Genomic DNA, 96,561 nt, shown 5'->3' with positions numbered 1-96,561 from the left:
TCATGGTATTGCCGCCCAGACCGAAGCAGCCTTGCGAACCGCCGCCGCCCGAGGTATTGCTGCCGGCGCCGGCGCGCAGGTAGCCATGGAAGCCTTCGGAATCGGATGGGTACATAGGGTCGGCGGCAGCGGAACCGCTGGCGATGGCCAAAACGATGGCAGCTGGCAGTGTCTTCAACACGGCCTTCAACATGTTGCGATGCAGCATGGTAAGTCTCCTCAGTAGTTATTTTTTATCTAGTCATTCGTGGCCGAATGTACTGGCCAGAATTCTTTCCAGCAGGGACATAGTAACTATACTACGAACAAATATCAACATATTATGTTGTAATCCTACGACTACTCTGCGACACTTTATTTGCGTACCGACAGGCGAGTTGACTGCCCTGTTTTTTCCGCTGGCGCCACCGCATCTGGCACGCTGGACAGGCATTTGCGCAGGCATCCCGCATTTTTCGGCACGCGGCACGTATACGAATTAAAATCCTTGGTTTTTGCCCATAACGACAGTGCGCGGCCACGACCACGCACGCAGACGAGACAAAGCACCGCCATGAAAATTGATGAAAAAATGGAAGTAGCAGGCAGCGATCCAGCGGAGCGTTTCAGTGAAGGGCCACGCCTGCTGGCAGACATCGGCGGCACCAATGCCCGCTTCGTGCTGGAAACGCGCCAGGGCCACCTGGAAGCGGTCGCCGTGCTGCCCTGCGACGACTACGCGTCGCTGCTCGACGCCATCACCGCATATATGGATAGCAGCGAGGCGCGCGCCGCCGGTTCGGCGCGCGTGCGCCATGCGGCCATCGCCATCGCCAATCCCATCGACGATGACAATATCCGCATGATGAACCATCACTGGTTCTTCTCGATCGAGGCGATGCGTGCCGCGCTGGGCCTCGACACCTTGCTGGTGGTGAACGACTTCACGGCGCTGGCCATGGCCCTGCCCTACCTGCGGCCCGACCAGCGCCAGCAGATCGGCGGCGGCATGGCGCGCGCCGACAGCGTCATCGGCTTGCTTGGTTCGGGCACGGGCCTGGGCGTGTCGGGCATGATCCCCGCCGAAGACCGCTGGATCGCGCTGGGCAGCGAAGGGGGCCACGTCAGCTTCGCCCCCTGCGACCAGCGCGAGATGGACGTGCTGTCCTTCGCCTGGCGCGAACTGTCGCACGTCTCGGCCGAGCGCCTCGCCTCCGGACGGGGGCTGGAACTGATCTACCGCGCCCTGTCCGACCGGGCTGGCCGGCATGACGTGCCGCCGCTGCTGGCGGCCGACATCACCAGCCGCGCCCTCAACAATGAATGCGACGTGTGCCTGGAAGCGGTCGACTGCTTCTGCGCCATCCTCGGCTCCATCGCCGGCAACGTGGCCATGACCCTGGGCGCGCTGGGCGGCATCTATATAGGCGGCGGCATCGTGCCGCGCCTGGGCCCCCTGTTCGAACGGTCGCAGTTCCGCGCCCGCTTCGAGCAAAAGGGCCGCCTGAACGAATACCTGGCGCAGATCCCCACGTTTCTGATCACGGCCGAACTGCCGACTTTTCTCGGCATCGCCGCCATCCTCGCGCAAAAGCTCAAGCGCGCCCATACCGGCGCGCCCGTGCTCGAATCCGTGCGCCAGGCGCGCGGCCGCATGAGCCCATCGGAATGCAAAGTGGCCGACTGGGTATTGAAAGAGCCGAACGCCATGCTGACCCTGCCGATCGCCGAAATCGCCCAGAGGGTCGGCGTGAGCCAGCCAACCGTGATGCGCTTTTGCCGCTCGATCGGCGTGCAGGGCCTGGCCGACTTCAAATTGAAGCTGGCGTCCGGCCTGACGGGGGGCGCCATCACGGTGGCCCACTGCCACGTGGAGATTTCGGACTCCGACGCGGAACTGGCGCGCAAGGTGCTGGGCAATAACGCCTCGGCCGCGCTGGCCCTGCGCGACATGCTCGACGTGAAGGCGCTGACAGCGGCCATCGAGCTGCTGCGCGGCGCGCAGCGCGTGGAATTGCTGGCCGTGGGCAGCGCCCGCGTGGTGGCCGACGACATGCAGCACAAGCTGCTCAACCTGGGCATCGTCAGCAGCTTCTTTGCCGATCCGCAGGCGCAGGAAATGAGCGCCGCCATGCTCAAGCCGGGCGACGTGGCGCTGGTCATTTCCCGCTCGGGCGCCCTGCCCGACCTGTTGCGTACCGTCAAGGTGGCGCAGGGCTGCGGCGCGCGCGTGCTGGCGATCACGGCCAGCGGTTCGCCGCTGGCCAAGCTGGCCGACGTGCTGCTGACCCTGAACCACCCGGAAGGCAATCTCAATTTCGTGCCCATGATCGTACGCCTGCTGCAGCTGATGATGCTCGATATCCTGTCGGTGGGACTGGCGCGGCGCGACACGGCGCAGCGCACCAGCGCCGCCCAGCTGGAAGAAGGTCAATTGCACGGCATGCGCATCAGCGGCAAGCTGAAATTCGGTGGCCACCTCGAATAAGGCGGCGCACGCCGCCCACACCGCCGCCGACACGGCCAGCGGCGCCACCGTGCACGATGTGGCGCGCCTGGCCGGCGTATCGGCCATGACGGTATCGCGCGTCATCAACGGGCGCGCCAGCGTCAGCGCGGCCACGCGCGACAAGGTCGAGGCGGCCATCGCCAGCCTGCGCTACCAGCCCAACCTGGCGGCCCGTGCCGCCCGCACGGGCACCTTGCGCATCGGCTTGCTGTACAGCAACCCCAGCGCGGCCTTCCTCAGCGAATTTCTCGTCGGCGCCATGGACCAGTGCCGCCAGGGCGGCGGCCAGTTGCTGCTCGAACGCTGCGAAGACCTGGACAGCCAGCGCGCCGGCATCGATTGCCTGGTGGCGGCCGGCGTGGACGGCATCCTCGTGCCGCCACCCCTGTGCGATTCACCGGAAGTGCTGGCGCAGCTCAATACCATGGGCATTCCCGCCATCGCCGTGGCCACGGCACGCCCCTCGCCCGGAGTCTCGGCCGTGCGCATCGACGACTACGAAGGCGCGCTGGCCATGACGCGCCATCTGCTCGCGCTGGGCCACCGCGACATCGGCTTCATCGAAGGCGATCCGGCGCACACGCCCGCCCTGCTGCGCCGCCAGGCCTTCGAGGACGCCATGCGGGAAGCGGGTTTGCAGGTGCCGCCGCACAGGGTGGCGCAAGGCTATTTTACCTACCGTTCGGGGCTGGACGCGGCGCGCCGGCTGCTGGCGCACGAACCGCACCCCAGCGCCATCTTCGCCAGCAATGACGACATGGCCGCCGCCACCCTGGCCGTGGCGCACGGCATGGGCTTGCAGGTGCCGGCGCAATTGAGCGTGTGCGGCTTCGACGACACGCCCGTCGCCAGCACCGTCTGGCCCGAGCTGACCACCATCCACCAGCCCATCGCCGACATGGCGCGCGCCGCCGTCAAGCTCGTCATCGACGAGATACGCCAGCGCCGCGCCGGGGAGACGGCGCCCGCCACGCATCACTTGATGGAATTTACCCTGGTAGAGCGCGCATCGTCGGGCAGCTATGCGCCGCTGACGGCACAGGGCCAGCGCAGGCCTTGACGCTGCCGGAACAGGCGATGCCACCACCCGCCATTCCGGCGCACCCGGCCCTACAACGCCTCGGTCAAGGCGGGGCTGTCGATGGAAGTGACGGCATAACCGTTGCGGCCAGCGCTTTTTGCCTTGTAGAGCGCCGTATCGGCCGCCGTCAAGAATGCCCCCGCCGTCGTATCGCCGCGGGTGCAGAACGCCAAGCCGACACTGGTGGTGACATGCAGACCGATACCGCCGCAATCAAAGTGCACGGCCATCCCTTGCACGATTTTCTTGCCCAGTACCGCAAGCTCGGACTGCTCCGTCAGTTGTTCAAAAATAATGACAAACTCGTCGCCGGCAAGGCGGGCCACCGTGTCGGAGGCCCGGACGCAAGCTTTGAGCCGTTTGGCAAATTCAATCAATACCAGATCGCCGATACCATGCCCATATGTGTCATTTATTTTTTTGAAATAGTCGATATCCAGATACGCCAGCGCCAGGCCCGTGCCAGCGCGCCGCGCACGCGTCAATGCCGCGGCCAGCGCCTCGTCAAACATGCGCCTGTTGTGCAGGCCCGTCAGCATGTCAGTACGCGCCAGAGCGGCGAGGTTGTTTTCCGCCGCTTCCCTCTGCAGCGACAGCGCATAGAATGCACGGCTCAGCTTTCCAAACTCGTCTTTACGGGCGATATCAAACACCGCAATATCGGCATTGCCTGAGCGTATGCTCGCCACATGCCGGCCCAGATCGCCCAAGGGACGCAAGAGCAGCATCACCGCGATCCAGCCGGCACAACTGGCCAGGAAGGCCACGCCTGACGAAGCAATGATGACTTTGGCATACATATCGGTGACCGGCGTGAATGCCTCGCTTTCAGGATAGACGGCGCCGATGATCCAATCTGCCGCGCGCAAATGCTTGTACGTCATAATTGCCTGCACGCCCAGCTTGGTTTTACCTTGCGTCCAACCGTCGAATCCCCGCAATGCGGCCAAGGTGGAAGGGGTTGCGCCGCCCGTTTCATCATGCACCCGCTTCAGGACGCGCGCCGGGTCCGGATGGTGGAGTATCGTGCCGTCGTCGGTCAACATGAACAGATAACCGCTCTTGCCCGGCTTGAGCTGCTCCCACTGGCCAAAAAATGTCGGGCTTTGCAAATTCAGACCGCCAGCGATTACATACAGCAATTTTCCTGCTTTGTCATAGATCGGTTCGGTTACCAGCACAACGGGCTTGCCCGACAGCTGGCTCTTGAATGGACGCGATATCACGCCTTCCCTGAGCTTCACGGTATCGATAAAATATTCGCGCGCAGCGAAATTGAGCTTGCCAGCCACGCGCCGGTCATTCATGCTGGCAATCAGTTTCCCGGTAGCATCAAAGGCGACGAGATTAAAAAATTCCTCGCGCAGGGTTGGATGATTTTCTATAAATGCCTGCATCCGCTGCGGATGTTCATACACATCCGCAGGCAGCCCTTCCGCCAGCACCTTGAGCAGCGCTTTCTTGGCATTCAAGTCTTCGTCGATATATGCCGCGGCACTGGTCAGCAAGGCATATTGCTGATTGCCGATGACGGATACCATCTGCCCTTGCGCGACAGACAGCGATGTGAGCGCAACAGAACCCGTTGCGCACAGCACCAGTACGCCCACGAGCACAGTCATCTTGAATTTGAAGCTCCGGGGATTGAAAAACTTCCAGATCTTATGCATGCGGACTTCCTTCTCAGCGCCCGTGCTCTGTAAAGCGCAAGGACCCGGCCAAGTGGCGCCATGCATGGCAATGGGAAGCACGGCATATCGGTCAGCGCATGACTTCGAACCTATCTCCGGATGAATACACTCCCAGAACAGGCTCTTGACATGGCAAGAGAGCAAATCTTACGCCTATTCTCGCAAAAAGGGCGCCCTGGCGCCGCTGAATAAACACGCCATCCCCACATCATCGCCATATCGTACGCTCCAGCAACGATTCCACCACTTGCACCGCTGGCGGCGAACCGCCTGCCGCCAGCAGGCGCCCGCCACGCATCCTCTGATGGCGCTTACCTTGATGTAACGGGCGTCGACAGGGCCAGCGCGCTAGTCACACGCGGCCAGGCAGGCTCAGGGCTGCATCCCGGGCACTTGCATTTCCGCCTTGCGCGCCGCGATCTGGCCGCCCATGGCCAGCAGATCGAGTTGCGCCTCGCGCGCGCGCGGAAAAATCTCGCCCTCCTCTTCCTGTACGTGCTGCTCGATCTGCCTGGACAAGACCTTGACCTTGGCGTCGTACAAGTCTTCGCCGGGCGCCATGGCGACGATTTGCGCGATCAATTCCTTGGCCGAGGCATGTTCGACGATGGCTTCGTCGATCAGGTCCTCATTCAGGCGGCTGGCCTCGCGCACGGCCGGATAAAAGATTTCCTCTTCCGCCATCGCATGCTTGCTCAATTCCTCGCAGATTTTCAGCGCCAGCTTGCGTTTGCTGGCGAGCGACCTGTCGCTGAGCCCCTCGTACTGTTCGAACAAGTCCTTCACCGTCTGATGATCTTGCATCAGCAGTTCGATCGCATCCATGTCTTGCATACCGGCATTTTGCTGGGAAACGGACGCTGCCTGATGGGATTGGGTGGCCATGATGTGTTCTCCAGGTGTGCAATGAAGTCCCCATTCTAGACAGGGCCATGCGGCGTGCATGTAGGAGGATTGCCAACGTCAAGGTAGGCCTGGCGGGAAGGTCAACGCGTTTCGATGCAGATCAAGCTGACCATGATAAATTTTTGCATTGCGTAAAAAATATGCGTGGTGCGCCTGCCTGCCGGCGCACCGCGCCATGCGACTTAACGCAGCTGCGTGCGCTGCGCCAGCGATTCCACCAGGTCCACCGAAGGCGGCGAGCCGCCGGCCGCCAGGCAGGCGCCTGCTCCGGCCGCGACGGCAAAGCGCAAGTGCTGGCCGCCGTCCGCATCGGGCCGGTACATCAGGCTGTACAGCAAGCCGCCGATGCTGGCGTCGCCCGCGCCCACCGAGTCGACCACCTCGATGGCGGGCGGGGCCGCCTGCCATGTCTGTTCGCCCCGGTACAGCGCCGCACCTTGCGCGCCACGCGTATACAAATACGTGGCCTGCGGATTCCAGCCGCGCAGCACGGCAAACGCGCCATCGATGTCGTCGTGGCGGAACAGGCCCGCCAGATCTTCATCGGACACCTTGATCACGTCGGCCAGCTCCGTCATGCGGCGCAGGGTGGCGTCGTAGCGCGCATCCATCATGATGCGGAAGTTCGGGTCATAGCTGATTTTCACGCCGGCCGCCTTGAGCTCCTGCGCCAGCGCCACCAGCTTGCCCGCCAGCGGTTCGCGCGCCAGGCTGATGCCGCCGAAATGCACCCATTGCGCGCCCTGCATCCAGCCGGCCGGCAGCTGCGGCGCGTCGAAATGCAGGTCGGCGCTGTCGTCGCCGATGAAGTAATACGTGGGAGGATGCAGTTCATGCACGATGGCCAGCAGCGGCGACTTCGCGCGGCGCTGCAAGAAGCGCATGTCCAGGCCCGCCGCGTCGGTCGCTTGCGCCAGCGCATCGCCGAAGACGTCGAGGCTGACGGCGCCCGCAAAGGCGCTGGGCACGCCCAGGCGCGCCATCACGCGCGCCACGTTCCAGGTCGAGCCGCCCACCTGGCTGCTCCAGGCGTCCGGGCCCGTGCGCAGCATGTCCGTCAGCGCTTCGCCGGCCGACACGAATTGTGGAAATTCAAGCGGGAAGGCGGCGCTCATGCGGCACCTTTGAGCACGTTCAGCACTTCATAGCAGGCGCCCATGGTGTGGTAATCGGTCTTGCCGGCCGGGCTTTTCTCGTTGCTGATTTTCTGGTTTTCGGGCGTCAGGATGCGGTACCAGGCGCCGTGTTCGTGGTCGACGAAATGCTTCCAGCTGTAGTCCCATATCTTGTCGTAGCTTTGCCAGTAGGCGTCGTCGCCCGTGCGCGCGGCCAGCACGGCGGCGGCGGCGAAGCTTTCCGCCTGCACCCAGAAGTACTTGTCGCCGTCGCAGATTTCATCGTGCGGGCCAAAACCGTAGTGGATGCCGCCATGCGCGCCATCCCAGGCCTTGGCCAGCGCCGTGTCGTACAGTTCGCGCGCGCGCGGCAGCAGCCACTCCGATGGTCCGGCCATGAACCTGGCGTGGCGCTCCATGATCAACAGCAGCTTGGCCCATTCCGTGAAGTGGCCGGGCTGGTAGCCCCAGGGACGGAAGATATTGCTCTTGTCGTGCAGGTTGTAATCCCAGTCGATAGCCCAGTCGCTCTTGTAGTGTTCCCAGATCATGCCGTTGGCCAGGCCCGCCTGGCGCACCGTGATGTTGTGCGCCAGCGTCTCGGCGCGGTGCAGATATCTCGCTTCGCCCGTCGCCTCGAACGCGGCCAGCATGGCTTCGCACGCATGCATGTTCGCGTTCTGGCCACGGTAGCCATCGAGCGTGACCCAGTCGGCGCTGGCCACGTCCGCATACAGGCCGTGCTCGGGCAGCCAGAAGCGCTGCTCCATCAGTTCGAAGGTGTCGTCCAGGTAGGCGCGCGCTTCCGTCACGCCGGCCTGCAAGGCATGCGCATAGGCGAGCAGCACGAAGGCCAGGCCATAGCAGTGGTTGGCGCCGTCTTCGACCGTCTTGACGCCGTCTTTCCACGACAGTTGCCAGGCGTAGCCGCCCGTGTCCGGATCGCGGTGCACGTCGCGCAAGAAGGCCACGCCATGGCGCAGCGCTGCCTGGTAATCGTCGCCGCCGAAATGGAGGTAAGCCATGGCGTAATTGAAGATGAAGCGCGTGCTGCTGACCAGGTGACGCGTGGCAGCGTCGTACACGGTGCCGTCGTCGAGGAAGAAGTGATAAAAGCCGCCGCTCGGGTCAAACGCGCGCGGGTGGTAGAAATGCATCGTGTGCTGGATGTGCTTTTCAAGCATGGCCCTGGAGCGAAAATCGGGATTCATGGGTCTCTCATGATATTGTTATCGATAACAATGATGATAGCATGCCGTTTCCGCCCCGTCTCGTCCACTTAAGGGGGCGTGGCTGACTTGCGCTTTTCACGCCACAGCGCCGCCTTGGCCGGGTCGGCCGCCTGTCCCAGCTCGCCCTTATCGTACACCTTGACCAGCCGTTCGATGGCTTCCGCGTCGCCCTGCTTCGCCGCCAGCAGGTACAACTCGAAGGGCTGGGGCGCCGGCCCTTGCCGGGTAGGGCCGCCGCGGCCCTGCTCCAGCAGCCGCGCGAAGCCCGTCTGGCCCGGGGGACTCTTGGCGATGGCCGCCATTTCATACCAGCCCAGCGCCGCCTCGTCACTCTGCGGCACGCCCTGCCCCACTTCATACGAATAGGCCACATTGTTCAAGCCCGGCGGATCGAGCGCCTTGGCCGCCTGCATGTACCAGCCGAACGCTTCCTTGCGCTGCGTCTCGTCCTTGGCCGTCATCATCAGCCGGTAGCCGATTTCATTGTAGGCGGGAATGAAACCGTTTTCGGCATAGAACTTCAGCCAGTGCAGCGCGTGCGCCTGTTCTGCCACGCTGCTGTGGATGTTTTCAAAGTGCTGGGCCACCATGAAGTTGGCCAGTTCCACGCCTTGCGCGGCGCCCTTGCGCGACCAGTATTCGCCCAGCTTGCGGTCGATGGGTATGCCCTGCCCCAGCGTATAGGCGACGCCCAGGAATGCCTGCGCCGGGCCATAGCCGCCTTCGGCCGATTTCCGCATCCACGCCAGGCCGGCGTCAACGTCACGCGGCGTGCCCTCGCCCTCGTGCAGCATCTGCGCCAGCTCCAGCTGGGCGGCCGCATCGCCCCCTTCGGCGGCGCGGCGCGTCTTTTCGTAGGCGGTGATTTTTTCCGGCGACAGGTCGGCCGGGCGGTTGACCACGGCCTGCACCTTCGCGCGCATGTCGTCGAGGCCGGACATATCGAATTCGGCCAGAGCCGGATGCTGGCGCGGTTCTTTGGAGGGCGCAGGCTGCGCCAGCACGGGCTGCGCCAGCGCCAGGGTCAATAACAATACGATGGTCTTCATTTCTTCTCGCTTTCCGCCAGCCTGGCGCGCCATTCGGCGGCGTCTTCGGCATTCGCCTGTTGTCCCAGTTCACCCTTCACGTACACGTCGAGCATGCGCCGCATGGCGGGCAAGTCGCCGCTCCATCCCGCCCGCTCGTACCAGACCAGGGCCAGCTTGTCCGACTGCGCCACGCCCAGACCCAGCTCGTGCGCGCGGGCCAGGTTGCGCATGCCGGCCGGTTCCTTTTCACGCGCCGATCTGTCATACCAGCGGAAGGCCTCGCCGCGCTCCTGCTCATCGGCGGCTGCGCGCATCAGGTGCTCGCCCAGCGCATTATAGGCAGGAATAAAGTGTTCTTCGAGCGCGGCCTTCTTCAGCCAGATGATGGCCAGCGCCTGTTCTTCGGCAGGGCTGCTGCCATCGATGAATTCCAGCGCCAGCATGGTTTGCGCCAGCGCGTCGCCCTGCGCCACGCCCTTGCGCAGCCAGTACTCTCCCTGCACGCGGTCGATGGGCACCTTGCCGCCCACCGTGTAGGCCAGCCCCAAAGCTGCCTGCGCCGGCGCATAGCCGCCTTCGGCCGACTTGCGTATCCAGGCCATCGAGTGCGCCGTGTCTTGCGGCGCGCCGACGCCCAGCTGCAGCATGCGCGCCAGCTCCAGCTGCGCCTCCACGTCGCCCGTTTCGGCCACGCGCCGGGTTTCGGCAAATTCGGCGATGCTTTCCGGACTATGGCTGGCCGCATCGGCCCGCGCCTTGATGGCGATCAGCTGCAGATCGAGCAAGGTAGGCGAGGTTTGCGCCAGTACAGGCAGCGGCAATAGCAAAGGGAGCAGCAATAGTAATTTCCTGGTCATGCGGCGGTGTCGACAAGAAGAAAACACGCATGGTAGCCGATGCCATGCGGGACAGGTGCGCACGGTAGGCGAAGTTTGACAGGGGGCGTTGGCAGGCTTACATTGCACGGGCCCACCACTGACACAGGAATGCCATGAACCTTCTATCGAAAACCGCCTTGACCCTGCTGCTCGCCGCCGCCTGCGTGGGTGCCAGCGCCGCAGACACCCAGCTGGCCGGCTGCGCCGCCAAGCGCGAAAGCATCCGCAGCGAATTGCAGCAGGCGCAGGAACAGGGCCTGTCCGACAAGGTCGCGGGCCTGACGCGCGCGCTCGACGAAGTCAACGCCCACTGCCGCGACAACGCGCTGGTCGAACGCCACAACAAGAAGGTGCTGAAGGCGCAAGCGAAAGTGAACCAGACGGAGCGTTCGCTGCGCCTGGCCCAGGAAGCCAATAAACAGCCAAAGAAAATCGCCAAGCTGGAAGGCAAGCTGGAAAAAGCCAGGGCCGAATTGGCGGCCCTGCAGGCGCAGCAGCCTTAAGCTTTCTCGCCCAGCAGCTGATAAATGCTGGAGAAATCCAGCGCGCCCGCCCCCGCCTTGCTGTGCAAGCTATATAGATTGCGCGACAAGGCGCCCAGCGGCACGCTCGCCCCGCTGGCCAAGGCGCTTTCCACGGCCAGGCCCAGGTCTTTCAGCATCAGGTCGACGCCGAAGCCGCCTGTGTAGCCGCGCGACGCGGGCACGTTCTCGGCCACGCCGGGACACGGGTTGTACACCTCCAGGGTCCAGTTGCGGCCCGAGCTTTTCGCCATCACGTCCGACACCACTTTCGGATCGAGGCCATTGGCCACGCCCAGGCGTATCGCCTCGCTGGTGCCGATCATCAAAATCCCCAGCAGCATGTTGTTGCATATCTTGACCGTCTGGCCGCAGCCGGAGCCGCCCGCGTGGAAGATCGCCTTGCCCATGACGTCCAGGTAGGGGCGCGCCGCCGCCAGCGCGGATTCTTCGCCGCCCACCATGAACGTCAAGGTGCCGTTGGTGGCGCCCGCCGTGCCGCCCGACACGGGCGCGTCCAGCATGGGCATGCCCTTTTCCTCGGCCGCGCGCCCCACCTGGCGCGCCGCCTCGGTGGAAATCGTCGAACAGTCGATCAGCAGGGTGCCGGGCCGCGCCTGCGCCAGGATGCCCGCGTCGCCCAAAGGGTTACCCAAATAAGCGCCCAGCACGTGGCGGCTGGCCGGCAGCATGGTGATGACGATGTCGGCCTGGCCTATCGCCGCCGCCCGGTCATCGGACACCAGGCCGCCGCCGTCGGCAAACTGCTGCACGCTGGCCGGCAGCAAGTCGAAACCCGTCACCGCATGGCCGGCCCGCACGAGGTTTTGCGCCATGGGTAAGCCCATGTTGCCCAGGCCGATGAAAACGATATTGGTGCTCATCGCCGCCTCCTTATTTCATCGCAATGGTGGTATTGACGCCGCTGCCGCCATCGTCCGGGGCGAACCAGCGCGCCGTGACGGTCTTGGTCTGCGTCCAGAAATACAGCGCCTGCTTGCCGTTCGGGCCCAGGTCGCCCAGTTTCGACGCGCGCGAGCCCGTGAAGCTGAAATAGGCCACGGGCACGGGGATGGCCACGTTGATGCCCACCTGCCCCACGTCGATCTCGTTCTGGAACTTGCGCCCCGCCCAGCCGGACGAGGTGAAGATCGAGGTGCCGTTGCCGTTCGGGTTGGCGTTGATGAAGGCGATCGCTTCGTCGAGCGTCTCCGTCTCGACCACGCACATGGCGGGGCCGAAGATTTCCTGCGTGTAGACGGCGTTCGACGCCGCCACCTTCGAGAAAATCGTCGGGCCCATGAAGTTGCCGCCCTCGTAGCCGGCCACCTTGTGGCCGCGGCCGTCGAGCAGCAGCTGCGCGCCTTCATCCACGCCCGCCTGGATCAGTTTTTCCGCCCGCTGCATGGCCGCCTTGGACACCATCGGACCCAGGTCGGCCGTGCGGTCGCTGCCAGGTCCCACTTTCAGCGCTTGCGAGCGGGCAACGATTTCCGGCAGCCAGGAGCGGGCCTCGCCCACCAGCACGACGACGGAATTGGCCATGCAGCGCTGGCCGGCCGCGCCGAACGCGGCGCCGATCAGGTTATTGATCGCCTGCTCCTTGTTGGCGTCGGCCAGCACCACGCAATGGTTTTTCGCGCCCATCATCGATTGCGCGCGCTTGCCCGATTCGCTGGCGCGGCGGTAGACATGTGTGCCCACGTGGGTGGAGCCGATGAAGGACACGGCCTTGATGTCGGGATGGTCGCACAGCATGTTGACGACGTCGGCGCCGCCATGCACGACGTTCAGCACACCGGCCGGCAAGCCCGCCTGGTACATCAGCTCGACCAGGTACATGGTCGATGACGGGTCCTGTTCCGACGGTTTCAGCACAAAGGTATTGCCGCAGGCGATGGCAATCGGGAACATGAAGCACGGCAGCATGACGGGAAAATTGAAGGCCGTGATGCCGGCGCCTACGCCCAGCGGCTGGTAGATATTGTAGACATCGACGCCGGTGGCCGCGTTTTCCGCGATCTCGCCCAGCTGCAGGGTGGCGATCGAGCACGCATGCTCCACCACTTCCAGGCCCCGCATCACTTCCCCTTCCGCATCGGGCAGGGTCTTGCCATGTTCGCGCGTGATCAGTTCGGCCAGCGCGCCGATATTGTCGCGGATCAGCTGCTGGTACTTGAGCATGATGCGCATGCGCGCCGCCAGCGGGGTATTCCTCCAGGTTTTAAAGGCTTCCTTGGCCGTGGCGACGGCCAGGTTGACTTCGTCGGGCGTGGAAAACGGCACCCTGGCGACGATTTCCTGCGTGGCCGGGTTGACGACGTCGCGCCATTCCGTACTGGTCGAGGCGTGATGCTTGCCGGCGATGTGCAGGGGGATGGAGGGGACTGAGGTGAGGGCTTGGTTCATGATTGAGGCTCCGGGTGTGCGATGTTTGTTCAGCTAAACCCAACGGTGTAAAGCTGGGGTCAGACCCGACGGGTCTGACCCCGGAATTATTTTTTAACGAGATTGCACGCCGCCCCATCCATCGGCTTGAACGCCTGGTCGGCGGGGATGGTGGACAGCACTTTCAGGTAATCCCACGCGCCTTTCGATTCGGCCGGGGTTTTGACCTGCACCAGGTACATGTCGTGGATGACGCGGCCGTCGGGGCGGATCGAGGCGTTGTTCATGACGGCGTCCTTGATCGGCAGCTCGCGCATTTTCTGGGCGACGACCTTCGAGTCGTCGCTTTTCGCGGCCGCCACCGATTTCAGGTAGTGGTAGACGCTCGAATACACGCCCGCCTGCACCATGGTCGGCTTGGCGCCCTTGTTGAGCGCCTCGAAACGCTTGGCAAACGCGCGGCTGCGGTCATCGAAATCCCAGTAAAAGCCGTCCGCGTAGACGAGGCCCTGGGCCGTTTCCAGCCCCAGCGCGTGCACGTCGGAGAGGAATACCAGCAAGGCGGCCAGGCGCTGGTCCTTGCCGCTGCCGATGCGGAATTCGCGCGCCTGCTTGATGGCGGAGACGGTGTCCGCGCCGCCGTTGGCCAGGCCGATCACCTGCGCCTTCGAGCCTTGCGCCTGCACCAGGAAGGACGAGAAATCGGACGCGTTCAGCGGATGGCGCACGGCGCCCAGCACCGTGCCGCCATTGCGCTTGACGACTTCGCTGGCATCCTTTTCCAGCGAGTGGCCGAAGGCGTAATCGACGGTGACGAAATACCAGGATTTTTGTCCCAGCTTGGTCAGCGCCGCCGCCGTGCCGGCCGCCTGCGAATACGTGTCGAACATCCAGTGGAAGCCGTTCGGCGAGCAATCCTCGTTCGTCAGGCGTCCCGTGGCCGGGCCGCTGAACATGGCGATGCCGCCCTTCTCCTTCATCAGTTTTTGCACGGACAGGGCCACCGAGGAATTGGTCAGATCGGCGATGGCGTCGACCTTGTCGCGGTCGATCCATTCGCGCGCCTTGGAGGCGGCGATGTCGGCCTTGTTCAGGTGATCGGCCGAGAGGATCTCGATCTTCATGCCCTTGCATTCAGCCTTCAGACAATCCTCGACGGCCATCTGGCTGGCGACGACGGAGCCGCGCCCGCCCATGGCCGAATACGGGCCGGACATGTCGGTCAGGATGCCGACCTTGACGACGCCATCGGAAATCTGCGCGTGCGCGCCGGTGAAAGACAGGGAAAGCGCCAGCGCGCCCATGGCCAGAACGGTTTTTTTCATGCGTGTCTCCAGGTGAACGGGTTTTCTTATATGTTTAGATGCATTCTGCATGTGTAAAAATATGCGTTCAAGTGGAATTAATGCATAATTCCTTTGCAAAAATGCACAAGGAGAACAAAGTGCTCGATTGGGACAATGTACGGGTCTTCCTGGAACTGACGCGCAGCGCGGGACTCGTCGACGCGGCGAAAAAGCTGGGCATCGACCATTCCACCGTGTCGCGGCGCATGCGCAAGTTCGAGGAGCAGGTGGGCACGCAATTGTTCGACCGCAATTACGTGGGCTACCAGCTGACGCCCGAGGGCCACCGCCTGATGGAATACGCGGAAACCATGGAAAGCACGGTGTTTGCCGCCACCGAGGAATTGGGCGAACACAACCGATTGCTGTCGGGCCAGGTGCGCCTGGGCGCTACCGAGGGCTTCGGCGCCATCGTGCTGGCGCCCCACCTGGCGCAGTTTTGCGGACGATACCCGCACATCAGCGTGGACCTGATCGCCGTGCCCCGTTTCGTCAGCCTGTCCAAGCGCGAGGCGGACGTGGCCATTTCCATCGAACGGCCCCTGTCCGGCCCGTATGTCGTGACGAAGTTGTCCGATTACCGGCTGAAACTGTACGCCACGCCAGGCTACCTGGCGCGCCACGCAGCGATCACCAGCGTGGCGCAGCTGGCGCAGCACCCGATCATCGGCTATGTGGACGACCTGGTCTTCAGTTCGGAGCTGCGCTACATGGACAACGTGGCACCCGATTCCCTGCGCGCGTTTCGCAGCACCAGCGTCATCGCCCAGTACCACGCGGCGCGCGCGGGCCAGGCACTGGCGATCCTGCCCTGCTTCGTGGCGCAGCAGTCGAACGAACTGGTGCCCGTGCTCGACGGCGAGATCGACCTGCTGCGCGCCTTCTGGATGATTTCGCCCAGCGAGCGGCGCAACATCGCCCGGGTCAGCGCCCTGTGGAACTACCTGCGCAGCGCCATCGATTTGAATCACGCCTATCTGATGGGCGAGACGGCCACGCCCAGCTGGCCAAGCTGACTGCGCGCTACACTATCCTGTCGCCACATACTAATTAGGATAATGCCATGCTGATGGATGCAAACCAGGCCGTTTTGGTCATTGTCGACCTGCAAGGCCGTTTGATGCCGGCCATCCACGACGCCGGCCTGGTGCTGGCGCAAAACCTGCGCCTGGCCAGAATCGCCCACCTGCTCGACGTGCCCGTGCTGGGCACGGAACAGAACCGCCAGGGACTGGGACCGAACGTGGAAGAGGTCGCCGCCCTGTGCGAACGGACCTTGCACAAGACGCATTTCGGCGCCTGTGCCGACGGCTTGCAGGCGATCTTGCCGCCCGGACGCAAACAGATCGTCGTCACCGGTTGCGAAGCCCATGTGTGCATGCTGCAGACGGCCATCGGCCTGCTCGAGCTCGGGTATGACGTCATCATCGCCATCGACGCCGTCGGTTCGCGCCAGGCCGCCAGCCGCGACGCGGCGCTGGCGCGCCTGGGCAAGCTGGGCGCGCAGCTGGTGACGGTGGAAATGCTGGCCTTTGAATGGCTACGCGACTGCAAGCACCCGCGTTTCCGCGAGGTATTGGCACTGATCAAATAAGCACTCCTTTACGCAGGATCAAGCCCATCGGCTGCCCATTTGCTAGCTTGGTAACAGCGCCGCCACTGCGAGCGGCGCAGTTGTCCAACCGAGCTGGAGAACCATCATGGCCTATATCCTGCGGGGCAAGCTGTGCGGCTTGATCTGTGCCGAGTGTCCTGAACCGTTGTCGCACGTCATCGTGCGCCTGTACCGGCCGCGCGAATCGCAAAATGTCACGGCCCTGGCCGTGGCCAGCGCCAAGGAAACCTTCGCCATCCTCACCGACGAGGAAGTGCAGGCGAAAGCACCGTTTTTGCTGGCCGAAGCGCGCACGGATGACGACGGCAACTACAGTTTCACCCTGGAAGGCGATTACCAGGGCGAGGCCGTCGAAGTCGATATCCTGTGCCCTACCGTGCCGCATTTGAAACCGGGGCCGAAAGACCCCGTGCCGCTGCAGTTTTCCATCACCACCATCCAGCCCCGCTGGCGCCAGGTCGACAACGATTTCGTCGCCATCTGGGATTACTGCCTGCCGCAGCGCTTCTGGTGCCTGGTGCGCGCCCGTTTCGGCGCCTGGACCATCTGCGGCCGGCTGCGCACCTGCGATGCGCCGCACACGCCGATCGCGGGTGCCACCGTGCGGGCGTTCGACGCGGACTGGCTGCAGGACGATGCGCTGGGCATTGCGGTGACGGACACCAGCGGGCGCTTCCGCATCGATTACCTGACGTCGGACTTCACGCTCACGCCGTTCTCGCCGTTCATCAACGTGGAATTTACCAGCGGCCCCGACGTGTATTTCACGGCGCAGCTGGGCAGCGTCACCATCCTGTCGGAAACGCAGGCCAACGGCCGCCAGCCGGGACGCGAGAACGTGGGCCACTGTTTCTGCGTGGAATTATGCTCGAAAGACGTCTTGCCGCCCGACGTGGAAGGCGTGCCCCACTGGCAGCAGGTGGAAGTGTTCGACATCCACCCCTTCCCCTCGCTGGCGGGCTTTTCCGCGCAAGGCTATGCGGGCGGCGCCGGCGCCTCGTACGTGTTCGCCGGCGGCGTCACATTGAAAGGCAATTGCCCGCTGCGCAATAGCGCCATCCCCGCCAATCCGCTCGAATACCGCTTCCTGATCGGCGAATGGACGTGGCCGGGCGGCAGCGACGACCCGACGGCCTTGCCGACGGTGCCGCCCGCCAGCCTGGCGCCGCTCACGCAAATCCTCGGCACGCTCGTCGGCTATGTGTTTTATACGAACGGACTGGGCCTGGCCGACTCGGCGCAGGTCATCATCGATGCGGGCGACTTGAAACCGGGCGGCTGGATACGGGTCGACGGCAAGCAAGTCACCGTGGACATGCGCAATGGCACGACGGCCATCGTCATCGTGCAGCAGAATATCTTCCTGCGCACCTTCGACCTGCTGACCGTGAATACGCCCGCCATCACGAGCCTGCATCCGGCCAAGCTGCCGGGCGGCTTGCCCATCCTCGACGCGGGCCGCAGCCTGACGGCGGCCGAAAGCGAACCGATACGCCGCTACCGCATGGGCTTCGAGGTGCGCGATGGAAATACCCTGGCACTGGTGGCCACGGATGGGCTCGACTCCATCGTCTTCGACAACTCGCCCGTCATCGTGGCGCTGGACCTGGAAGAGTTGCGCAGCAATGCCTGCAACCCCATCGCGGGCGGCCTCGTGCATATCCTGTACACGATCGACCATCCGCATTTGCGCTTTTTCAATATCACGATTTCCAACAACAACGGCATCCAGCATCCGCCGCCACCGCTGCCGGCCGCCAGTTTTACGCCACCGCCGCCGCCCAGCAATTATCTGTTCCGCGGCGGCGCGGGCGGCCCTCACCTGTCGGGCAACAACGGCGGCTTCCCCGTCAACGTGGCGCTCGATCCGCCTTGCGCCTACCGCGTGGCCATCGCGTGGCAGACGCGGCATTACCTGGCGTCCAGCCACAGCATTGACAGGCTGTACTGCAAATAGAACAGGCTTGACTCAGAAATAACGTACCCAAGCCTGTGTTGAGGTGCGCTTGTAATTGGCAAACGCGCGGCAGGGAAAGTACAGCACGGGCATCAGCAGCAAGGCCAGCAGCCACACTTGCCAGATGTGCCCGACGCCATAACGGCTACCGTGATTGGCGCCCAGCAAGGCCGTCAAGGTCAGGCCGATGGCCAGCAGCAGATACAGGTGCAGCAAGTAATAGAACATGGGCGCGCCGCCAAAGGTGGCGCAAGCCCGCGTGAACCCGTTATCGACGCTTTCCAGCCAGGCCAGGCCCAGCAGGCCCAGGCCCAGGGTGAACAGCAAAAAGTCCAGCGACGGCGGATATTTCGTGAAGTTCAGCACGCTCATGGCCGTGCGCAAGGCCGTGTCGCCCGCCACCCACGGCAGGGTTTCGCCATACAGATTGAAGCCGCGCAGCAGGCCCAGCAGAAGCAAGCTGCCCGCGCCCAGCGCCAGCAGCCAGCGCCGCCGTGCCTTGGCAGAAAATGCACGCGCATACAGGGGACCGGCCGCATAGCCGAGCACGATCACGCCTATCCACGGCAGCAGCGGATAGCTGACCTTGATCTGCATGGCGCCGTCCGCCACCAGATAGCCGCGTTGCAGCAGCACCGTCAGAATGTAATAGCCAAGGCTGCCCTGTTCCGCGCGCAAACCGGTCATCAAATGCTGACCGGCGATAATCGCCACGCCCAGCACGAGCAGCACTTTCAAGGGCAGCTTGTGCAGCACGGCCAGCGCCATCATGGCCAGGCCGATGACCCAGATCACCTGCAGGTACAGCACGGCGGGCGGAAACGCCCCGCTCCACGCGAAATTGACGAACACCAGTTCCAGCACGACCAGCAGCAAGCCCCGCTTGAACAGGAAACCGCTAGCACTGCGAGGACCGGCGGCCGGATGCGCGTACAACCAGGCGGACAGTCCCGTCAGGAAAACGAACATGGGCGCGCACACGTGGGCCGCCAGGCGCGTGAAGAACAGGGCCGGATCGACGTGGGCCGCATCCATGGGGTCGCTGACCTGGTGATGTAAAAAGACGGTCTCGCGCACATGGTCGAACAGCATGATCAGCATGACGAGGCCGCGCAGCACGTCGATGACGGCGATGCGGGTGCGCAGGGTGGCGGAGGAAGTCAGTGGAACAGTCATTGGTTGATTTATAAAAACTTTAGTGAGTCGGCAGTGTTATTTCACCCCACCAGCAAAATCTGGGGTCAGACCCGCCGGGTCTGACCCCGGCTCTATGCTGCTGGGTTCGAACAATGATGTGGCATGTACAGAGCCCCACAGTTAAAACCGGTAATGGGCATTCAAGTTCACCATGCGCTCCGCCCCCGGCGCCACCCACAGCTGGCTGTAGGAACTCGCATAGTAGCTGCGGTTGAACAGGTTTTCCACGCTCAAAGCCAATCGCAGTCTGGCGTTGGGCGCATACGACGCCAGCAATCTGGCCGTCGTATAGGCCGGCAGGGTAAATTGGCTGCTGACGGCCACGTCGCCCAGCCGCTCGCCCACGTATTGCACACCGCCGCCCATGCTGGCCGTGCCCGTGGCCAGCGCGAACTGCTGCGTGGCCAGCAGGTTGGCGCTGTGGCGCGGCACGTTGGCGAAGCGGCTGCCCGTCACGATCGTATTGTCGCCGCACGTGACGGTGGCGTTGGTGTAGGCATAGGCGCCCGAGACGCGCAAGCCGCGCGCCAGTTCGCCCGACACGTCCAGTTCCAGGCCCCGGCTGCCCACCTCGCCCGCCGCGATGGCGAAATCCGTGTTGGCGGGATTGGTCGTGAGCACATTGCTCTTGCGGATGTCGTACACGGCCACGGTGCCCGTCAGCCTGCCCGTTTCCAGCTTCGCGCCCAGTTCATACGAACGGCTGCGCTCGGCCGGAAAAGCCTGGTTATCGATGCTGATGCCGCTGTTGGGCCGGAAACCCTTCGCCGCGCTCGCATACAGCGACCACATTGTCGACGGCTGGTACACGAGGCCCGCGCGGGGGCTGGTGGCCGACAGCGACTGGCGATTGCGCGTGTTCAGGCGATGGTTCGCCACGTCCTGCGTGTAACTGTCGCGGCGCATGCCGAGCAGCGCCTTCCATCGGGCGCCCAGGTCGATCTGGTCCTGCGCGTACAAGCCGCGCGCCTGCTGTCCTTCCTGCGTGTCGATGGAAAGGGCCAGCGGATCGGCCCTGCCGCCATACACAGGATTGAAAATGTCGATGGCATAGGCGTTGGCGGCCGATGGATTACGCCGCAGCTGCACCCGGTGGTCGTCGAAATGGTAGGCGTCCACGCCGGCCAGCACCTCGTGCGCCAACGCGCCCGTTTTGAACTTGCCCAGCAACTCGACGCGGGCGGAGACGTCGGTGGCCGAGAAATCGCGGTGGCGGCGCTGCCGGTTCAGGGTACGGCCATCGGCCAGCAGCTTGTTCGCCTCGGTCGAATAACCGCGCAATTCGCTGTCGCGGTAGGAAGCACCCGCCTGCACAGTCCAGTCGTCGGACAGCGCATGGTGGATAAACAGCTGCTGGCCCAGCGACTTGACCGTCATGGGGCCGTCGCCCGGTTCGCCCAGGAAACGCGACACGGGCACGGCCCCCAGCTTGCCGTTCACGGCCACCACGCCCCGGTCGAACGGCGCGCGCTGGCGCACCGCTTCGATTTCATACGAGACGGTCGTGTGCTCGCCCGCCAGCCAGATAAACGAGGGAGAAAACAGGCTGCGCTCGACTTTCACCGTATCGCGGAAGCTGTGCCCCTCCTCATGCGCGGCGTTCAAGCGGTAGGCGACGGTGTCGCTCAACGGTCCCGTCAAGTCCAGCGCGGCGCGGCGCGTCTGGAAGCTGCCCAGCGCAACATCGGCGCTGTATTCCGGTGCGAACTTCGGCTTTTTCGTCGCGATGTTCACCGTGCCGCCCGGCTCGCCCCGGCCGTACAGGGCCGACGCGGGGCCTTTGAGCACTTCCACATTCTGCGTATTGCCGCCGTCGCGCATGCCGTTGTAGCCGCGGCTGGAACTGAAGCCGTTGACCATGTAGTCGGAACCGAAATTCGGGTCGCCCGTGAAACCGCGCATGGCATAGCTGTCCCACAGGCCGCCCAGCGGACTTTGTTTTGAAATACCGCTGGCCAGGTCCAGCGCACCGGCCAAGGTCGTCACGCCGGCGTCGCGCAGCAGGTCGCTGGTCAGCACGCGCACGCTTTGCGGCAAGTCCATCAATAAAGCGTCCGTCTTGGTGGCGCCCGTGGCGGACAGGCTGCGGTAGTGCTGGCGCTCGGCCTTGACGGTAACGACATCGCCGGCCTGCACATTATCGATTGCCAGTGACCAGGGGCTGGCGGCGGCAAGTAACAGCGCCACGGGGCGGCGTAAAAACACGGGCATGGAATTCCTGACGAAGGCGCAAATCAATGCAATAGGCTTGCATTATAATTGATAATCAATTCTCATTAAAGCCTTCATGAATAATCTGCGCCAAAAACTCCACGAACACCTGCACCTTGGCGGCGCGCAGCTGACGCGGGTGGAACAGCGCCCACAAATCCGGTCCCCGCGTGCGGAACGGCTGCAGCACGGGCACCAGGGTCCCCTCGCGCAAAGGCTGCAGCACGGAAACGGATAGCGCCTGGACGATGCCGCAACCGGCCTGGGCAGCGGCGATCATCGATTCGATATGGTCGAAAGACAAGGCCGCGGCCGGCGTGTGGGCGTACGGCTCGCCTGCTTCCCCATCCTGAAACAGCCAGGGCCGCACCTGGCGCGCTTTCGGATACAGGAAATGCAGGCAGGCAAACTGATCCAGTTCCTGCGGCGTGCGCGGCACGCCATGCCGGGCGATGAAGGCGGGGGAAGCGCAGCACAGATAATCCATGGTCAGCAAGCTGCGCGCCACCAGCGACGAATCCTGCGGTTCGCCGATGCGCAGCATCACGTCGATGCCCTCTTCCACCATGTCGACCAGGCGGTCGCTGACCGTCAGGCGCAGGGAAATGTCGGGATAGGCGGCGGTAAAGCGGGGCAAGGCGGGCGCCATCAGATTGCGGCTCATGCTGCTGGGCATATCCACGCGCAGGCTGCCCGAGGGTTTCCCGGCCGCCTGTTCCAGACTGGATTCCAGCGCCGCCATGCCGGCCAGCACCTGGCGCGCCTGCGCGTGGCACTGCTGGCCTTCGGCCGTGAGCGACATGCTGCGCGTCGTGCGCTGCAAGAGGCGCACGCCGAAATGCTTTTCCAGCGCCGCCACCTGGTTCGTCACGGACGAGGTGGAAATGCCCAGGCGCTGCGCCGCCTTGCTGAAGCCGCCCGCCTCGACCACGGCGCAAAACACCTTCATCGCTTCCAGCCTGTCCATGTATTTCCCTCCTTTTTGCCTATGATTATCCACGATACTGAAATAGTGCATCGGGCCGCGCCCCGTTTTTCTTTATTCCCTTCCCGCCTAGACTGGGGGCATCAACCACAGGAGAACCCCATGCAAGCCCTCGTCCTCACCAGCTTCGCCACCCGCATGACCATCGAGCAGCTGCCCGTGCCGCAGCCCGGCCCCGGGCAAGTCCTCGTGCGCATCGCCGCCAGCGGCGTCAATCCGCTCGACACGAAAATCGCTGCCGGCGCCGCACCGCACGCCCGGCCCAGCCTGCCCGCCATCCTCGGCATCGACGTGGCCGGCACGGTGGAAGCCGTCGGCGATGGCGTGACGACTTTTCACGTTGGCGCAACAGTGTATGGCATGGCGGGCGGCATCGGCGGCATCCAGGGTTCGCTGGCCGAGTACGGCGTCTTCGATTCCGCCCTGCTGGCGCCTGTGCCGCAAGGACTGAGCCTGCGCGAGGCGGCCGCCCTGCCCCTCGTCTTCATCACGGCCTGGGAAGGGCTGGTGGACCGCGCCCACGTGCAGGCGGGCGACAGCGTACTCGTGCATGGAGGCGCGGGCGGCGTGGGCCACATGGCCGTGCAGCTCGCCGTCGCCCTGGGCGCGAAGGTCTCTGCCACGGGCAGCGCCGCCAGCCGCGCCGCCATCGAAGCGCTGGGCGCGCGCTTCATCGATTACCACACCAGCACGGTCGATGACTACGTGGCCGAGCATACCGGCGGCGCCGGCTTCGACATCGTCTACGACACGGTGGGCGGCGCCACCCTGGATGCCAGTTTCAAGGCGGCACGCATGTATGGCGGCCACGTCGTCAGCTGCCTCGGCTGGGGCACGTTCGCCCTGAGCCCGCTGACGGCGCGCGCGGCGACTTACTCGGGCGTATTCACCCTGCTGCCCCTGTTGAGCGGCGAGCATCACGCGCGCCATGGTGCTATTCTGCGCGCAGCCAACAAGTTAATAGAGACGGGCAAGCTGCAGGTGCGGCTCGATCCACGCCGCTTTAGCTTGCGCACGGCACACGAGGCGCATATGGCACAGATGGACGGCAGCGCGCGCGGCAAGCTGGTGGTGGATGTGGCGGATTGACTGCCGGCTTGTTTCTCAAGCGCGCAAGCGCTAATATACAAGCATTAACTTGCATATTTTAGTGAGGCGAAAATGCTGCGTGAACAACTGGAAAAACTGCTGGCGCAGGGCCGCGACAGCGCCCTGCTGCGCTTTGGCCTGGGCGACGCCTGCCTGAAAGACAATGACGCCGAGCAAGCCGTCATCCACCTGGCGCAGGCGACGCAACAGCAAACAAGCTATTCCGCCGCCTGGAAACTGCTGGGCAAGGCCCTGCTCCAGCTGGACAGGCTGGATGAAGCGCAGGCTGCCTGGACCACGGGCGTCACAGTCGCCCAGCAGCAAGGCGACCTGCAAGCCGTCAAGGAAATGACGGTGTTGCTGAAACGCCTGCAAAAACAGCGGCAGGCGGCACAGTAAAAACGGCTTAGTGCGCGTGCGCCGCGCCCTTCGCGTCAAGAGGCAAGGCGACGTCCCGTTCCTTCGCCAGGCGCTTGGCCAGCAAGCCGCCCGCTTCGGCCGCATAGGCGCGGCAGGCGTTGGCGTCGATCAGGGGATTGTCCGTGCCGCTGCGCCTGGCCGCCTTGCCCAGCACGTCCGTCGTGCCCGGATGCACGGGGATGATGATGTCGCATGGCAAGGCCGCCACCTTGGCGATGCTCGCTTCGAACGAGGCCGAAATGTCGGGCGTGCCGCCTTTGCCCGCGCCCTTGCCCGTATAGCGGAAATCGCCGCTCGCATACGGGTTCAGGCTGTCCGCGTACACCACGTTCAGGCAGCGCGCATCTTCGCATGAGGTCCAGGTCCACGTCGTGCCGCCAGGCGTGTGGCCCGGCGTCATGTGGGCCGTCAAGCTCAACGGTCCAACCTTGACGGTATCGCCCTCGCCCACGAGGCTGACCTTGCTTACCTTGGCCACATGCACGACGGGATTGGCCTGGTATTGCGGGTCATCCTTGCCATTCGTGCCGCTTTGCAGGCCCAGGGCGCCCGAGGCGCTGGCCATCACGGTGGCACCGCTCGCCCGTTGCAGCGCGGCAATACCGCCCGCATGGTCCCAATGGGCGTGCGAATTGAGGATATATTTCACATCCTCGATGCGAAAGCCCAGCGCCTTGATGTTCGCGATGATCAGGGGCGCCGATTGCGGCAGCGCGCCGTCGAGCAGGATATGGCCCTGCGGGCTCGTCACCAGCACGGCGGACAGGCCGGCCGTGCCCACATACCAGCTATTACCATAGATATTGAACGGCTTGACGGGCGCATTCCATTCCTTGCAATTGTCACAATTAACAGGTTTATCCTGCACCGGGGCCGGCGTTTTTGCCTGCACCGTGCCTGCCGCCATGGTCGCAACCGTAGCCAGCATCAACTTCGCCAATAGTGTCATTGTCATCTCCAGAGTGTAAAAAGAAGGGCGCCCGCACTGGCGCGCCCGGGGGGGGGTATCAATGCATGGGGCCTGGGCTCCCGGCCAGGGTGTCGCGGATGTGGCCCGCGTCGAGCGAGCGCCGCTGCGCGCCGTCGGCATCAAGCAGCACCACGGTGACGTGCTTGCCGCCGCTGCGCATGCGCATGGTCAGGCAGCTGCCCGCCTCGTGGCTGCTGCCCGTCTTGGACAATAAAATATCCCAGCCCTTGCCGCCTACCAGCGGATTCGTGTTGCGCAGGGTGCGGACCTTGCCATTGACGGCCACGCTGGCTTGCGGATGGCTGGTGATGCGCGCGATGTCCGGATAGCGCGCGGCCGCCGCGACGATCCTGGCCACCTCGCTGGCTGTGGACGTGTTCGCCGGCGAACTGCCGACGGGGTCCGTCAGGGTGGTGCGGCGCAAGCCCAGGCTGCGGATCTTCGCTTGCAGGGCCTGCTGAAAAGCCGCACTGCCGCCGGGATAGGTGCGCGCCAGCGCGGCGGCGGCGCGGTTTTCGGACGGCAGCAGCGCCAGTTGCAACAGCGCGCCGCGCGACACGGTCACGCCATCGGCCAGCAGGCTGCGGCGCTGCAAGGATGCATCGCCATCGGCGCGCACGATGCGCAGCTGTTCGTCGGGGTCGAGGGCCGCGTCGAGCACCACCATGGCCGTCATCAGCTTGGTGATCGAGGCGATGGGCACGACGGCGTCCGCATCTTTCGCCATCAGCACCTGACCCGTGCTGTCGTCAAATACCAGCATGTGTTTCGCGCTGACGGGCAAGTCCAGCATCGCGACGGCGGCATCGGCCAGCATCGTCCCGTTGACGGCAGGCTTGCCCTGCACCTGCAGCAGCAAGGTGGCGCAGGCCAGCAGCAAGGCGGGCACGGCCAGTTTCCAGCCGGCTGTGTCGGCGCCGGGCGCCATCAGCCGTTCGATACGCGTGAGCAACGCCCCGCCCCGGGCCGACATCAGCAAACCGGGCTGGCCCGGCGCGGCAGCGTGCAGGGACAAGGCATGCAGCGCCGTGGCCAGCTGCTGCGGGTCCTGCAGCGCCTGCGCGGCCAGGGCGTCGGCCACCTGTTCCCGCTCGGTCCGCATGCGCGCTGACAGCCACCAGACGACGGGGTGAAAAAACAGCAGCGCCTCGGCCACGCTTTGCAAGAGGTTGACCAGGTAATCCCAGCGCCGCACGTGCGCCAGTTCATGCGCCAGCAGCGCTTCGAGCAAGGCGACGGGCATGCCGCTCAGTAAGGCGGCCGGCAGCAGGATGACGGGGCGCCAGAAACCCACCGTGACGGGGCTGGCCAGTCCTCCATGCAGCTTCAGCGGCACTTTCCGACTGCCGTGCAAGCCCATGCGCAAGGCCAGCGCATCGAGGCGCGCCTGCCAGATGACCGGGGCAGCGACGGCCTGGCGGCGCAGCTTGCCGACCCAGGCCAGGCCCAGGCACAGGCGCAAGCTCATCAGGGCGACACCAGCGCTCCAGGCCAGCACCAGGGCCGGCATCCACGCTTGCAGCGCGCCGCGCCAGGCGGGCGGCGCGGCCACCGGCAGTTGGGCAGGAGATATGCCGGAAAGCAGAGAAAGCAGATGGACGGCGGGAATACACAGGCACAGCAGCAGCGCCAGCGCGCAGACGGCATAGCGCCAGCGCGCGCTGGCATGGCGCAGCAGCCAGAGCAGGACGGCGGACACGGCACCGACGATCAAGCCCTGCCAGACAAAATACAGCAAGACCCAGCCCAGCGCAGGGACCAGATTGCCCACATCGATGCCGAGGCGCATGTCCAGGTTCATGGCTGTTTGCCATCCTTGCTTCGCAGGATTTTTTCAATTTCCAGGCGTTCCGCGTCGCTCACGTGCTCGCGCAGCGCCGTCAGCACGAGCGCCTTGCCGGAACCGGAAAACACCTTGCCGATCAAGTCCTTGAGCAGACTCGTTTGCAGCTTTTCCTGCGCCTCGACGGCCGCATACAGCTGCGGCCGCTGGCTTTCGTCGCGGCTCAGCAAGCCCTTGCCATGCATCAGCTGCAACTGGCGCAGCACGGTGGCGTAACTGGCGTCGGCACGCTCTTCGGCCAGGGCGTCGTACACGGCGCGGGCGTCGGACGGACCGCGCCGCCACAGGATGCGCAGCAGATCCAGTTCGGCGGCCGTGGGATGGGGAGTGGAGGTATTTTTTAACATGACGCTAGAATACCTATTCTAGAACTCGATGTCTAGAACTTTTTTTCTAGCGCATGTCTGACTAAAAATCGCGCAAGCGGTCAAACAAGGCATACAGCGCCGCCACATCCGGCAGCGGCACTTGCGCCAGCACCTGCTCCAGCGCCACATAGATTTCATCGCGCTCCACCGTTTCGATGACGCTGGAACGCCGCTCGATCTGGTTGAACACGCCGACATAGGCGGTGACCATCTCCTGCGCCATGGCTTGCGCCGTCCCGGCATCGTTCGCGCCGTCGAGCGTGCGCGCCGTGGTCAGCAGCTTTTTATACGCCTGCGCGGCTTTTTTGGCATACGCCGCCGCAATGTGCGCGCGGCCATCCCAGTCGCGGAACGGATTGTCCAGGTTTTCCGCCAGCCATTCCGGCTTGCGCGGCCGCGTCACCGACAAGTCCAGGCCCAGCACCGCCGCCTTTTTGTACTTGGCCTTGATGGTCTTGGCGGCGTCGACCGGCAGGCTGGTCAGGCACAGGCTGGACAAGGCCGGCAACTGCGCCGGCGCGGGGAAGTCGTCGGCACCGTAGCCGAACAGTTCATACGCGGTGAAGGAGCGCAAACGGTCCAGTCTGGCGATGCTGGCCAGGTTTGACGCCAGCCCCGGCTTGCCCCACACGGTCAGGTCCGTCAGCAAGGGGAAACGCTGCGCCACCATGTCGAAATCCACGGCCGGCATGGCGCTCAGCGACAGGCGCGCCAGCTGGTCGAGGCCGTGGAATGGCGCCAGGGCGCCGGAACACTGCAGGCGCAGGAGGCGCCCCGCATGCGGGTCGTCGATGCGCAGCGCGGGCGACGGCGCGCCATTCAGTATCAGGGTGCTCAAACCCTCGTTCAGGCGCAGCGAGCGCAAGCCTGCGGCATGCACGACGAGGCGGCTGACATTGCTGTTGCGCAAGTCGAGTTCGCCCTCCGTCGAGGATTGCCAGTGCACTTCGTTGATGATGGGGTTGCCGTTGATGTAGGCGGCCAGCGCCGCGCTGCCGTGGCGCGTCTCGATGGTCGTCAGGCAAGGCAGCTGGTCCAGTTCGGACAGGTCGCCGATCGCCTGCAGGATATCGTCGCCGATGCGGCTCGTCTTCTGGCGCACGGCCTGGCCGCCGACCATCACTTCCTCGCTCGATGCCGCCTTGAAGCGCTGGCGCCGGGCAGGGTCGACCTGCTCCCAGCGGTGCTGGCGCCAGACGCTGTCGCCCACGTGCCAGCCGCCGCTGTAGCTTTTCACTACCGTCTCGACCAGCGGCGCCACATTGGCCACCAGGGTGTAATGGCGCGGCACCGTCGCGCTGGCAAAGCTGTGGTCGTGGCGCTTGTTCCAGAAATAGTAATCGCACACCAGGGGACGCATCGCCTGCACGGCGTGCGCATCGGGCAAGGTGTCGCCCGTCCAGTCCAGCTGCAAAATGGCGGCCAGCGGGGCGCTGCCGGACGCGGCATCGTCGATGGCCGTGACCTGGCAAGCCACATACTGCTGCAGCCTGTGCGAAAACACACTGTAGATATCTCCAACCTTGGCAAGCACGCTGATTTCCTTGTAGCAAACAATGAGGCCAGCACGATAGCAAAGATTGGCGGCGCGCGGCGTACGCACCGCCTGAGTGCCTGCCCTGGTCAGTCCGCGTGCAGCTTGTGATGCATGCGGCGCAAGCCCAGCCAGACGGCGGCCGCCACGAACGGCACCAGGGCGCCGACGAGGATTTCCGGATTCACGGGCAGCCCCAGCACCTTGGCCGCCTTGCCCGTGTAGCTGAACAGGCCGATCACGTAGTAGGAAATGGCCGCCACGGACAAGCCTTCCACCGCCTGCTGCAAGCGCAGCTGCTGGGCCGCGCGGGCGTTCATCGATTGCAGGATTTGCCGGTTCTGCAATTCCTGCACGATGCCCACGCGCGTGCGCAGCAAGTCGTTGGTGTTGGCAATGCGCTGCGCCATCGCTTCCTGGCGGCTGGACATCGCTTCGCACGTATTCATGGCGGGCGTCAAACGGCGGTCCATGAATTCCTCGACCGTGGGGATGCCCTCGATGCGTACTTCGCGCAGCTCGTCGATGCGCGCCTTGACGAGCCCCATATAGGCTTTCGAGGCGGAAAAACGGTAGCTATTGTCGAGCGACAGCTTTTCTATGCGGGCCGCCAGGCGCGTGATGCGGTCGAGCAAGGCTTGCTCGGAGACGCCCTCATCGCCGGCTCCTGGGGCGTCGTCCGTATCGACCATGGCGGCGGCCAGGGTCGCCAGTTCGTTCTCGATGGCATTCAACGATGGCGCCGCCTGCATGGCGTAGGGCAAGCCCAACAAGGCCATCATGCGGTAGGTTTCGATTTCCAGCACGCGCTGCACCAATCGGCCCGCCTGCTGCGAGCGCATGCCCGCGTCGCGGATGACGAAACGGCTGAAGCCGTCGGACTGGATGGTGAAATCCGTCCATAATTCGCCGCCCTGCAGCACCTTGCTGCCGGCCAGGGTATTGCCCTCGAAGACGCGCGACAAGCCTTGCATGAAGATCTCGGCCGGCTCCGTCGCCTGCTCGAGCACCACGTGGGCCGCCACCATCAGCTTGCCCTTCAAGCCCACCAGCCATTGTTGCGGCAACTGTTCCAGGGGCATGCGCTCGAACGCCTGCTCCAGTGGCAAGGCGGCGCCCGGATGTTCGGCGAAGGTAAACGTGGCAAATTCCGTATGGCATTCCCATTTCAGGCGGAAGCGGCCAAAGTCGTAATAAAAATACTTCGCTTCAGCAGCGGGCGGCGTGACGCCGAAATGCGTGCACAGGGCCGCCAGGGTGGCGTGCTGGGCCGCCATATTCGACGCACCGGGCGCCGCGCTGTCATCTTTATAAACGGCAAGATGAGTGATCAGCTCGGGGGCGTCGAGCTGCAAGAACGGCCGCGAGTGGATTTCCGCAGCCAGCGGCACGCGCAAGGCGTGGTTCAAACTGGAGTTAATCAAGTGCATGATAGCCAAAGGTAAAGTTGCAAAACTGCTTAGACCCGCGCGCGTGCTGTGCTGCCCGCAGCGGGGGTCTGATTGTCACAGTGTAACAAAGCAGAATGCATGCCATCCTTTTCCAGGCCGCCTCATATTGTTTTGATAATTCCAGCCACGCCCTGCCCCGCCCCTTGCCGGCTGCCCAGCCACCAGAATGCGGCGGCCAGCACGACGGCCGAAGCCTGTCCCAGCGCCAGTTTGAATGCGCTGTCGAACAGCAAGGGTGCGACAAAACCGGACACCAGCGCAAACACCAGCATTTGCACGAAATTCTGCAGGGACGCGGCCAGGCCGCGCATCTGCGGGAAGATGTCGAGCGTGGACATGGTCATGCCCGGCAAGGCCAGCGACATGCCGAACGCGTACAGCATCACGGGCACGACGGCGAACGGGATGCTGGCGGCGAACCAGTGGTTGTAAGCAATATTGATGGCCCCCGTGGCCGCCATGGCCAGCAAGCCCCAGCGCACCAGCACGGTGCTTTTCACCACGTGGGCCAGCTTGCCCGACAACGCCGAGCCCAGCACCAAACCGGCCACCATGGGGATGAACATCCAGCCAAACGCCGTTTCCGGCAGATGCAGTAATTCCAAAATAAAATGCGGGGCCGAGGCGATATACAGGGCAAAGCCGCCAAAGGCGAAGGCCACGGCCAGCGAACGCAAGAGGAAAGCCCGGTGGCGCAAGGCCAGCCAGTAATTGCGCGCGATGTTGCCTGGGTGGAAGGGTTGGCGTTGCTCGACGGCTAAACTTTCCGGCAAGCCTTTCAGGCAGGCGAGCGCCAGCAGCACGGTGACGGCAAAGGTGAAGACGAACGTCGATTGCCAGCCGTAGGCCACGTGCAGCCAGCCGCCGATGATGGGGGCGATAGCGGGGGCGATGCCGAACACCATCATGATGTTGGCCAGCATCTTTTGCGCGGCCGCGCCCGACAGACTGTCGCGCACGATCGCTTGCCCGATCACCCTGCCCGCTCCGGCCGAAGCGCCCTGCATGCCGCGGAAGAACAGCAGCCAGCCAAAGCTGGGGGCGAAGGCGGCGCCGATGGAGCCCACGGCAAAGATCAGCAGCGAAGCGAGAATCACGGGACGGCGGCCGAACGAGTCGGACAAGGTGCCGTAGAACAAGGTCATGAAGGCATAGGCGGCCAGGTAGACGCTCAGGGTCTGCTGCACCAGCACGCTGCTGACGTCGAAATGCGTGCCGATCGCGGGAAACGACGGCAGGAAGGTATCGGTGGCGAACGGGCCCAGCATGGCCAGACCGGCCAGCACCAGGGTCAGGTTTCTGGTTTTCATGCGCCCGCCTGCACAGCATATTGGCGGCGCAAGCCGTCGAGGGCCGCCAGCGAGAACGCGGCGACATGCTGCGCAATGCTGGCGGTGCCAGTCTCGTCATAGGTAATTTCCGGCGCCACCAGTTCATGCACGATTCGCGAACGGGCATAGAACACAGCCTGGCCAATCACGCTGAACACGCATTTCTGCACCACGTCCGCCGGCATGGCCTCGCCCACCACGCCACGGATCAAGCCTGTAAACAGGGCGTGGTGCGCGCGCACATCGCGGTCTGCCAGCATGTGGATGGCGGACGTGGGTTCGATCAATTCACGCGCCACCAGGCGGCTGAACAGCGAAGCCGCTCCCGGGCGCAGCATGTCGAAGACCATCGATTCTATCGCCAGGCGCAACTGTTCCACGGGCACCACGGCCGCCGCTGGGCCTGCCTCCGGCGCGGCAGCGGCCGAGGCACGCGCCAGCGCGCGCGCATGGTCGAAGGCGGCCAGGTACAGCTCTTCCTTGCCATGAAAATAATAGTTAACCATCGCCACGTTGACGTGGGCCGCCTCGCAGATCCTGCGCACGGACGCGAGCTTGTAGCCTTCGTCGGCAAACAGCTGGACCGCCGCCTGCAGAATGCGCGTGCGCGCCGTTTCGACTTCTTCTGTCATGCCATTCCCATCATTTAAACATCTGTTTAATATTATCCAGTATTGTATCAAACAGCTGTTTAATTTTCAAATGGACGCAAAAAAGCCCGGCGAACCGGGCTTTGCAAGGGCATTGCCGTAGCTTAGTGCTTCATCGCCGGCATCGCAGTTGACGTCGAGGTGGCGCCCAGCGGACGCGCCACGGCATTGACTTCGATGGTTTCGCGGCGCTTGTCCTCGCCTTCGACGACCAGGGTCAGCGGGATCTTGTCGCCCGCCTTCACCTGCCCTTTGAGTTCCAGCAACATGACGTGGTAGCCGCCCGGTTTCAGTTCGACGGCTTTGCCGGCTGGCAAGGCGATTTCCTTGACCTGGCGCATGCGCATCATATTGTCCGTCATGCTCATTTCATGGATTTCCGCCACGCCGGCCACGGGCGAGCGCACTTCCAGCAGCCGCATGGCTTTCGGCGCCGTGATCTGCATGAAGGCACCCGTGGCTTTTTGCTGCGGTACGGTGGCGCGCACCCACGGGTCGGTGATCTGCACGGAAGTCTGGGCAGCGGCGGAGAAGGACAGCACGGTCAGGGCCGTGGCCAGCAGGGTTTTCAGATGGGTCATGATCATTTCCTCGGTAGTTATAAGGTGTATTTCGATTTCATCAGGGTCTTGATGTCCTGCACGCATTCATCGCCCGTCAGCTGGTGCTTCAGGCCCAGGCGCATGCGCCCCTCGGTGTCGAGCACGTAGCTGATGGCCGTGTGGTCCATCGTGTACGAACTGCCGCTCGGCACGCGGCGGTAGAAGACCTTGTAATTGAAGGCCGTCTGCGCCGTGTCCTTCGGGTCCGTACGCAAGCCCAGGAAGCTGGGGTCGAAGGCCCGCATGTATTCGCCCAGCAACTCGGGCGTATCGCGCTCGGGGTCGATGCTGATGAAGATCACTTGCAGTTTATCGCCATCGGCGCCCAGTTTCTGGCGGATTTCCAGCGCGCGCGACAGGGCTGTCGGGCACACGTCCGGGCATTGCGTGAAGCCAAAGAAGACCATCACATACTTGCCCTTGAAGTCGGCCAGGGTGTAGACCTTGCCGTCGGGGCCGCTCAACTTGAAGTCGGGCTTGTAATCGCCTCCCGTCAGGTCGAGGCCGTTGTAATGGGGTTTCGGCGCTTGTTCGCAAGCGGCAAGCGTGAGCAATCCCGCCGTGCCGGCGAGAAGGAAAAGACGACGTTTCATGGCATTCTGGCCCGATGGGCGTAGTGGAGACGGTTAAGACGTGGAAGGTATGACTGCTGCGTTCAGGCAGCCGAAGGCGGACCGCGCGGACTGGCGGCCAGCCACGCGAACGGCGCTTTGGGCGCCTGGTAAAACAATGGCGGATAGTGATCGTGGCCCGTGATGACGGCCAGCGGCGAGGATGAGGACGGCGGCAAGCCCACGCTGCCCGCATGGCTCATGCAGAACGGGCAATGTTCGATGTGGTGCAGCACGGAATCGGTGGTGGATCTGGCGGCTGGCGCCAGGTCCGCCTGCGTATAGACGGCGCCGCTGGCCGAACAGATTTCGACGGCGGCATTGTTCGCGTTCGCGTGCCGCGAGGCAAACGCATACGACAGGGACGGCGACAGCGCATTGAGCAGTATCGCCAGGCAGGCGAACCACATATGCCACTGTTTGCGTTTCAATAAAGATCCCATGGCCCCGATTATAACGGAGTCTGGCTATCCGGGCGCCTGTCCCCGCAGGAACAGGCTGGGGCGCACGCCCGCCACGTCCACGCAGGCGTCGCAAAACGCGGGGATCGAGGCAAAGCCGGAACCGGCCGCCACCTGCGCCAAGTCGCGCTCGCCGTCTTCCCCGTCGGCGCCCGCTTGCGCCGCCGTGTGCAGCGCGTGCGCCAGACGCTGTTCGCGCACCAGGCTAAGCAATGCCTCGCCCTCGGCAAACAGGCGGGCACGCGCCTTGTGCGGCGTCACTTGCCACAGGGCCGCCAGGCGCGCCGCCGTCCATTTGCCTTGCGGCGTATCAAAGATGTGCTGCGCCAGCGCCTGGCTCCAGCGCTTGCCGCCGCCGTGGCCGCCATCGGGTTCATCGCCTTCCAGCGCCAGCGTGAACACGGCAGGCTTGCCCCGCCCCGGCATCACGTCGCAGGCAAAGCGCAAGAACGCGGGCACGACGAAGCTGTCGCCGCTGGCCAGCTTCTTGGTGGCGATTTCATTATGCAAGGTGACGAAACCCTGGCGCACGGTGACGCGCAGCCGGAGCGGAAAGCGCAATCCCAGCAAGTGCAGAGGATGATCGGAAACGAGTGCCATGCGTCAATTCAATGTCATAAGCCAGCCGCCAGCATGCCACACATCGCGCAAGCAGTCTGTCATCACAGCGACGCTACGCCATAACGGCGCAAGCCATCGAGGTCGACGACGCGGATCGACTGGTAGGCGATGCTGATCAGCTTGAGTTCGGCCAGATGGCCCAGCGCCTGGTTCACGCGCTGGCGCGAAATGCCGGTCAGCAAGCCGATTTCTTCCTGCGACAGCTCAAGCACGCGGGAAGTGCGCGGGTATAACATGGGGTGGAACAGCTGCGCGATCGCTTGCGCCACCTGCGCGTCGACGGCCAGCAGGCGCTGGTTCTGGATGGTGGCGATGAATTGCCCCATGCGCTCGTTCAGCTGGCGGATGACGAAGGCATTGAAGGAAAGGCTCTCGGCCAGCAGCAGATGAAACAGGTCCACGGGCACGAGGATGATGCTCGATGCGCGCACGGCCACCACGTCGTAGCGGCGCAGTTCGCGCTTGAGCACGCTGCCCTCGCCGCTCCAGCCGCCGGCCGGCACGCCGGAAAACGTGGCGCCGCGCCCATCGGCATTGTAGACGGCCAGCTTGATCAAGCCCGTGTGCACGCCGATCCAGTGCGCCGACGGTTCGCCGCGCCGCGTGATGAAGGCGCCCGCCTCGAAATGCCGGAGCACGCTGCCGGCGCGCAACAGAGTCTGATGCCGCGCGTCGAGGGCCGCGAACCAGTCGTGGCTGTCAAGTTCCAGCATTGCAAGGTCTACACTATCGTTGCTATCCATTCCATCCTTCAGACCTGTCACTAAGATGACAGTGATTTTCCAGCGCCGGTGCTATGCTAACCGGTATCAATCCCGAAACAGGGAGCTACAGAATTTTATTTAACAGGAGACAAGCATGACTGCTGATTTCAACACCGGCCTCGGCAAAAACAGCGCCAACTACGCCGCCCTCACCCCGCTCGACTATATCGCCAGGGCAGCCGCAGTATATGGCAATCGCCTGGCAATTGCACATGGCAGCCTGCGCCAGACGTGGCGCGAGACCTATGCGCGCACGCGCCGCCTGGCCTCCGGCTTGATCAAGCTGGGCGTGGGCACGGGCGATACGGTGGCCGTGATGCTGCCGAACACGCCCGCCATGGTCGAAGCGAGCTTTGGCGTTCCCATGGCCGGCGCCGTCCTCAATGCGCTGAACATCCGCCTCGACCTGGCCTCCTTGACCTTCATGCTGCGCCACGGCCAGGCGAAAGTCTTGCTGGCCGACACGGAATTTGCCGAGCTGGCGCGCCAGATGGCAGCGCAGATTCCAGGCTTGCGCGTGATCCAGGTCAATGACGTGCTGGGCCCCGAAGTGGATGCGTTTTCCGACCTCGACTATGAAACCTTGCTGGCCAGCGGCGACCCCGATTACGACTGGCAGCCGCCGGCGGACGAGTGGGATGCCATCGCACTGAATTACACGTCCGGCACCACGGGCGACCCGAAAGGCGTCGTCTACCACCACCGCGGCGCGGCCTTGAATGCCCTGTCGAACATCCTGGAATGGGACATGCCCAAGCATGCCGTCTACCTGTGGACCTTGCCGATGTTCCACTGCAATGGCTGGTGCTTTCCGTGGACCGTGGCCGCGCGCGCCGGCGTCAACGTGTGCCTGCGCAAGTTCGAGCCGAAGCTTGTGTTCGACCTGATGCGCGAATTGCGCATCACCCACTATTGCGCGGCGCCCATCGTGCATGCGGCGCTGGCCAACGCGCCCGCCAACTGGCGCGAGGGCATAGCCTGGACCGTGCGCGGCATGGTGGCCGGTGCGCCGCCGCCGGCCGCCATGGTGGCGAAGATCGAAGCCATGGGCTTTGACTTGATCCATTCGTATGGCTTGACGGAAGTGTACGGCCCCGCCGCCATCTGCGCCGAGCAGGACGAGTGGGCGGCCCTGAGCCAGGAAGAGCGGGCCGTATTGAAATCGCGCCAGGGCGTGCGCTACCACTTGCAAAGCGCCGTGGCCGTGCTGGACCCGGAAACCATGGAGCCCGTGGCGGCCGATGGCGAACAGATTGGCGAGATCATGTTCCGTGGCAACATCTGCATGAAGGGTTATTTAAAGAATGAAAAGGCGACGCAGGAAGCGTTCGCGGGCGGCTGGTTCCACACGGGCGACCTCGGTGTCATGTATCCGGACGGCTACATCAAGCTGAAGGACCGCAGCAAGGACATCATCATCTCGGGCGGAGAAAACATTTCCAGCGTGGAAGTGGAAGATGCGCTGTACCACCACCCGCAAGTGCTGGCCGCCGCCGTCATCGCCCAACCCGACGAGAAATGGGGCGAGACGCCCTGCGCCTTCGTCGAACTGCGCGAAGGGGCGACGGTGACGGAAGCGGAATTGATCGCCTTCTGCAAGAACAACCTGGCGGGCTTCAAGGTGCCAAAAGCCATATATTTCGGCCCCCTGCCCCGCACGTCGACGGGCAAGATCCAGAAGTTCGAATTGCGCAAGCGCATGCATTCGGACAAGGCCATCGACGTCTAGACGCTTAATTGTCCTTGCCAGCCAGCCACGCCGGTTGCGCCACCACCAGGCGCGAAAAGCTGGCGATGCTGGCCACGGCGGCGAACCCTGCCGCCAGGCACAGCGCGTACGTCGTGCCCCGGCTGGCGGAAACAGTAAAACAATACGCGACCAGCGCCGCGCCCGTCGCTTGCCCGATCAGGCGCGAGGTGGCCACCACGCCGCTGGCGCCGCCGGCCCGCTCGGGCGGCGCGCTGCCCATGATGGCTTTCAGATTGGGCGCCTGGAAAAAGCCGAAACCGATGCCGCACAAGGCCATGCGCCAGCCGATGTCGAACGCGCTCGGATGCGCCGGTATCCACACGAGGGTCAGCAAACCGCCCGCCAGCGCCGCGAGACCAATGCCGCCCAGCACGCCCGGCGAGTACCGGTCGCTGAGCCGTCCGGCCACGGGTGCCATCACGGCCACCAGCACGGCCCACGGCGTCATCAAGAATCCCGTTTCCACGGGAGAGCGGCCCAGGGTGACTTCAAAATAGAATGGCAGCGAAACGAAGGCCAGGCCTTGCGCGGCAAACGTGCAGATGGCCGTCAGCGACGACAGCAAGAACAGGGGACGACGGAACAGGTCGATCGGCAGCATCGGTGCCGCATGCCCCGCCTGTCGGCGCAGCAGCAACATAAAAAAGACCACTACGGCCACCAGTTCCGCCAGCAGGACGGCGCTGGACGCGTGATGGGCCGCATCGCCGAACAGCAAGATGAGCAAGCCGAAGGCGCCCACGTTGTACAGCGCCGTGCGCGCATCGAGCGTGTGGCCAGACAGTTTTGTCGCCGGCAGCATGCGGCTGGCCAGGAAAAAGCCGGCCACGCCCAGCGGCACGTTGATGGCGAACAGCCATGGCCACGACGCCGTCGCCAGGATCAGCGAGGCGGCCGTGGGCCCGATGGCGAACGCGACGGCCACCACCAGCGCATTGTTGCCGAACGCGCGGCCCAGCAAATGTTTAGGGTACAGGGCGCGCAGCAGCGCCGTGTTGACGCTCATCATGGCACTGGCGCCGACGCCCTGGAACAGGCGCGCCACCACCAGCGAGGGCAAGGACCAGGCCAGCGCGCAGGCGAGCGACGCCAAAGTAAACAGGAACATGCCGGAGATAAACACCCGCCGGTAGCCGGCGATTTCGCCGAGGGCGGAAAACGGCAGCAAGGTCGCCACCATGGCCAGCTGGTACACATTCACGATCCAGACGGAGGCGGCCGGCGTCGTGTGCAGCTCGCTGGCGATGGCCGGCAAGGCCGTATTGGCGATCGCCGTGTCGAGCGAGGCCATGCCCACGCCGATGGCCAGCGCCAGCATGGCCCATAAACGGGCGCAGGGCGGCAAGCCGTCCTCGCCCACGAGGAAAGGCTGCGCCTTGTTTTTCTGCTTCATCATGTTGCCTGTTCGTCTAGCCCGTCCGGGGCGGCATACGGTACCGCAGCCAAGACACTAGCATGGATGGACGGACTCTGCCGGGCAGGCCCGCCGATTTCACCCTACATCACTTCTGGCAGTCGATCACTTTAAAATCTTTCGAATAACAGATGCGCAACTCGCCCGAGTGCTTTTCATAGCCGAGCCAGCGGCCTTTCAGCTGCGGGTTGTGCTGCTTCATCCACTGGAACAGTTCGTTCTTTGGCATGGTGCTGTCCGGCAACTTCAAGGCCTGGAACAGTTCGCGTTCCTTCTCGAAATACTGCTTGGCCGTATCGAAATCGCAGGCGCCATGCTTTTCCCATTCACCCTGCAGCAAGGCTTCGCCGGGCTGCATGCACATGTACGGCAGGATGTCCGACGGCGCCAGCTTCGGCAAATTGCCCTTGCAATAACGCGGATGCATCTCCGTCTTGCGCGGCGGCGTCACGGAAATGTCTTCGCAAGTGGCCGGATTGGCTGACTGCGCCCACAAGCCATGCACGATCCAGCCGAAGTGGTTGCTCTCGGCGCACTGGAAGGCGGCCTTCTTCGACACGGCGCCGCGGCGGCGCTGGCTGTCGCAGAAGCCTGGCGACCACGACAGCGCCAGCATGAAGTAATCGGTGGGCACGTTCGTGCTTTGCTTGTAGCAGGTGTTTTTCTCGTCCGACGGCTTGACGTCGTAATCGTAATAACTGACGTTGCGCGGAATGGCGCAGGCGGCGTCGGCCGCGTGGACGGCGCCGGCCGACAGGCTGAGGAAAACGGCGGCCAAGGCAGGCAGGATAGAGCGAATTTTCATCGTATTTCCTTCAAGATATAAAAACGCCGGCAACTGGGTGCCGGCGCGGTAGTGAAATTACACCATCAACTTAGCAGACGGTATGCATCCAGCCGTGCGTATCCGGTGCCGTGCCATGCTGCAAGCCCAGCAGCGCTTCGCGCAGGGCCAGGGTGACGGCGCCGTTTTCATTGTTGTTGATGGTCATTTCAAAGCCATTGGCCTTGGCCACGCCCACGGGCGTGATGACGGCGGCCGTGCCGCAGGCGAACACTTCGGTCATGCGGCCCGAGGCGATGTCGTCGCGCCATTGCTGGACGGACAATTTACGCTCCTCCGTCGCATAGCCGAGGTCTTTCGCCATTTCCAGCAGGCTGCGGCGGGTGATGCCTGGCAACAAGGTGCCCGTCAATTCCGGCGTCACGACGGTGACTTTCTCGCCATCCTTGTAGACGAAGAACAGATTCATGCCGCCCATTTCCTCGATGAACTCGCGGTGCACGGCGTCGAGCCACACGACCTGGTCGCAGCCCTTCTCTTGCGCTTGCGACTGGGCCATCAGGCTGGCCGCGTAGTTGCCCGCGCACTTGGCTTCGCCCGTGCCGCCCGGCGCGGCGCGCACGAAGTCTTCGCTGATCCACACGGTGACGGGTTTCACGCCTTTCGGGAAGTAGGCGCCGGCCGGCGAGGCGAACAGCACGAACAGGTATTCTTCCGATGGGCGCACGCCCAGGTAGGGGTCGGTGGCGATCATCAACGGGCGCATGTACAGGCTCTCGCCCGTGTTCTTCGGCACCCAGTTGCGGTCTTGCGCGATCAGCGCGTCGCCCGCTTCCAGGAACAGCTCGACGGGAATGGCCGGCATGGCCAGGCGCGCGGCGCTGCGGTTGAAGCGCTCGGCATTTTGTTCCGGACGGAAGGTCTTGATGCTGCCATCGGGCTGGGCAAACGCCTTGTAACCTTCAAAGATGGCCTGGCCGTAGTGCAGCGACGAGGCGGACGGGTCCAGCATCAGCGGGCCGTAAGCCTTCAGTTCGCCCTGCTGCCACTTGCCGTCACGGTAAGGAATCACCACCATGTGGTCCGTGAAGATGCGGCCAAACGCCGGGTTGACCATGCGCGCGGCGCGCTCGGCGTCGGACAGCGGATGGGCGGATGGGGTGACGACGAGATTCGGTGTGGAAGTGGTCATGGCAGCAATGGGAACTAGTGAACAGTATCCCTATTGTAGCGCCTCCAGCGCCCGATCAGGCAAACGAGAATGGTCATCGCCAGGTGAAAACAAGAAGCCATCATTTGCGAATGATTCTCGTTTGCGTTACTATGTCAATCCTCCTTCTTCCCCGCCATGCCTGACGCCCCGCATGGCGGCGCTATCGAAAGCCGCTTCATGACGACCTCCTCCCTTCCACACCCCCTGCCGCGCGCCGGCGCCGATGAGGCGACGCAGACTCGTCAGCTTGCCGCCCAGCAACAACGGCGCTGGCCCTGGAACTGGAAGCCGGTCTGGTTTCAATTGCACTGGTTTATCGGCATCACGGCCGGCACGGTGCTGGTAATCATCGGCCTGAGCGGCGCCACCCTGGCCTTCAAGGATGAACTGCTCGACGTTATTAACCCCGGAGTGCGCCATGTTCCTGTGGAAACGCGCGCCCCGCTGACGCCGGCCCAGCTCGCACGCATCGCCGCGGCCGAACACGGCCAGCGCGTGGCCTCGGTCACCATATATGCGCAGGCGGGCGCGGCGCCACGCCTGTTTTTCGCGCCAAAGAACGGCCAGCGGCGCGGCGAGTCCGTTTATCTGCACCCGTACACGGGCGCCACCCAGCCGGCGCTGGCGGGCGCCGCATTTTTCGAATGGACGGAATCCTTGCACCGCTGGCTGCTGCTGCCGCGCGATCCGGGCCGGCAAGTGGCGGGCGCGCTGGCCCTGTGCCTGCTGGGCCTGGCACTGTCCGGCCTGTACCTGCGCTGGCCCCGCCGTCCGCTGGACTGGCGCACCTGGCTGACCTTCGACCCTGCATTAAAAGGCCGCTCCTTTTTGTGGAATCTGCACGCCGTGGCTGGCACCTGGTGCCTGGTCGTCTATGTGGCGCTGACCCTGACGGGCATCTACTGGAGCTATGACGTGGTGCGCGACAATATCGACGCCTGGGCCGGCAAGCCCCCGCGCACGGCGCAGGCGCCCGGCAAGAAAGGCGCGCCGCAGGCGCCATCGCCCGCCGTCGACGTTGGCCTGGCCTGGAGCTTTTTCCAGCAGCACGCCCCCGGCTGGACCCTGGCTACGGTGCGTCTGCCCGTGCGCCCCGGCGAAGCCGTGCAATTCACGTGGCTGGCCAGCGATGCGCCGCACGAACGGGCGCGCAGCCGCATGAGCATTGCGCCGGCCAATGGCACGCTCACGGAAAACGAACCGTACAGCCAGCAGGCGCTGGGGTCGCGCCTCGTCAACATCATTTATCCGCTGCACATGGGCACGTATTTTGGCTTGCCCGGCCGCATCATCGTCACCCTGGCAAGCCTGGGCCTGCCCCTGTTCGCCGTCACGGGCTGGATGCTGTACCTGGGCCGCCGCAAGGCAAAGCGGGCCGTGCAGGCGCAGCGCGCCCTGCTGGGCGCCGGCGCGCCGGGCAAGACGGACACAGGTTTACCGACCCTGGTGGCCTACGCCAGCCAGTCGGGACAGGCCGAGCGCCTGGCCCTGGAAAGCGCGCGCGCCCTGCAGCAGGCCGGCGTGGCCGTCGACGTGCAATCGCTGGACCGTTTCGATCCCGCGCAATTGCGCCAGTACGAACGGGCCCTGATCGTCGCCAGCACCTTTGGCGAAGGCGAGGCGCCAGACGGCACGCGCCGCTTCGCGCGCCTGCTGCAACAAACGGCGGGCACGCCGCTGGCCGGCCTGGACTTCGGCATGCTGGCCCTGGGCGACCGCCATTACGGCGCCTTCTGCGGCTTTGGCCATGCGCTGGCGCAACAATTGCAGGCACTGGGCGCCACGCCCATGTTCCCGCTGATCGAAGTGGACAAGCATGACCCCGCCGCCCTGGCCGCCTGGTCGCAAGCGCTGGCCCGCTGCAGCGGCAGCGCCATCGACGCCATCGGCGTACAGGAAGAAGCGTCGTACGCCGAATGGCGCCTGGCGCGCCGCGTGCTGCTGAACCCGGGCAGCCTGGGCGGCGAACTGCATGAAATCACCTTGACGGGCCCCGCCGATGCTGCCTGGGAAGCGGGCGCGCTGGCGGAAATCATCGCCTGCAACGCGGATGGCAGCGAGGGCGACGCGCAGAGCGCCCAGCATGCGCCGCGCAGCTATTCGCTCGCGTCGCTGCCGTCCGATGGCGAACTGCAATTGCTGGTGCGCCAGGAGCGCCACGCGGGCGGCGAAAACGGGGGCTACGGCCTCTGTTCCGGCTGGCTCACGCGCTTCGCCCCGCTGGGCGCCGGCATCCGTTTGCGCCTGCAAGCCAATCCCGCCTTCGCGCCCGCCCTGGTCGACGTGCCCTGCATTTATATCGGCAATGGTTCCGGCCTGGCAGGCCTGCGGTCGCACCTGCGCGCGCGCCAGCGGGCGGGGCTGGCCCGTAACTGGCTGCTGTTCGGCGAGCGCCAGCAAGCTGTTGACAGCGTCTGCGGCGCAGAGTTGCAAGGCTGGCTGGACGCTGGCCACCTGGCGCGCCTGGACCGTGTCTTTTCGCGCGACGGCAACGAGGGCGGCAAACGCGAATACGTGCAGGACCGCCTGCGCGCCAACGTCGGCGAGCTGCGCGACTGGCTGGCGCAAGGCGCCATCGTCTACGTGTGCGGCAGCCTGCAAGGCATGGCGGCGGGAATCGATGCTGTACTGCAAGAAGTGCTGGGCCAGGACGGTCTCGACGCCCTGCTGGCGGCCGGACGCTACCGCCGCGACGTGTATTGATCTGCCTCAGCACATTGCCAGCGCCGCCCGGCTATGTGGGCTGCCGCACGGTCAGCGCCGGCCATCGGACTACAGTAGCGGCATGGCGGCATATCCGCGCCGCCCCCACCCACTGTTTGCGAGGCTAGCCATGAAAAACCCCTGGATGAGCATGTACCTGAGCGCCGCCAACCGCGTCGCCAACACGGCGCGCGGCCACGCCACAGCCGCCGTCAAGCGCGAAGCGGCGAAAAATACGCGGCAATTGACGCAAGTGTGGTTCGACTCTTTCCTGCCCGCCGCAGGCAAGCCGCGGCGCAGCCGCAAGGCCAAATAAGAGGCGTCACTGGTGCAGTGCATCACAGCAACTAGTTGAAGTTTCAATCAGATGAACTAAACTGCAAGCATGGTAGTACATAGGACGTGACCGGCAGGCGCCGCATCCCCGCGCCGCCGCCGGGACACCGGGAGACGACCATGTTGACGCTCAAAGTGCTGCTCTGCCTTGCCTTGTCGGCCCTGATGCTCGTGCCCCTCGTGCTGAGGGATGCGATGCAGACGTCGGCCGGACAGCAGATGCAGGTGCCGAATGTCGATGCGCAGGGCATGTGGGCCCACTGGCCCAAGCAATAAGACGCGCGGCTGAGAACAATAAGACGCGCGGCTGAGAAAACGTCGCTGACTGCGTTGCCGTGCCTCGTCGTACATTCGTACTGCCTTCGGCACGACGCCTTGCCAGCGGCGTTTTTCAGCGGCGCTCGGTAACACGGCGCATCGTTAAGACCGCTTTATTGCGAGTGGGGAATTGTTCCCTTCGTCCATTTGTCTTTGTCTTGCTTTCCTATTCCCCTCTTCACCATACTTTTGATCCAGATCATGGATTTCGCCCTTCGCTGCGTCCACACTGGAACAGTCCGCTTCGCGCCGCGACGGACTTCACCGGGGGCATCGGCATGGGTAAATCGCATTGGAAAGATGAGATGGCGCTGGGCGTTCCCGCCATCGACGAGGCGCATGAGGCGCTGTTTCAGGAGCTGGCACGGCTGGGGCAGTTAAGCGACCAGCATTTCAGCGTGGCGTTTCGCGAGCTGATTGCGGCCGTCGAACGCGATTTCCGCGAGGAAGAAGATTTGATGGAGCAAATCGGCTTTCCCTCGCTGGCCAACCACCGCGAACAGCATGCCCGCGTGCTCAGCGGCTTGCACCATGCCTGGGCCGCCGTCGATGAAGGCGACCTGGAACAGGGCCGCCATGCGCTATCGCTGTTGCCGCAGTGGCTGATCTTCCACCAGGCCACCATGGACCTGGCCCTGGCGGCGGCGCTGGAACTGGTGCAGCGCCAGCCTAACTAGCAGTTCATTACAGCAACAGCACCGTCGCCTGCTCGGGCATGACCACGCGGTAGTGTCCCGGGTATTTGTCTTCGCCGTCGAAAATCTTGCAAAACACGGGCTGGTTGATGTCGTTGACGGCTGGCTCGTTCATGGGCAGCGTCGCGATCAGCTGTTCGCCATCCATCAATTGCAAGGCGCTGCCTCGCTCGGCCGCGCAAAAGGCCAGCGATTGCACGTCGCTGGCGAACGGCCGCTTGTACCACGGCGTGATGGCCCGCACGGCGCGCCGGGCGTCGCGCAAGACCTGCCCCACGCGCGTGACGTTCCACGCATCGCGCGCCACGGACGGCTGCAGCACGATATTGGCCGTCAGCTCGCCCCTGCCCTTGTTCACCAAAAACGTGCCGTCCTGCGCGGCAATATCATCGTTGAGCGGCACGACAAACACGCCGCCGGCCGACACCTTGATCGGCATGGGGGCGCCATTGCCTTGCAAGGCCACGCGCACATCGTCGATGGTGGCGCTCAGCTTGGCGGGAATCAGGCGCAGGGCCATGACCACGCTGCCGCTCGACACTTGCCACACTTTCCTGGCCGTCAGATAACTTTCACGGTATGCCGTGAACCGCACGTGCGGCGCCCTGGCATCGCTGGTGGCCGTGATCGTCACCGTTTGCGGTGGCAAGGCTTCCTCTGCTGGCGCCGTTGCCTTGGGTGCTGATGCCGCGGATGTGGCCGGCGCAAGCGGTGGCACAACGGCATCGGCGGCGGGCGGCACGCTGGCGCTCTGCAGCGGCGCGGGAACAGCCGGCGGCGGCGCGTGTTCCTGGGCCTGACCCAGCGAGACGACACACAACCATCCGGCACAAGCGATCCATGTACGCATGCATTTCTTTCATTAAGGAAAATATTTGTCAGCGCCTGCATTATCGCAGAAGGCAAGCCGATGCGCCGCCCCGGGTCTGCCGGCACTCCTGCCTGCACTCCTTTGGTGCACACGCTTGATTATTTGGCAAATATCACCTATATTGATAATGATTCTTATTCACAAAAGTGACAGGAATCGCGCGCCTTTCTTTTCCACTGCCCGTCCGCGCCGGGCCTTGCGGTGGAACTGCTATCCAAGCCAGACCACGGGCCAGCGTTACGCCATCCCCCAGCTACTGCGCAGCTCGCCAGACGAGATAGGAACACTCACGACTAAAAATATCCAGGAAAATAATGCAATCAACGACAGCCTTCTCATCTTCGCGCCAGCCCGCCTTGCGCGCCCTCCCCCGTGTATTACACATCAGCCTGCTCAGTCTTGCCGCCGGCGTGGCCCTGCCGGCACAGGCCGCCGCCGCGGCCGACGTGACCATGCCCGCCGTCACCGTGCTGGGCCAGTCGACCGCGACGACGGAAAGCACGCAGTCGTACACGGCCGGCGAAGCGCGCAGCGCCACGCGCATGGACCTGTCGCTGCGCGAGACGCCGCAATCGGTCAGCGTCATCACGCGCCAGCTGCTCGACGACCTGGGCGCCGTGCGGCTGGACCAGGCGCTGGCGCAGACGACGGGCATCCAGGTGGGCCAGAACGACACGGAGCGCACGACATTTTATGCGCGCGGCTTCGGCATCAACAATCTCCAGATCGACGGCATGGCGCGCGGCGGCAATGCGCCGCTGCAAGACACGATCCTGTATGACCGCATCGAGGTCGTGCGCGGCGCCACGGGCCTGATGGGCGGCAAGGGCGACCCGTCCGCCACCATCAACATGATACGCAAGCGTCCAACGAAGGACTTCCAGGCCAGCGCCGGTCTCATCATGGGCCGCTGGGATGACCAGCGCTTCGAAGTCGACCTGTCCACGCCGCTGAACGCGGAGGGGAGCGTGCGCGCGCGCACGGCCCTGGCCTGGCAAAAACGCGATTCCTACCTGGACATGTACCACGAGCGCAAGACGGTGGGCATGGCCATCCTTGAAGCGGACGTGCGTCCCGGCACCCTGCTGACGGCGGGCGTCGACTTCCAGGACAACAAGCCGACAGGCGCCACCTGGGGCGCCGTGCCGTACTGGAATGCGGACGGCAGCCTGGCGAACTTGCCGCGCAACACCAGCCTCACGACGCCCTGGAGCACCTGGGCCAACAAGCAGCACACCATCTTCACGTCGCTGGAACAGCGCCTGCCCGGCAACTGGAACATGCACCTCGGTTATGCGCGCACGGAAAGCACGAACCGCACCACCGTCGCCTATGCGGGCGGCGGCAAGCCCGATCCGGCCACGGGCGAAGGCATGCTGCTGTGGACGGGCGCCTATGGCCCGGGCAAGACCACGGGCGATAATTTCGACGTCTACGCCAGCGGCCCGTTTACCTTGCTGGGGCGCAAGCATACGGCCATCGTCGGCTGGAACGGCGGCAACCAGCGCGCCCGCTCGCTGGGCGGCGAGGCGGAAATCAACTACCCGAACGTCGTCCCCGATTACCGTAGCTGGACGGGCAACATCCCCCGCCCCGTGTTCCACCCGGACGGCTCGCACACGGAAACCGTGACGCGCCTGGCGGGCGGCTATGTGGCCACACGTTTGAGCCTGGCCGACCCGCTGCATGTGATCATCGGCGCGCGCAGCAGTACTTACCGCACGGATACGCGCAACTACGATACACGAGGCGTGCACACGGACAACAGCGACTTCGTGGAAACGCGCAATGAAGTCACGCCGTATGTGGGCGCCGTGTTCGATATCAACAAGCAGTATTCGGCCTACGCCAGCTTCACGCAGCTGTTCAACCCGCAATCGAGCAAGGACCGCAACAACAAGTTCCTGGCGCCGGAAACGGGAGACAATGCGGAACTGGGTATCAAGGGCGAATTTTATGAAGGCAAGCTGAACGCGTCGGCCGCCCTGTTCCATACGAAGAAAAAGAACATGGCGGAACTCGACCGCACGGTACCGCCCGGTTTCTTGCTGCCCGACGGCGGCCAGGCCATGGTGGCCAATGGCGCCGGCGTGACGGCCAAGGGCGTCGAGTTCGACGTCTCCGGCCAGTTATCGCCCGCCTGGGAAGCGAGCGGCGGCTATACCTATCTGCACGCGGCCGAGGCCGATGGCCGCCGCGCCGCCACCACGCAGCCGCGCCACCTGCTGCGCCTGGCCACCAGCTACCGCTTCGACGGCCGCCTGGCCGGTTTGAGGGCAGGCGCCAGCATGACGGCGCAAAGCGCCACCTACAGCGAATCGTGGTACGGCCGCCCGCCATCGGGAACCATCACCGACATTCCGCAAGCGGGCTATGCGCTGGTCAACGCCATGGCCAGCTATGCGCTCAACCGCCACGCCAGCGTGCAGCTGAACGTGAATAACTTGCTCGATAAAAAGTACTACCGCAACGTGGGCTTCTTCGACGGCGTCTTCTGGGGTGAACCGCGCAACATCAGCCTGGCCGTGCGCACGACGTTTTAAGCGCGCCAGTGCGCGGGCGCCGGCAGGGTAAAGCCGTCGAGCAAGGGACCGCCCACGGGCGCCAGCACGGCGGCGGCGACTTGCCCGAACGCGCGCTGGCCGGCCGGCAAGTCGCCGGCGACCAGGCGCAGCGCGCCATCGAGCTGCCCGGCGATGACGGGATCAAAGGCCTGCAGGCGGCGGAACAGGTGCTTGCCGCCGCCGCTCCACTGCCCCGCCGCGCGCAAGTGCAGGTCGGCCAGCGCTTCGTACAGCTGGCAAGCGACGGCCAGCGCCTCGCCCGGGTGCGTGCTGTCGACCAGGTCTTCCAGCGCGGTGGTGATGGCGTAGCGCCGGCGCTGCAGGTTTTCCGCGTCGAGCGCGGGCGGCCCGGCCGTGTCGAAAGCGTGCGCCAGCGCGTGCAGCTGCGCGTAGGCGTCGCCGGCGGCGACGATGTTTTCCCCTTCGACGACCATCATCGCCAGCGGCACCGTGCCGCCCGGCGCATCCATTTCCTTGCAAAAATACGTGAACGTGGCCACGTCGTGCGCAAACAGTTCCACCGTGCGCCCCTCGGCCACGAGGGTGTCGCGCCAGGCGCAATCGACGTGGTCGAACAGCAGCAGCAAGTCGATATCGGAAGTAGGCGTTTGCCGGCCTGTGGCGAAGGAGCCGCCGATGATGGCCGCCACGGCCGTGGGATAGCGCTCGTGCACCAGCCGCTGGGCAATCGCGCGAATGGTCTCATAGGTGGGGATCGTCGTCAAAGCCGGTGCTCCATGTCGATAAAACACTATCCTACACGCAATACGCAGGCTGCCGCCAGCCTGCTACACTGGCGCCATCTGATCAAGGAACCAACATGGAATACGACTGCATCGTGGTGCCCTCGCCCGTGGGCGAGCTGACCCTGGTGGCGCGCGGGGAAGCCCTGGCCGCCATCCTGTGGGAAAACGACAAGCCGAACCGCGTGCGCCTGGGCGACATGCGCGTCGATGACGGTTGCGCCGTGCTGCAGGAAACGGCGCGCCAGCTGGATGAATATTTTGCCGGCACGCGCCAGCATTTTGAGGTGCCGCTCGATTTTGCCGGCACGCCATTTCAGCAGGAAGTGTGGCGTGCGCTGCTGACGATACCGTATGGCCAGACGCGCAGCTATGGCGAGATCGCGCGCCAGATCGGCCGCCCCGCCGCCGTGCGCGCCGTGGGCGCCGCCAACGGCAAGAATCCCATTTCCATCATCGCCCCCTGCCACCGCGTCGTCGGCGCCACGGGCGAGCTGACGGGCTTTGCGGGCGGTCTGCATGCCAAGGAAACCCTGTTGGCGCTGGAAGGCATCGCCCTGTCCAGCGACCGCGAAGCGCTGAAAACGGGCCACGCCCGCCGCCGCGCCGTGCATGTCGATACGGCGCAAGGCTGTTTATTTTAGGCGGCGCCATCGCTCCCCATGTGGGATACTCACGCCCTCCGTTCAAGCCAACACATCCTATGCCTTACCTTGTCATCGCGTTCTTTGTCGTACTGTACTTACTCGCCACCTTCTTTTTCCACATCCCCGCCCTGGTTGCCCTCGCATATGGCGTGCTGAGCCTGGGATGCTTCGTTGCCTATGCGATCGACAAGTCGGCCGCGAAAGGGGGACGCTGGCGCACCCCGGAGCGCACCTTGCTGCTGCTGGGACTGCTGTGCGGCTGGCCGGGCGCCGTGCTGGCCCAGCAATGGCTGCGCCACAAGTCCAGCAAGCGCTCGTTCCGCATCGTGTTCTGGATCACGGTCGCCCTCAATATCGGCGCTTTCGTGTATTTCAGCATGCATTACGCGGCGCCCGATATCGGCACGGACGTCGCCCCCATCGAGTTATAAGGTCACTCTCCCAGCAGGCGCAGCGATTCCAGCCAGTCCGCCTTCCAATCGCGCAGCAACGGTTGCGTGGCGAACGCCTTTTTCAAATGCGCCATCGGCACGCGGTGCACGTCGTGCAAGCCGAACGCCAGGGTCACCGGATGCCACAAATGGCTGTTCTTGCCGCCGCGCGAATTCTTGCGCACGCGCGCGCCATCGTCGCCAAAGATGCCCACGCCGCTGGCCATGCCTTGGTCCAGGTCGACCTTGCCCACGCCGGCGAAGGCAATCAAAATCTGCTCGCGCCCCAGGCCTTTCAAGGCGCTGGGCAAGACCACAGGCGCCTTGTCCGCTGCCGTGTCGGCCGGCTGCGGATGCTGCAACTCCTTGAGCAAACGCAACAGGTCGCGCTCCTGGAAGTGCAAGCCGTCCAGCGGCACGCGCAAGCCCTGCCCCTTGAGCTCAATGGGGAGATTGCCCGAGTCGCGCGTAAAACGCAGCCAGACATCATCGGCGCCCGCGGCCAGGTGCTGCTTGTCCTCGATGAACACCACGGGCGCCGCATAGCGCGTCACGCCGTCATGGAACAGCTCGGCCCAGGCTGCGCTGTAGTCGAGCCAGATAAACGGCAAGCCGCCGTGCTCGAGCAGGCGCGCCAGGGTCCACGGGGTGCCCGTCTGTTGCGCCAGCCAGACACAGGCGTCAAGTGCGGTGGCGCGGTATGGCAGGGTTAGAGAAGTCATGGCAATTCCGTCGGTCAAAGTGGAGCGCAGTGTAGCAGACGCCGCTCTGCTCTCTTGCGGCAAGCGCGGCGGGCGCGCTTTTTTCGCGCGATATGCTAGGCTGGTAGCATCAGCCCGCGCCATCGCCTCCCGGCTACCTGGCGCACCACCGCGAGGGAATCACCATGCATTCCAGCACCAACGCCGCCACCACGCCCGCCCCGCCACCGGAGCGCGATTCGCCCACGCCGGCGGGCGAAGGCCATGCCGAGGAAGCGCTCGATGAAGCGCTGAAGGAGAGCTTTCCGGCCAGCGACCCGATCGCCATTGCCACCCCAAAACCGGTCAGCAAGTCGCCGGCCTGAGTCCCGCCTTTCCTGGCCGGCCAGGCGCGGCCCCGGGTGCACAAGGCCGGTCACCAAGGTCACGCCAGCAATTTGAACACGCGCATGTCCTGCATCATGCTGTCCGCCTGCTCCTGCATGCTGGCCGCTGCCGCCGCCGACTGCTCGACCAGGGCGGCATTCTGCTGGGTCACCGCATCCATCTGACCGATGGCCTGATTCACCTGTTTGATGCCATCGTTTTGTTCCTGGCTGGCGACGGCGATTTCCCCCATGATGCCGGCGACTTGCTGGACAGAGGAGACGATTTGCTTCATCGTGCCGCCCGCTTCATCGGCCAGATTGCTGCCAAGCTCGACTTTTTCGACCGACTCGGCAATCAGCTGCTTGATCTCTTTGGCGGCCGTGGCGGAACGTTGCGCCAGGGCGCGCACCTCCGATGCGACGACAGCAAAACCGCGCCCCAGCTCACCGGCGCGCGCCGCTTCGACAGCCGCGTTCAGGGCCAGAATATTCGTTTGAAACGCGATGCCGTCGATCACGGAAATAATCTCGACGATACGGTTCGAGCTGTCCTTGATGGATACCATGGTCGCGACGACACGTTCGACCACCTGCCCGCCCTGCACCGCTACCGCTGAAGCCGACAAGACCAGTTGATTGGCTTGCTGAGCGCTTTCGGCATTCTGCTGCACATTGCTGGTTAACTGCTGCATCGCCGACGATGTTTGCTCCAGTGCACCGGCCTGAGCCTCGGTTCTGGCCGAGAGGTCCAAATTGCCAGCAGCAATTTCCTGCGAGGCAGTCGAGATGGTTTCAGTACCGCCACGCACACGGCCCACCGTATGACGCAGGCTCTCCGTCATGCTTTTCAGAGCACGCATCAATTCGCCCGGCTCGTCGCGATAGTCGGTCGCGATATGGCTGCGCAGGTCACCGGAAGCGACAATGCGGGCAACGTGCACGGCGTCCTGCAGTGGCTTGGTAATACTCTTGCTAATGAGCACAGCCACCCCAATCGCCGTGCCCAGCGAGACCAGCAGTATCGCCAACAGCAAGCTGCCCGCCACCGTGATGCGCGCGCTCGAATCCGCCTCTATCGCCGACGCGCGTTGGCTGGTCATCTCGACCAGTTGCTTGATGGCCTGCAGATGCTGGGCGTAGCTGATCGTCATTTTTTTCATCGCAACGGTGGCGCCGGCCTTGTCCTGTGCCTCTATTGCGGGGATGAACTGTTGCAGTGCAACCGTGTAGAAGGCCAGCGCCGGCGCATGCGCCTTGTTCAGCAGCAGCCCGGCGATATCGGCATCCAGTGTCGCGCCCTTCCAGAATGCATGGCGCTCATCGTAATCACGTTTGAGCGTGTTAAATCGTGCGATTAACTGCGCCTGTTCGGCACGATCCTCGGTCGCCAGCAGCTGAAAACTGACCAGATAGGATTCCAGTATGTACTCCGGCGGTGGCAACACGTCCGCAATCAGATCCTTGCTTTGCACTATTTTCTGATAAACAGGGCCGTTCACTTTCCATTCTTGCAGAGTCTTGAACGACCACAGGCCATAGAGGATGAAACCGACCGAAAAGATCACAATCAGTACAGCCAGACGGTGCGTTAGCTTGAGTCCCCTTATCATGCTCATAATATTTTCCTTGAATTAACTATGCTTGCCTCTGGTTCAGCTAGCGAGATGACATTGCTCTCGCATGAGTGAGAGGCGATCATTCGAAGTCAAATTCATTGCCAAATCATTACTCTATATTTATAAGAAGCAACTTATTTTACAGCCAAATTTTGGCGATTTAAAGTAAATTTAATAAAAATAAATGAAAACAACAAAAACAAAACAAAAATCACAAATTTATTATCAAATGATGTGAAGTGTGCAAGGGCAAGTGTTAGCGAATTTCCGCCTGTGCAGACCGGCTCGATCCGCGGACGTACGTCGCGTCGATGACAATGCAGGGAGCGGGCAATGAAAAGCCGTGCGTTCGGCACGGCTCAGTGAAGTTCTGCCGGTACGGCGGCGAATACCGTGTTGGCCGTACAACAAATCTTTCCTCTTTCACGGCATGGCGGGATTTGCTTGACTGAAATCCGCGAAAAACCATAAAAATGCCCCGCCGGGCGGCAATGGCAAAACCATTGCACCGGGCGGGGCAGATCAAATTCAGGCGCGACTAGTTCGGCGTGTCGCGGTACTGCTCGGGCGTCGTGTCGCCATCGGCGACTTCATACCACATCGCATTGAGCACGGCGAACGTCGCCGCCAGCGGAAGACCCAGTATCCAGGCGAAGTACCACATAATTATTTCCTTTCTTCAATTCCAGCTTGATCGTTTTTACTATCAAACTAACGACACCTAACAAAACCGTAGTGAGCGGCAGCGATTTGTGGTCGAGAAGCGCAACCGTACTCCAGTACGGTGAGCATCGCCGGCCGCAAAGGGCGACGCGCAGTAGGTTTAGTTAGGTGTTCTCAATAAGCGTGACCGCTGTCGTCTTCGATGGCTTTGCCGTCAACCTTACCCCACAGCACTTTATACACCCACGTCGTATACGCCACGATGAGGGGGATGAAGACGGCCGTGACGACCAGCATGATGAACAGGGTCATGTGGCTGGAAGAAGAATCCCACACCGTCAGGCTGGCGCGCGGGTCGATCGACGATGGCAGGATGAACGGGAACATGGCCGCGCCCACGCTGAGGATGATGCCGGCGATGCTGGCCGCGCTGGCCAGCAAGGCGGGCACTTCGCGGCGCGCGCGCAGCAAGGCGAACGCCAGCAAGGGACCCAGCAAACCGGCCGCAGGGGCGATCCAGGTCCACGGATGGGCGGCAAAGTTGAGGAACCAGGCACCCACGTGCACTTGCGCCGTTTTCAGCATCGGGTTCGACGGGCCATCGACGACGACGGCGCTGGTGACGCGGTAGCCATCGACCCACAGCCACAGGGCCACGCCGGCTGCCGCATACAGCACGACCGTGGCGATTGCCGCCACGCTGCCGTAACGGCGCGAACGTTCCGCCACGGCACCGTCCGTTTTCACTTGCAGCCAGGTGGCGCCGTGCATCACCAGCATGGCCACCGAAACGAGGCCGCACAGCAAGGCGAACGGGTTGAGCAGCGCAAAGAAGCTGCCGTCATAGAAGATATGCATGTCCGGCGAGAAACGGAACGGTACGCCCTGCAGCACGTTGCCGATGGCCACGCCGCAGATCAGGGCCGGCACGAAGCCGCCCACGAACAGGGCCGCGTCCCAGCGGGCGCGCCAGCGGGGGTCTTCGCGCTTGCTGCGGAACTTGAAGGCGACGGGACGCACGATCAGCGCCACCAGGATGACGAACATGGCCAGGTAAAAGCCCGAGAACGAGACGGCGTACAGCTGCGGCCAGGCGGCAAAGATGGCGCCGCCGCCGAGGATCAGCCACACCTGGTTGCCCTCCCATACGGGGCCGATGCTGTTGATGATGACGCGGCGCTCGAGGTCCGTCTTGCCGGCGAACGGCAGCAGGATGCCCGTGCCCAGATCGAAGCCGTCCGTGATGGCAAAGCCCACCAGCAATATGCCGATCAGCAGCCACCAGATCAGGCGCAGGGTTTCATACGAAATCATTTCATGCAAAATCATGGTCTGGTCCTCCTCAGGCGCGTTGAGTATGAATGGCTGCGGCCGCTGGCACGGGAGCCCGCGGCGTCTCTTCCGGCCCCTTGCGGATGGCCTTGAGCATGAGCTTCATTTCGATAATCAACAGCACGGTGTAGATGGCGGCAAAGCCGGCGATGGTAATCAGGAGCGTCGACGCCCCCAGGTTGGAGACGGCCACGGCCGTCGGCAGCACGCCTTCGATGACCCACGGCTGGCGGCCCACTTCGGCCACCATCCAGCCCGCCTCGATGGCCACCCACGGCAACGGGATGGCGAACACGGCCAGCTTCAGCAGCCAGCGATGCTTGTCCAGGGTGCGGCGCGTCGACAGAATGAAGAAGGTGCCGGTCAGCAAAATAAAGAACATGCCCAGGCCCACCATCACGCGGAAGGACCAGAACAAGGGCCCCACGGGCGGCACGGTGTCGAGCGCGGCCTGGCGGATCTGCTCGGGCGTGGCCTGGCGCGGATCGTCGACATAGCGTTTCAGCAGCAAGGCATAGCCCATGGACTGGCCTTTCGACTCGAACATGTCTTTCGCCTCTTGCGGCACAGGCGCACCTGGCGCCACGCTGCGGATGGTTTGCAGCGCGTCGTACGCCTTGATGCCATCCTGGATCAGCAGCTCGCCGCGGTCGACCAATTGCTCGATGCCGGGGATTTCCGTCGTCAGCGAACGCGTGCCGATCAAGCCCATCACCATCGGGATGTGCACGGCGTAATGCGTCTCGCGCGCTTTCGCGTCGGGAAAGCCGATGGCCGTGAAGGCGGCGGGCGCCGGCTCCGTGGTCCACATGGCTTCGATCGCGGCCAGCTTCATCTTTTGATGTTCGGACGACAGGTAGCCGCTTTCGTCACCGAGCACCACCACCGACAAGGTGGCGGCCAGGCCGAACGAGGCGGCCACCGTCATCGAGCGCTTGGCCAGCTGCACGTGGCGGCCCTTCAGCAGATACCAGGCGGAAATACCCAGCACGAAGATCGCCGCCGCCGTGTAGCCGGCCGACACCGTATGCACGAATTTCGCCTGTGCCACGGGATTCGTCAGCACGGCGCCGAAATCCGTCACTTCCATGCGCATGGTCTGCGGATTGAAGGCCGCGCCGACGGGATTTTGCATCCAGCCGTTGGCGATCAAAATCCACAGGGCCGAGAAGTTCGAGCCGATGGCCACCAGCCAGGTGGTGACCAGGTGGCCCCGCTTCGACAGCTTGTCCCAGCCGAAGAAGAACAGGCCGACGAAGGTCGCTTCCAGGAAGAAAGCCATCAAGCCCTCGATGGCCAGCGGCGCGCCGAAAATGTCGCCCACATAATGGCTGTAATAGCTCCAGTTCATGCCGAACTGGAATTCCATGACGACGCCCGTCGCCACGCCCATGGCGAAGTTGATGCCGAACAAGACACCCCAGAACTTGGTCATGTCGCGCCAGATGGGGCGGTTCGTCATCACGTAGACCGTCTCCATGATGGCGAGGATCACTGACAGCCCTATCGTCAGCGGAACGAATATAAAGTGGTACAGAGCTGTCAGCGCGAACTGCAGTCTGGATAAAGCGACAATATCGAAGTCCATATGATTTCCTTGGTATTTCCCTACTGTGTGTAAACTTGGTATCTATCTGATGCTGTTTCGCTTGGCGCTGTTGTTGCAAAGCTGTCAGGCAGCGCCGCCTGTGCCTCCAGTCGTTCCTTGATGCCTTAATCTGCGCGCAGGCCCGCCAGCGCCGCCTCGAAGGCTGGCGTGCCACGGCGCGCGTCGCCGACGATACGGCCATCGCGCAGGCTGACCAGCCGGTCCGCCAGCGCTGCTTCGCGCCGCAAGTGGGTGGCGATCAGCAAGCTGCGCCCTTCGCAGCGCGCGCCCAGGCGCTGCAGGACATCGATCGCCGTCTGCGCATTGAGCGCTTCCGTCGCCTCGTCCAGCAGCCACAAGGTCGATGCGTGCAGGAACAGCCGCGCCAGTGCCAAGCGGCGCGCCTGGCCGCCCGACAAGCCCAGGCCGCCCTCGCCCAGCATGGTATCGAGGCCGTCCGCGAAGGCCCGCACCTCGTCGTCCAGGCCGGCCGCCTGCAGCGCCGCCCACAGCTGCGCATCGCTGGCGGACGGGGCGGCCAAGCGCAGGTTGTCGCGCAAGCTGTCCTGGAACAGTTCCGTCTTCTGGGTGAATAAACAGGCGCGGCCCGCGTGCACCGTGCCCGACAACGGCGCCAGCTCGCGCGCGGCGATGGCCAGCAAGGTCGACTTGCCCGCGCCGCTGGGGCCGATCAAGGCCACGCGTTCGCCCTCGCCGATGTGCAGCGATACGTCGTGCAAGATGGCGACATCACTGCCCGCATGTGCGGCGCTGACATGTTCCAGGCGCAAGCCCGGTGCGCTGTCAGCCGGCGGCACTGCGATCTCCTGAGCATCGAGACGCGGCGCCAGGCGGCGCATGGCCAGCAGCATGCGCCCCGCTTCCAGCGCGCCGCGGCGCAGTCCCGCAAACGGTTCCAAGGCTGTCAATGCAATCAACAGGGCCAGGGCTGCCAGCGGCACGTTCAGCGCCTGCTGCTGCACCAGCGCGGCCACGGCCAGCAGCACCCCTGCCAGGGTCGCGCTGCCCGCCACGCCATATGCAGCGCCCGCCGCCGTCTCCAGGCGCAGCAGGGCAACATCGGCTTGCGCCAGCGAGCGGTCGATCTGTCCCAGCGCGGCGCACTGGGCGTCGATGCGGCCCGCCATCACCAGGTCCGTCTGGCCCGCCACCAGGTCGATGGTGGCGGAACGCAGTTTTTCGATGGCGCGTGTACGCACGATGGCGGGACGGCGGGCGCCGCGCGCCAGAAGCCAGCTGATGCCGCCGCCGGCGGCCAGCAGCCACGCGGCCAGGCCCAGGCCCAGCTGCCACTGCATCACGCCCAACGCCACGCCGGCCAGCATGGCCACGCACAGTGCCGTGAAGGCGGGCACCAGCAGGCGCAAATACAGCGATTCGAGCGCGTCGATATCGGCCGTCAGGCGGAACAGCATCCTGGCGGGCTGGCGCAGCAAGCGGCTGGCCGCTTCCGGGCGCGACCAGCCGCGAAACAGCTGCACGCGGATACTGGCCAGCGCGGCGAACGTGGCGTCGTGCGTGACGAGGCGCTCCGCATAGCGCGAGCCCGTGCGGCCGATGGCCAGCAGGCGGATGCCGGCCGACGGGCCGAACACGTCGAAGACGATGGCGGTGGACGCATGCAAGCCGGCAATCGAGGTGGCCGTGATGAACCAGCCGGACAGGCCCAGCAGGGCCATGCCGGCCACGGCCGTCAGGGCCGCCAGCACGGCGCCCCCGATCAGCTTGCGGGGCTGGGCCAGCAGCAATTGCCGCAGCACGGGGTGCGATATCAGCGATGTTTTCATGCGCGCGCCTCTGCCTTCTGCGTCTGCGCATGCGCCTGGGCATCAACTTGCACCGTGCGCTGCAGCCGGCCAGCCAGCACGGGGTCGTGCGTGGCGACAAGCATCGTCTTGCCTTTTGCCAGGGCCAGCAAGGCGTCCGTGACGCGCGCCGCCGTTTCGCTGTCCAGGTGGGCCGTCGGCTCATCGACCAGCAGCAAGTCCGCATGCGGATGCAGGGCCACGCGGGCCAGGGCCAGGCGCACGGCTTCACCGCCGGACAAGCCCTGGCCGCCATCGCTGAGCATGACGGCCGGCTGCGCCTGCGCCACGCTGGTCAGGTCGGCCAGGTGCAGCGCCTGCGTCACGTGCGCGGCGTTCGCACCTGCCCGGCCCAGTGTCACGTTCTGGCTGACGGACGCGGCAAACACGTGCGGACGCTGGCCCATCCAGGCCATGCGCTGGCGCACGGTATTGACGGTACCGTCATTCAGGCGCACGCCGCCGATGCGGATGTCGCCGCCGCCGGCGGGCAGCAAGCCGGCCAGCAGGGACAGCAAGGTGGTCTTGCCCGCGCCGCTGGCGCCCAGCAGGGCCACGTGTTCGCCGGCGCGCACGCTCAAGTCCAAGCCGTCGAACACGGGCGCTTCGCCGGGATGGGCAAAGCGCAGTTGATGGATGTCAATGGCGGGCGGCGGCGCCACCGCCATGGCGGCGGCGGAGACGGCAGCCGCTTTCACGCCGGCGCCCGGCAAAGGCACGCCCTCGGCGGCCAGGTCGTGCAGTCCGGCCAGGCCCGCTTCGCCAGCCGCCTTGTCGTGCCAGACGGCGGCCAGCTCGCGCAGCGGCTCGAAGAACGCGGGCGCCAGCAGCAGGATGAACAAGCCCTGCCCCAACGTCAGTTCGCGGCCCCAGGTGCCGAAATCGAGGCTGCCCAGCAGCGAGAAGCCGATGAAGGCTGCCACCATGGCCACGCCCAGCGCGGAAAACAGTTCCAGCACGGCGGACGACAAAAAGGCGATGCGCAGCACCACCATCGTGCGCCGGCGCACGGATTGCGACGAGGCGTCCAGCCGCGCGGCCGTGGCATCGCCGGCATCGAGCGCGCGCAAGGTGGCCAGGCCGCGCAGGCGGTCCAGCAGAAAGGCGTTCATGCTGCCCATTTCCACCATCTGCGCGCGGCTGGCCGCCTGCGCGCCCATGCCCACGAGGGCCATGAAGACGGGAATCAGAGGCGCGGCGATGAGCAGGATCAGCGCGGCGATCCACGACAGCGGCGTCACCACGGCGAGGATCACGAGCGGCACGAGCATGACTTTCCAGCGCGCCGGCTTGTAGCGCACCAGATACGGCACGATGGCTTCGGCCTGCTCGGCAATGACGCTGGCCGCCTGCCCCGACTGGGCGCGCTGGCGGTCCAGCGGCGAACGGCGCGCCAGCGCCTGCGCCACTTGCCCGCGCAAGGTGGACAGGTGCGCGCGCGCCGCCGCATACATGCGCCGTGCACCCCACGCTTCGCAGCCGGCGCGCAGCACGCCCAGCAGCAGCACGCCTGCGGCCGGCAACAGGGCCGCGCGCCACGGCGCGCCATCGAGCATGGCTTGCACGGCCCAGGCCAGCAAGGCCGCTTGCGGCAGCCACAGCAAGGCGGCGCCGCCTTGCGCCAGACTGGCGGCACGGGGAAGAATAAAGCGGGGCAAGGACAGTGGCGAGGTCGTCATCTTATATTTTTTGAGTTTTCAGAATTTTCTGTAAATTCGATTTTTTGTATAATACTGCGAAACATGACATATATCAATTGACCCTGGCGGTTTGGCGTGAAAAAATTCAGATAATTATGAAAACTCAAAATATCCAAATGACGCCGCTGATCCTGACCTTCGTCAGCCATTTCGGCGAGATGGGCAGCCGCTGGGGCTTTAACCGCACGGTGGGGCAAGTGTACGCCTTGTTGTTTGTCGCGGAGCATCCTTTGCACGCGGATGAAATCGCGGAGCACCTGAGTTTTTCGCGCTCGAACGTGAGCATCGGCCTGAAGGAATTGCAGGGCTGGGGCTTGATCCGCCAGTCGCGCATCCCCGGCGACCGGCGCGAGTATTTTTCCTCGCTGGGCGACGTGTGGCAAATCTTCCGCGTGGTGGCCGCCGAGCGCCGCCGCCGCGAGGTGGCCCCGACCTTGACAGTGCTGCGCGAAGCGCTGCTGGCCCCGGCCACGGAACCCGTGGATCAATATGCGCAGGAGCGCATGCGCGAAATGTATGAACTGGTCGACCTGGCCAACACCTGGTTCGACGACTTGCAGCGCCTGTCGCCCGAATCGATGGCGCAACTGATGAAAATGGGCGCCAAGGTACAAAAGCTGCTCAACGCCAAGGATCGCCTGTTTGGCGTCAGCAACAACAGCGACTGAAGCACCCGCCTCCCCTTTTCCCAAGTCCGAACGCCGCTAGCACAAGCTGGCGCGCCTTGTCACGCTATTTCCTAACGTCATGTTGGCCATCGCTAGCACATCCATACATAGCCGTATGCGATGTTGTCAAGCAAACCAATAGAATTATTAAAATTGCATTAATTTACATCAAGAGTAAGCTTGCATTTGCGTACTCAGTACGCGCAGGAAATAGCAGCTAAAAACGGGCAATGGGATGACTTCCCCGGCAGGCAGGGGCGTATCCCTACACGATGTAGCAACTGTCTCAAGCACAAGGGGATTTTCATGAAAAGCATAAAAAGCATTGCCGTCAAGGCATCCATGCTGGCCGCAATGACCGTACTGGCAAGTGCAGCGCAAGCGGCCACCTGGGTTGATGTGGGGCCGGCCAGCGGTTTCGTCATTGCCGGCAGCACCGTCACCTATTTGCCATCACCGGCATTGGAGGTGAAATATTATGACGATAATCTGGTGCCGCAGAGCCCCTCGGACATCCAGGGCTACATCAATGGCGTGTTCGGCAGCAGCCTGGGCGCCGCCGTTTCGTATTGCGACAGCGCCACTTCGGGCTGCACTGCCGGCACCACGGCAGGCCTGAGCGGCGGGGTCAATTCCTATACGAGCGCGGCCGCCTATGACTATCTGGCCATCCACTTCGGCCAGGGCGAACTGGTGTTCCACTGGGCCGCGCCAGTGGCTGCCGGCACCACGTTCACGGTGGCGGGCCTGCCCAAGGACCTGAGCAACTACAGGGCCTTCATTTCCGCCGTGCCGGAACCTGAAACCTATGCCATGCTGCTCGCCGGCCTGGGCCTGCTGGGCTTCCTGGCACGCCGCCGCCAGGGAAAGTAAGCATCACCAGCGGCAGCGGCGCAACATCGCCCGCTGCCGCCTCCATGCCAGCCGCATCTTTACACCGCGCTTGCGGCGCCAGGCACGCTTTTTACACCATTTTTAGATCCCCCTCGCTATGCTCGACGGCATCCACTGCTGATCGACGAGGGAGATCTCATGCACGAACAACCGTTTCAGCCACGCGCGCGCAGCGTGATCCGCCAGCACTTGCCCGCGCGGGAACGGCTGCGCCTGGCCCGGCTGGCCAGCAAGAAAATGGGGTCGCTACTATCCGCGCTGCTGTGCGCGGCGCCGCTGTTATATTTGCTGAGCGTGGTACTGTTTGCGCAGCCGTGACACGGCAGGCAGGCAAAAGATGAAGAGTGATGGCAATGCGACAGGCTGTCGCGTGCATGACCAGCATGAACTGGTCCGCCCAGAGGGAATCGAACCCCCATTCACGGTTTAGAAGACCGTTGTCCTATCCGTTGAACGATGGGCGGAAAGGTGCAGCATTTTAGTCTATGCGCGCCAGCAATGCCAAGGCGTCGCACAATAGAAAACGGGCTGTCATTTCTGACAGCCCGCTTATGACTTTGGTCGGAGTACAAGGATTCGAACCTTGGACCCCCTGGTCCCAAACCAGGTGCGCTACCGGGCTGCGCCACACTCCGAAGACAAGATAATAACGCCCCCACCCAATTTCGTCAATTGCCATAGACGAATTAGATGGAAATAACTATCGCCCCTGCCCCTTAAGCGCCAACTTTATCGGCGATGCGGCGCGCCATGCTCTCGGCCTTCTCCTTGTCCTTCGCCTCCACCATCACGCGGATCAGCGGTTCGGTGCCCGAAGCGCGGATCAGCACGCGGCCCGTGTCGCCCAGTTCGGCCTCGACCAGTTCCTTCTCGGCCACCATGGCGGCATTTTTCTGCCAGTCGAAACCGGGCGCCACGCGCAGATTGATCAGGGTTTGCGGGAACAGCACCAGTTCGGCCAGGCATTGCTGCAGGCTTTGGCCGCTGCGCTTGAGCGCGGACAATACTTGCAGCGCGGAGACGATGCCGTCGCCCGTCGTGTGGCGGTCCAGACACAGCAAATGGCCCGAGCCCTCGCCGCCCAGTATCCAGCCCTTTTCCTTCATGACTTCCAGCACGTAGCGGTCGCCCACCTTGGCGCGCGCAAAGCCGATGCCCTGCTGCTTGAACAGCACTTCCAGCGCCATATTCGTCATCAACGTGCCGACGGCGCCGGCCACGGGACCCGTCGCCAGACGGTCCTTGACCATGACGTACAACAATTCGTCGCCGTTGTACAAGCGGCCCGTGGCGTCGCACATGATCAGGCGGTCGGCGTCGCCGTCAAGGGCGATGCCCAGGTCCGCGCCGTGCTCGACGACGGCTTCGGCCATGGCCTTGGTTGCCGTGGCGCCAAAGCCCGCATTGATGTTGAAGCCATCGGGCTTGTTGCCGATGGCGATGACTTCCGCGCCCAGTTCATGGAAGACGTGCGGCGCGATATGGTAGGCGGCGCCATGCGCGCAATCGACGACGATCTTCAGGCCGCGCAAGTCCAGCTCGTTCGGGAAGGTGCTCTTGCAAAATTCGATGTAGCGGCCCTGGGCGTCGTCGAGGCGCTTGGCGCGGCCCAGCTTGTCCGACGCCACGCAAGCCATGGGCTCGTCGAGCGCCGCTTCGATTTCCAGTTCCACGCTGTCGGGCAGCTTGGTGCCCTGGCCGGAAAAGAACTTGATGCCATTGTCGTGATACGGATTGTGCGAGGCGGAAATGACCACACCTGCCGACAGGCGCAGCGCCCGCGTCAGGTAAGCGATCGCCGGCGTCGGCATGGGGCCGGCCAGCATCACATCCACGCCGGCGGCCGACAGGCCCGCTTCCAGCGCCGCTTCCAGCATGTAGCCGGAAATGCGCGTGTCCTTGCCGATCAGTACCGTCGGACGCGCCTTGCCGCCCTCCGACTTGGCCAGCACCTTGCCGGCCGCATAACCGAGGCGCATGACGAAATCGGGGGTGATCGGAGCGGTGCCCACCAGGCCGCGGATGCCATCGGTGCCAAAATATTTACGCGTCATAAATTTCTCTTTTGTTGTTTATAATGAATCTTACAGCTTCAGTGCGCCATGCGCCAGACCTTCAGGGCATCGACGGTTTCTGCTACATCATGCACACGAATAATTTCCGCGCCTTGCGCTACCGCCGCAAGCGCACCGGCAACACTGCCGGCCAGGCGCTGCTCGACGGGACGTCCCGTCACGGCGCCGATCATCGACTTGCGCGACAGGCCCGCCAGCACAGGCAGGTCCAGCTCGCTGCGCAGCTGGCGCGTGGCGCGCAATAAAGCGTAGTTCTGCTCCACCGTTTTGCCAAAGCCGAAGCCGGGATCGACGCACAGGCGTTCGCGGGCGATGCCGGCCGCCGTCATGGTGTCGATGCGTTCGCGCAGGAAGTGGATAACTTCGCGCACCACATCGTCGTACTGCGGCTGGGCTTGCATGGTTTCTGGCACGTTTTGCATGTGCATGATGCACAGCGCGCAATCGCTGTCCCGCACGGCCTCGATGGCGCCTGGCGCGCGGAAACCGTTGATGTCGTTGATCATGTCGGCGCCCGCCAGGATGGCTTCGCGCATGACTTCAGGCTTGTACGTGTCGACGGACAAGGGCTTGCCGCAGTCGCGCAAGGCGTACAGCACCGGCATGACGCGCTGCAACTCATCGTGCAGCGGCAGCGGCGGCGCGCCGGGGCGGCTCGATTCGCCGCCGATATCGATGATGTCGGCGCCATCAAGCATCATCTGCTCGGCGCGCGACAGGGCAAATTCCAGGTGCTGATACTGGCCCGCATCGGAAAACGAGTCGGGCGTGATGTTCAGGATGCCCATCACCAGCGCCTGCGCGCCGGACAGGTTGAAGCCGAAACGGCCGAATTGCAAATAGTGTCGCATGTGAATCTTTGTAGTCGTCAGGAAAAAACTGCTGCGGCAACGAAAAAGGGCAAGGATTGCTCCTTACCCTCGTTCTTGCCATCCCCTTGCGTGCCGCCCGTCAGGGCCGCACTAATCAGGCTGGTGCCGTCACGTTTGGCGAGATGCCGCCCGTGCCGCTGTCGCCCGCATTGCGGCGTGGCGGAATGACTTTCGGTGGACGCGGCTCCAGGCCGGCCATGATGTCATTGATTTGCTCTGCATCAATGGTTTCCCATTCCAGCAAGGCTTTCGTCATCATTTCGACCTTGTCGCGGTTGCCTTCCAGCAAGGTGCGCGCCAAAGCATATTGCTTGTCGAGAATGTTGCGGATTTCAGCATCGACCTTTTGCTGGGTCGCTTCCGAGATCGTCTTGGTGGCGCCACCGAAGAAACCTTCGTTTTCGCTGTCTTCGTAGACCATCACGCCCATGCTGTCGGACATGCCGAAGCGGGTCACCATGGAACGGGCCAGCTTGGTGGCGCGCGAGAAGTCGTTCGACGCGCCGGTGGACATCTGCCCCACGAAAATCTCTTCGGCAATACGGCCGCCGAACAGGATGGAAATTTCTTCCAGCATCTTGTCCTTGTAGGCGGACAAGTTGTCGTGCTCCGGCAGCTGCCAAGTCAGGCCCAGGGCCCAGCCGCGCGGCATGATCGTCACTTTATGCACGGGATCGGCCTTCGGCAGCAGTTTGGCGACGACGGCGTGACCGGACTCATGGTAAGCCGTATTGCGACGCTCTTCCTCGCGGATGATCATCGATTTACGCTCGGGACCCATGTAGATCTTGTCTTTCGCATCTTCGAAGTCAGCCATTTCCACCAGGCGCTTGCTGCGGCGGGCAGCGAACAAGGCTGCCTCGTTGACCAGGTTGGCCAGGTCGGCACCGGAGAAACCAGGCGTACCGCGGGCCAGGATATCGGCTTTCACGTCGGTACCGATAGGTACCTTGCGCATGTGCACGTTCAAGATCTGTTCGCGGCCGCGGATATCTGGCAAGCCGACGGAAACCTGGCGGTCGAAGCGGCCCGGACGCAGCAAGGCTTTGTCGAGCACGTCGGCGCGGTTGGTGGCGGCCACGACGATGACGCCGGAGTTCGCTTCAAAACCGTCCATCTCGACCAGCAACTGGTTCAGGGTCTGTTCGCGCTCGTCATTGCCGCCGCCCATGCCGGCACCGCGGTGACGGCCGACAGCGTCGATCTCATCGATGAAGATGATGCACGGCGAATGCTTTTTCGCGTTTTCGAACATGTCGCGCACGCGGCTGGCACCCACGCCGACGAACATTTCCACGAAGTCGGAACCGGAAATCGAGAAGAACGGCACCTTGGCTTCGCCGGCGATGGCGCGCGCCAGCAGGGTTTTACCCGTGCCCGGAGGACCGACCATCAGCACGCCGCGGGGAATGCGGCCGCCCAGTTTCTGGAATTTGCTCGGATCCTTGAGGAAATCGACCACTTCGTTGACTTCTTCTTTCGCTTCGTCGCAACCGGCGACATCGGCGAAGGTGACGGTGTTGCTGGCTTCATCCATCATGCGTGCCTTCGACTTGCCGAACGAGAATGCCCCGCCCTTGCCGCCGCCTTGCATCTGACGCATGAAGAAGACCCAGACGCCGATCAACAGCAGCATGGGGAACCAGGAAACAAAAATAGTTTGCAGGAAAGACGCTTCCTCAGGCGGACGCACATCGAAATGCACGCCATTGTCGCGCAAGTCGCCGATCAGGCCCTTGTCGAGGCTGGTGGCAGTGGTACGCACCTTGGTGTCGTCCATCAGCTTGGCGGTGATCGACGAACCTTCGATCACGACATCCTTGACGCGCTTGGCTTTGACTTCATCCAGCAAATCGGAATAAGCGATGGCCTTGCTGCCGCCTGTGGCGCCATGACTGTCGAATTGCTTGAACAGCATGAACAACAGCAGCAATACGACTACCCAGATGGCAGATTTGGAAAACATGTTATTCACGAAGACTCCTTGGATGCAGTGCGCATCTCTTTACCTATAGCTAGAAACACGATTTTACTCGCAATAAGCGGGCCGTGCCAAAGCCCGCCGATCCGTGCGCGCGAAAAAACCGCGTTCACGCAAAAAAATGCAGTATAAACAATTTAGGCTTTTATGCCATCAGACGCTACTGCACTTCTCGTTCCCATGTGCGGATTCCCGCTTAAATATCAAGGGCGGGATCATCTTCTTCTACGGCATTTTTCAGCGGATTCTTGATTCCACGGCCCATCAGGAAGATTTCCGACGATTTATCGCGGCTGGCCTTCGGCTTTTTCTGTACCACGACCTTGAATTCAGCACGGAATTTCTCCACGATCTGGCTGAAACCCATGTCTTTAAAGCATTTCACCAGCAATACGCCAGACGGCTTCAGGTGCAATTGCGAAAATTCGATAGCCAGGTCGATCAGATGTTCCATGCGCGCGGCATCCGCCGTGGCAATGCCCGACAGGTTGGGCGCCATGTCCGACAGCACCAGATCGACCTTGCGGCCTTGCAACACCACTTCCAGCTGGCGCAATACGCGCGCTTCGCGGAAGTCGCCCTGGATGAAGTGGAAATCGGCGATCGGCTCCATTTCCAGCATGTCCAGGCCAATCAGGGTACCATTGACCCCGCCGCCATCCTTGCCGGCCAGCTTGCGCCGCGTGTACTGGGCCCAGCTGCCGGGAGTACAACCAAGGTCGACAATCACCTGGCCAGGTTTGATCAGTTTCTCGTCTTCATCGATTTCTTTGAGCTTGTATGCTGCCCGGGCGCGGTAGCCCTCTTTTTGCGCCAACTTCACATAAGGATCATTTATGTGGTCGTGCAACCAGTTTTTGTTTAATTTCTTCTTTGCCATTCGCGTAGAATACTGCTTTTAAGGGAATTACTAAATATTATTATGCTAAAACTTACACCCGTAGAGCGCAGCGCACTGCGCGCCGAAGCACACGCGCTGAAGCCTATCGTCATCATTGGCGAAGCGGGCTTGACACCTGCTGTCCTCAAAGAGATCGACCTTGGCCTGGATTCGCACGGCCTGATTAAAGTCCGCGTGTTCGGCGACGACCGCGAAGCCCGCGTCGGAATGTACGATACGATTTGCGGCAATCTCGGCGCCGCCCCGGTACAACATATTGGCAAACTGCTGGTAATCTACCGTCCGAAAAAAGAAGTGGTTAAGGAGAAGGTCAGCGCCGGCAAAGGCATGCGCGAAGTGACCATCGTCAAGGCCAGCGCCAGCGGCACCAAGCGCCCCAGCGTGACGAAAGTCATGATCAAGGGCAATGAGCGCGTTACCGAAGGCGGTTCCATCAAGCGTGCCAAGCCACGTCAGAAAAGCGCCAAGAAAAGCGCACTGGGCAGCAAGTAAGCCTGTTCACCCGGCCACCGCGAGGCGGCCGGGCTTGAAACAAGAAGCGGAGCACGGGATATCCCCTGCTCCGCTTTTTTATTGCAATTGCGCTTGTCGGATTACACGGCGCCAAGGCGCCGCTAATCCGACCTACGATATCGACCATCAGTCATGTAGGTCGGATTAGCGCGCAGCGCGTAATCCGACAACACCACAGCCGATTACTGCTGCTTCCAGATCAGCACGCCCGCCAGCAGGCTTTGCACGGCAAAGATCAGGGTCGACACGCCATGCAGCATGCCGAAGCGGCTGCGCATGGCCTCGTCCATGATGCCCGACGGCGCTTGCGCCTTGAGGTCGGCCATCAGCGGCGAAATGCCGAAATGGCTGAGCAGCGCACACACGAGCATGGACAGCACCAGCGCGCCCAGCAGGCGGCGGCGCTTGAGTTCCAGCGCGCCGGGCGCCCATTGCAGCAAGGCCAGCAGTACCAGCGCGCAGACGATGGACAGCCACGCCTCGGCGCGGAACATGCTGCCGGCGATATTGCCGGCCAGCACGCGGTCGCTCAGGGTGCCGAACAGGGTGGGCGCCACGATGAAGCCGATGGTCCACAGGCTGCCCGCCCACAGGGTGGCAACGAGGAGGCGCACGCGGCCCAGCATCAGATGTACAGTACTTCCAGGATTTCGTATTCGCGCGGGCCGGACGGCGCCTGCACTTCCACCACGTCGCCGGCGTACTTGCCGATCAGCGCGCGGGCGATCGGGGACGTCACGGAAACCTTGTTCATTTTCAGGTCGGCTTCATCGAGGCCCACGATCTGGTACGTGACTTTCTGGCCCGATTCCAGGTCTTCCAGGTTCACGGTCGAGGCAAACACCACGCGGCCTTCCGCGTCGAGCGCGGTCGGGTCGATGATTTGCGCTGCGCCCAGCTTGCCTTCGAGCTCGGCGATGCGGCCTTCGACGAAGGCCTGGCGTTCCTTGGCGGCATCGTACTCGGCGTTTTCCGACAGATCTCCGTGCGAACGCGCTTCGGCGATCGCATCGATGACGATGCGGCGTTCCTTGGTCTTCAAATGATGCAGCTCTTCCTTCAGGAGTTCTGCGCCGTATTTGGTCAATGGGACTGAGGTCATGTTATCTCTACTATCTGCTAGTTATCGGCGCCGTTGTCCGTGTTTTGCCACGGTTAACGGACTTACCAAGTGAAAACCACAGAGGCCGCGCGCTGCTCTGCACGGAACTCTGTGGTTGATAAGCATGCAGTGTACCGCCTAACGGCGGTCACTGCAAACGCACTTAGCTCAAGGTCTTGTGCAGGCCTTGCAAATCGTACACACGCAACTCGTCCAGATGGCGGATGCCTTCGACGGCCGCTTCCGCGCCCGCGATGGTCGTGTAGGTCGTCACGCGCGAGGCCAGGGCCGAGGTGCGGATGGCCCGCGAATCGACGATGGCGCTGCGCTTTTCTTCCACGGTGTTGATCACCAGCACGATTTCATGGTTCTTGATCATGTCGACCACGTGCGGACGGCCTTCGATCACCTTGTTCACTGGCGTGACGGCGATGCCGGCAGCAGCGATCACGGCGGCGGTGCCCTTGGTGGCGACCACGGTGAAACCGGACTCGACCAGGTCGCGCGCCACTTGCACGGCGCGCGGCTTGTCCGACGCTTTCACGCTGATGAAGACCTTGCCCGATTTTGGCAGGTTGACGCCGGCGCCCAGTTGCGATTTCACAAACGCTTCGCCGAACGTCAGGCCCACGCCCATGACTTCGCCCGTCGATTTCATTTCAGGGCCGAGGATGGTGTCGACGCCCGGGAACTTGACGAATGGGAACACGGCTTCCTTGACGCTGAAATATGGCGGCACGACTTCCTGCGTGATGCCCTGCGACGCCAGCGATTGGCCGACCATGCAGCGCGCGGCGATCTTCGCCAGTTGCAAGCCGGTGGCTTTCGAGACGAAAGGCACGGTGCGCGACGCACGCGGGTTGACTTCCAGCACGAAGACGACGTCTTTCATTGCGCCATCGATCTCTTGCTTCTGGATCGCGAACTGCACGTTCATCAGGCCAACCACGTTCAAACCCTTGGCCATCAGCGCCGTCTGGCGTTTCAGTTCTTCAATGGTTTCCGGTGCCAGCGAGTATGGCGGCAAGGAGCAAGCCGAGTCGCCCGAGTGCACGCCAGCCTGTTCGATGTGTTCCATCACGCCGCCGATGAAGGTCGTTTCGCCGTCGGAGATGCAATCGACGTCGCACTCGATGGCGTCGTTCAGGAAGCGGTCCAGCAGCACGGGCGAATCGTGCGAAACCTTGACGGCTTCGCGCATGTAGCGCTCGAGGTCGCGTTGCTCGTGGACGATTTCCATGGCGCGACCGCCCAGCACGTACGATGGACGCACGACCAGCGGGTAGCCGATTTCCTGCGCCAGCGCCAGGGCGTCGGCTTCCGTGCGCGCGGTGCGGTTAGGCGGCTGGCGCAGTTCCAGCTTGTGCAGCATCTGCTGGAAACGCTCGCGGTCTTCGGCCGCGTCGATCATGTCGGGCGAGGTGCCGATGATCGGCACGCCATTCGCTTCCAGGTCCAGCGCCAGTTTCAGCGGGGTCTGGCCGCCGTACTGCACGATCACGCCCACCGGTTTTTCGATGGCGACGATTTCCAGCACGTCTTCCAGGGTCAAGGATTCGAAGTACAGACGGTCCGAGGTATCGTAGTCGGTCGAAACCGTTTCTGGGTTGCAATTGACCATGATGGTTTCGTAGCCGTCTTCGCGCATGGCGAGGGCCGCGTGGACGCAGCAATAGTCAAACTCGATACCCTGGCCGATACGGTTCGGGCCACCGCCCAGCACCATGATCTTTTTCTTGTCGGTCGGGTTCGATTCGCACTCTTCGTCGTACGTGGAATACATGTACGCCGTGTCGGTCGAAAACTCGGCCGCGCACGTGTCGACGCGCTTGTAGACGGGACGGATGTTGAGCGCATGGCGCTGCTGGCGCACGGCCGTGTCGGTCGTCTGCAGCAAAAAGCCCAGGCGGCGGTCCGAGAAGCCCTTCTGTTTCAACTTGTACAGGGTGTTCTTGTCCAGGTTTTCCAGCTTCTGCGTATCGAGCCACAGTTCCAGGTCGACGATTTCCTTGATCTGGATCAGGAACCATGGGTCGATCTTGGTCAGCTGGTGCACTTCTTCCAGAGTAAAACCCTGGGCAAACGCGTCGCCCACGTACCAGATGCGCTCAGGACCAGGCTCGCCCAGTTCTTCTTCGATCTTTTCGCGGTCCTTGGTCTTTTCGTTCATGCCGTCCACGCCCACTTCCAGGCCGCGCAAGGCTTTCTGGAACGATTCCTGGAAGGTACGGCCGATCGCCATCACTTCGCCGACGGATTTCATCTGCGTCGTCAGGTGATCGTCGGCGGTCGGGAATTTCTCGAACGTGAAACGGGGGATCTTCGTGACGACGTAATCGATCGACGGTTCGAACGATGCCGGCGTGGCGCCGCCCGTGATTTCATTGCGCAGCTCGTCCAGCGTGAAACCGACGGCCAGCTTGGCGGCGATCTTGGCGATCGGGAAACCCGTCGCTTTCGATGCCAGCGCCGACGAACGCGATACGCGCGGGTTCATCTCGATGACGATCATGCGGCCATCGACAGGGTTGATCGAGAATTGCACGTTCGAGCCGCCCGTGTCGACGCCGATCTCGCGCAGCACTGCCAGACTGGCATTGCGCATGATCTGGTATTCCTTGTCCGTCAGGGTTTGCGCAGGAGCGACGGTAATCGAGTCGCCCGTGTGCACGCCCATCGGATCGAGGTTTTCGATCGAGCAGATGATGATGCAGTTGTCCGCCTTGTCGCGCACCACTTCCATCTCGTACTCTTTCCAGCCCAGCAACGATTCTTCGATCAGCAGCTCTTTCGTCGGCGATGCTTCCAGGCCGCGCTTGCAGATGGTTTCGAATTCTTCTTCGTTGTAGGCGATGCCGCCGCCGGAACCGCCCATGGTGAACGATGGACGGATGATGGTCGGGAAGCCCAGGGTGCGCTGCACGGCCCACGATTCTTCCATCGAGTGCGCCACGCCCGAGCGTGCCGAACCGAGGCCGATCTTGGTCATCGCATCCTTGAACTTGGAACGGTCTTCGGCCTTGTCGATGGCTTCCGGCGATGCGCCGATCAGCTCGACGTTGTATTTCGCCAGCACGCCATTGTTGAACAGGTCCAGCGCGCAGTTCAGCGCCGTCTGGCCGCCCATCGTCGGCAGGATGGCGTCAGGACGCTCCTTGGCGATGATGCGCTCGACAACCGACCAGGTGATCGGTTCGATGTAGGTCACGTCGGCCATTTCCGGGTCCGTCATGATGGTCGCAGGATTGCTGTTGACCAGGATGACTTTATAGCCCTCTTCGCGCAGGGCCTTGCACGCTTGCGCGCCGGAATAATCGAATTCGCAGGCCTGGCCGATCACGATCGGGCCAGCGCCAATAATCAGAATACTTTTGATATCTAAACGTTTAGGCATTTTTCTTTTTCTCCTCCGCAGCCATCAAGTTGATGAAGCGGTCAAACAGGTAAGCAACATCCATCGGGCCCGGCGACGCTTCAGGGTGGCCCTGGAAGCAGAAGGCCGGCTTGTCCGTGCGGGCAAAGCCCTGCAGGGAGCCGTCGAACAGCGATTCATGGGTCACGCGGCAATTCGCGGGCAGAGTTGCCGCGTCGACTGCGAAACCGTGGTTTTGCGACGTAATCAAGACCTGTTTCGTTTCCAGGTCTTGCACCGGGTGGTTGGCGCCGTGGTGGCCGAACTTCATCTTCAAGGTTTTCGCGCCGGAAGCGAGCGCCATGATCTGGTGGCCGAGGCAGATGCCGAAGGTCGGGATACCCTTCTCGATCAACTCGCGGGTCGCCGCGATGGCGTAGTCGCACGGTTCCGGGTCGCCGGGGCCGTTCGACAGGAAGATGCCGTCCGGATTCAGTGCCAGGGCGTCGGCCGCCGTCGCTTGCGCGGGCAGCACGGTGACTTTGCAGCCGCGCGCCGTCAGCATGCGCAGGATGTTGCGCTTGACGCCGTAGTCGAAGGCGACCACGTGGTATTTCGCGTCCGCGTCGGCCAGCTGGCCGTAGCCTTCGCCCAGGGTCCATTCCGTTTCGCGGTACTCATAGGCAGCCGGGGCCGACACTACTTTGGCCAGGTCCATGCCGGCCAGGCCGGGGAAGGAGCGGGCCAGTTCCAGCGCTTGCGCGGCGGATGGCTCATTGCCTTGCGTACCGACGAGGATGGCGCCGCCCTGCGCACCTTTTTCACGCAGGATGCGCGTGAGCTTGCGTGTATCGATGCCGGCGATGGCGACGATATTTTCAGCTTTCAGGTAATCGGACAGGGAGAGCGTGGAACGGAAATTGGATGCCAGCAATGGCAGATCGCGGATGATGAGGCCAGCGGCGTGCACCTTGGAAGACTCGACGTCTTCGGGATTGACGCCCGTATTGCCGATATGCGGATAGGTCAGGGTGACCATCTGGCGGCAATAGCTTGGGTCGGTAAGGATTTCCTGATACCCGGTCATCGAGGTGTTGAAAACAACCTCGCCCGTGGTATGACCGGCGGCACCGATCGAAAAACCTTTAAAGATCGTTCCATCAGCAAGCGCTAATATGGCTGGAACGGCAGGGCCAGAAAAAAATGGCGGCAAGGGCAACTCCTGATAAAGTTACCGTAGCTGCGCCACGTCAGACCGACCGCCTAGATACCCGAGCCAGATGCACTCAGGGTGTTTCAACGGTCATTTTGAATGAGGGGATGGGTAGTCGCTACGGTATATGTGTGATTGGCTAAACCTTTGAATTATAACCAAAAGGAAGCTTTTCCACAAGGAAGAAAATTCAGAAAGCCCGGCATTTTTTTGCGCAGCAACATAAATCCTGCGCCCCATGAAAAAAGCCGCCCGGCTTGCGCGGAGCGGCTAGTTCTGCAACTACGGGTAGTACTTAGGCTGTCAGAGCTGCAATACCCGCTTTGGCGATTTGCGCGTCCTCGGCTGACTTGACACCCGAGACGCCGACGGCGCCCACGTAGTGGCCGTCGTACACGATGGGCACGCCGCCTTCGAGCAAGCCGTCGATTTCCGGCGCGCTCAGGAACGACACGCGGCCGCCGTTGATCATCTCTTCATAGATGCGCGATTCGCGGCGGCCCAGCGCGGCCGTCTTGGCTTTCGATGGGGCGATGTGCGACGAGATCGGCGCCACGCCGTCCATGCGCTGCAGCCACAGCAGGTGGCCGCCGTCGTCGACGATGGCGATCGTGACCGCCCAGTTATTCTTGACCGCTTCCGCTTCGGCGGCGGCAGCGATTTTCTTTACGTCGTCCAGGGTCAAAATCGGTTTCGATTGCATGGTGCATCCTTGTTATGTTGAAACAAAATTGTATACGAAATGCGCAGCGGCGCCATCGCCTACTGCTCGCGTTTGGCTTTCAGCTTTTGCTTGAGCTGCGCCATGACGGCAAACGTCGCCTGCTCGCCCGCCAGGATGGCCTGGTTGCGGCTGTTGAAATCGTTCCCTTTCATGGTGCCCAGGCTGGGCTGGATCACCACGTCCGCATCTTTCAATTCGAACTGGTTGATGCGCTGACCCATGATGGCGAAGGTCTGCATGATGACTTCCATCGAACTGATGGCCTTTTGCGTATCCGTTTGCGACGAAATATTCACGGCGATGATGAAGTCGGCGCCCATGTCGCGCGCAAAGCGCACGGGCACGGGAGCGACGAGGCCGCCATCGACATAGGTATGGCCGGCGATCGTCACGGGCTGGAACACGCCGGGCACGGCCGACGAGGCGCGCACGGCCATGCCGGTGTTACCGCGCTGGAACAGGATCGGCTGGCCATTTTTGAGGTCGGTCGCCACCACGCCAAACGGAATCTTCAGCTTTTCCAGCGACACGCCGCCGACCGCCTTGTTGACATAGCTTTGCAGCGCTTCGCCTTTCAGCACGCCGGACGACTTGCCGAACAGGGGCAAGGCCCAGTCGGAAATGGCCGCCTCGTCCATGTCGAAGGCCATCTTTTGCAAGGTGAAGCCCGAGTTGCCTGCCGCATACAGGGCGCCCACCACGCTGCCGGCGCTGGTGCCGGTGACGATGTCGGCATGGATGCCCTGCGATTCGAGCGCCTTGATCACGCCGATGTGCGCAAAACCGCGCGCCGCGCCGCCGCCCAGCGCCAGGCCGATCTTGATCTTGCGGGGAGCGACGACGGGTTCGGGCGGCGTCAATACTTGTACGGGTTTCGGGGCGGTGGTATAGCAACCGGCCAGCACGAAGGCGGCCAGGGCAAGCAGGGTCAGGCGTTTAGGGAACATGGTGGCAGAAGAGAACCGCGCGCGGCAGTGGCAATAAAGGAGAGCCGATTGTAGCGCAAGCGGAGCCGGCAGCACTGAAGGCGGTCTTAAATGTTTATAGTGACAAGATTGCGAACCGTGCGCGCCACGCCGACTGCTAGACTGGCGCCTGGTTTCCCACCTCACCACCTCCTGGCTTATGAAAACAGACCTGTTCCGCTTCATCGCGCACCCATGCTTGCTCGTTGCCACCCTGCTCGGCGCAGCCTGCGCCAACGCCCCCCCCCCCGCCGCGGCGCAGCGCCCAGATAGCATCGCGGAAAACATGGCGGGCTTTACCTGCACGGGTAACATACAGATTCCCAATGATCAGGGGGAGCACACGATTGAACTCAGCTTCGACGCCCCCGACCGGCACGGCGCGCAAGGCACCCACATCATTGACGGGCGCGGCAAAGCGAGTAATTTCTACGATTGCCGGCAAAGCGGCGACAGCATGTCTTGTACATATGACGCGGGGCCAAGCAGCGGCCCGCTGACCATGCGCTTTAGCGGCAACTTGACGCAAGTAAAGGGCGAGTTCAATTCCCCGTTTGAAAACAGCACCGCCTTGCCATTTTCCGCACGCTGCCAAAAATCGGAGCAATAGCAGCGTCCGGTCCATGGGCCAAGCGAAGAGCACCCGCTGGGTAGCTGGCTCGCATGCAGAATCGCCCCAACCGCCTCTCACTCGCCGAATCAGTCAACATGTCCAACGAATATCAATTTTCCGACAGCCGCGCCCTGAGCGCCCCATTTGCACAACAGTTATCGCATCAGCCGCCCGACGGCGCCCTCGCCTGGCTGAGCGCCATCCTCGCCACGCAGGCACCCATGCTGCGCTCGTCGAACGCCATCCTGCTGGCCTACACGGGCAATCCGGCCGCAATCGCCTGGATCGACGCCAATATCGGCTCGCCCGTGGCGGGACAATGGGGCGTGGCGGCAGCCCTGCTGGACACGCCGTGGCCGCAAATCGTTGATTGGCTGCAACGGGGCGGCGCGCACCGGCTGATGGCGCTCGATACCCTGCTCGCGTACCGCAAGCCCGCCGTCAACATGTCGCCGCTGGAACAGATCGCCGCCCCCGTGCTGCCGCAAGCGCCAGCGCGCGCCGAACTCGACGCCGCGCTGGCCGCCTGCCTGGCGGCATCTTCCACGCCGCGCATCCAGGCTGCCATCCACTCGATCAACAAGCATGTGGACGAGATCCTGCGCGGCGGCCCGCGCGGCGTGGCCGTGGCCGACTTGCCGCGCCTGTACCTGGACCCGGCACCGTTCAAGGATGCGCCCGCCATCCTGGAGCAGCACGAGGCTGTGGTGGGCGGCATGCGGCAAAACCTGCAGAACTTGCTCAAGGGCATATTGTGAATCGACCGGCGCTGGTGACAATCGACTTGAGCGAGATCAACACCGCGCGCCAGTTGCATGCGGCGCTGGCGGCCGCACTGGATTTCCCTTCCTTCTACGGCATGAACTGGGATGCCTTCTGGGATGCCATCACGGGCCTGGTGGACATGCCGCAACAACTGGAGCTGCTGGGCTGGCAGGGGCTCGCGTCGCGGCTGCCCCGCGATGCGGCCCTGTTGCGGCGCTGCCTGGAACGCGCGCAGCAGGAAATGCCGAACGGGGCATCACACGTGCACTACATGTAAAACGGAAACGCTTGACAGCCCCGCCCGACATCCCTTACATTGAGTGCATGTCCTCCTTCAAACATTCCTCCCCTTCCCTGCTGTCGCTATCGCGACTACTACTAGCACGCGCATAAGTTTGCCGCATTGCTTCGCCTGGCCACACGCCGGCGTGTTTCAAAAACCCTGGAAGGTTTGATGATGTTTGCACCATCCCCATACGTACACGTAATCCCCGCTGCGACCGCCCCTGCCGGCATCGCGGCCGCACTGCTACCGCTACCGATCGCTTGCCTGGCCTAGTGTTGCGTGGCCGCCCGGCAAGCTTGCGCCACAACCATTGATTTCCCCCTATCTTCAGGAGTACCCGATCATGATGTTGCAAAACCCAGCTTCCAAATACCGCGCCTTTCCTCCAGTTAAATTGACCGACCGTCAATGGCCGAACCAGATCATCAGCAAACCGCCGATCTGGATGAGCACCGACTTGCGCGACGGCAATCAGTCCTTGATCGAGCCGATGAGCGCGGAAAAGAAGCTGCGGTTCTTCGAGATGCTGATCGCCATCGGCCTGAAGGAAATCGAAGTGGGTTTCCCATCGGCATCGCAGACGGATTTCGATTTCGTGCGCAAGCTCGTCGATGAAGGCCGCATTCCGGACGACGTCACCATCATCGTGCTGACCCAGTCGCGCGAAGAATTGATACGCCGCACGGTGGAATCGGTCGTCGGCGCCAAACGCGCCATCGTCCACCTGTACAACTCCGTGGCGCCCGTGTTCCGCAAGGTCGTGTTCGGCATGTCGCGTGAAGAAATCACGACTATCGCCACCACCGGCACCACCCTGGTAAAACAGCTGGTGGCCCAGCATCCGGAAACGGAATGGGGCTTTGAATACACGCCGGAATCGTTTTCCACCACGGAGCTCGATTTCTCCAAGCATATCTGCGACGCCGTCAGCGCCATCTGGAAGCCGACGCCGGCCAACAAGATGATCATCAACCTGCCCTCGACCGTCGAATGCAGCACGCCCAATGTGTATGCGGACCAGATCGAATGGATGTCGCGCAAGCTGGCGCGCCGCGATTCCATCATCATCAGCGTGCACCCGCATAACGACCGCGGCACGGCCGTCGCCTCGGCCGAACTGGCCGTGATGGCGGGCGCCGACCGCGTGGAAGGTTGCTTGTTCGGCAATGGCGAGCGCACGGGCAACGTCGATCTCGTCACCCTGGCGATGAACTTGTACACGCAAGGCGTGCATCCGGGCCTCGATTTCTCCGACATCGACACCGTGCGCAAGTGCGTGGAAGAGTGCAATCAGTTGCCCGTCCACCCGCGCCACCCGTATGCGGGCGACCTGGTATTTACTGCCTTCTCCGGCTCGCACCAGGATGCCATCAAGAAAGGTTTCGCCAAGCAGCAACCGGACAGCATCTGGGAAGTGCCCTACCTGCCGATCGACCCGGCCGACCTGGGCCGCAGCTACGACGCCGTGATCCGCGTCAACAGCCAGTCCGGCAAGGGCGGCATGGCATATCTGCTGGAACAGGAATACGGCCTGGTCTTGCCGCGCCGCCTGCAGATCGAATTCTCGCGCGCCGTGCAAGCCGTGGCCGACGCCACGGGCCGCGAAATCGCCGCGCAGGATATCCATGAAATCTTCCAGAAGGAATACCTGGAGCAAACGGCGCCGTACGCCTACGCTTCGCACCGTATGGTGGAAGACACGAGCAGCGACGAATCCGTGCAGATCGACATCAGCCTGTCGCACCGCCAGACGCCGCTGGCCCTGCAAGGCGGCGGCAACGGCCCCATCGACGCCTTCGTCAATGCGCTCGGTCTCGACATCAAGCTGATGGATTACCACGAACACTCGATCGGCTCCGGCGCCAACGCGCAAGCGGCGTGCTACGTGGAATTGCGCCTCGATAACGGCCCGACCCTGTTCGGCGCCGCCATCGACAGCAACATCGTCACCGCCTCGTTCAAGGCCGTGCTGTCGGCCGTGAACCGCCGCATTGGGCAGACGGAAGCCGAAAAAACAACAACGGCCAACGTGGCGGCGAGCGCCGTCTAAGGACTGCGTTCCCTCTGGCACAGGGAAAAAAAGCGGTACGGCTTGATCGCCGTGCCGCTTTTTCATTTCCGCAAGGCAATTGTTGCTGCAAAAGAAGTATCACGCGCCGTATAATCGACTCATAATAAGACCACCGGGGACAGATTTAAAAGTAACCCCCAATAAATTCTTGTCATTTCTAGCTTCCATAAACAGCGTGCTGCTTTGTTGCCCTCCGCTAGCAGTGCTTGCACTGCGTCGCAGAGCGCGCCTAGCATCACATCTGTTTCTGTTCGCTATAAATTGCCAATAATTTCTTGAGGATTACTTTCGCTACCGAGGGAATCAGTATGAAATTGACGGATATGAAGATAGGCGCGCGCCTGGGTGCCGGCTTTGGCGTGGTGCTGCTGCTGATGGCAGTGCTGGTGGGAACGGGCCTGTTCCGGCTGGACAAGATCGGCGCGCTCAGCGAGTCCATCATCGAGAAAGACTGGGCCAAGGCGGACGCCATCGCCACCATCCGCAGCACGACGCGTTCGAATGCGGCATTGGTGCTGGAACTGTTCATCCATGAAGATCCAGCCCGCGCCAACGCCATCCATGGCGAAATCGATGCCAACAAGGCCACCATCACCGATGCGCTGGCCATCCTCGACCGCCTGATCGTGCTGCCGGAAGGCAAGGAACTGCTGGCCACCCTGAAGCAGCAGCGCAAGGCCTATGTCGTCTCGTTCAGCCAGGCAGACAAGCTGCTGGTGGCGGGGCAGCGCGCGGAAGCGGCCAAGCACGTGCGCGACGATACCCTGCCCGCCCTGAACCAGCTGCAAAAGACGGTGAACCGCCTGAATGAAATTCAGCGCGGCGTGGTCGTGCATGGCGGCCAGCAAATCCAGCAGAATATTTCCGCGGCGAATGTGCTGATGGCCAGCCTGGGCACGGCTGCCCTGCTGCTGGGCGTGCTCTTTGCCTGGCGGGTCACGCGCTCGATCACCACGCCGATCGCATATGCGCTGCGCGTGGCGCAAGCCGTGGCTGGAGGCGACTTGAGCAGCAAGATCGTGGCCGACGGCAAGGATGAAGCGGGCCAGCTGCTGCAGGCCTTGCGCGACATGAACACCAACCTGGCCACCCTCGTGGGGCAAGTGCGCGGCGGCACGGGTACGATCGCCGTGGCGTCGAGCCAGATCGCCAGCGGCAATGCCGACCTGTCGGCCCGCACCGAAGCGCAGGCCAGCGCGCTGGAAGAGACGGCTTCGTCGATGATCGAACTGACGGGCACCGTGCGCAGCAACAGCGACAATGCGCGCCAGGCCGACAGTCTGGCCCGCTCGGCGTCGGCCATCGCGCAGCGCGGCGGCTCGGCCATGGCGGAAGTGATCGGCACCATGGACGCCATCAATGCCTCGTCGCGCAAGATCGTCGACATCATCGCCGTCATCGACGGCATCGCTTTCCAGACGAATATCCTGGCACTGAATGCGGCCGTGGAAGCGGCGCGTGCCGGCGAGCAAGGCCGCGGCTTTGCCGTCGTGGCGTCGGAAGTGCGCAACCTGGCGCAACGCTCGGCGGCGGCGGCAAAAGAGATCAAGGAACTCATTGCCGACTCCGTCACGCGGGTCGGCCAGGGCGCGCAGCTGGTCAGCCAGGCGGGCGCCACGATGGATGAAGTGGTGGCCAGCGTGGGCCGGGTCAGCGCCATCGTCGGTGAAATCAGCGTCGCCAACCACGAGCAGAGCGAAGGCATCGAGCAGATCAATGCGGCCATCATGCAGATGGACCAGACGACGCAGCAGAACGCGGCCCTGGTCGAGGAAGCGGCCGCGGCGGCGGCGGCCATGCATGAACAGGCGGGCGACCTGGAAACCCTCGTCAGCCAGTTCAAGCTCGAGCAGAACGCCAGCGCCAAGGCACCGCCCCGTCCTGACGCGCCCGCCGTCCCGCGCCTGCACTAAGTTATTCCACCTTTGCTTATTCCACCTGGCGCGCCAGGCGGATGCCCGTAAATTGCCAGCGCGCGCCGGCCGGGAAGAAATTGCGGTAGCTGGCGCGCGCATGGCCAGCCGGCGTGGCGCACGACGAGCCGCGCAGCACATACTGGTTCAGCATGAACTTGCCGTTGTATTCGCCCAGCGCCCCGGGCGCCGTGCGGTAGCCCGGGTACGGCGCATAGCTGCTGCTGGTCCATTGCCAGCAATGGCCGAACATCTGCCGCAGTCCCGTTCCCGGCGCGCCGGCCGCCGGATGCAGCTGGCCCACCTGCATGTCGACGCCCTGCGCCGCCACTTCCCACTCCGCTTCCGTCGGCAGGCGCGCACCGGCCCAGTGCGCATACGCATCGGCCTCGAACAGCGACAAGTGCGTGGCCGGCGCCTGCGGGTCCAGCGGGCGCAAGCCCGATAAAGTAAATTCCTGCCAGCGGCCCGCCTCGTCGCACTGCCAGTACAGCGGGCAGGACAGCTGTTGCGTACGGACCCAGTCCCAGCCTTCAGCCAGCCACCAATGCGCCGTGCGGTAGCCGCCCGCCTCGATAAAGGCGAGAAATTCCCCATTCGTCACCAGCGCGCTGGCCAGTTCGAACGGCGCCACGTATTGCGGGTGGCGCGGTAATTCATTGTCAAAACAAAAGCCATCGCCCGCATGGCCGATCTGCGCCAGGCCGCCGTCGAAAGCGAGCCAGGCCGTGGGCTGCGCGTGCTCCTGCGCTGGCGCCACCGCGCCGTCTAGATAGGCGGGAAACAGGGCGCTCTGCGCCAGCAAGTGTTTGACGTCCGTCAACAGCAATTCCTGGTGCTGCTGCTCGTGTTCGAGGCCCAGCGCCAGCAGCATGGTCAGCCGTTCGCGCGCGTCGCGCGCCAGTTCCCCCGCCAGCAGGCGCGCGATGCGCGCATCGACGTCGGCCCGGTAAGCGCGCACCTGCGCCATGCCGGGGCGCGTCAGCAAGCCACGCTGGGCGCGCGGGTGCTTCTCGCCCACGCCGTTGTAATACGAGTTGAACAGCACGCGGAAAGCCGGGTGGAATGGCGCGAACGCCGCTTCCATGCTTTCCAGGATAAACGTTTCGAAAAACCAGGTGGTATGCGCGAGGTGCCATTTGACGGGACTGGCGTCCGGCATCGACTGGGCGCCGCAATCTTCGTCGGACAGGGGTTCGGCCAGCCGCAGCGAGTGCTGGCGCACTTTATTGTAATGATCGATCAGCATCTTTTTCTTAGTCCCTGATGATGCGCGCATAAATGACGGCAAACCACTGCTGCGGGTCCGTCCAGACTTGAACGGTGGAAAACCCTGCCTGCTCCAGCAAGCCGACGAAGGCCGGGCGCGTATATTTATAGCTGTCTTCTGTATGGATGCGTTCGCCTTTCGCGAAACGGCGCTGGCCACCTTTCCAATGGACAACTTGTTCGCTGCGCGCTTCCAGGTGCATTTCGACGCGGTGCTCGTCGGCGTTGAAAAAGCCGTGGTGCTGCCAAGCGCGCACGTCGAAGTCGGCGCCGATCAGGCCATTCACGTGGCGCAGCATGTTCAGATTAAAAGCGGCCGTGACGCCCAGCGCATCGTCATAGGCGGCGTCGAGGATGGCGTCTTCCTTGATCAGGTCGACGCCGATCAGCAGGCCGCCATCGCCGTCCGCATTCGCACGCAGGCGGCGCAAAAAGGCGGTCGCTTGCTCAGGCGCAAAATTGCCGATCGACGAGCCGGGATAGAAGAACAATCGCCGCGCGTCGCGCACGCTGTCGGGCAAGTCCAGGCGGCTGGAGAAATCCAGGCCCAGACCGGTCATCTCGATATGCGGAAAGCGCTGCTGCAGCCGGCTCAGCGATTCACTGAGAAAATCGTAGGAAATATCCACGGCCACATATTGCGCCGGATGCAGCAGCGGAAACAGGCTGGCGGCCTTGGCGCAATTGCCCGCGCCCAGGTCGATCAGGGTGCTGCCCGGCCCCACGGCGTGCGCGATCTCGGCGCCGTGGCGCGCGAAGATGGCCGCCTCGGTACGCGTCGGGTAGTACTCGGGCAAGGCGCAGATGGCTTCGAACAGTTTCGAGCCGAGCGCGTCGTACAGATACTTGGGCGAAGTCCAGGCATCGCGCGCCAACAGGCCTGCGCTGATCTCGGCTATCGTGACAGGAGTGGCGCTGGCCGCACTGGCGTTGCTGGCGGGATACAAATCGGACTGCTGTTGCGCGAGTGGCATGGTCATGGGCTGGCGTCGTCAATATGAGGTTCACGAAGGGCTTGCACGGTCGGCCACCGGGCGCGCCGCCCCTGCCGCAGCGGTGTGCGGGCGCCTTGCCGATGACTTTTTTCCATCATAGCGGAATCCGCGCAAGCCAGCCGTGCGGCAGGTAACTTAAGGTCGAACAGCCGGCATGCACATAAAATTGGTATTACCCAGCAAAAATGATAAGGCTGTCGTATACTACACATTGCCGGCCAAACAATCCGCGCCCCTTGCAGTTCCCAGGCCCCCCTCTCCCCCGCGTGCCTCCCTTTACGATAGCCGTTATTAATCAAGATCACCATGCTCGAATTGCGCCATCTGTCGAAGTCCTATACCAATGCCCGTCCCGTGCTGGCCAACATTTCCTGCCGCTTCAAGGCGGGGGAATTCATCGCCATCATGGGCGATTCGGGCGTGGGCAAGTCGACCTTGCTGAACCTGATCGCCGGCCTCGATACGCCCGATGCGGGTGCCGAAGCGCACCCTATCCTGGTGGACGGCATTGCCATGTCCAGCCTCGATGACGCCGCCGCCACCCGGCTGCGTCGCGCCCGCATGGGCTTTATCTTCCAGGCTTTCCACGTCTTGCCGCACCTGACCCTGCTGCAAAACGTGGCCCTGCCGCTGCTGCTCAACGGACTGCCCCAGGAGCGTGCCGCCAGCATGCTCGAGGCCGTCGGCCTGGGCGGACGCGGCGGCGACTTTCCGCAGCAATTGTCGGGCGGCGAAATGCAGCGCGTGGCCATCGCCCGCGCACTCGTGCACAAGCCGGCGCTGGTGCTGGCAGATGAGCCCACCGGCAACCTCGACCCGGACACGGCGCACAGCATCCTGCAATTGCTGCGCGCCGAAATCAAGGCCAACGGCAGTTGCGCGATCATGGTCACGCACTCGCTGGCCGCCGCCGAAATGGCGGACCGGACCATGATTCTGACGAAAAGCGGCTTACAAAATACAACAACCGTCAACCAAATTGATCAAACAATCAGTTAATTTAACTGACCATCTGTCACAAGTTTTGTTATCGTAGTATTATTGAAAACACTTGCCTGGTTATCAATGTTGTAACGCGAATGTTGTCACGTCACCCAGACAGCCGTACTGCGATGACGAACTATAGCCGGGACCATATAAAGTGGTCTCGTCCCTTGCATAACCTGAAGGAGGAGTAAATGAACGTTCGACAAAAGAAGCTGGAAATGATTGAAGCGATGAACCGGGCGCGTGCGCTCGAACCATCGAGTTTTGTACCGAACAAGCTGCTCGATACCCTGATCGAGAAGCTGAACTTGAAAAATGATGCGGAACTGTGCCGCGTCCTGGAAGTTCAGCCTCCCATCATCAGCAAGATTCGGCACGGCAAACTGTCGGTCGGTGCAACGATTTTATTGCGCATGCATGAAAAATCGGACATCACCATCCGCGAACTGAAGGAACTGTCCGCCACACCAGTCCATTGAACCACCCGCTGTTGTAATGCCATGCCAGGCACCCAGGTCCCCGGCGCCATGAACTTTTGCCATACAATTCGCGTAGTTCGCTCACCGCACAACATCCGAGCACGATAGCGAAGAGACCCAGCCCAAACCATGCTGACCGTTTCTCTGCCCTGCCGCGCCAGCCCTCCCAGCTTCTCCCCCTGCATTTCCACACATACTTGATCTGACACAACACGCATAGTCCGCGCAGGCATCAAGGTCAGCTTTTAACCAGTGATCTCAACCGCATGTCCAGCGATCCCCTTGCGCCGCCCGTGCTGCGCCTGACGCTCACGCGCGATCCCCTCGCCAGCGCCGGCGATTGCCCCGCCGCGCCCGGCTGGCACAGCGAAACCCATGTGCTGTCAAGCGCGCGCGGCATCGGCAGCTGCCGCATCGCCCTCGATATCGGCCCGGCCGACGTGGTGCAGCTGCTGCTGTGCGACGGCAGTTCGCTGTTGGCAGGCAGCCTGGACCTGCCACGCTACCTGGGGCCGGCCACGCTGGCGCGCGACGGCGCGCCAGCCAGCATCGAAGTGGGGCTGGCCCTGCGCCCGCAGGCGGCGCGCCCGCCGCCCGGCGCCAGCCGCGACGGCCTGGGCGCCTGGATGCTGCGGGCCGTGCGCGTGTACCGCTGCGGCGCCGCCGCCATGACGGCGCTGGCGGCGGCGGGCGCCTTCCAGGACCGCCAGCTGGAACAACGGCTGGGCCTGTACCGCTGCGGCATCGAGGCGGGCGGCATGACGGCCGTCGCCAGCCTGCCCGCCGGGCCGGAACCGGTGCTGCTGCTGTTGCACGGCACGGCCTCGTCGACCCAGCGCAGCTTTGCCGGCCTGTGGCGCAACGGCCTGGCGCCGCAACTGGCGGCGCAGTACGGCAACCGCATCTACGGCTATGAGCACCGCAGCCTCAGCGACAGTCCCATCGAGAACGCGCTGGCCCTCGTGCGCCAGTTGCCGCACGGCGCCGTGCTGCACCTGCTGACCCATTCACGCGGCGGCCTGGTGGGCGAATTGCTGGCCCGGGCGCAGCGCATCGACAGCCGCGGCGCCGTCGACCTGGCCGGCGACGGCCTGGAGCGATTGAGCGAAAACACGGTGGGCGGCGAAGCGTTCAACAGCCACGATATCGAACACTTCACGGCGCAGGCGCGGCTGGGCGGACGCGGCGGCTACGACGCGGATGCGGTGCGCCTGCGCGAATTGAGCGTGGAACTCAAAACACGCGCCATCCGCATCGCCCGTTTCGTGCGCGTGGCTTGCCCGTCGCGCGGCACCACCCTGATGTCGGGCCGTCTGGACCGCTGGGCCAGCGTGATGTTCAACCTGCTGCTGCACGGCAGCGTTCCCGACGGCGCCATGGCCTTCCTGCTGGCCGTGGTGCAGCAGCGCTGCGACGCGCGCATCCTGCCGGGACTGGAAGCGATGATGCCCGACTCGCCCCTGGTGGCGCTGCTCAACGCGCCCGACGTGCGCGTGGCCAGTCCGCTGCACGTGCTGGCCGGCGCGTGCAGCGGCGATGGCCTGCTGGGCTGGCTGGGCGACTGCCTCGACGACCAGCTGTACGGCGGGCAGAACGACCTGGTGGTCAATTGCGCCTCGATGGCCGGCGGCGCCACGCGCAGCACGCCCGTGCGGCAACTGCTGCTGCGCGGGCCGCACACGCACCACCTGAACTACTTCGAGCGCGCGCCATCGAGCCAGGCCGCCGTGCAGGCGCTCAGCGGCGACGAGACCGCCTACCAGCCGCTGCCCGGCATCGAGCACGGCCCGCTGGCGCGCGGCGGCGAGGTGCCGAAACGGCGCGCACACGCGCCCATCGTGCTGCTGCTACCCGACATCATGGGCAGCCACCTGCAAGTGGGCAGCAACCGCATCTGGTTCGACCCCGTCAACCTGGTCGAAGGGCGCATCGAACGCCTGGCCGTGGGCCAGCCGCACATCGTCAGCGCCGGCTGGCTCGAGTCCTGCTATGAACCGTTCGCCCGCTTTCTCGCGCAAAGCCAGGAAGTGCGGCCCTTTACCTATGACTGGCGCTTGTCGCTGCAGGAGTCGTGCCGCGCCTTCCTGCCCGTGCTCGACGACGCCATGCGCGACGCCGAACAGCGCGGCCAACCGTTGCGCATCGTCGCCCACGGCATGGGCGGACTGGTGGCGCGCCTGGCCCTGAAGGACCGCTGGCAGCGCTTCGGCGCCCTGCCCGGCAGCCGATTGCTGCAGGTGGGCACGGCCAACCGTGGCACGCAGGCGATGGTGCAAGTGCTGCTGGGGCGTGACCGGCTGGTGCAGATGCTGGCCTGCTGGATCGGCTGGAAGCACACGCGGCGCCAGTTTCTCGGCTTCGTGCGCGCCTTTCCCGGCGTGCTCGACATGCTGCCGTGGCCGCAGGCGGGCGGCATCGATTATTTCGACGCCGGCGCCTGGGCGCAGCTGGCCGCCGGCGACGCGCAAGCGGGCCTGCCCGGCGGCTGGCAGGCGCCCGAGGCGCCGGCGCTGGCCGCCGCGCGCGCCACCGTGGCGCTGCTGGAAGCGGCCCCGCTCGACGCGCGCCATTGCAGCTACCTGGCCGGCTGCGCCGACACGCCGGTGGCGCTGCGCCTGCGCGACGGCGCCATCGAAACGGCCTGGTCGCCGGACGGCGATGGCCGCACGGCCTGGCAAGGCGCGGTGCCGGACGGCGTGGCGGCCTGCTACCTGCCGGTGGCGCATGGCGACCTGCTGCTGCAAAAAGAATACTATCCGGCCATCGCGCAGCTGCTCGACGGCGGCCAGGGCGCCGCCCTGCCCCGGCACCCGCCGCACGCGCCGGGCGGCGCCCCGCCCCGCTTCCATCCCTACGTGCCCGACGCCACGCCGCTGTACCCGCAGCCGCAGGAACTGCTCGACGCGGCCATCGGCGCCGCCGGGCCCGCCAGCGCGCCTGAAAGCCGCGCACCGCAGCTGAGCCTTTCCGTCATCCACGGCAGCATGGCCTCGGCCGATGCGCCCGTCATGAGCGGCTGCTACGCGTCCGAATCGCTGCGCGGCAGCATGAGCTTTCTCGACCGTCTGCTGGCCGGCAAGCTGCAGGAAATCCACGCGCTCGGGCGTTTTCCGCAGCGCCCCGACTCCGCCCTCGTGGTGCTGCAGCCCGATGCGGCGCGCCGGCCCGGCGGCGCCATCGTCATCGGCCTGGGCGCGCTGGGCGAGCTGACGCCGGGCGAACTGGCGCGCGCCTTTGCCGGCGGCCTGCTCGAATACGCGTGCGTCTGCCTGCAGGTGCGCGCCGCCGGCCATGTGGCCGCGCCGCCGATGGGCGAGCACGGCTTGCGCGTGGCCAGCCTGCTGTCCGGTTCCGGCTACGGCGGCTTGAGCATCGCCCTGTGCGCGCGCGCCCTGATCGACGGCGCGCGCAGCGCCAACCGGCGCCTGGAAGACGCGGGCATGGCCTGCCGCATCGGCCATATCGCCATCTACGAACAGTCCGAGGCGCGCGCCATCGCCGCCGCCGTGGCCATCGAGCAGATCATGGCCGAAGCGCGCTACCAGGGCAGCATCTCGTTCGAGCGGCGCATCCGCCACAGCCCCGGCGGCTACCGGCGCATCCTGCCCAGCCTGAGCGGCGACAACGGCTGGCGCCGCGTGCAGATCGTCGCCGCCGATCTGTCGGGCGCCCTGCGCTTCACCGTGCTGACGGACCGCGCCCACAACAGCGTCGACGAGGAGCCGAACCAGCGGCAAGCCGTCGATGGCCTGATCATGGATGCCACCGACAACACCACCGACCAGCCAGGCCTGTCGCGCGCGCTGTACGAACTGATGCTGCCCAATGGCCTGAAGGCGGCCATCCCCGAGATGCGCGGCCTGATCCTGGCCGTCGACCAGAGCGCCGCCATCTACCCGTGGGAACTGATGCGCGACGAGGCGGGCAGCGAGGAAAGCCCCCTGTCGACGCGCATCGGCATGGTGCGCCAGCTGGCCAGCCTGCGCGAGCAGCCGCCGGCCGTCAGCCCGCCCAGCAACAGCGTGCTGGTGATCGGCGACACCGATTCCGGCCTGCCCGAGCTGTCCGCCGCGCAGGCCGAGGCGCAGGACGTGGCGCGCATGTTCGGCGCGTACGGCTACCAGGTGCGCGAGCTGCTGCGCCCGCAGGCGCAGCGCGTGCTGGTGCACCTGTTCGACGAGCGCTATTTCGCCATCCACCTGGCCGGCCATGGCGAAGTGGCCGGCCCCGGCATCGCCCATACGGGCCTGGTGCTGGGACCGAAGACGCGGCTGACGGCGGCGCAGGTGGGGAAATTGAAGCGCGTGCCGCAATTCGTCTTCATCAATTGCTGCCACCTGGGCGACATGCGCCCGGACGCCATCGCGCCATGGTCGAAACTGGCCGCCAGCCTGGCCACGGCCTTCATTGAAATGGGCTCGCAAGCGGTGATCGCGGCCGGCTGGCGCATCGACGACCAGGCAGCCAGCATCTTCGCGCACAGCTTTTATCACGCAATGCTGAGCGGCGAATACTTCGGCGACGCCGTGCGCCTGGCGCGCGAGGCGGCGTATCTGCAATTCCCCTCCTCGAACACCTGGGGCGCCTACCAGGCGTACGGCGACGACCGCTACCGCTTTCCGAACACCCAGAGCCGGCCCTGGCAAGCGCCCGATTACCACTACCACGGCCATTTGCTGGCCGACCTGGAAACCCTGCACGCGCGCCTGGCGGGCGCCGATCCTGCGCGCCGCGCGGCCATCGAGGAAAAGCTGGGCAGCATCGAGGAAGCCGTGCGCGCGCGCTTCTTCGGCTGCGCCGACATCCGCGAAAACATGGCCGCCACGCGCGCCGGTCTCGGTGGACTGGAGAACACCCTGCGCGCCATCGAACATTACCGGGCGGCGCACAGCGCGGCCGACGGCAAGGTGGGCTTGCGCGCGCTCGCGCACTGGGCGGAACTGGAGATACGCCAGGGCGCGGCCCTGTGCGGCCTCGATGCGGGTGCCGGCATCGAAGTGCCTGCCGTGCCCGACCCGGCCCAGGGACGCCAGCTGCTGCAGGATGGAAAACAGCATATCGACCTGCTGGTGGCGCTGGCGCCCACGGCGCAGCGCCTGGCCCTGCTGGGACGCTACTGGGCCTTGCAGGCGCGCCTGGCCTGCCGCGAAGGAAACTCCGGCGCATCGGCCCTGCGCGCCATGACGGACGCCTGCCTGGCCGCGCTGGAAGAAGCGCGGCGGCGCAGCGGCGCGGCCGACTGCGACCTGATTTTCCAGGCGCTGGCGGGCGCCCTGCTGCTGAAAGCCCATGGCGACGGCGGCGCCTGGCGCGCGCTCGATCCGCAGCTGGGCGACTTGCTGCACGACGCCATCGCCTATGCGCGCCAGCGCCACGCGGATGAACACCGCGCCATCGACGCCGGCGCCCCCGTGCGCGCCGCCCTGCTGGCGGCCCTGTGGCAGGCGCCGGACGGCCAGTCCTTCGACTCTTCCGCGCGCGCCGCCTTCCTGGCCCTGTACCACGACGCCGTGCGGCGCCACGGCAGCATCGGCGAACCCGAAACGATCACGGCGCCGCTGCGCTTCCTGCTCGAACTGCTGCCGCCCGACAGCCCGGAGACCGGCTTGCGCAGCGCCGTGCAGGCGCTGGCCAGCCAGCTGCAGGCCTCACTGCCCGGCGCGAGCCCTGGCAGCCTTAGCCAGGCACCACCCCGTAATGACGCGCATAGCGCTCGTCCAGATTCGCCAGCGGCATCATCATGAACATGTCGGCGCTTTCGAAATCAGGATCCCAGGCCGGCTCGCCGCAAATCCAGGCGCCCGAACGCAGATAGCCCTTGATCAGCGGCGGCACTTGCGGCTTGTGCGCCGCTTCCACCTGGTGGATGGGGAAAGGCAGGTGCGGCGTGACGCGGTACTCGCTCGGGGCCATGTGCTTTTCCGCCAGCGCCTGGTACACGGCGACGGCGTTATGGCCGCCATCGGCCAGGCTGATGCTGGCGCAGCCGACCAGGTAGTCGCAGCGCTCCCGGCGCATGTACTCGGCCAGGCCCGACCACAGCAGCATGATCACGCTGCCGCCCCGGTATTTCGGGTGGATGCAGGCGCGGCCCGCTTCGACCATGCGCCCGCGCAGGTTCTTCAGGCGGCTCAGGTCGAACTCGTTTTCCGCATACAGGCGGCCGATCTTGGCCGCCTTGGCCGCGCTCAGCACGCGGTAGGTGCCCACCACTTTCAGGGTGTCGGCGTCGCGCACGATCAGGTGATCGCAGTGCGCGTCGAATTCATCGCTGTCGAGGCCATCGGCGTTGGCCAGCGACGTCAATCCCATCGTCTCGATAAACACCTTGTAACGCAAACGCTGGACTTCGCGCAATTCCGCCGCCGTGGAGGCCTGGCTCAGCACCAGCTGGACCGGCCGGGCCTTGGCTTCGTTTGATGCGATTATGTTTTGCATGGTTTCATCCCCCTGTGATCAAGACGACTCCAGCGTACTTGCCTAATATGTCAGGAAAATGACAGCCGAATGTCATTTCCATGACGCAAGGCAATGCCATGTGGGGATCGTGCATAATTACCACACTCGCCCAGCCGAAAGAGCCCATGACAGACACCGACGCCGTCCACATCACGCCCTACACCAAGCCTGCCGCCGGCTGGGACGCCTTGAAACACGCGGCCATCAGCCTGCGCCAGGAGCGCGTCGCGCCCGGGAATCTGAAGGCGCTGCTGGCGCAAAACCAGCCGGACGGTTTCGATTGCCCCGGCTGCGCCTGGCCCGACCGCCACCACGCGTCCACGTTCGCCATTTGCGAAAACGGCGCCAAGGCCGTCGCCGCCAATGCAGCCGATATCGCCATGCTGGATTTTACGGATGGCGACATGGTCGATTTGATAGGCGGCTGGGACGATGGCGTGGCACGCCGGGCCGACGGTTTCCGGCTGGTCGCCTATGACATCCCGCGCGGCTGCCTGGGCGCCTACTACCCGGAGACGAATGCGCTGGTGCCGCCGGCCAGCACGGCCGACGGCGCCGGCACGCCGACGTCGAAGTCCGTGCCGGTGCTGTTTAGATGCTGATGCCTGGCGTGTAGTCGACGTACGCGTCCTGACGGCAGAAACCCACCAGCTTCATGCCGGCCTGCGTGGCGATGGAAATGGCCAGCGAACTGGGGGCGGAAATCGTCGCCAGCAAGGGTATCTGCATGCGCGCCGCCTTGCGCGCCAGCTCGTAGCTGCCACGGCTGGACAGGAAGACGAAGCCGCGCCGCATGTCGATATCGTGCAGCGCCAGGTAGCCAATCAGCTTGTCGAGACCATTGTGCCGGCCGACATCCTCGAACACGTGCACGATGTCGCCGTCGGGCGTGCACCACGCGGCCGCGTGCACGCCGCCCGTTTCCCGCATCAGCGCCTGGTGTTCGCGCAAGCCGGCCGATGCGCGCGCCAGCGCGGCGGGCAAGTCGACGCGGATCAGGGATGGCGGCAGCGCCGCGGGCAGCAAATCGAGCATGTCGATGCTGTCGATGCCGCACACGCCGCAGCCCGTGCGGCCCGTCAGCTGGCGGCGCCGGTCCTTCAGGCGCACGAAATCCTCCTGCGCGATGCTCAAGGACACTTCGGCGGAATCGGGACGCAGCAACACTTCGCAATCGAAGATGGCGGCAGCCGATGCCACCACGCCTTCCGTCAGCGCGAAACCGTAGGCAAACGCTTCCAGGTCGCGCGGGGTGGCCATCATGACGACGTGGGAAATGCCATTGAAGACCAGCGCGACGGGGATTTCCTCGGCGACGTGGTCGATGGCGGCAGTGGATTCGCCGCCGCAGTGGCGGACAATGGCGCGCTCGACGAAGCCGGCGCGTTCGATCTCTGTTTCTTCTGACATGGCAACCATGGGGAACTATCACAGGCCCCATGGTAAACCAGAACGGCCAGGCAGGGGGCGGCCCCTGCCCGCGCCATCAATCCTTCTTCGGACGGCCCGTTTTCAGCTGCGGCAAACCGGCCAGCACGTTTTGCAGCGTGGCCAGGTCGATCTGGCTGATCAGCGCCACGCCGATGCGCAGCAATTCGCTTTTCTTGATCTCGAATCCGGCCTTCAGGCAGGCTTTCTTGACCTGGCCCAGGACTTCGTATTCCGCTTCGGGCATGGTGAAGCTGTCGCGCACCAGTTTCGGCTTGCGGGCTTTTTCCTTGACGGCGGCGACCTTGGCGACCGGCGCTTTTTTCGCTGGCGCAGGCTTGGCGGCGGCCTTGGCAGCCGGTTTGACGGCGGTTTTCGCTGCCGCCTTGGCGGCGGGCTTTGCAGCAACCTTGGCCACTGGCTTGGCAACGGTTTTTACTGCCGTCTTGGCGGCAGGCTTGACAGCGGCCTTGGCGACAGGTTTGGCCACGACGGCCTTGGCCGCCGGCTTGGCGGCAGGCGCCTTGGCGGCCACAGGTTTCGCTGCCACCGGCTTCGCAGCGGCCGGTTTGGCGGCCACTGGCTTGACGGTGGCCTTGGCCACCGGCTTGGCTGCCGGCTTCGCGGCGGGCTTCACTGCAGGCTTGGCAGCCGGTGCGGCCTTGGCCGCTGCCGCGTTGATCGATGCGCTGGTCGGGAACATCGATACGGGCGCGCTGTCGGCCTTTTTCGCTGGGGTGGTTTTGGTCATGGATTCTCCAATCTAGTAAATAATATAAACAATATATACTGTTTTTTGAAATCTTGCTTGCTGCACATCAAGTCATGCGCATGCCATGACCTTCTAGGCGCTGGCGCGGATGGTGAAATCGACCCCGACCTCATCCCAGAATTCCTGCTCCTTCTCGATCCAGAACGACACGGTGGGATGGTGCGCCACCCAGCCGCGCTTGATGTCGAGTTCGATGCGGCTCTTCATGCGCAGGCGCAGTTCGCTGAAGTCGGCCTCGATGCGCGCATGCATGAGCAGAATCGACAGGCGCAGCGCCAGCACGGCCTTGGCGAAATCGGGATCGGACAGCACTTCGCCGATCTTGCGCAAGTTGCCCTTCTGCGCCAGGATCAGCCGGCTCATGGTCTTCTGTTCGCGCGTGGTAAAACCGGGCAAGTCCGCATTTTCCACGATATAGGATGCGTGCTTGTGGTAGCCCGTCTGCGACACGGCCAGACCCACCTCGTGCAGCAGGCTGCTCCAGCGCAGGCATTTCACGAGGGCATCGGATGTGGGCTTGAGCTGCGCGTACATGGCCAGCGCCTGCTCGGCCACCCGGCCGGCGCGCTGCTGGTCGATGTGGAATTTCTCCATGCAGCCCTGCACCGACTGTTCGCGGCGGTCGCGCTTGGTCGAACGCAGGTACAGGTCCCACATCACGCCCATGCGCAAACCCGCCTCGATCGGCGTCATGGCGGGAATGGCCAATTCGCGGAACAGGCCGATCAGAATGGCCAGGCCGCCGACGATGGTGCTGGCGCGGTCGGGGCGCAAGCCCGGCATGTCGATGCGGCTGGTGTGACCGAGTTCGATGAAGCGGCGCGCCAGCGCATCGAGGCTGACGCTGGTGAGCAAGCCGTCACCGAGCTTGTTGCGGGTGATGATGTCGGCGATCGTGCGGATGGTGCCGGAAGAGCCGTAGGCCGTCTTCCAGTGCTGCGGATGGTACGGCGGCGCGGCATCCTCGAAATGGCTGCGCGCCGACAGGATGGCCGCCTCGAACGACGGCGCGTCTATGCGTCCGCCGATGAAGAACGACAGGCTTTGCTTGACCGTGCCCAGGCTGAAGGATTCGACGCGTTCGATATCGTTGCCGCGCCCCAGTATCAGTTCGGTCGAACCGCCGCCGATATCCATCACCAGCCGGCGTTCGCCGGGAATGGCCAGCGCATTGGCCACGCCCATGTAGATCAAACGCCCCTCTTCCTCGCCCGAGATGATCTCGATCGGGTAGCCGATGGCTTGCTCGGCCAGCGGCAGGAAGACGGCGCCGTTGCGTGCCACGCGCATGGCCGACGTGGCCACCACGCGCACGGCATCGAGTTCGAAGCCGGCGAGAATGGCGCGAAAGCGCTGCAGGCAGGCCAGTGCGCCCTGCATGGCCGCTTCGGTCAGGTCGCCATTGGCGTCCAGACCGGCGGCCAGGCGTATCGGATCGCGCACGCTCTTGACCACGCGGATGGTGTCGCCATCATGCTTGCCGACGTGTAAACGAAAACTGTTGGACCCCAGGTCCACCGCTGCATACATACTGGCCTCTTGTCTTGTCATGACTGTGCCAACTGAAAAAGTTGGCAAATTCAGTTGCTAAACTATATAAATCATTTAAACGATTTAAAAATCCTACCACACTACCCTCATCGTATGACAGCGGCGTGACAGGATTGTGACAAAACGGCAGCCGTGCGGCAGCTTATGGGACGATGGTGGTAAAGAGATACACGGCGAAAATCACCAGGTGCACCGTGCCCTGCATGACCGTGGTGCGGCCCGTGCCCAGCGACAGGGTGGCCACCATCAGCGACAGCAGCAACAGCACCGTCGACTTGATATCGAGTCCCAGCGTAATCGTCAGGCCAGTGGCCAGCGACACCACCACCACGGCCGGTATCGTCAGGCCGATGCTGGCCAGCGCGGAGCCGAGCGCCAGGTTCAAGCTCGTTTGCAGGCGATTCGCGCGCGCGGCGCGCACGGCGGCCAGGCCTTCGGGCAGCAGCACGATGGCGGCGATGACGATGCCGACCAGGGTTTTCGGCGCGCCCATGGCGGCAATGGCCGTCTCCAGCGCGGGCGCCAGCGACTTGGCCAGCAGCACCACGGCGCCCAGGCACACCAGCAGCGCACCGGCACTGACCCAGGCGACGGTGGGCGTGGGCGGGGCCGCATGCACCTCTTCATCGCCGACGGCTTCCTTGGGCAGGAAGTAATCGCGGTGGCGCACCGTCTGCACCAGCACGAAAGTGCCGTACAGGACCAGCGAGATCACGGCGATGAAAATGAGCTGGCTGGAATTGTAGTAAGGGCCGGCGGCGCTCGACGTGTAGTTCGGCAGCACCAGCGTCAAAATGGCGATGGCCGCCAGGGTGGCCAGCGACGCGCTCACGCCCAGCAGGCCGAAGGTTTGCTCGCGGTGGCGCCCGGCGCCCAGCAGCAGGCAGATGCCGACGATGCCGTTCAAAATGATCATGATGGCGGCAAACACGGTGTCGCGCGCCAGCCCCGTCGTTTCCGGTCCGCCAGCCAGCATCAGCGAGACGATCAGCGCCACCTCGATCAGCGTCACGGCCAGCGCCAGCACGAGGGTGCCATACGGTTCGCCGATGCGGTGCGCGACCACTTCCGCGTGGTACACGGCGGCCAGCACGCTGCCGATCAGGCCAGCCACCAGCAGGATCTGATAGGCGCCGCCGAGATTGAGGGTGGAACCGAACAGGAACAGCCAGCCGGCAAGCGGGGCGGCAAGCGGCCATACAGGCAGGGATTTGAGCATTTTCATTATGGGCCTGGCAAGAGTAAAAAAAGAGGGGCGCGGTGCGGACGGCAAAGGACAGCCTGGCGTGCATGCCACAGCATAACTTGCCTAGCTTAAATGCAAGTTAGGGAATACACATCTCGAGTGACGGCGACCCGCGCCTGACCCGCCTTTCAATCACCTTGCCACAGTGCACCTGCTTGCTACCAGTAACTATAGTCCCTTTGGTAACATGCCGTTGCAATTTTCTTGTCTTTTTGCTTGCTGCCGCCGTCATAATGCAGGGTCCACCTTCCGGGCACCGACCAAGGACAAACCATGATTTCCATAAACAGCACAGCCATGCGCGCGTTATTCTTCGCGGGCAGCCTGCTGTGCGCCGCCGCGCACGCGGACACACCGCCGGCGCAGGCAGCGCAGGTTGACGCCAACTGGGCCACCGCGCCCGCGCCTGCCCCGGAGGCACGCTGGCAAGACAGCCTGCCGCCCGCGCCGCCCGTGGCGCCACGCGAAGAAAAGATACTGCCCAAGAGCGAATGGCTCAGCGTCGAGCCGATGAAGGCGCCTGACCGGCGCTGCGATCCGGGCCTCGATGCGCTGTTCTTGCCCAAAGAATGCGGCAAGGAACCCAGCTGGCTGGGCTCGCACAAGAAATAATCCGGTTTATTAATCCGGTTTATATATGGCTATGTCACCGTCAAATGTGGGAACTCGCCCAGTGTTGCCTTCAATAATGTTTCTGGGGAGCGGATGCGCCCCGCGTCCAGTATCCAGCGCCAGCCCAGGTAATTCGGCAGATAACGGCTGGCCACGCCATGGAAGATGCGCAGCCAGACGCGCAAGCGGCTGTGATACGCGTTGACGTTCTGCACGTGGGCGGCGCCCTGCACGC

The 96,561-nt window shown here is 63.8% G+C and carries 83 protein-coding genes, 2 tRNA genes and 3 pseudogenes; 31 read left to right on the top strand and 57 right to left on the bottom strand.

Annotation, left to right across the window (positions count from 1 at the left end):
- Positions 1-208: pseudogene (locus JAB8_RS23925) on the bottom strand (carbohydrate porin); the annotation flags it as partial.
- A 345-nt stretch (positions 209-553) separates the two neighbouring features.
- Here JAB8_RS23925 and JAB8_RS23920 point away from each other — a divergent pair.
- Positions 554-2,467, top strand: coding sequence for a glucokinase (locus JAB8_RS23920; protein WP_070291724.1), 1,914 nt, complete (start codon positions 554-556; stop codon positions 2,465-2,467).
- Positions 2,451-3,548, top strand: coding sequence for a LacI family DNA-binding transcriptional regulator (locus tag JAB8_RS23915; RefSeq protein ID WP_083287898.1), 1,098 nt, complete (start codon positions 2,451-2,453; stop codon positions 3,546-3,548). Before JAB8_RS23920 ends, JAB8_RS23915 begins: the two co-directional genes overlap by 17 nt.
- 50 nt (positions 3,549-3,598) lie before the next feature.
- Here JAB8_RS23915 and JAB8_RS23910 read toward each other — a convergent pair whose 3' ends face one another.
- The 6 genes from JAB8_RS23910 to JAB8_RS23885 form a co-directional block, all read right to left on the bottom strand.
- Positions 3,599-5,239 (bottom strand): diguanylate cyclase, encoded by a 1,641-nt coding sequence (locus JAB8_RS23910; protein WP_070291723.1) that lies wholly within the window; start codon positions 5,237-5,239, stop codon positions 3,599-3,601.
- A 393-nt stretch (positions 5,240-5,632) separates the two neighbouring features.
- Complete coding sequence (locus tag JAB8_RS23905; RefSeq protein ID WP_070291722.1) at positions 5,633-6,085, bottom strand: hemerythrin domain-containing protein; 453 nt, start codon at positions 6,083-6,085, stop codon at positions 5,633-5,635.
- Between the two features lie 263 nt (positions 6,086-6,348).
- Positions 6,349-7,281 (bottom strand): carbohydrate kinase, encoded by a 933-nt coding sequence (locus JAB8_RS23900; protein ID WP_070291721.1) that lies wholly within the window; start codon positions 7,279-7,281, stop codon positions 6,349-6,351.
- Positions 7,278-8,492: an AGE family epimerase/isomerase gene (locus JAB8_RS23895; RefSeq protein ID WP_070291720.1), complete on the bottom strand. Its 1,215-nt coding sequence runs from the start codon at positions 8,490-8,492 to the stop codon at positions 7,278-7,280. The genes JAB8_RS23900 and JAB8_RS23895 overlap by 4 nt, the downstream gene beginning before the upstream one ends.
- 68 nt (positions 8,493-8,560) lie before the next feature.
- Positions 8,561-9,562, bottom strand: a complete 1,002-nt coding sequence (locus tag JAB8_RS23890) for a tetratricopeptide repeat protein (RefSeq protein WP_070291719.1) — start codon at positions 9,560-9,562, stop codon at positions 8,561-8,563.
- On the bottom strand, positions 9,559-10,383 hold the full coding sequence (locus JAB8_RS23885) for a tetratricopeptide repeat protein (RefSeq protein WP_175445245.1): 825 nt from the start codon (positions 10,381-10,383) through the stop codon (positions 9,559-9,561). The genes JAB8_RS23890 and JAB8_RS23885 overlap by 4 nt, the downstream gene beginning before the upstream one ends.
- 152 nt (positions 10,384-10,535) lie before the next feature.
- On the opposite strand from JAB8_RS23885, the gene JAB8_RS23880 reads away from it, so the two are divergent.
- Positions 10,536-10,925: a DUF1090 family protein gene (locus tag JAB8_RS23880; RefSeq protein WP_070291717.1), complete on the top strand. Its 390-nt coding sequence runs from the start codon at positions 10,536-10,538 to the stop codon at positions 10,923-10,925.
- Here JAB8_RS23880 and mmsB read toward each other — a convergent pair.
- The 3 genes from mmsB to JAB8_RS23865 all read right to left on the bottom strand — a co-directional run bounded on the left by mmsB (position 10,922) and on the right by JAB8_RS23865 (position 14,656).
- Positions 10,922-11,827, bottom strand: coding sequence for a 3-hydroxyisobutyrate dehydrogenase (gene mmsB / locus JAB8_RS23875; protein WP_070291716.1), 906 nt, complete (start codon positions 11,825-11,827; stop codon positions 10,922-10,924). The genes JAB8_RS23880 and mmsB overlap by 4 nt on opposite strands.
- Positions 11,828-11,837: 10 nt before the next feature.
- Positions 11,838-13,352, bottom strand: a complete 1,515-nt coding sequence (locus JAB8_RS23870) for a CoA-acylating methylmalonate-semialdehyde dehydrogenase (protein ID WP_070291715.1) — start codon at positions 13,350-13,352, stop codon at positions 11,838-11,840.
- A gap of 86 nt (positions 13,353-13,438) precedes the next feature.
- Positions 13,439-14,656 carry an ABC transporter substrate-binding protein gene (locus tag JAB8_RS23865; RefSeq protein ID WP_070291714.1) on the bottom strand — a complete coding sequence of 406 codons (1,218 nt, stop codon included), beginning with the start codon at positions 14,654-14,656 and terminating at the stop codon, positions 13,439-13,441.
- Between the two features lie 119 nt (positions 14,657-14,775).
- Between JAB8_RS23865 and JAB8_RS23860 the strand changes: the two genes are divergently transcribed.
- From JAB8_RS23860 to JAB8_RS23850, 3 genes are all read left to right on the top strand, one after another.
- Positions 14,776-15,693: a LysR family transcriptional regulator gene (locus tag JAB8_RS23860; RefSeq protein WP_070291733.1), complete on the top strand. Its 918-nt coding sequence runs from the start codon at positions 14,776-14,778 to the stop codon at positions 15,691-15,693.
- Positions 15,694-15,740: 47 nt separating this feature from the next.
- Positions 15,741-16,271 (top strand): isochorismatase family protein, encoded by a 531-nt coding sequence (locus JAB8_RS23855; RefSeq protein ID WP_070291713.1) that lies wholly within the window; start codon positions 15,741-15,743, stop codon positions 16,269-16,271.
- Between the two features lie 106 nt (positions 16,272-16,377).
- Positions 16,378-18,249, top strand: a complete 1,872-nt coding sequence (locus JAB8_RS23850) for a hypothetical protein (protein WP_070291712.1) — start codon at positions 16,378-16,380, stop codon at positions 18,247-18,249.
- Between the two features lie 12 nt (positions 18,250-18,261).
- On the opposite strand, the gene JAB8_RS23845 is transcribed toward JAB8_RS23850, so the two are convergent.
- The 3 genes from JAB8_RS23845 to JAB8_RS23835 form a co-directional block, all read right to left on the bottom strand.
- Positions 18,262-19,425: a heparan-alpha-glucosaminide N-acetyltransferase domain-containing protein gene (locus JAB8_RS23845; RefSeq protein ID WP_070291711.1), complete on the bottom strand. Its 1,164-nt coding sequence runs from the start codon at positions 19,423-19,425 to the stop codon at positions 18,262-18,264.
- A gap of 141 nt (positions 19,426-19,566) precedes the next feature.
- Positions 19,567-21,657 (bottom strand): TonB-dependent siderophore receptor, encoded by a 2,091-nt coding sequence (locus tag JAB8_RS23840; RefSeq protein ID WP_070291710.1) that lies wholly within the window; start codon positions 21,655-21,657, stop codon positions 19,567-19,569.
- Between the two features lie 55 nt (positions 21,658-21,712).
- Positions 21,713-22,624 (bottom strand): LysR family transcriptional regulator, encoded by a 912-nt coding sequence (locus tag JAB8_RS23835; protein ID WP_070291709.1) that lies wholly within the window; start codon positions 22,622-22,624, stop codon positions 21,713-21,715.
- Between the two features lie 120 nt (positions 22,625-22,744).
- Here JAB8_RS23835 and JAB8_RS23830 point away from each other — a divergent pair, with 120 nt between their 5' ends.
- Complete coding sequence (locus JAB8_RS23830; RefSeq protein WP_070291708.1) at positions 22,745-23,731, top strand: zinc-dependent alcohol dehydrogenase family protein; 987 nt, start codon at positions 22,745-22,747, stop codon at positions 23,729-23,731.
- 72 nt (positions 23,732-23,803) lie between these two features.
- Positions 23,804-24,130 (top strand): hypothetical protein, encoded by a 327-nt coding sequence (locus JAB8_RS23825; protein WP_343216116.1) that lies wholly within the window; start codon positions 23,804-23,806, stop codon positions 24,128-24,130.
- Positions 24,131-24,137: 7 nt separating this feature from the next.
- On the opposite strand, the gene bla is transcribed toward JAB8_RS23825, so the two are convergent.
- The 12 genes from bla to JAB8_RS23765 form a co-directional block, all read right to left on the bottom strand.
- A complete protein-coding gene (bla, locus tag JAB8_RS23820; RefSeq protein ID WP_254679584.1) occupies positions 24,138-25,079 on the bottom strand; it encodes a subclass B3 metallo-beta-lactamase in 942 nt (313 codons plus the stop codon).
- 79 nt (positions 25,080-25,158) lie between these two features.
- On the bottom strand, positions 25,159-26,922 hold the full coding sequence (locus JAB8_RS23815; protein ID WP_070291706.1) for a M56 family metallopeptidase: 1,764 nt from the start codon (positions 26,920-26,922) through the stop codon (positions 25,159-25,161).
- Complete coding sequence (locus tag JAB8_RS23810; protein ID WP_070291705.1) at positions 26,919-27,311, bottom strand: BlaI/MecI/CopY family transcriptional regulator; 393 nt, start codon at positions 27,309-27,311, stop codon at positions 26,919-26,921. Before JAB8_RS23810 ends, JAB8_RS23815 begins: the two co-directional genes overlap by 4 nt.
- A gap of 61 nt (positions 27,312-27,372) precedes the next feature.
- Positions 27,373-28,866, bottom strand: a complete 1,494-nt coding sequence (locus JAB8_RS23805) for a hypothetical protein (RefSeq protein WP_070291704.1) — start codon at positions 28,864-28,866, stop codon at positions 27,373-27,375.
- 89 nt (positions 28,867-28,955) lie between these two features.
- Complete coding sequence (locus JAB8_RS23800) at positions 28,956-30,296, bottom strand: DUF3422 domain-containing protein (protein WP_070291703.1); 1,341 nt, start codon at positions 30,294-30,296, stop codon at positions 28,956-28,958.
- 122 nt (positions 30,297-30,418) lie between these two features.
- On the bottom strand, positions 30,419-31,627 hold the full coding sequence (locus JAB8_RS23795; RefSeq protein WP_070291702.1) for a multidrug effflux MFS transporter: 1,209 nt from the start codon (positions 31,625-31,627) through the stop codon (positions 30,419-30,421).
- Positions 31,624-32,280 (bottom strand): CerR family C-terminal domain-containing protein, encoded by a 657-nt coding sequence (locus JAB8_RS23790; protein WP_070291701.1) that lies wholly within the window; start codon positions 32,278-32,280, stop codon positions 31,624-31,626. The genes JAB8_RS23795 and JAB8_RS23790 overlap by 4 nt, the downstream gene beginning before the upstream one ends.
- Positions 32,281-32,402: 122 nt before the next feature.
- A complete protein-coding gene (locus tag JAB8_RS23785; protein WP_175445244.1) occupies positions 32,403-32,879 on the bottom strand; it encodes a copper chaperone PCu(A)C in 477 nt (158 codons plus the stop codon).
- A 17-nt stretch (positions 32,880-32,896) separates the two neighbouring features.
- Positions 32,897-33,493 carry an SCO family protein gene (locus JAB8_RS23780; protein ID WP_070291700.1) on the bottom strand — a complete coding sequence of 199 codons (597 nt, stop codon included), beginning with the start codon at positions 33,491-33,493 and terminating at the stop codon, positions 32,897-32,899.
- Positions 33,494-33,555: 62 nt separating this feature from the next.
- Complete coding sequence (locus tag JAB8_RS23775; protein WP_227742147.1) at positions 33,556-33,942, bottom strand: DUF2946 domain-containing protein; 387 nt, start codon at positions 33,940-33,942, stop codon at positions 33,556-33,558.
- 36 nt (positions 33,943-33,978) lie between these two features.
- A complete protein-coding gene (locus JAB8_RS30035; protein WP_070291699.1) occupies positions 33,979-34,572 on the bottom strand; it encodes a hypothetical protein in 594 nt (197 codons plus the stop codon).
- Positions 34,573-34,634: 62 nt separating this feature from the next.
- Entirely contained in the window at positions 34,635-35,306 is a 672-nt protein-coding gene (locus JAB8_RS23765; protein WP_254679583.1) for a Crp/Fnr family transcriptional regulator, read from the bottom strand.
- A gap of 145 nt (positions 35,307-35,451) precedes the next feature.
- Between JAB8_RS23765 and JAB8_RS23760 the strand changes: the two genes are divergently transcribed.
- Positions 35,452-37,086 carry an acyl-CoA synthetase gene (locus tag JAB8_RS23760; RefSeq protein ID WP_070291698.1) on the top strand — a complete coding sequence of 545 codons (1,635 nt, stop codon included), beginning with the start codon at positions 35,452-35,454 and terminating at the stop codon, positions 37,084-37,086.
- A gap of 4 nt (positions 37,087-37,090) precedes the next feature.
- Here JAB8_RS23760 and JAB8_RS23755 read toward each other — a convergent pair whose 3' ends face one another.
- The 3 genes from JAB8_RS23755 to JAB8_RS23745 all read right to left on the bottom strand — a co-directional run bounded on the left by JAB8_RS23755 (position 37,091) and on the right by JAB8_RS23745 (position 40,497).
- The gene (locus tag JAB8_RS23755) at positions 37,091-38,503 is read right to left on the bottom strand and encodes an MFS transporter (RefSeq protein WP_070291697.1); all 1,413 of its coding nucleotides are present in this window, start codon (positions 38,501-38,503) and stop codon (positions 37,091-37,093) included.
- A gap of 106 nt (positions 38,504-38,609) precedes the next feature.
- On the bottom strand, positions 38,610-39,326 hold the full coding sequence (locus tag JAB8_RS23750) for a hypothetical protein (RefSeq protein ID WP_217494243.1): 717 nt from the start codon (positions 39,324-39,326) through the stop codon (positions 38,610-38,612).
- A 70-nt stretch (positions 39,327-39,396) separates the two neighbouring features.
- Positions 39,397-40,497, bottom strand: a complete 1,101-nt coding sequence (locus tag JAB8_RS23745; RefSeq protein ID WP_070291696.1) for a branched-chain amino acid aminotransferase — start codon at positions 40,495-40,497, stop codon at positions 39,397-39,399.
- Between the two features lie 198 nt (positions 40,498-40,695).
- On the opposite strand from JAB8_RS23745, the gene JAB8_RS23740 reads away from it, so the two are divergent.
- The 4 genes from JAB8_RS23740 (at position 40,696) to JAB8_RS23735 (ending at position 44,552) form a co-directional block, all read left to right on the top strand.
- Entirely contained in the window at positions 40,696-43,221 is a 2,526-nt protein-coding gene (locus tag JAB8_RS23740; RefSeq protein ID WP_083287899.1) for a sulfite reductase flavoprotein subunit alpha, read from the top strand.
- 130 nt (positions 43,222-43,351) lie between these two features.
- Entirely contained in the window at positions 43,352-43,537 is a 186-nt protein-coding gene (locus tag JAB8_RS29275; RefSeq protein WP_099408630.1) for a hypothetical protein, read from the top strand.
- 140 nt (positions 43,538-43,677) lie between these two features.
- Positions 43,678-43,833 (top strand): hypothetical protein, encoded by a 156-nt coding sequence (locus JAB8_RS29635; protein ID WP_175445243.1) that lies wholly within the window; start codon positions 43,678-43,680, stop codon positions 43,831-43,833.
- 320 nt (positions 43,834-44,153) lie between these two features.
- A complete protein-coding gene (locus JAB8_RS23735; protein WP_070222077.1) occupies positions 44,154-44,552 on the top strand; it encodes a hemerythrin family protein in 399 nt (132 codons plus the stop codon).
- A 7-nt stretch (positions 44,553-44,559) separates the two neighbouring features.
- Here JAB8_RS23735 and JAB8_RS23730 read toward each other — a convergent pair whose 3' ends face one another.
- The gene (locus JAB8_RS23730) at positions 44,560-45,420 is read right to left on the bottom strand and encodes a hypothetical protein (RefSeq protein ID WP_139143165.1); all 861 of its coding nucleotides are present in this window, start codon (positions 45,418-45,420) and stop codon (positions 44,560-44,562) included.
- A 335-nt stretch (positions 45,421-45,755) separates the two neighbouring features.
- Between JAB8_RS23730 and JAB8_RS23725 the strand changes: the two genes are divergently transcribed.
- Positions 45,756-47,984, top strand: coding sequence for a TonB-dependent siderophore receptor (locus JAB8_RS23725; protein WP_083287895.1), 2,229 nt, complete (start codon positions 45,756-45,758; stop codon positions 47,982-47,984).
- On the opposite strand, the gene JAB8_RS23720 is transcribed toward JAB8_RS23725, so the two are convergent.
- Positions 47,981-48,730, bottom strand: coding sequence for a nucleotidyltransferase domain-containing protein (locus tag JAB8_RS23720; protein ID WP_070291693.1), 750 nt, complete (start codon positions 48,728-48,730; stop codon positions 47,981-47,983). The two genes, JAB8_RS23725 and JAB8_RS23720, sit on opposite strands and share 4 nt — an antisense overlap.
- A gap of 95 nt (positions 48,731-48,825) precedes the next feature.
- Between JAB8_RS23720 and JAB8_RS23715 the strand changes: the two genes are divergently transcribed.
- A complete protein-coding gene (locus tag JAB8_RS23715; RefSeq protein ID WP_070291692.1) occupies positions 48,826-49,392 on the top strand; it encodes a methylated-DNA--[protein]-cysteine S-methyltransferase in 567 nt (188 codons plus the stop codon).
- Positions 49,393-49,451: 59 nt separating this feature from the next.
- Positions 49,452-49,826 (top strand): DUF1294 domain-containing protein, encoded by a 375-nt coding sequence (locus JAB8_RS23710; protein ID WP_070291691.1) that lies wholly within the window; start codon positions 49,452-49,454, stop codon positions 49,824-49,826.
- A 2-nt stretch (positions 49,827-49,828) separates the two neighbouring features.
- Here JAB8_RS23710 and JAB8_RS23705 read toward each other — a convergent pair whose 3' ends face one another.
- Entirely contained in the window at positions 49,829-50,548 is a 720-nt protein-coding gene (locus tag JAB8_RS23705; RefSeq protein ID WP_070291690.1) for a hypothetical protein, read from the bottom strand.
- Between the two features lie 164 nt (positions 50,549-50,712).
- On the opposite strand from JAB8_RS23705, the gene JAB8_RS23700 reads away from it, so the two are divergent.
- Positions 50,713-50,892, top strand: coding sequence for a hypothetical protein (locus tag JAB8_RS23700; protein ID WP_070291689.1), 180 nt, complete (start codon positions 50,713-50,715; stop codon positions 50,890-50,892).
- A 59-nt stretch (positions 50,893-50,951) separates the two neighbouring features.
- Here JAB8_RS23700 and JAB8_RS30210 read toward each other — a convergent pair whose 3' ends face one another.
- The 6 genes from JAB8_RS30210 to cydD all read right to left on the bottom strand — a co-directional run bounded on the left by JAB8_RS30210 (position 50,952) and on the right by cydD (position 59,599).
- Positions 50,952-52,511, bottom strand: a complete 1,560-nt coding sequence (locus JAB8_RS30210; protein ID WP_275528111.1) for a methyl-accepting chemotaxis protein — start codon at positions 52,509-52,511, stop codon at positions 50,952-50,954.
- Positions 52,512-53,049: 538 nt separating this feature from the next.
- A complete protein-coding gene (gene cydX, locus JAB8_RS23690) occupies positions 53,050-53,175 on the bottom strand; it encodes a cytochrome bd-I oxidase subunit CydX (RefSeq protein ID WP_070222085.1) in 126 nt (41 codons plus the stop codon).
- 173 nt (positions 53,176-53,348) lie between these two features.
- Positions 53,349-54,503, bottom strand: a complete 1,155-nt coding sequence (cydB, locus tag JAB8_RS23685) for a cytochrome d ubiquinol oxidase subunit II (RefSeq protein ID WP_070222087.1) — start codon at positions 54,501-54,503, stop codon at positions 53,349-53,351.
- Positions 54,504-54,516: 13 nt separating this feature from the next.
- Positions 54,517-56,094, bottom strand: a complete 1,578-nt coding sequence (locus tag JAB8_RS23680) for a cytochrome ubiquinol oxidase subunit I (RefSeq protein WP_070291688.1) — start codon at positions 56,092-56,094, stop codon at positions 54,517-54,519.
- Between the two features lie 125 nt (positions 56,095-56,219).
- Positions 56,220-57,902 carry an ATP-binding cassette domain-containing protein gene (locus tag JAB8_RS23675; protein WP_070291687.1) on the bottom strand — a complete coding sequence of 561 codons (1,683 nt, stop codon included), beginning with the start codon at positions 57,900-57,902 and terminating at the stop codon, positions 56,220-56,222.
- Complete coding sequence (gene cydD, locus JAB8_RS23670) at positions 57,899-59,599, bottom strand: thiol reductant ABC exporter subunit CydD (protein WP_070291686.1); 1,701 nt, start codon at positions 59,597-59,599, stop codon at positions 57,899-57,901. Before cydD ends, JAB8_RS23675 begins: the two co-directional genes overlap by 4 nt.
- 137 nt (positions 59,600-59,736) lie before the next feature.
- Between cydD and JAB8_RS23665 the strand changes: the two genes are divergently transcribed.
- The 3 genes from JAB8_RS23665 (at position 59,737) to JAB8_RS23655 (ending at position 61,500) form a co-directional block, all read left to right on the top strand.
- Entirely contained in the window at positions 59,737-60,288 is a 552-nt protein-coding gene (locus JAB8_RS23665; protein ID WP_175444744.1) for a GbsR/MarR family transcriptional regulator, read from the top strand.
- A 306-nt stretch (positions 60,289-60,594) separates the two neighbouring features.
- A complete protein-coding gene (locus JAB8_RS30025; RefSeq protein WP_254679582.1) occupies positions 60,595-61,161 on the top strand; it encodes an FxDxF family PEP-CTERM protein in 567 nt (188 codons plus the stop codon).
- Positions 61,162-61,320: 159 nt separating this feature from the next.
- Complete coding sequence (locus JAB8_RS23655) at positions 61,321-61,500, top strand: hypothetical protein (protein ID WP_070219514.1); 180 nt, start codon at positions 61,321-61,323, stop codon at positions 61,498-61,500.
- A gap of 71 nt (positions 61,501-61,571) precedes the next feature.
- Here JAB8_RS23655 and JAB8_RS23650 read toward each other — a convergent pair.
- The 6 genes from JAB8_RS23650 to JAB8_RS23625 all read right to left on the bottom strand — a co-directional run bounded on the left by JAB8_RS23650 (position 61,572) and on the right by JAB8_RS23625 (position 66,990).
- Positions 61,572-61,646: transfer RNA gene (locus JAB8_RS23650), tRNA-Arg, on the bottom strand.
- Between the two features lie 94 nt (positions 61,647-61,740).
- Positions 61,741-61,817: transfer RNA gene (locus tag JAB8_RS23645), tRNA-Pro, on the bottom strand.
- An 81-nt stretch (positions 61,818-61,898) separates the two neighbouring features.
- On the bottom strand, positions 61,899-63,236 hold the full coding sequence (gene glmM, locus JAB8_RS23640; RefSeq protein ID WP_070291684.1) for a phosphoglucosamine mutase: 1,338 nt from the start codon (positions 63,234-63,236) through the stop codon (positions 61,899-61,901).
- A gap of 38 nt (positions 63,237-63,274) precedes the next feature.
- A complete protein-coding gene (folP, locus tag JAB8_RS23635) occupies positions 63,275-64,108 on the bottom strand; it encodes a dihydropteroate synthase (RefSeq protein WP_070291683.1) in 834 nt (277 codons plus the stop codon).
- A 115-nt stretch (positions 64,109-64,223) separates the two neighbouring features.
- Positions 64,224-66,104 (bottom strand): ATP-dependent zinc metalloprotease FtsH, encoded by a 1,881-nt coding sequence (gene ftsH / locus JAB8_RS23630; protein WP_035817778.1) that lies wholly within the window; start codon positions 66,102-66,104, stop codon positions 64,224-64,226.
- A 202-nt stretch (positions 66,105-66,306) separates the two neighbouring features.
- The gene (locus JAB8_RS23625) at positions 66,307-66,990 is read right to left on the bottom strand and encodes an RlmE family RNA methyltransferase (protein ID WP_070219517.1); all 684 of its coding nucleotides are present in this window, start codon (positions 66,988-66,990) and stop codon (positions 66,307-66,309) included.
- A gap of 42 nt (positions 66,991-67,032) precedes the next feature.
- Here JAB8_RS23625 and JAB8_RS23620 point away from each other — a divergent pair, with 42 nt between their 5' ends.
- Positions 67,033-67,503 (top strand): YhbY family RNA-binding protein, encoded by a 471-nt coding sequence (locus JAB8_RS23620; RefSeq protein ID WP_010397237.1) that lies wholly within the window; start codon positions 67,033-67,035, stop codon positions 67,501-67,503.
- A 203-nt stretch (positions 67,504-67,706) separates the two neighbouring features.
- On the opposite strand, the gene JAB8_RS23615 is transcribed toward JAB8_RS23620, so the two are convergent.
- The 6 genes from JAB8_RS23615 to JAB8_RS23590 form a co-directional block, all read right to left on the bottom strand.
- The gene (locus JAB8_RS23615) at positions 67,707-68,150 is read right to left on the bottom strand and encodes a DUF4149 domain-containing protein (protein ID WP_175445242.1); all 444 of its coding nucleotides are present in this window, start codon (positions 68,148-68,150) and stop codon (positions 67,707-67,709) included.
- On the bottom strand, positions 68,150-68,626 hold the full coding sequence (greA, locus tag JAB8_RS23610; protein WP_034757428.1) for a transcription elongation factor GreA: 477 nt from the start codon (positions 68,624-68,626) through the stop codon (positions 68,150-68,152). The genes JAB8_RS23615 and greA overlap by 1 nt, the downstream gene beginning before the upstream one ends.
- 163 nt (positions 68,627-68,789) lie before the next feature.
- Positions 68,790-72,020 carry a carbamoyl-phosphate synthase large subunit gene (gene carB / locus JAB8_RS23605; RefSeq protein WP_070291681.1) on the bottom strand — a complete coding sequence of 1,077 codons (3,231 nt, stop codon included), beginning with the start codon at positions 72,018-72,020 and terminating at the stop codon, positions 68,790-68,792.
- Entirely contained in the window at positions 72,013-73,191 is a 1,179-nt protein-coding gene (gene carA, locus JAB8_RS23600; RefSeq protein ID WP_070291680.1) for a glutamine-hydrolyzing carbamoyl-phosphate synthase small subunit, read from the bottom strand. Before carA ends, carB begins: the two co-directional genes overlap by 8 nt.
- 295 nt (positions 73,192-73,486) lie before the next feature.
- Positions 73,487-73,894: a heme-binding protein gene (locus tag JAB8_RS23595; protein WP_070291679.1), complete on the bottom strand. Its 408-nt coding sequence runs from the start codon at positions 73,892-73,894 to the stop codon at positions 73,487-73,489.
- Positions 73,895-73,953: 59 nt separating this feature from the next.
- Positions 73,954-74,862, bottom strand: a complete 909-nt coding sequence (locus JAB8_RS23590; protein ID WP_070291677.1) for a patatin-like phospholipase family protein — start codon at positions 74,860-74,862, stop codon at positions 73,954-73,956.
- A 178-nt stretch (positions 74,863-75,040) separates the two neighbouring features.
- Here JAB8_RS23590 and JAB8_RS23585 point away from each other — a divergent pair, with 178 nt between their 5' ends.
- The 5 genes from JAB8_RS23585 (at position 75,041) to JAB8_RS23565 (ending at position 80,528) form a co-directional block, all read left to right on the top strand.
- Positions 75,041-75,490, top strand: a complete 450-nt coding sequence (locus JAB8_RS23585) for a hypothetical protein (protein WP_139143164.1) — start codon at positions 75,041-75,043, stop codon at positions 75,488-75,490.
- Between the two features lie 98 nt (positions 75,491-75,588).
- Entirely contained in the window at positions 75,589-76,251 is a 663-nt protein-coding gene (locus tag JAB8_RS28695; protein ID WP_083287893.1) for a hypothetical protein, read from the top strand.
- A gap of 14 nt (positions 76,252-76,265) precedes the next feature.
- A complete protein-coding gene (locus JAB8_RS23575; RefSeq protein ID WP_254679581.1) occupies positions 76,266-76,535 on the top strand; it encodes a barstar family protein in 270 nt (89 codons plus the stop codon).
- A gap of 352 nt (positions 76,536-76,887) precedes the next feature.
- Positions 76,888-78,594: a 2-isopropylmalate synthase gene (leuA, locus tag JAB8_RS23570; RefSeq protein WP_070219528.1), complete on the top strand. Its 1,707-nt coding sequence runs from the start codon at positions 76,888-76,890 to the stop codon at positions 78,592-78,594.
- 329 nt (positions 78,595-78,923) lie between these two features.
- Entirely contained in the window at positions 78,924-80,528 is a 1,605-nt protein-coding gene (locus JAB8_RS23565) for a methyl-accepting chemotaxis protein (protein WP_070291672.1), read from the top strand.
- 16 nt (positions 80,529-80,544) lie between these two features.
- On the opposite strand, the gene egtB is transcribed toward JAB8_RS23565, so the two are convergent.
- Both egtB and egtD read right to left on the bottom strand, forming a co-directional pair.
- Complete coding sequence (gene egtB, locus JAB8_RS23560) at positions 80,545-81,777, bottom strand: ergothioneine biosynthesis protein EgtB (protein ID WP_083287892.1); 1,233 nt, start codon at positions 81,775-81,777, stop codon at positions 80,545-80,547.
- A gap of 7 nt (positions 81,778-81,784) precedes the next feature.
- Positions 81,785-82,777: an L-histidine N(alpha)-methyltransferase gene (egtD, locus tag JAB8_RS23555; RefSeq protein WP_083287891.1), complete on the bottom strand. Its 993-nt coding sequence runs from the start codon at positions 82,775-82,777 to the stop codon at positions 81,785-81,787.
- A gap of 321 nt (positions 82,778-83,098) precedes the next feature.
- Between egtD and JAB8_RS23550 the strand changes: the two genes are divergently transcribed.
- The 3 genes from JAB8_RS23550 (at position 83,099) to JAB8_RS23540 (ending at position 90,002) form a co-directional block, all read left to right on the top strand.
- Complete coding sequence (locus JAB8_RS23550) at positions 83,099-83,791, top strand: ABC transporter ATP-binding protein (protein WP_070291669.1); 693 nt, start codon at positions 83,099-83,101, stop codon at positions 83,789-83,791.
- Between the two features lie 179 nt (positions 83,792-83,970).
- Complete coding sequence (locus JAB8_RS23545) at positions 83,971-84,258, top strand: hypothetical protein (RefSeq protein WP_034757399.1); 288 nt, start codon at positions 83,971-83,973, stop codon at positions 84,256-84,258.
- Positions 84,259-84,524: 266 nt separating this feature from the next.
- Positions 84,525-90,002, top strand: coding sequence for a CHAT domain-containing protein (locus JAB8_RS23540; RefSeq protein WP_070291667.1), 5,478 nt, complete (start codon positions 84,525-84,527; stop codon positions 90,000-90,002).
- Here JAB8_RS23540 and JAB8_RS23535 read toward each other — a convergent pair.
- Complete coding sequence (locus tag JAB8_RS23535; RefSeq protein ID WP_070219538.1) at positions 89,935-90,696, bottom strand: GNAT family N-acyltransferase; 762 nt, start codon at positions 90,694-90,696, stop codon at positions 89,935-89,937. The two genes, JAB8_RS23540 and JAB8_RS23535, sit on opposite strands and share 68 nt — an antisense overlap.
- Positions 90,697-90,842: 146 nt before the next feature.
- Between JAB8_RS23535 and JAB8_RS29630 the strand changes: the two are divergent.
- A pseudogene (locus JAB8_RS29630) lies at positions 90,843-91,085 on the top strand (CbbBc protein); the annotation flags it as partial.
- A gap of 223 nt (positions 91,086-91,308) precedes the next feature.
- On the opposite strand, the gene fdhD reads toward JAB8_RS29630, so the two are convergent.
- The 4 genes from fdhD to JAB8_RS23510 form a co-directional block, all read right to left on the bottom strand.
- Positions 91,309-92,127, bottom strand: coding sequence for a formate dehydrogenase accessory sulfurtransferase FdhD (gene fdhD / locus JAB8_RS23525; RefSeq protein WP_070291725.1), 819 nt, complete (start codon positions 92,125-92,127; stop codon positions 91,309-91,311).
- Positions 92,128-92,203: 76 nt separating this feature from the next.
- On the bottom strand, positions 92,204-92,896 hold the full coding sequence (locus tag JAB8_RS23520; protein ID WP_070291663.1) for a hypothetical protein: 693 nt from the start codon (positions 92,894-92,896) through the stop codon (positions 92,204-92,206).
- Positions 92,897-92,989: 93 nt separating this feature from the next.
- Positions 92,990-94,447 (bottom strand): Ppx/GppA phosphatase family protein, encoded by a 1,458-nt coding sequence (locus JAB8_RS23515; protein WP_070291661.1) that lies wholly within the window; start codon positions 94,445-94,447, stop codon positions 92,990-92,992.
- A 163-nt stretch (positions 94,448-94,610) separates the two neighbouring features.
- Positions 94,611-95,693 (bottom strand): ionic transporter y4hA, encoded by a 1,083-nt coding sequence (locus JAB8_RS23510; protein WP_070219547.1) that lies wholly within the window; start codon positions 95,691-95,693, stop codon positions 94,611-94,613.
- A gap of 294 nt (positions 95,694-95,987) precedes the next feature.
- On the opposite strand from JAB8_RS23510, the gene JAB8_RS23505 reads away from it, so the two are divergent.
- Positions 95,988-96,326: a hypothetical protein gene (locus tag JAB8_RS23505; protein WP_070291660.1), complete on the top strand. Its 339-nt coding sequence runs from the start codon at positions 95,988-95,990 to the stop codon at positions 96,324-96,326.
- Positions 96,327-96,355: 29 nt separating this feature from the next.
- On the opposite strand, the pseudogene JAB8_RS23500 reads toward JAB8_RS23505, so the two are convergent.
- A pseudogene (locus JAB8_RS23500) lies at positions 96,356-96,561 on the bottom strand (IS1595 family transposase); the annotation flags it as partial.

It is taken from the genome of Janthinobacterium sp. HH106 (assembly GCF_001758725.1).
Taxonomy (GTDB): Bacteria; Pseudomonadota; Gammaproteobacteria; order Burkholderiales; family Burkholderiaceae_D; genus Janthinobacterium.
This window is presented reverse-complemented; position numbering and strand designations above follow the sequence as displayed.

Bases quoted from the DNA above. Each gene is read 5' to 3' on its own strand.
- glmM (WP_070291684.1), bottom strand. From the start codon at position 63,236: ATGACGCGTAAATATTTTGGCACCGATGGCATCCGCGGCCTGGTGGGC.
- folP (WP_070291683.1), bottom strand. From the start codon at position 64,108: ATGCGACACTATTTGCAATTCGGCCGTTTCGGCTTCAACCTGTCCGGC.
- JAB8_RS23620 (WP_010397237.1), top strand. From the start codon at position 67,033: ATGCTAAAACTTACACCCGTAGAGCGCAGCGCACTGCGCGCCGAAGCA.
- JAB8_RS23830 (WP_070291708.1), top strand. From the start codon at position 22,745: ATGCAAGCCCTCGTCCTCACCAGCTTCGCCACCCGCATGACCATCGAG.
- JAB8_RS29275 (WP_099408630.1), top strand. From the start codon at position 43,352: ATGAAAAACCCCTGGATGAGCATGTACCTGAGCGCCGCCAACCGCGTC.
- JAB8_RS23870 (WP_070291715.1), bottom strand. From the start codon at position 13,352: ATGAACCAAGCCCTCACCTCAGTCCCCTCCATCCCCCTGCACATCGCC.
- JAB8_RS23880 (WP_070291717.1), top strand. From the start codon at position 10,536: ATGAACCTTCTATCGAAAACCGCCTTGACCCTGCTGCTCGCCGCCGCC.
- cydX (WP_070222085.1), bottom strand. From the start codon at position 53,175: ATGTGGTACTTCGCCTGGATACTGGGTCTTCCGCTGGCGGCGACGTTC.
- egtB (WP_083287892.1), bottom strand. From the start codon at position 81,777: ATGCTGATCGATCATTACAATAAAGTGCGCCAGCACTCGCTGCGGCTG.
- JAB8_RS23540 (WP_070291667.1), top strand. From the start codon at position 84,525: ATGTCCAGCGATCCCCTTGCGCCGCCCGTGCTGCGCCTGACGCTCACG.
- mmsB (WP_070291716.1), bottom strand. From the start codon at position 11,827: ATGAGCACCAATATCGTTTTCATCGGCCTGGGCAACATGGGCTTACCC.
- JAB8_RS23700 (WP_070291689.1), top strand. From the start codon at position 50,713: ATGCATTCCAGCACCAACGCCGCCACCACGCCCGCCCCGCCACCGGAG.
- JAB8_RS23800 (WP_070291703.1), bottom strand. From the start codon at position 30,296: ATGCACTTGATTAACTCCAGTTTGAACCACGCCTTGCGCGTGCCGCTG.
- JAB8_RS23750 (WP_217494243.1), bottom strand. From the start codon at position 39,326: ATGAAAATTCGCTCTATCCTGCCTGCCTTGGCCGCCGTTTTCCTCAGC.
- JAB8_RS23625 (WP_070219517.1), bottom strand. From the start codon at position 66,990: ATGGCAAAGAAGAAATTAAACAAAAACTGGTTGCACGACCACATAAAT.
- leuA (WP_070219528.1), top strand. From the start codon at position 76,888: ATGATGTTGCAAAACCCAGCTTCCAAATACCGCGCCTTTCCTCCAGTT.
- cydB (WP_070222087.1), bottom strand. From the start codon at position 54,503: ATGATTTTGCATGAAATGATTTCGTATGAAACCCTGCGCCTGATCTGG.
- greA (WP_034757428.1), bottom strand. From the start codon at position 68,626: ATGACCTCAGTCCCATTGACCAAATACGGCGCAGAACTCCTGAAGGAA.
- JAB8_RS23835 (WP_070291709.1), bottom strand. From the start codon at position 22,624: ATGGACAGGCTGGAAGCGATGAAGGTGTTTTGCGCCGTGGTCGAGGCG.
- JAB8_RS30035 (WP_070291699.1), bottom strand. From the start codon at position 34,572: ATGGCACTCGTTTCCGATCATCCTCTGCACTTGCTGGGATTGCGCTTT.
- JAB8_RS23890 (WP_070291719.1), bottom strand. From the start codon at position 9,562: ATGAAGACCATCGTATTGTTATTGACCCTGGCGCTGGCGCAGCCCGTG.
- JAB8_RS23790 (WP_070291701.1), bottom strand. From the start codon at position 32,280: ATGACAGAAGAAGTCGAAACGGCGCGCACGCGCATTCTGCAGGCGGCG.
- cydD (WP_070291686.1), bottom strand. From the start codon at position 59,599: ATGACGACCTCGCCACTGTCCTTGCCCCGCTTTATTCTTCCCCGTGCC.
- JAB8_RS23665 (WP_175444744.1), top strand. From the start codon at position 59,737: ATGACGCCGCTGATCCTGACCTTCGTCAGCCATTTCGGCGAGATGGGC.
- JAB8_RS23535 (WP_070219538.1), bottom strand. From the start codon at position 90,696: ATGCAAAACATAATCGCATCAAACGAAGCCAAGGCCCGGCCGGTCCAG.
- JAB8_RS23715 (WP_070291692.1), top strand. From the start codon at position 48,826: ATGGAATACGACTGCATCGTGGTGCCCTCGCCCGTGGGCGAGCTGACC.
- JAB8_RS23840 (WP_070291710.1), bottom strand. From the start codon at position 21,657: ATGCCCGTGTTTTTACGCCGCCCCGTGGCGCTGTTACTTGCCGCCGCC.
- JAB8_RS23765 (WP_254679583.1), bottom strand. From the start codon at position 35,306: ATGCTGGAACTTGACAGCCACGACTGGTTCGCGGCCCTCGACGCGCGG.
- JAB8_RS23845 (WP_070291711.1), bottom strand. From the start codon at position 19,425: ATGACTGTTCCACTGACTTCCTCCGCCACCCTGCGCACCCGCATCGCC.
- JAB8_RS23735 (WP_070222077.1), top strand. From the start codon at position 44,154: ATGGGTAAATCGCATTGGAAAGATGAGATGGCGCTGGGCGTTCCCGCC.
- JAB8_RS23895 (WP_070291720.1), bottom strand. From the start codon at position 8,492: ATGAATCCCGATTTTCGCTCCAGGGCCATGCTTGAAAAGCACATCCAG.
- JAB8_RS23585 (WP_139143164.1), top strand. From the start codon at position 75,041: ATGAAAACAGACCTGTTCCGCTTCATCGCGCACCCATGCTTGCTCGTT.
- JAB8_RS29635 (WP_175445243.1), top strand. From the start codon at position 43,678: ATGTTGACGCTCAAAGTGCTGCTCTGCCTTGCCTTGTCGGCCCTGATG.
- JAB8_RS23515 (WP_070291661.1), bottom strand. From the start codon at position 94,447: ATGTATGCAGCGGTGGACCTGGGGTCCAACAGTTTTCGTTTACACGTC.
- fdhD (WP_070291725.1), bottom strand. From the start codon at position 92,127: ATGTCAGAAGAAACAGAGATCGAACGCGCCGGCTTCGTCGAGCGCGCC.
- JAB8_RS23865 (WP_070291714.1), bottom strand. From the start codon at position 14,656: ATGAAAAAAACCGTTCTGGCCATGGGCGCGCTGGCGCTTTCCCTGTCT.
- JAB8_RS23565 (WP_070291672.1), top strand. From the start codon at position 78,924: ATGAAATTGACGGATATGAAGATAGGCGCGCGCCTGGGTGCCGGCTTT.
- JAB8_RS23655 (WP_070219514.1), top strand. From the start codon at position 61,321: ATGCACGAACAACCGTTTCAGCCACGCGCGCGCAGCGTGATCCGCCAG.
- JAB8_RS23785 (WP_175445244.1), bottom strand. From the start codon at position 32,879: ATGACCCATCTGAAAACCCTGCTGGCCACGGCCCTGACCGTGCTGTCC.
- JAB8_RS23815 (WP_070291706.1), bottom strand. From the start codon at position 26,922: ATGAACCTGGACATGCGCCTCGGCATCGATGTGGGCAATCTGGTCCCT.
- JAB8_RS28695 (WP_083287893.1), top strand. From the start codon at position 75,589: ATGTCCAACGAATATCAATTTTCCGACAGCCGCGCCCTGAGCGCCCCA.
- JAB8_RS23810 (WP_070291705.1), bottom strand. From the start codon at position 27,311: ATGTTAAAAAATACCTCCACTCCCCATCCCACGGCCGCCGAACTGGAT.
- JAB8_RS23855 (WP_070291713.1), top strand. From the start codon at position 15,741: ATGCTGATGGATGCAAACCAGGCCGTTTTGGTCATTGTCGACCTGCAA.
- JAB8_RS23595 (WP_070291679.1), bottom strand. From the start codon at position 73,894: ATGCAATCGAAACCGATTTTGACCCTGGACGACGTAAAGAAAATCGCT.
- JAB8_RS23795 (WP_070291702.1), bottom strand. From the start codon at position 31,627: ATGAAAACCAGAAACCTGACCCTGGTGCTGGCCGGTCTGGCCATGCTG.
- JAB8_RS23920 (WP_070291724.1), top strand. From the start codon at position 554: ATGAAAATTGATGAAAAAATGGAAGTAGCAGGCAGCGATCCAGCGGAG.
- JAB8_RS23760 (WP_070291698.1), top strand. From the start codon at position 35,452: ATGACTGCTGATTTCAACACCGGCCTCGGCAAAAACAGCGCCAACTAC.
- JAB8_RS23730 (WP_139143165.1), bottom strand. From the start codon at position 45,420: ATGCGTACATGGATCGCTTGTGCCGGATGGTTGTGTGTCGTCTCGCTG.
- JAB8_RS23520 (WP_070291663.1), bottom strand. From the start codon at position 92,896: ATGACCAAAACCACCCCAGCGAAAAAGGCCGACAGCGCGCCCGTATCG.
- egtD (WP_083287891.1), bottom strand. From the start codon at position 82,777: ATGACCATGCCACTCGCGCAACAGCAGTCCGATTTGTATCCCGCCAGC.
- JAB8_RS23905 (WP_070291722.1), bottom strand. From the start codon at position 6,085: ATGGATGCGATCGAACTGCTGATGCAAGATCATCAGACGGTGAAGGAC.
- JAB8_RS23545 (WP_034757399.1), top strand. From the start codon at position 83,971: ATGAACGTTCGACAAAAGAAGCTGGAAATGATTGAAGCGATGAACCGG.
- JAB8_RS23825 (WP_343216116.1), top strand. From the start codon at position 23,804: ATGCTGCGTGAACAACTGGAAAAACTGCTGGCGCAGGGCCGCGACAGC.
- JAB8_RS23850 (WP_070291712.1), top strand. From the start codon at position 16,378: ATGGCCTATATCCTGCGGGGCAAGCTGTGCGGCTTGATCTGTGCCGAG.
- JAB8_RS23745 (WP_070291696.1), bottom strand. From the start codon at position 40,497: ATGACCACTTCCACACCGAATCTCGTCGTCACCCCATCCGCCCATCCG.
- JAB8_RS23680 (WP_070291688.1), bottom strand. From the start codon at position 56,094: ATGGACTTCGATATTGTCGCTTTATCCAGACTGCAGTTCGCGCTGACA.
- JAB8_RS23910 (WP_070291723.1), bottom strand. From the start codon at position 5,239: ATGCATAAGATCTGGAAGTTTTTCAATCCCCGGAGCTTCAAATTCAAG.
- JAB8_RS23900 (WP_070291721.1), bottom strand. From the start codon at position 7,281: ATGAGCGCCGCCTTCCCGCTTGAATTTCCACAATTCGTGTCGGCCGGC.
- JAB8_RS30025 (WP_254679582.1), top strand. From the start codon at position 60,595: ATGAAAAGCATAAAAAGCATTGCCGTCAAGGCATCCATGCTGGCCGCA.
- bla (WP_254679584.1), bottom strand. From the start codon at position 25,079: ATGCTGGCTACGGTTGCGACCATGGCGGCAGGCACGGTGCAGGCAAAA.
- JAB8_RS23590 (WP_070291677.1), bottom strand. From the start codon at position 74,862: ATGTTCCCTAAACGCCTGACCCTGCTTGCCCTGGCCGCCTTCGTGCTG.
- JAB8_RS23740 (WP_083287899.1), top strand. From the start codon at position 40,696: ATGACGACCTCCTCCCTTCCACACCCCCTGCCGCGCGCCGGCGCCGAT.
- JAB8_RS23675 (WP_070291687.1), bottom strand. From the start codon at position 57,902: ATGAAAACATCGCTGATATCGCACCCCGTGCTGCGGCAATTGCTGCTG.
- JAB8_RS23505 (WP_070291660.1), top strand. From the start codon at position 95,988: ATGATTTCCATAAACAGCACAGCCATGCGCGCGTTATTCTTCGCGGGC.
- JAB8_RS23550 (WP_070291669.1), top strand. From the start codon at position 83,099: ATGCTCGAATTGCGCCATCTGTCGAAGTCCTATACCAATGCCCGTCCC.
- JAB8_RS23780 (WP_070291700.1), bottom strand. From the start codon at position 33,493: ATGAAACGTCGTCTTTTCCTTCTCGCCGGCACGGCGGGATTGCTCACG.
- JAB8_RS30210 (WP_275528111.1), bottom strand. From the start codon at position 52,511: ATGAGCATGATAAGGGGACTCAAGCTAACGCACCGTCTGGCTGTACTG.
- JAB8_RS23510 (WP_070219547.1), bottom strand. From the start codon at position 95,693: ATGAAAATGCTCAAATCCCTGCCTGTATGGCCGCTTGCCGCCCCGCTT.
- JAB8_RS23705 (WP_070291690.1), bottom strand. From the start codon at position 50,548: ATGACTTCTCTAACCCTGCCATACCGCGCCACCGCACTTGACGCCTGT.
- JAB8_RS23725 (WP_083287895.1), top strand. From the start codon at position 45,756: ATGCAATCAACGACAGCCTTCTCATCTTCGCGCCAGCCCGCCTTGCGC.
- carB (WP_070291681.1), bottom strand. From the start codon at position 72,020: ATGCCTAAACGTTTAGATATCAAAAGTATTCTGATTATTGGCGCTGGC.
- JAB8_RS23755 (WP_070291697.1), bottom strand. From the start codon at position 38,503: ATGATGAAGCAGAAAAACAAGGCGCAGCCTTTCCTCGTGGGCGAGGAC.
- JAB8_RS23615 (WP_175445242.1), bottom strand. From the start codon at position 68,150: ATGCTGGGCCGCGTGCGCCTCCTCGTTGCCACCCTGTGGGCGGGCAGC.
- JAB8_RS23710 (WP_070291691.1), top strand. From the start codon at position 49,452: ATGCCTTACCTTGTCATCGCGTTCTTTGTCGTACTGTACTTACTCGCC.